Raw genomic sequence first — 115,343 nt, forward strand, 5'->3', positions numbered from 1 at the left:
CACATCTTTCTGGTCAGATTTCACGCCTTTATTTTAAAATCGACGCGTTCTGAAAAACAATCCACTTCGTTTTTCAGCCCTCTGTAAACACTCTCGCTCAGCACCCTCGCTCTGTTATGGCAATGGTTATGTATTGCCTAACAGACACTTATGCTCATAACCCCACATAGTTTTAAATAAAAGTTATTTTATTAAATTATCGCATAACAATAATACTTATACATTTTAATTTATTTTTTATATCAATAAAATTTTTTCTAACAGATTCTAGAATAAAAATCTGCGTATTCCCAAAAGAAACCTCACATCTGCAACGAGGACTTGGGATGGCATGAATGCGATCGTCTTAACCGCATTGAAACGACCCTATACCTTTGTGGTTCTTTCAATTCTTATTTTTGTGTTCGGTGTTCTGGCTGTGTTTAGGGCCCCGACAGACGTGTTCCCTAACATCAAGATCCCAGTGGTCTCGGTCGTATGGACATATGGCGGCATGTTGCCCGAGGAGTTTGCTGGACGCATTACCTACAACTACGAGTTGGCCGTCACCTCCACTGTGGAGGGGATCGAGCATATGGAAAGCAGTTCGTATTACGGTAGAAGTATTGTGAACATATACTTCCAGCCGGGAACTGATATTGGTGAGGCGGAAGCCGAGGTAACGGCCATTTCCCAAACCGTTATCAAGCAGCTGCCAGACAATATTCCAGCCCCCATGATCATGCGGCTGGACGCATCCTCTGTGCCTGTTCTGTCCCTTCAGGTCACATCAAACAAACAGACGCCGTCTGACCTGTTCAAAATCGCCATGACGCGGATCCGGCCTATTCTGGTAACCGTCCCCGGTTCTGTTCTGCCGCAGGCTTATGGCGGCATGGACAGCTTTATTATGGTGGCGCTCAACCAAAAGCAGCTTCAGGCCCATCATCTCTCCGCCATGGATGTGCAGAATGCCCTCCGCAAACAGAACATTGTGCTCCCTGCTGGTGACCAGAAAATAGACCGCACGGACTGGATGGTACAGACCAACGCCACCCCTCGCTCCATGAAGGAGCTAGGGGACATTCCAGTCAAGCGCGCTGGAAATGCCGTCATTTACGTGCATGACGTCGCCAACGTTTATCGCGGAGGCCACCCACAGACCAACCTTGTGGTCGTTGAAGGACGGCAGGGGGTGGAAATTGTCGTCATGAAAAGTGGCGATGCCTCTACGCTGGATGTCGTAGCGCAAACCAAAGCGCTATTGCCCAGAGTTGCCAAACTCGTTCCACCAGATGTGCATATCTCTGTCCTCAGCGATGCCTCCATTGCCGTCAAGGACGCCATAAATGACGTTGTGCGGGAAATGGCGACAGCCGCTGTGCTCACAGGTCTGGTCGTCCTACTTTTTCTTGGCTCATGGCGGTCCACTGTCATTATCGCCACATCCATACCCTTGTGCATTCTCAGCGCAATTATCTGCCTTTTGTGGTCTGGACAGACCATAAACGTCATGACCCTTGGCGGGCTGGCGCTAGCCGTTGGTATTTTGGTGGATGACGCCACGGTCATGATCGAAAATATCGACACCCATCTGGAGATGGGGAAGGATCTGGAAAACGCCATTATTGATGCCGCCAACCAGATTGTTGTGCCCACGCTGGTGTCCACCCTGTGCATCTGCATTGTATGGACCCCGCTCTTCCGCCTGAGTGGTGTTGCTGGCTGGCTGTTCATGCCCATGGCTGAAGCCATTGTGTACGCCATGCTAGCGTCGTTCATTCTCTCCCGCACGCTCGTCCCGACCATGGCCAAATACCTGCTGGCGGGGCAGGTGCACAGCGGGCTGCATGGTGAGCAGCACGAGGCCTTGCCTAAAGGCGTCCTTGGCCGGTTTCAGAATCATTTTGAAGCCGCTTTTCAGAGCTTTCGCCAACGCTATGGTCGCGTGCTTGAAAAGATCGTGATTCACCGACGCCCCTTTGTGCTGATTTTTCTAGGTGGCTCCGTTGCATCACTTGGCCTATTTGCATGTGTAGGTCAGGATTTTTTCCCCGAGGTCAAATCCGGTATGCTCCAAATGCACATGCGTGCGCCACTGGGCACTCGGATAGAAACAACCGGCCGTATTGTCAGCCTAGTGGATGACCGGATCAAACAGTTATTTCCCGGCAAGGTTGAGAGCATCATCAACAATTGTGGTCTTCCCGAAGGGCCGCATAATCAGGCTTTCATCCCGACCCCCACCATTGGAACGCAGGACTGCGATCTGACGATTAGCCTCAAGGATGATACGTCTGCCGTGTGGGACTACCGGCACACGTTGCGGCGAGATTTGTCCGCCCAGTTTCCCGGTACCAGCTTTACCTTTCAACCAGCCGACCTGACTGCCAGAATTCTGAATTTTGGCTCGCCCGCCCCCATTGATATTCAGGTTTCCGGCCCGGATATTCGCGCCAATTACGCTTATGCCAAAACGTTGGTTAACAAGCTAAGGGCCATTCCCGGTTCGGCAGATGTGACCATCCAACAGACCATGAAGACCCCTACCCTGTTTGTTCAGGGCAACCGCTCCTTTGGGCAGGCAACGGGCATGACTGAAGGAGACATTGCCAACAATGAACTGATGACCCTCTCCGGCAGTCAGACGGTTGACCCACAATACTGGCTGGACCCCAAAACAGGCATTACGTTCCCACTGAATGTCTATGTCTCTCAGGACCAACTAACGCATTACAACAACCTGCTGACCATCCCCGTGGACAAAGGCGACAGCGACCCCGGAGCAAAGGACATGCAGCTTCTGGGAAGCATCAGCACGGTCACACCGACCGGCACCCCTGGGCAGGTTTCCCATTACAACTCCATGCCGGACATTGATATTTATGTCTCGACCGAGTTCAGCGATCTGGGAAGTGTGCTTACGCGGGTTAACCAGATTGTGGAGCAGACCAAGGCCGACGTGCCGCGCGGTGCGGCCGTGGATATTCGCGGGCAGGCCACAACCATGCATGGCGCTTACACGGAGCTAGTGGCCGGTCTGATTATTTCCGTATTGCTGATTTACATGCTGATTGTGATCAACTTCCAATCCTGGGTTGATCCTTTCATCATTATCTCGGCTCTTCCAGGCGCTCTGGCTGGCATTGCTTGGAGCCTGTTCCTTACCCAGACCCGTCTATCCGTTCCGGCCTTGACCGGTGCGATTATGTGCATGGGCACAGCTACGGCCAATTCCATTCTTATTGTCTCGTTCGCCAAGGAACGCCTTGCCCTGCACCACAATGCCATGACGGCAGCCATAGAAGCCGGGTTTGGCCGTATCCGCCCGGTTATCATGACCGCATCAGCCATGATGATTGGCATGATACCTATGGCAACCAGCAATTCTCAAAATGCTCCCTTGGGGAAAGCCGTTATTGGCGGGCTGCTTGTCGCCACGGTTTCCACCCTTCTGTTTGTTCCCTGTGTGTATGCAATTTTCCACCACAAACCCGCTGCGTCATCTGCAGAAGATGAACACGTCGGGAAGGAGGCGGTCTGATGTCCCCTGCCCTCAAACGCAAACTGCTTCTTGGCCTTGTGCTGGGTCTTATTACGGCAGACGTTGGCTATCTACTGGTCCAACGGGCGCGCAACACCGTACATATTGCGGCGGATGCGGCTTATGCCAGCATTCCTGATGTTGCGGTCACGCACCCACAGCCTGCTCCGCCAACCCTGTCCATGACCCTGCCGGGCACCATTAATGCGTGGTACGAAGCACCAATTTATGCTCAGGCCTCCGGCTATGTGAAAATGTGGTACAAAGACTATGGTGCCGCCGTTAAAGCGGGCGATGTTCTGGCCGAAATCAACACCCCAAAGTTGGATGCCGAATACGCGCAGGCTCAGGCCGACCTCAAGGTCGCACAGGCCAAATATGGACTTGCCGCTGTAACGGCAAACCGCTGGCGGTCCATGGGGCAGTCTCAGGCTGTCTCAGGTCAGTCCGTTTCTGTGCAGAATGCTAACGAGCAGAGCGCCCGCGCCGAACTGGAAGCCGCCCAGCACAAGCTGGATCAGGTTGACGCCATGGAGCGGTTCAAAACCATTGTCGCTCCTTTTGATGGCGTCGTTATCTCACGCAATATCAATGTCGGAGATTATGTTGGCGCAGGTAGCGGTAACATGAACGCCAATGGCACCAGTAGCGAGTTGTTTACGGTTGCAGATACCCACGCCATGCGTCTGTTTGTATCTGTGCCGGAAACGTTTTCGTCCATTCTTAAACCCGGCCTTGTTGCGCGTGTGACTGTTCCGCAGTTCCCCAACGCACCTTTTAGCGCAAAATTTCTCACCATCGCCAAAGGGTTTGACCCGAACACCCGTACAGTCGTGACCGAATTCACCATAGACAACCAGGACCAGAAGCTCTGGCCCGGCAGTTTTGCCTCGGTCTCGCTCACAGCACCTGCAGAAAAAGGGGTTTATACCATCCCAACCGGCGCGCTCGTTTTTCAGGAGCACGGTATGCAGGTCGCTACCGTGGATGAAAACCATGTTGTTCATATGCACAACATTACCGTTGGCCGCATGTCTGACGCCTATACCGAGGTCGATGGCGGTGTTCTGCCCACGGATCAGATTATCAACAACCCGCCAGCAGACCTTATGGAAGGGCAGTTAGTCAGACTGGCCACACCCGCCCAAGGATACCTGAGCACACCGAGTGCCCAAAATAGCGGTGCCAACACCAATGAGGAGGATGACGAATGACGAACCGCCAGCCTTCATGGCCTCGTGTGCTTAAGGTGGGTGGTGTTCTGGCTTCACTTTTTGGCTTGAGCGCCTGCGACCTCGCCCCTGCCTACCATCCGCCCCACTATATTGTGCCGGCATCATGGCACGGCCAAGGACTGTTCCGTGAAGCAACGCCACAGTCTGTTGCGCTAAATGCTGACTGGTGGACACTTTTTGCAGACACCACACTCAACACGCTAGAAGCACAGGCCACAGCCAATAATGCGGACCTTCAGGCCGCTTCCGAACGTTTTTTGCAGGCCCGCGCCATGGTCAAGGAGGCGCACTCAGCCCTTCTCCCTCATTTTGGTGTGGCCTTTGGTGCGAGTGACAACAAAAGTTCGGCAGACAGGCTTTTCCGTTACAAAGGGCCGATTACAGCAACCGATGAATTGTATTCTGGTCTTGCCAGTTGGGAACCAGACATCTGGTCGGCCCTACGCAACCGCGTGCGTGTGCAAAAATTTTATCAGCAGGAGCAGGAAAACCAGTATGCCGCAGCCCGCCTGAGTTTACAGGCGGAGCTGGCAACAGATTACTTTGCCCTGCGCGGACTGGATGCACAGAATGCCATCTACCAACAGTCCATAACCTATTACCAGCAGGCTTTACGTGTCACCCAAACCCGGCTGGCAAATCAGGATGCAACCGGCATTGATGTCGCGCGTGCGCAGACCCAGTTATATATGACACAGGCGCATCAGTTGGAAACTCAGGCCCAGCGCGAGGTCATGGAGCACGCCATTGCTGTTCTGGTGAATGAAGACCCAACAACTTTTCAAATCGCCCCTCAAAACCTGTTGAGCGATGCTGAACCCATTATACCCACCGGTATCCCCTCCGACCTGCTGGAGCGTAGGCCAGACATTGCCGTTTCAGAACGGGAAATGGCGCAAGCCAACCGAGGCATTGGCATAGCCAGAGCGGCTTTTTACCCTCATCTGTTTTTTAGTGCTGACGGCGGGTTTGATTCCAACGGTTTCAATCTGGCCAATCTGGCCAACAGTATGTGGTCTTATGGCGCTTCCGTTTCCATGCCCCTCTTTCAGGGAGGGCTCCGGCAGGCCCAGCTTCAACAATCATGGGCATTGTACCGCGAAACCTTGGACCACTACCGTACAACCGTTCTTTCCGCCTTCAAGGATGTAGAAAACGGATTATCCATGACAGCCCGCTTACGAAATGAAAATGAACGGCTCAAGCTCGCAGTCAAAGCAGCCTTACAGGCGCAAACTCTGACCATGACTCTTTATAAAGGAGGAGCAGACAGCTATCTGGATGCACTGATCGCTCAGGTTAACACGCTCACCGCTCGTATTGACCAAGCTCAGGTTCAAACACAGGCGTTGCAATCTACAATCAGCCTGATCCGCTCTTTGGGCGGTGGGTGGAAAATACCCTATAATCCGGCTTAATTAAAAAGGGCCTGCGATAATCCGCAGGCCCTTTTTTACTTAAAATACCGTGATTGGCTCAAACTAACCCGCAAAGTCAGAATGCCCATGTTGCATCACAGCTGAACCAAAGCATGTTGTTCGTACCATTGTTGACGACTGGATTTTGAACAGTGCCAGCCTGGTTAAACGGATGCGTGCCATTGAGAGATTTATCCAGACGGATTTCCGGCCGAATAACAAAGCCACCCAAAGCCAGCTTCTTGTTAATAAACTCAGGCTTGTAGGAAACCCCAACCGTCAGTTCCCCATATGTTGTCGGGGGGGCATTGTAATAGTCGTAAGGTTTATTGCTAATTGCCTGCGTGAAGGAGTTGAAGCTGGAGTATTCAGCAATAACACCCCCCGTATTATCACGGAAAATTTCGCCACGGGCATTCAGCGTCAGCCACGGATGGAACTCATAGGAAAAATACGACGTAACGCCATATACATCATCCCGCAAACCATCGTCATGCAAATATGTGCCGTTTACGGAGACCGTCATTTTATCATTGACATGATAGGTCGCCATAAAGTCCGCATTATACTGCATAAGGTGGTTAGCAGCCTTGCCCATGCCGGAACTAACCCAGCCTTCAGCCGATGTCAGGCTAGGACCATTGTTTCCCTGAGGGCCAAAATGACCAATGGCGTGTACATCCAGCTTGCCATCCATCAGTTTGTTCCATGCAAACCCAAAATAACCTTTGGGTTTGTTGTTGTTCCCATACTGACCAAATGTTGTGGAGTTACCCGCATCTACCCCCAGTATCCAGTCCATGTGTTTGGTCAGATGCATGGTTGCCAGAATACCAACCGTTTCAAATGGTACGATATAGTCTGAGGAGTAGTTGAACGTATAGAATGGACGGGCCTGCGCAGGCGTACCTTCCGCCCCCATAATGCCGTACATCTGCCCTATCTGGACATCAATCCCACGTTTGAAAATCCAAGGAACATGCACATCAATATGCGCCTGCGTAGGTGCCCACTGGTACAAACCGTGCAATGTTCCCGACCCCATACCAATGGTCGGGTCAAACCGTGCATCCGAACCATACATGGCCTCAAACACAAAGCCGATGCCATATCCTTTACCAACAGATGTAACCGGGTGAGAAATTGAGCCCATGATCTGGTTAAGAGTAACCGTATTAGCCCGGTCCGAGTAATACTGTGCAAAGTTACGACCCGAACGTGTCCATGGGTTACCAGAAATGCCCCCTTCTACCGACACATGCGCTTCCAATCCCTGCCAGTAATTGGGCGTCTGCCCGGCTTTGGGATGAAAAAGATTGCCGACTGTGGGCTTCATGGCATCGTTTTCATCATTCACAGCGGAGGGGACTTCCTCCCCATCCGATGGCGTACCCGCATTGCGTTCAGCTTCTGGTGGTGCGCTTACAGGTGTATTGGCGACCTGCGCCAACGTAACGGTGGCAGTGGAGGCGCCTGTTTCAGCTGCATGAGCATATGATGCAAGTAATGAACCACCGGACACACATGCCGCGATGAAAAAATTGACTTCCTGAGCAAAATTTTTACGCATCATACTAATCCCAATTCAAGAAAGAAAACTCGAGGTTTGTGGTTTCCACTTATTCTTTTTTGAACCGACTCATAAAAAATACTGAACATACCAGCATGATTGATGAGTATATAAGAAACACCTCCATGTTGTAGTAAATGACAACCCCAAGGGCGATCAGTGCAGCAACAAGAGCAAAACCCGGCAGAACAGGGTAAAAAGGTGCTTTATAGGTCCGCAGCAACTGAGGTTCTGTCCGACGCAGGCGGAACAGGCTGATCATGCTCAGCATATACATGGTCAGCGCACCAAAAACGGACATAGTTACCAACGTGGCCGTAAGTGACTGCCCCTGAATACTTACCAGATCATCAGAAAAAATGGCTGCAATACCAATGGCGCCACCGGCGAGCGTTGCAACATACGGGGTTTTGAAGCGTGGATGCAGACGCCCAAGAACTTCAGGCAGAAAACCTGCACGGGCCAGTGCAAACATCTGACGGGCATACCCCATGATAATACCGTGCAGGGATGCAACCAGACCAAACAGACCAAGCCAGACCAACATGTGCAGCCAGCCACTATGTGCGCCCACAACCTGCTTCATGGCCTGCGGCAAAGGGTCATTCAGGTTCGAAAGGGCATGCCAGTCCCCAACGCCACCAGCAAAAATCATCACACCAAAAGCAAGAGAGACGAGGGTAAGAATACCGGCAATATAGGCAATAGGGATAGAGCGTTTGGCATCACGCGCTTCTTCCGCTGCCATGGCCACACCTTCCACAGCCAGAAAGAACCAGATGGCAAAAGGCATTGCTGCAAAAATACCACCGAGTGCTTGCCAACCAAAATGAGGCGCACCACCCCAACCATCAGCCAGAAAATTATCCCATGAGAACGCAGGCGCAACCACACCCATGAAAACAAGAAGTTCAATAATGGCGGCTATGGTAATAAAAAGTTCAAATGTTGCAGCAATATGCACACCAACAATATTGAGTGTCATGAACACCAGATACGCCCCCAGAGCAGCCACTTTGGGTGACAGACCGGGAAACTGGACGTTCAGATAAGCACCAATTGCCAAGGCAATAGCCGGGGGGGCAAAAATAAACTCAATTAGCGTTGCCAGACCGGCAATAAGCCCCCCCAACGCCCCAGAGCACGAAAGCTATAGGCAAAAGGGCCACCTGCATGTGGGATGGAGCACGTCAGTTCCGTAAAACTGAAGATAAAAGCTGTGTACATCAAAGCCACAAAAACAGTGGCTACCAAAAAACCAAGCGTCCCGGCAGTTCCCCACCCATAGCTCCAGCCAAAATACTCGCCAGAAATGACAAGCCCGACGGCAATCCCCCACAAATGGAAGGCACCGAGAGACTGGCTGAGCTTAGTCCCGCTGCTCTCACTCATGCGTCTGTGTCCTTATCATGTAATGATGGTGTGTTTTTGCCCAACACCTTGTCTGGTGCGGCATCTTTTAACCCGACACCTGTAAGCCCAAGCCGTTTTGCTTCATGCATCAGCCACGCCAACTTGCTTGCACCCGCCGGTATCGTCATGCCGTGCGCATGAATATTGGACAGGCAATTCCGTAAGGAATCAGGGCATCCAACATACGGTGCGTATGTCAGATAAACGCCCAGACTGTCCGCCACACTCAGGCCGGGCCGCTCGCCAATCATCATGACGACCATTTTTGCCCCCATGGCCTGAGCAATTTCATCCCCCAGGGCAACGCGGCCTTGCGTTGCAATAACCAGTGGTGCAATCCGCCACCCCGGCAAAAGAGCCCTGGTTGCCTCAAAAAAAGGAATGGCATTTGTTTGTGTGGCAATGGCGGAAAGCCCATCAGCTGCCACAAACACGGCATCCCACTCTTCTTTCTGCAACCCCTGAAGAGAATGTTCCGAAAGCCTACGCCCCAAATCGGGACGACGCAGATATGTGGCTCTATCGGCTGCACGACTTTGCACCTGCAGGCAGGGCGCACCGTGCAACTGCTCCAGCATATCGGGCACATTGAGCGGCGTATGGACTGCGTCCCGCGCCTGCGCATGAGCAGCCTGAAATGCCAGAACATCGGTTGTACGCTGTGCGTTACCACTCCGGCCCAGACCAATGCGTGCGCGGGTCAGGCTGCGCAATGGCTGCCACTCATCCACATCTGTTCTGGTCTGGACTGTAAGTTTTCCGTGTTCCGTCATGGCGCAGCCACCAGTTTGGCCAGATGTGTCTGCCCCAGTTCCAGCGGTCGCATCTGGTTAGCCAATGGATCGTACAATCCCATGCGTTCTAGCCACGCGGCGAACTCAGGCGCGGGCCGTGCACCCACCATGTCACGCAGGGTCAGAATATCGTGGAATGACAGGCTCTGATAATTGAGCATAATGTCATCCGCACCGGGCACTCCAATCAGGAAGGTAATGCCAGCCACACCCAGCAGTGTCATCAGGTTGTCCATGTCATCCTGATCGACTTCCGCATGGTTTGTGTAACAGGCATCACACCCCATGGGGACACCCATAAGCTTGGCACAAAAGTGGTCTTCCAACCCGGCACGAATGACCTGCTTGCCGTCATACAGGTATTCCGGGCCAATAAATCCGACCACTGTGTTAACCAGAAGCGGGTTGTAGGCACGTGCTACGGCATAGGCCCGTGCCTCTACCGTTTGCTGGTCAATGCCATGATGCGCACCAGCCGATAGCGCTGCCCCCTGCCCTGTCTCAAAATACATGACATTCTGCCCGACCGTGCCGCGTCCTAGGGCAAGCGCGGCCTCATAGGCCTCCTGCAGAATGGACAGGTTGACGCCAAAGCCTTCATTCGCCTTTTGCGTGCCCGCAACAGACTGAAAAACAAGGTCCACCGCGCCGCCACGGTTCATAATTTCCAAAGTGTTGGTGACATGGGTCAGCACGCAGGTCTGGGTGGGAATGTCATAAAGCTGGCGGGCATGGTCCAGCATATCCAGCAATGCCAGACCGTTTGCGACGCTGTCTGTTGCGGGGTTAATGCCAATAACGGCATCCCCCATGCCATAGAGCAGGCCATCCAGCGTAGAGGCCGCTATGCCTTTAAGGTCGTCTGTTGGATGGTTGGGTTGCAGGCGGGAAGACAGGCACCCCGGAAGCCCGATCGTGTTACGAAATTTGGTAATAACCCGAATTTTACGCGCAACACTGATCAGATCCTGATTACGCATAAGTTTACTGACAGCGGCCGCCATTTCTGGCGTAATGCCGGGAGCAATACTGGCCAGACGGGTCGTATCCGCCTCATGGGACAACAGCCAGTCGCGGAATTGCCCCACTGTCATATGGGCCAGAGGCGCAAATGCCTCCCGGTCGTGGGTATCCACAATCAGACGTGTCACCTCATCTTCTTCATAAGGGACCAGTGCTGTATCGAGAAAAGTGCGCAGAGGTACATCGGCCAACGCATAACGTGCAGCCATTCTCTGCGCATCGGACTGCGCCGCCAGACCGGCTAGCTGATCACCTGACCGTGCGGACGATGCGACAGCCAAAAGTGTTTTGAGATCTTGAAAATGGTAGCTTTCTCCACCCAGTGTATGGCGATATCCCATCAGGCAAAGCCTCCTGCCCTTGCAAGGCCAACTCTTTTTGCAAGGGCCCGGACCGGGGCACCTCGCGATTTGGTTCGATACCGTTACAATAGCAGCATCCCATCGGTTCAGACTTGACTGGAGGAAACAATTTATTGATCATTCAGAACAAAATGCAGCGCCTGTTCCCTTGCACGGATGTATTTTGCCATGTCTGACCCTATGCAGGCTCCGACATCTGGTGTGCTGGCCGCAGCCGCAACTGGTGTTGAAGACTTTATTGTGTCCCGCGGTGGGGATATTGACCGGATTGCCGGACGGTCCGGCCTTTCCACCGGCCAGTTTGCCCTGCCAACCGACAGGCTTGACCTGACCGCTTATTGCCGCCTGTTTGAAGAAGCAGCGCGAGAGACGCAGGACGGTAATCTGGGCTTATGGTTTGGGCAGCAGTTCCAGCCGCAGATGCTTGGCCTTGTAGGGTATATTGCGCTCCTCTCCGCAACGGCGGAGGAGGCCGTCCGCAATCTGGCAAGCCACTTTGCTTACCATCAGGGCAACACACACACGCAACTGGTGGAGCTGGATAACGGCCTCCTGCAACTGGAATACGCCATTCAGGACCCTGCCATTACCCAACGCCGACATGATGCAGAGCTGACTATGGGCATGTTCTGCAATGTTCTACGCCACGCCATGGGAGCAGACTGGGTGCCCGAAGCGGTGCTGTTTGAGCACTCTCGCCCGGAACAGGCCCATGAACACCAGAACGCTTTTCAGGCCGACATTCACTTTGGGCACCGCACCAATGCTTTGATTTTTCGCAAGGTGGGGCTGGACCGACCAATGCCCACGGCCAATGCGGATATGCTGGAAATTATGCGCGCGTCCCTTATTTCCCTTGCACGCAACCATCATAACACTGGCCAAGCCCCCAACAGGCCATCCCTCAAGGAGCAGATCGCCAGCCTTATTCGCTCCGGTCTGGCCGAGCGGAGTTGCACACTTTCCGATATTGCCATGCACATGAACATGCCCGCATGGACCCTCCAGCGCAGGCTGGCGCAGTTCGATCTCTCGTTTGGCACATTGCTGGAAGAAGTGCGTTATGCCGAAGCCTGCCGACAGCTCACCATGCCCGGCAAGGATATGGGAGAAATCGCACTGGCCCTTGGCTATACCGAGACAAGCGCGTTCAGCAGGGCCTTTCGTAAATGGAGTGGCGTCTCCCCCCGCTCATGGCGAGAGCAACACCTGCAAAAAACTGCTTTTCTGGGTGCTCCCCAAGTCACGCGGGCCCTCTCATCCTACGCCTGACTTTTCATATTTGCATCGCCTCCGCATAATATGAGACACGGACAGGGCATGACACAGAGCAAGCCCCCCCTTCGTCGTGGTTGGACCACAGGCAGTTGCGCAACCGCCGCGGCCAAAGCAGCATGGTTGGTGCTCCAAGGGCACGAACCTCCTGCCAGTGTATGGATTACCCTCCCTTCTGGCCGGGAGGTTGCCTTCAGTCTGTGTCAGTTTACCGGCACGCCGGATGCACCATGTGCCGCAGTCATAAAAGACGCAGGCGACGACCCAGACATTACACATGGCGCCATAATCCGCTGCACCGTGCGTGCTCTTCCCTCAGGGGCTGGCATTGTGTTCAAAGCGGGCCCCGGCGTTGGTACCATAACACGCCCCGGCTTACCTTTGCCGCCCGGTGAGCCCGCTATTAACCCCACCCCACGCAGCATGATTTGCACAGCACTGGCACAAGCCAACAACAACATTCTTCCCGATGCGGAAGTCACGATCAGCGTTGATAACGGGGAGGAGCTGGCCCAGCGCACACTTAACGGCAGACTGGGCATTGTGGGGGGGCTGTCCATTTTGGGCACAACCGGCATTGTCATGCCGTTTTCCTGCTCCGCATGGATAGAGAGCATTCACAGGGGTGTGGACGTCGCTCGGGCCGAAGGCTTACCCCATATTCTGGGGGCAACCGGCAATGTATCCGAAAAAGCAGGACAGGCGCTTTACGCTCTACCCGATATTGCCCTGATTGAAATGGGAGACTTTGCGGGTGGGTTGCTCAAATACATCCGTCATCACCCAGTCCCACGCCTGAGCATTGCTGGCGGCATTGCCAAAATGACCAAGCTTGGCCAAGGCTGCCTAGACCTGCACTCCAGTCGCAGCCGTGCAGACATGGCAGCATTGGCGCAACTGGCCGCGCAACATGGCGCACCAGATGGCTTACCAGCCCAAATAAAAGTGTGCCCCACAGTTGCCGAGGCTTTTCTGCTCAGCAGCACGCACAACTTTCCCCTAGGGAACCTGATCGCACAAAAAGCGTGGGATGTGGCACACCACACGCTTGCTCCTGCCCCTGTCCGGCTGGATGTACTGGTGTTTGATCGTATGGGAACATTGGTAGGAAAAGCGACCGAAGCCGCCCTCCTTTAGCTCCTGAAGCGGCGACGATAATCCGGGTCATACAGAGCACTTTCCCGCCCGGCGATTCCAGCAAGCGCTGGGCCGACCAGAACCAGCGCCGTCCGTTCAATCGGATTATGCTCCAGTTCTTTTTCAATACTCTCCAGCGTGCCGTGCAGTACCAACTGATCTGGCCATGATGCGCGTGCAACAATCGCTACGGGGCATTGAGGGCCATAAAACGGTGTCAGTTCCGCCACTATGCGGTCCAAAGCATGTACGGCAAGGTGAATGGCAAGCGTTGCTCCCGTAGCGGCAAAAGCTTCCAACTTTTCACGCTCGGGCATAGCAGAAGCACGGCCGTTCATACGTGTCAGCACAACACTTTGGGCCACTCCGGGGACGGTCAACTCCCGCCCCAGCACAGATGCGGCGGCCGCAAATGCAGGCACCCCCGGCGTCATGGTCCATGGAATGTTGTTCCGATCCAGCCTACGCACCTGCTCGGCCACAGCACTGTAAATAGACAGATCGCCTGAATGCAGGCGGGCTACGTCCTGCCCTGCCTTGTGGGCGCGCACATATTCGGCCTCTATCTCATCCAATGACATGGGGGCTGTATCCACCAGCCTTGCATCATCAGGGCAATACTGGAGCATATCCGGCGGCACAATGGAGCCAGCATAAAGGCAGACCGGGCACGAGGCCAGAAGATCCCGCCCTCTAATGGTCAACAAATCCGCAGCGCCGGGGCCTGCACCAATAAAATGAACCGTCACTTCTTCTCTCCTTCGGCCACCGCGCAGGTTACACCACAGAATACCTGACGGGGTAAGCGCAAATGTGCGCCATCCCCCGCCCCGGCAAGAGCACATGCCTCAGCCACGGATGCAACCCCTACATGGGAGCCAACCGTAGCGGAAAACGTCTGGCAGAACGGCTGCATCTGCTGAAGGTCTACCTCCTCCACCCACAGCACGCCAACGCCCCACATACAGGCAACCTCCTGCGGAAGGGCATCCCCCCTCTTGAAGGCAGGAACAGCAATGTAGTCTGGCACCTTGATTCCAATACTGTGCAGGCTACGGCTCACCGCTTCACGCGCATGGCTGAGCAAAGCCGCCTTCTGCCACCCCAACCCCACCACTATCATGGCGTATAAGGCTTGCTCACCACCCATTGGGTGACGGTCATTGCCGGGCGGAAAGCATGAAAACTCCCCACACCATCCAACCGGGCAACAGAAAGACGAGTCAGGCGGCCGCCCCATTCCTGCATGGCCTGCACAAGACGGCTTTCGGTTTCCACCACCACAGCATTCACCACCATACGCCCACCCGGACGCAGGGCAGCCCATGCCTGCTCCAACACCCCCGGCCTACTGGCCCCACCGCCCACAAAAACGGCATCAGGCGCTTCCAACGCTGCCAGTCCATCGGGAGCACGGGCCTGTAGCACCTGTAAATCGGGCACACCCAACGCCTGTGCATTGCGCACGATACGGGCAGCGCGCTCGGGCATACTCTCAATCGCTATGGCCCTGCAGGCCTGTGCCGCCAACATCCATTCGATGGAAACAGACCCGGCACCTCCGCCAATATCCCACAACAATTCGCCAGCTCTTGGGGCAAGGGCAGACAGGGTGACGGCCCTTATTTCCTGCCGGGTCAACTGCCCGTCATGCTCAAAGCAGCTATCCGGCAGACCACCACATTGTGGCAGACATTGTGCGGCTGTGCTGGCAGGTATTTCCAAGCCCAGCAAATTCAGCGCCCCAACATCCGCTGGCGCTCCTTCATGCGCCATAAAGCTGCGACAACGCTCGTTTGGGCCGCCTAAAGCCTCCATAACATAGCAACGCACCTCCCCCAGCCCCATACTGACTAACCATTCCGCCAACAGGTGAGGCGTTTGCGCATCGGCCGACAACACAAACAACCGCGACCGGGGTTGCAAAAACGGGCGAATACGCGCCATGGGCCTGCCACACACGGAGACAACGTGGCACTGCTCCCTAGCCCATCCCAACCGCGCGCAAGCCAACGCAACAGATGAAGGCGCGGGTAGGCACATCATTTCGTCCCTCCCGAGGCTGCGCGCCAATACACTCCCGACCCCATAAAAAAACGGGTCTCCAGATGCCAGAACCACAACAGACTGCCCACGCAAGGCCAAAACCTGTTGCACCCCAGCACTAAATGGCGTCGGCCACGCCACACACTGCCCCTGCGGAAGCGGTGCAACCAAAGCAAGGTGCCGCTCCCCGCCAAACACATAGTCAGCATGTTCCAGCAAACTCTTGGCCGTGTGGCTCAACCCATGCAGACCATCTTCCCCAACGCCGATCAGGGTCAGCCACGGAGAAACACTCTGAATATGCGGCTCAGGCATGATGCGCATGACTTCCCTTTTTCAACGCAATATATGGCATAATCATCTCAACCCGTTCCGCACCACAGTCTGATGGCCTAAACTGTAGGACACCATCTGATATCAAGGTTGTCCTATGCCTCCAGAGCCTGCCCCTTGTGGCATCCAGACCCAAACACCCCATAGTCTGCGCGTTCTGGTACTGGGCGGCACGACCGAGGCCAACGCCCTGTGCAATCTGCTTGCCACATGGCCAGCCTGCCGAGCTGTTCTTTCTCTCGCAGGAGCTACCCGCCGCCCACATTTGCCCAACATGGAAACACGCATTGGCGGCTTTGGTGGGGTAGAGGGGCTGGTTAACTGGCTGCAACAGAACGCCATAAACGCGGTTGTTGATGCAACCCACCCTTTTGCCGCGCAGATGAGCGACCACGCTGTAAAAGCCTGCACAAAAATGAACCTGCCACTCTTGCGGCTTGAGCGGCCGGGCTGGACCGCCACACCGCAGGATCAGTGGTTGATGGTGCCGAGTATTGCCCAAGCTGCTGCTGAGCTTGCCCAAGCCAGCAGATGGAACACCCGCCGCCAGTCCGTATTTCTGACCACAGGACGTAAGGAAACAACCCCGTTTCTGGCCGCTCCGCAACACCATTATCTGTTCCGTTCCATAGAACGGCCAGACCCCGCTGATCTGCCACCGGATACGCAGGTCATCTGCACACGCGGCCCTTTTGACCTGAGTGCTGAACGCACCCTGATGCAAGACCAGAAGATTACCGTGCTAGTCACCAAAAACTCCGGTGGAATGGCGACCTACCCCAAGCTGGAAGCCGCCCGCATATTGGGCATTCCTGTTATAATGGTTGCCCGCCCCCAACCGCACGCCACGCCACGCACCCCCGAACCCAAGGCTGCTTTGGCATGGTTGCATCAAATCGCCTCTTCAACCTTGCGGGCAGTATAAAGCCACGGTTCCTGCCCCATCGGGCGCGGAACCAACCGGGTCACCGGGCAACCAATCAACACCAACGTGCTCATATCCGCCCATTCTGCATCCGCTTGCGCAATGGTGGACAGCCGCACAGCTTCATCCGGGCGTCCTATGGCGCGGGCAAAAGCAACGGGCTCATTCCCCTGCATGGTCTGCCGCAGATGTTCAAACGCAGCACCAAGCTGCCATGGGCGGGCATGGGAGCGCGGGTTATACAGGGCAATAACAAACCCGGCCTGTGCCGCCAGCCTCAAGCGGTCCAGAACCACGGACCACGGCTTGAGATTATCAGAAAGGGAAATCACACAGAAATCCCCCCCCAAAGGCGCACCAAGCCGGGCCGCGGCGGCGAGTACGGCACTCACGCCCGGAATGACCTGTATGTCCAACGTCCGCCAGACCTCCGGCCCATTTTCTACGGCCTCAAACACTGCACTGGCCATGCCAAAAACACCGGCATCCCCCCCCGAGACCACGGCTACATGCCGCCCGCTCATGGCCAGTTCCAGCGCATGGCGGGCACGGCTTATTTCTTCCCGATTGTCGGAAATATGGCGCACGACCTCCGGCCCTGCCTCCACACGTTTGACGTAGGGCACATAACCGACCAGATCGGTTGCATGGGCAAGTGCTTCCTTGGCCTGTGGCGTAAGCTGTTGAGGGTTACCGGGGCCAAGACCAACAATAACCAGAGAACCGATGCTCATCGTACGCCTTTCCTTCCCGGCAGCAGGACCAAGGAAAAGTATGGAGCAGTCCCTTCCCGCTCCGCCAGCGGAGCGATAACCTGCCCGCCTTGGGTGCCTCGCTCCACATATACGGCATCTTCCATCCGACCGCTCTGGCTGATGGCCTTGCGTACATGCGGCATGTTCCGTCCGATTTTCATGACGACCGCGGCATCGGCACGTTTGAGCCAATCTGCCAGTTCATCCTCCGGCAAGGTGGCGGGCAACACACACAACACATCATCCCCATGCGTCATGGGAGCCTGAGCCTGACTCCAGCAGCCATTCATGGCCATAATGCCGGGGACCACCTGCGTGTTCCAATGCTTGCGTAACCGGTCAAACACATACATGGCGGAGCCGTACAAAAACGGGTCTCCCTCACACAGCAGCGTCACATCGCGACCACTTGCCAGCACTTCAGCCAGACGGTCCGCGCTTTGGTTATAAAAAGCGGCCATGTTCTGGTGGTAAGCTGGATCGTTAACCGAAATCTCGGTTGTAAAAGGGTAAACCAGCCGTAATTCCTCGGTCGTAGGCGCAATATGTGCCTGCGCGATGGTCCGCGCCTGACTGGGGTGATTTTCCCGGCAGAAATACGCGACCACAGGGGCCGAGCCAATCAACCGTGCGGCGCGCAGGGTCATCAGTTCCGGGTCGCCCGGCCCTACGCCGACAATGCTCAGTGTGCCCGCCATTATTCGACCTCAGTCGCAAGGGCGTTAAGGGCAGCGGCAGCCATAGCGCTGCCTCCCAACCGACCATGCACTACCAGCCAAGGCACATCATGCCTCTTTGTCAGTGCTTCCTTGGATTCCGCTGCGCCAATAAAACCAACCGGCACACCCAGCACAGCCGCTGGACGTGGAGCCCCTGCATCCAGCAGCTCCAGCAAGTGGAACAAGGCCGTGGGCGCGTTGCCAATGGCCACAACTGCCCCCTCCAGCTTATCTCCCCACAAATCGAGTGCTGCGGCGGAACGGGTATTGCCAATAGCCAAAGCCTGCTGGGGCGTACGTGGGTCACGCAATGTGCAGATAACTTCGTTGTCGGCAGGCAGACGGGTGCGCGTTACACCGCGTGCCACCATTTCCGCATCACACAGAATAGCGCAACCACTCCGCAGAGCCTGCCGTGCCCGTGGCACCAGATCGTCCGTCATAGCCACGGACTGCGCCACATCCACCATGCCGCAAGCATGAATAATCCGCACGACTACGGTTGCCTGCTCCGGCGTAAAGGCGCTCAGATCGGCTTCTGCCCTAATGGTTGCGAATGAACGTTCATAGATGGCCGCCCCATCCCGAATATACTCATAGGCCGGCATCTACCGCTCCTTCGTGTTTGAATGTCTGAAATGCTTTATAAACAGCATGTTCGTCCGCGAACAGGTGTTGCACATAACCTGATGCGCCCCCATTGCGCACCAGCCCGTACCCCTGCGCCCCAGCGACCAGTGTATAGTCAGCCGCAGCAGGATGAGCACACCCCTTACGGCAGCCCGAAACATGCAGACACACTGCATCTGGCAAAAGCGGCGCGAGACTCCTTGCCAGTTCTTCAGTCCGTCCGGCAGCCTGCGCACAGGCGCTAACACCACTACAGGCCCATATGCGTAAAAGAGGAGAATGCGGGTCAGCAACCATACCCTCGACCTCAGGCAGCTGCCCCAGACCACCAAAGACAATGGTATGCCAAGGGGTCAGGCGCAAAATGCCATCCCCCTCCGTTACCGCAACACGGGCACAGTCTTGCAGCATGGTCGCTGTCATGCTGCCCATTGGCACCGCCAAGGCAAACAGTCCGTGCCCCAGCGAGCCAACACGGGCACCTTCTGCCTGCGCTGGCGTAGCAGAAACGGCGAGAGCCTGCCCTTCAAGCCCCGTCAGCCGAAACAGTTCAGTCCCTACTTTGGGGTCACGTTGTGGGCGTATGCTCTGATGAGATGCAACAAAAGCATGGGCCAACGCAACAGCCTGCCCAACGGCAACGGCATAAGTAACCTGAGGGCCACACATCTGCCCGCACACCACAGACCACAGGCCCGCTCCCATACTCCGCACAGCAATGTCCGCCCGCAACAGGCCCGGCGCATACAGCCCTCCGCCATCCACCGCAAAACCGAATTTACCCGGCAGGGCAGACAGCTCCTCTGCACAGACCAATGCATGGCGCAAGGACTCCGCACAGGCCACTGTATCTGGCGCGCAGGCTGGGTCATCTCCTGCCAGAGGGGAGACAAGCATGGTCTGGCGCCGCTCCATACCAGCATCCGACAGACCAAGACCGGCTGCCACCGCAATTTCGGGGAACCGGCGCGCAGAATCCGCGTCAAACCCACGGAGCTGGAGGCTAGCCCTATTGGTCAGCCCTATACGGCCGTTACCCTGCTGTTGTGCAACTTCCGCCAGCAAAAAAGCCTGGGCCGCTTCCAGCCGCCCCAACATGGGACGCACACGTACCAGCCAGCCATCTGCCGCCTCCATGGGGGCAAAAAGACCCGGGCACCACCCCTTAACTTCTGGTTGAGAAAAGCCGCCATACACCCCGGTTACTCCCGCTTGGTCGGCCACCTGTGGCTCCTGACACGGATCTGGTTCCCTGCCACCTGGCGCAAGGTGTCCTGCAAAAACGACAAGGGCTACAGCGCCACACCCGCCCCCATGATGGAACAGAACACCCCAGCCAGAAAGCCAGATACTCCGCCCTGTTCGGCCCCTGCCGCGCAACGCACAGGGGCTGGCTGCGTTCGTGTTAGGCCGCAAGAAGTGGACTTGTCAAAGTGCCCGGAGGCACAGCAGGCATCCACTTTTATTCTGTTTGACGCAGCTTCCTCTTGCATCCGAAGCAAAACCCTGCTTGCAGCATGAACCATGCAGGCTTCATTTGAGCGAACCAGTTGGTTTCCCATCATGCTCCGTCTGGAAGGGGCGCGTGTTCTTGTGGCTGGCGGCGGCAATGTCGCAGCCAACAAGGTGCAACTTCTTGTGCCCACGGGCGCACGGGTGGAAATTCTCTCCCCCACCCTCACTCCTGAACTGGAGCGCCTTGTGGCGCAGGGAAAGGCGCATGTCACCCGGCAGGACGCCACGGTGGAAAACCTGACCGCCCGCCTCCCCGGCTGCCGGCTGGTTTACCTTGCCACGAGCAACCGTGAGCTGAACGCTACGCTCAGTGCATTATGCCAGAGCATGAACATACCTGTGTGCGCCGTGGATGCCCCCGAAGTCTCCAGCTTCATCACCCCCGCCCTGACAACACGGGGCGCTGTGCAGATTGCCGTTTCCACCGGAGGGGCGGCCCCGGTTCTGGCCCGCAGGCTACGTGCGAAAATAGAAGAAATCATGCCCGCAGGTTTGCACAGACTGGCCGCTTTTATGCAGCACAGCCGGGAAGCATTACGCACGCAGGTGCCAGATTCCGCCATACGCCGCCGGATATGGGAGCGTTTTCTGGATGGAACAGGCGGCCCGCTGGCCATGTCGGGCGAGACACAGGCTGCCCAGCAGGAACTGGACCGTATTCTGAGCGAAGGCAGCGCCAAAACTGGAGAAGTCTGGCTTGTCGGCGCAGGCCCCGGCAACCCCGACCTGCTAACTCTGGCCGCCCTGCGCCTGATGCAGGATGCTGACAGTGTTCTGTACGACAATCTGGTTGGCCCGGACATTCTGAACTACGTGCGCAGAGATGCAGAACGGATTTTTGTTGGTAAACAGACCAACAACCATACGCTGCCGCAGGAAGGTATCAACGCCGAACTGATCCGCCGCGCCAAGGCGGGGGAACGGGTGCTCCGCCTTAAAGGGGGCGACCCCTTTATTTTCGGGCGTGGGGGAGAGGAGATCGAATCTCTTGTCGCTGCAGGTGTGCCCTTCCGCATTATTCCGGGCATTTCCGCCGCCAATGGGTGCGCTGCCTATGCGGGCATACCGCTTACACACCGGGACTGCGCACAGGCCTGCGTCTTTATTACCGGCCACGCCAGAGCCGATGGCACCCTCAATCTGGCATGGGAGACCATAGCCCTCCGTAGTCAGACCATTGTTGTTTACATGGGGCTGACACTCATTGATCAGCTATGTGCCCGTCTGATTGAACACGGCCTGCCAACGGACTGGCCCGCTGCCATTGTTGAGCGTGGCACACTCCCCCAACAGCGAGTGCTGACAGGCACACTCTCCACCCTGCCACAACAGGTTGCAGAGAATCACGTTACCAGCCCCGCTCTGGTCATTGTTGGAGAAGTCGTGCGTCACCGGGTTCTTTCCCCCACGACGTAACAATACGATTGGACTGTTTTTTCAGTCACAATGCGCCTGATGAACGTAGATCTGCCGAGCCGCGCTGCGTTCAGAAAGTTGGTCTGCCCTCACGCACAAAGCATCCTTTGCGGGAGGGCGCCCGAACATACGCCGATATTCTCGGCTGAACTGGGACGGGCTTTCGTACCCCACAGCAAAGGCTGCCTCGGCGGCATCTACATTCTCGCTCACCATGCGCCGACGCGCCTCCTGCAACCGTAATTGCGTGCGGTATTGCAAAGGACTCATATTGGTGGCCGCCCGAAAATGCCTGTGGAACGTGGATAACCCCATACCGGCCACCCGCGCAGCCCGCCCAATATCAAACGGCTCGGCATAATGCTGGGAAATCCAGCGGATGGCCCGGTTAATGTGGGAAAGATTACTCCCTGCCGTCGCAATTTGCCGCAGCGCGCACCCCTGGTCCCCCTGCAACAGGCGATAAAGCAGCTCCCGCACAATGAGCGGCTTAAGGATGGGAATATCCTCCGGGTTGTCGAGCAGTTTCATCAACCGCAAAAGGGGTTCTGTAATGCCGGAGTTAAGCGGGCTCAGCCCCATTCCCATTATGCAGGCCTGATTGGGGTCCACCTGTCGGTCATTCACAACCAGCAGAAGTTCTGCAATCTGCACAGGGTCCAGCGCAAGGCAAAGGGCGAGGTATGGCCGCTCCGCAGAAGCTTGCGTAATGCACCCGGCCACGGGCAGGTCCACCGCTGTGACAAGGTAATGGCTATCATCATAATCAAACACGCGGTCACGCAGCATGACCTGTTTGCTGCCCTGCACAATAACGTACACACGCGGCTCGAATACAAATGGTATGGGCTCACTTACCACTTCTGCCCGGTAAAGAGTCAGCTCAGGAATGGCCGTTGTCACCGTGGAGTGCGTGCAGTGCCGGAGAACCAGATTTTGCAATTCCGCCAGATTATCCGCCATACGCACCTGTTTTCAGCCTCCCCTCTCTCTCCCACTCAACCGGCAGGAGAATTGTGCAACAGACTGCACAGCATTCCAGATATGGCAGAATAAGGCAATCAGCCCGGCCAGGCCCTTGCACAAAACAACTCGAAGAAGAGCAACCTGAGAGAATTAGGCAAGAAGTGAGCAGAATTGCTCTATCGCCTCTTTACGCTTAGGGACCATCTTGGCTCGACTGAACACAGGGAAGGAAAAACAGGGACATGGCATACGCCACAACAAACCCCTACACAGGCGAAGTTGTCAAAACCTTTGCCGAAGCAACGGACCAGGAATTACAGGCCGCGCTGGATGCCGCCTATGCTGCGTTCCAGTCCTGGCGGGATGTCTCCTTTGCCGAACGTGCGAAGGTCATGACCGCAGCAGCAAAAATCCTGCGTGACGAAATTGATGACTACGCAGCCCTGCTGACGCTGGAAATGGGCAAGGTTTTTGCTGAAGCCAAGGCAGAGGTCATTCTCTCGGCCGAAATCTTTGAATACTATGCAGAACACGCAGAACGCCTGCTGGCTTCTGAACCTCTGCCGGTCAAAAACCCGGAAGAAGGTCAGGCCATGCTGGTGCACGAACCGCAGGGCATCGTGTTCGCTATCGAACCGTGGAACTTCCCCTACTACCAGATCGCCCGCATTATCGCACCGCAGCTTTCTGCTGGTAACACTGTTATTCTCAAACATGCATCCAACGTGCCACAATGTGCTGCCGCCTTTGATGCCCTTATGGTCAAGGCTGGCCTGCCCGATGGTGCGTTCCGCAACCTGTATCTGGCCCGCCACCATACCGAAACCGTACTGAACGACCCCCATGTGTGTGGTGTTGCGCTGACTGGTTCCGAAGGTGCAGGTGCCATTATTGCCGCTGTTGCAGGCAAGGCGCTCAAAAAAGCGACCATGGAACTTGGCGGGTCCGATGCCTTTGTCGTGCTGGATGACGCCGATCTGGAAAAAGCCGTTAAATGGGCCGTGTTCGGCCGCCACTGGAACGCTGGGCAGGTCTGTGTTTCTTCCAAGCGCCTGATCGTTGCTGATTCCATTTATGACCGGTTTGTAGAACTCTACAAAAAAGGCGTTGCAGAGCTTAAAGCTGGCGACCCGATGGACCCAGCCACAACGCTTGCTCCCCTTTCCTCCCAAAAAGCTGCGGACGACCTACGCGCACAGGTGGAAGAAGCCTGCAAACTGGGAGCCAAGGCCGAAACCATTGGTGCGCCGGTACCCGAAAAAGGGGCCTTCTTCCAGCCTGTTCTGCTGACAAATCTGGAAAACAACCCAGCACGTCTGTGGGAGTTCTTTGGCCCCGTAACCCAGCTTTACCGTGCAAAAGACACGGAAGATGCCATCCGCATCGCCAACGATTCGCCTTATGGGCTGGGTGGCTCCGTCTTTACGCAGGATACCAAACGCGGCGTGGAAGTGGCCCGCCGCATTTATACCGGCATGGTGTACATCAACCATCCGACAATGGTAAAAGCCGACCTGCCTTTTGGTGGTGTGGCGCGCTCCGGCTTTGGTCGCGAGCTCATTGGCCTTGGCATCAAGGAATTCGTCAACCACAAGCTTATTGACGTGGTCGATATTGACGCACCGTTCTAATTGACCGGTTTGCGCCAAACGTCCTACGCGCGGCGTCCCTTCGTCTCGCGTAGGACGTATAAAAAAGGTCCGGCAAAATTGCCGGACCTTTTTTTGTGCCGCACTCTTTGGCCGATTTAGCGTTCTTTTTGCCCAACGGCCAAACGCAGCAGAATATACTCTCGCAACTTTTGCGGCAGCAAACGCTCCACCACCCGCAACACGCGGAACGGCCATGGGAAGATATATTCTCGCTGGCCCCGCGCAATGGCACGGACAATAACACGTGCCGCCTTTTTGGCAGGCACCAAAAACGGCCGTGGGCCTTCCAGCCGCTGGCTCATGGGGGTGTCCACAAAACCCGGCACAATCAATGTCAGTTTGACCCCATATTGCTGCCACGCCAGCCCTGCGGCTTTGGCAAAAAAGGCCAGTCCTGACTTGGAGCTGCTATAGGCGGCAGAAAACGGCATTTCATAAAATCCCGCCACCGACCCTATAAGCGCAATATGCCCCCCATTACGCTCCGCCATGCTCTTGGCGGCCGCCGTAGCCAGTGTGACGGGGGTTGCATAATTGACCAGACCAAGCTGGAGCACCTTCTGCGGGTCTTCCGTCCTGTCTTCCAAAGACTGAATATCGGACAGACCGGCCCCCAGCACCACGCAGTCGGGTTTATGGGTGGCGTCATCTTCCTCAAAGGCGGCCAATGCAGCTGCACCATCACACAGATCGACCTGCCGTGTGTGCACAACGGCTCCCTTGGCGCAGCATTCCGTAGCCAGTTGGGTCAGACGCTGGGCATTCCTGCCCCACAAAATCAATGTCCGGCCGGGCGTGGCGTAATAAGAGGCAAGCTCCGCACCAATGCCGCCCGTTGCCCCTGTAATGAGCACAGAACGTAAAATGTCCCTTCCAGATGCTTCAGAGCTCACATTTTTTCCTTTCCCATCGAGGCAGAATAAGGCATCACCCGGAAAGTTTTTCATGTTCCGTTCCTTGGAGGGGCAATGTCTTTCCCGACTCAGATTACCGTTTCCCCTGTTTCGGGCTCACGTCAGCTTTCTCTCTTTATAAAGCTACCGCGTATACTTTACGATGGCCTGCCCGGATATTGTCCTCCGCTGGACCTAGAAGAACGCGACCTGCTCTCCCCCAAAAAGTCACCGTTCTTCGAACATGGTTTTGCCTGTTACTTTTTGGCATGGCACAATGGCAAACCCATTGGCCGCATATCTGCCCAGATTGATGCCTTTGTGCTCCAGCAGACCGGCCCCAGAACAGGCTTTTTTGGTGCGCTGGATACGGCAGAACCTGCCTGTATTGCGCCACTGCTGGATGCCGCCACGGCATGGCTGAAAACACGCGGAGTTGAACGCATCCGAGGACCTTGGACGCTCAACAGCAATGGCCAGTCCGGCGTTATGATTGAGGGGCAGCACGAAATCCCCATGATCGGCACGCCGTGGCACCCAACATCCATTGGCCCGGCAATCGAGCAGGCAGGCTTTCAAAAAGCGGTGGACCTGCTCTCCTACCGGATGGAAACGGGACCTCAGGCCGAGCGCGCCAACCAGATTCCGGCCAATCTGCGCCAGCGTCTTGGAAGCATTACCATGCGTGGCCTCCGCCCCAAGCATATTGCTGAAGACGCTGAAATTCTGCGTGAAATCTATAACGATGCCTGGGCCGACACATGGGGCAATGTGCCGCTCACATCGAACGAAGTCCGGTCCCTGCTCAAGGCGCTCAAGCCCATCCTGCGGCCGGAGCAATACGTTCTGGCCGAAGTTGAGGGCGAACCCGCAGCCATAGCACTGGTCGTGCCCAATATGTTTGACGTGAGCAAAGACCTTAATGGCGCTCCCTCACCCTTGGGCTGGCTCAAGCTGGGGGCGCGTATCCTCAGGCATGACTTCCACTCTGCCCGCGTTGTGCTGCTTGGTGTGCGCAAAAAATATCTGGGAACGGCTTTGCGGGCGATGCTGCCAGTGCTCATTATTGACGAGTTAATGCAGCGCGGACACGTTCTACCCTACCGCACCATTGAACTGGGCTGGGTGTTGGAAACGCATGAAGGGCTGCGCAAGCTTATTGAGCGTATTGCCCCCACCCCCTACAAACGCCACCGTATGTACGAGAAAACTCTAGCGTAAGACTGCCGGAAGCCTCTCAAACCCGGCATACCGAACACCTTTTGGCTGGTTCTCTATAGATGGCTCCAGCCATTTGCCTTGAAGTTCAGGCTGGCACCGTTCCTATCCACAACGGACACACCGACTGGACCAGCCTCAAAGCGCCCGATCCGCGTGACTGGTACATCTCCGTAGGGGGTTTCCAGCAGAGGGCGTGTCATCAGCTTTTGCTCATGCTCAGGCGGCACGGCCAACAGGATTTCATAATCATCCCCGCCAGTCAGGCAGGTTTCCAACCACCCACGGCCCTGTGCGCGTGCGGCATCTGAGAGTGGGACTAAATCAGCCTCGAGGCGCACATGCAATCCACTTCCCCGCGCCAGATGCCCTGCATCCTGCACCAGACCATCTGACACATCCAGCGCTGCTGATGCCAGACCATAAAGAGGCAGTCCCACGCGCGGCTGCGGCAGGCGATAGCGTTGCGCTAGATGCCCTGTAGGGTCCGTCAGTTTGCCTTGCAGCACCCGCAGGCCCAGTGCACCATCGCCTATGGTGCCACTGACCCAAAGCCCATCGCCTGCGCTGGCCCCCGTCCGTCTGATAGCCTGCCCCGGAGACACAGACCCCACTATTGTCAACGACAGTACAAGTGGCCCGGCCGTGGAAGTCGTATCCCCCCCATCAGACTCAATCCAAATCGGGCCTGGTCCTGCGCAAGCCCTTGGCAGAATTGTTCCACCCAGTCTTCCGTAATGTGGGAAGGACGCGCAAAAGCTAAAAGCCAGCCTTCCGGCTTGCTCCCCATTGCGGCAAGATCGGACAGGTTACAGCGTAAGAGCTTACGCCCGATTGTATCTGGCGGGTCGGACGGTAGAAAATGAACATTCTCCACCATCGCATCAACCGCCATAACCATCTCCTGCCCCTGTGCGGGCAGAAAAACAGCAGCATCATCTTGCAAATTCAGAGCGGCAGGACCTGCAAGAGCAGAAAAATGCCGCCTTATAAAGGCAAACTCCTGCGGCAGATCAGTTTTCGGTTGGGGAGGCTGTGGTGCTGTCATGATCCTCGACCGGCGTCGGGTTTTTGAAAAGCGTATCAAGCACACCATTCACAAGACGCGGCTCATCCCCAAAGAAGAAACCGTGCGCCACATCCATATATTCATTGATCAGCACAGCCGCTGGAACTTCCGCATGACGGAATTCGGCTATAGCTGCCAGAAAGAGTGCACGCAAAACCGGGTCCAACCGCTCAATCGGCCATGTGGAAGGCAGGGTGCTGACAATATCCTGCTCAATGGCAGTCCGGTTGGACACCGCACCTTTGACAATAGAGGTAAACAGCCCCACATCCGCCTCGGGAACCCGGCCATCCTCGTAGGATTCACCGCTCAGGGTTGTTCCAAAACGATGCACCAGAAACTGCTCGATGACGGAATCCGGACGGTCACCATTCTGTTCAATCTGAAATAGCGCCTGCACGGCGGCAACACGCGCTGCTGTGCGTGGGCGCTGCGCGGCTTTCAGCTTGGGTTGGTCCTGTAATCCTGTCATCCGTCTCTCCTGCTCCACGCTAATGCGGAGCCGCGTTTTGTGGCGTTTTTACACATAAAGGTCTAGTCTTTTTGTTCGTCCGGCTTGGTTTTGCTTTCCATCAGGGTCAGGATTTCAGAAAAATCCCGCGCTTCCGTGAAGTCACGGTACACGCTGGCAAAACGGACGTAGCCCACGCCATCCACTTCCTTCAGCGCATCCATTGCTAACTCCCCAATCCGGGAGGAAGCGACCTCCGTATCCCCAGAAGCCTCAAGCTGACGCACGACACCGGTTACGATCTGCTCCATCTGCTCATCCGACACGGGGCGTTTGCGTAGTGCGATACGAATGGAACGGGAAATTTTGTCCCGGTCGAACGGCGCGCGCCGCCCATCCTGCTTAACAACCACCAGTTCGCGTAGTTGCACGCGCTCCACAGTGGTAAAGCGCTGCCCGCAAGACAGGCACGCCCTACGCCGCCGGATGGCCGACCCTTCCTCATTAGGTCGACTATCCTTGACCTGACTATCCGGGTTCCCGCAAAAAGGGCAACGCATGATGGTACAACCTTCCCTCAGGCGCGTTTCCGACGGCGTTGTGCTGTTCAAAGAACGCTAGGTAACAATCAGATATTTCTTTTAACCGGGTTCGTCCATACTGCATCATGCCCAAAGGCCTACGGAGTAACCATGAAAACCTGCTACCAAGCCATGCTGGCCAGTATGGTCATGATCAGCCTGACTGCCGCACCCCACGCACATGCCGCGGACCAGCAGCCCATTCCCGGTCAGGCCGATGCCCAGAAAGATATCGCCATTTCCGATATCTCCCTTCACCTCCCTGCCAAGGCGGGAGCAGAACAGCCAGAACTTTATTTTACATTGACCAATAACGGCCATACAACCCACCTCCTGACGGGGGTTGTCTCATCCGCCTGCGGCAGACTGATTGGTTACCATACTGATCAGGAGAACACCCCTGGCACACGACACCTTTTCCAGCATATGGCTCTGCCAGAAACCACAACTTTGGTGTTTGCCAGCGCTGGGTACCATATGCTGTGCGTGGCCCCTGTTGCGCAGGCCATGACCCAACCCAACGTGCAGGTTACATTCCAGTTTCTGGGTGGGTCCAGCAAAACTGTTTCTGCCCCAGTAACATCCGCCCCCCAATAACGGAAGCGCGTCAAAAGAACCAGAGAGACCCCCGGTTTCTTTTGACGCGGCAGCTTTTAGCCCCCTGTATACGTGCTGAGAGTCCGCTTAACAGCCTGATGCCAACCCGCAATCATGGTGCGCCGCTGTGTGCTGTCCATTTTGGGTTCAAACAAAGAGCCGCGCGCCCATTCTGCCGCCACGGTTGTTTCGTTCTCCCACACACCGGTTGCAATGCCAGCAAGGAACCCGGCACCCAGAGCCGTTGTTTCCACGTTGCGAGGCCGTTCGACCTTGGCCTGCAACATGTCGGCGAGGAACTGGCAATACCAGTCATTGGCCGACATGCCTCCATCCACACGGATGCTCTCGGTCGTGCCACCACCGTCCTGCACCATGGCGCTCACCAGATCCAGCGTCTGATAGGCCACGGATTCAAGTGCGGCACGGGCGATATGAGCCGCTGTTGCATCTAGTGTCAGGCCACAGATCAAACCGCGCGCATCCGGGTCCCAATGCGGTGCGCCAAGGCCGACAAACCCCGGCACCATATAGACACCGTGGCTATGGGGCACGCGGGTCGCCATGTCATCCGTCTGGGAGGCATGGGTAATCAGGTGCAGGCCGTCACGCAGCCATTTAATAGCGGCACCTGCCACAAAAATAGACCCTTCGAGCGCATAGGTCGGCTTACCATTCAGGCGGTAGGCAACGGTGGTCAACATGCGATTACGGGATTCCACGGGTTTATCGCCAGTGTTCAGCAGCAAAAAGCAGCCCGTGCCGTATGTAGCCTTAGCCATACCGGGAGAAAAACAGGCCTGCCCCACCACAGCAGCCTGCTGATCGCCCGCAATGCCTGCAATCGGAATAGGCCGCCCAAACAGAGCTGGGTCTGTCTCGCCATACAGAGCGCTGCTATCCCGAACTTCGGGCAGAAGTGCCGCAGGAACACGGAACAGGGCCAGCAGGTCCTGATCCCACTGTTGGCGATGAATATCAAACAGCATGGTGCGTGAGGCATTGGTGGCATCGGTTGCATGAACCTTGCCCCCTGTCAGACGCCACAGAAGAAACGAATCAATGGTCCCGAAGGCCAGTTCGCCTTTTTCGGCACGGGCACGGGCGCCTTCCACATTGTCCAGAAGCCACGCCAGCTTTGTAGCAGAAAAATAAGGGTCCAGCAGCAGCCCCGTGCGCGCACGCACCAAAGCTTCCGCCCCCTCATCCCGCAGTTGCTGGCACACACTGGCCGTCCGGCGGTCCTGCCAGACAATAGCCCGATGAATAGGCTTGCCGGTGCTACGCTCCCACACAACTATGGTCTCGCGCTGGTTGGTAATCCCAATCCCTGCAACGCGGTCCTTGGCACCACTCTGCTCCAGCGCTGCCTTGGCTGTGTTCAGCACATCATTCCAGATATCTTCCGGGCAATGTTCCACCCATCCGGCATTGGGATAATGCTGAGGGAACTCCTGCCGCGCCGCAGCCAGTTCGTTGGCGTCCCGGTCAAAAACAATGCTGCGGGTTGAGGTTGTTCCCTGATCAATCGCCAGAACACAATCTTTTTTGGTCATGTGGGAGTCCCTTCTATTCTGAGCAGTCAGTCTGCCGCAGGAGTGGATTGACGGCCCAGAGCGGGCATGAACGGACGCAGCAGCGTCTGATAAATTGTGGCACCAATTACCCCACCTGCCAGCGGACCGACAACAGGCACCCACCAATAATTCTGAGGAGAAGGAAGAGCTGCCTGCCCCCACCCTGCAACATAGCAGAACAGGCGCGGTCCAAAATCACGCGCGGGGTTAATGGCCCACCCTTCCAGATAGCCCGAAGATGCGCCAATAATGGCAACAAGCAGCCCAATAATCAGCGCACCGGAATTTGCTTGCGGTGCTGCCGTATTGTACTGGCAGGTCACCGCAAAAATACCGAGGACCAGAAAAGCTGTCAGGATTGTTTCATTCAGCAGCGCATGCAGGGGCGTTACAAACTCACCCGGATGGGTGAAGAACACACCCGCGGCGGCACCATCATGCACAAAATCCAGATGATGAGCCTGCGCATAATGGGCGATAACCGAACCATACAGGGCATAAACCAGACAAGCCCCCAAAAAGCCGCCACAAACCTGCGCCCCCCAGTAAGGCAACACCTTGCGCCATGAAAAACCGCGATAACATGCTAATGCCAACGTAACTGCCGGATTGGCATGTGTGCCTGAAACAGCCCCGGTCACATAAATGGCCAGCGTAACGCCCAGTCCCCACGTAATAGCCACCCCCCAGTACGACAACTGGTAGGGGCTGGGGTCATACAGGGTGTACATGGCTGCCACTGAATCACCCACCAGAATGATAATCAGAACAGCCAGACACTCTGCTATTAACTCGCCCCACAGTGGGTTCTTAACCTTATCCATATCATCTTTCCTCTTTTTATTTTTTTGTTCGGAAAGCGGTATTTTACAGATCAGACAGCTTTCTTCTGGATATAACTTTCAACGCGGCCCTTGTCCGCATCATTCAGATGCAGCCCAAGCTTGCTACGCCGCCAGAGCACATCTTCCGCCGTACGTGCCCACTCCCGGTCCATCAGATAATCTACTTCACGGACGGTCAGATCTCCGCCCAGCAGTTCTCCCATATCCTCCATGGCACTGGCTTCGCCAATGATTTCGTAAGTCCGGCTGCCATAATTGCGCATCAGGCGCCATGCCAGCCCAGCGGGCAACCAAGGCGCAACGCGGCGCAGGCGGGCAAGAGCACCGTCAAAGCCACCTTCCCCAATATCGCCACCGGGCAGAACCTCCGTGGCCGTCCAGCTCTGGCCACCCACCGCAGGCAATACCGGCGCCAGTTTTTCCAGCGCATGTTCCGCCAGCTTGCGGTAGGTCGTAATTTTACCACCAAAAATGGACAGCAGCGGCGCACCATCCTGCGTATCCAGATCCAGCACATAGTCCCGCGTGACGGCGGACGCATTGGCCGATGCATCGTCATACAACGGACGCAACCCGGCGTAGCTCCATACCACGTCGCTTTCCTTCACCTGAACGTTCAGGTAGCGATTGACGCTTTCACACAGGTAAGTGATCTCGTCGTCAGCAATACCAACCTTGCCCGGCTCTTCTTTCCACGGGATATCCGTGGTGCCGATCAGGGTGAACTTCTGCTCATACGGAATGGCAAAAACAATCCGTTTATCAGGGTTCTGGAAGATGTACGCCTGCGGGCCTTCATACACCCGCGGCACAACAATATGGCTGCCTTTGACCAGACGCACCGACTTGGAATTGGGGATTTTAAGCGTATCAGCCAGCAAGCGCGCCACCCACGGTCCTGCGGCATTGACCATAGCCTTGGCCCGCACCGTTTCAGTCGCGCCGGTAGTCCGATTTTCCAGAGTAGCTTCCCAAAGCCCGTTCACACGCTTTGCCGCGATCAGACGTGTATGAACACGCACATCCGCACCACGTTCGGCTGCGTCCATGGCGTTCAGCACAACAAGGCGGCTGTCCTGCACCCAGCCATCGGAATAAATGAAGCCTTTGGTGTATTCTGGCTTAAGGGCACGCCCTGATGAGTGCTTACGAAAATCCACACCAATGGATTTAGGCAGCGTCATGTTCGATGCCAGATGGTCGTAAAGGAACAACCCGGCCTTAAGCATCCATGCCGGGCGCACCAGCTTGGAGTGTGGCAGCACAAAACGCAGAGGCCACATGATGTGGGGCGCCATGGTCAACAGCCGCTCACGCTCCATCAGAGCTTCACGCACCAGACGGAACTCATAATATTCCAGATAACGCAGACCGCCATGAATCAGCTTTGTGCTGGAGGACGACGTATAGCTTGCCAGATCATCCTGCTCCACCAGCAGAACTGAGGCGCCGCGGCCACTGGCATCACGCGCAATGCCGGTGCCATTAACGCCCCCCCTACAATAAGAAGGTCATGAATACGCTCGGATGTTGCTGGTGCTGACATGGTTTTTATCGGTTCCATCTATACGAAGGCTACGCCCATTTTATTCGAATTCGAAAACGGAACGCAAGAACTATGCTGAACGTCCCCCATATGAGAGATTTTTTGGACAGATTTCTTTCTTTTACGAAAAAGCCTAACTGCTGGTGACATGAAGTTGCACGCCGTGTTCACGCAGAATATTCCGAATACCCGGCGGAGGCATCTGGTCCGTAAAAAACGCATTAACCTGCGAAATATGGCCAACCCGTGCCATGGGTCTGCGTAAGAATTTGGTGTGGTCCGCCAGCAGGAAGACCGTTCTGGCGTTACGCATAATAGCCTGCGCCGCGTTAATCTCATCCGCGTCAAAGTCCAGCAGCGTGCCATCCGCATCTATGCCGGAAATTCCGATAACGCCAAAATCGGCCCGATACTGTTCAATCATAGCTGCGGCGGCTGGACCAACAATTCCCCCGTCACGCAAGCGCACGCTTCCGCCCGTAATGATGAGACTGCATTCCGGTGCTGGAGCCAGCAGAGTTGCGACGTGAATATTGTTCGTAATCACCCGTAAGGTTCGGTGTGTGCGCAAGGACCGGGCAAAAGCTTCGGTTGTGGTGCCTATGTTAACAAACAGGGATGCGCCATCTGGGATGGCCTTTGCCGCCTCCCGCCCTATGGCTTCCTTTGCATGTAAATTGAGGATCTGACGGTCTGAATAGGCAATGTTTTCAGCGGGGGAGAGGGTACTCGCGCCTCCGTGGTGGCGCGCAAGCAGCCCCTGCCCCGCCATAATATTGACGTCCCGCCGAACAGTCTGGACGGTTACGCCCAGTTCTCTGGCCAGCTCCTCGCTGGCGACATACCCTTGTTGGTTAACCAACCGAAGAATATGCCTGCGTCGTTTTTCCAGAGCATTACTCATGTGGCTTCGGCTTCAATAACGGCCAGTACGGCCTCTCCATACCGCTCCAGTTTGGACCGCCCAACCCCTTTGATGTCTCCCAAAGTATCCAGATCATCCGGTTTTTCGAGTGCAATATCCTTCAGAACCGAATCATGGAAAATCACATAAGGCGGTATTTCCTGCTCTTTTGCTTCCTCCCGCCGCCATTTGCGCAAAGCTTCAAACAGCGGCACCCGGTCTTCTGGCAGATCAAGCGCAACAGACTGCCGCTCGCCCCGTGTGGACCCTATATTGCCGCCATTCTCTACCACCGGATCAGCCCGCAAAGGCACAGTCTGCTCACCCCGCAGAATGGGGCGTGCAATATCTGGGTTCAGCCGCAGCCCACCATATTGACCTTCTATGCGCAATGCACCGCGCGCGATAAGCTGGCGCACCACACCGCGCCAGAACTGCTCGCTCCTGTCCTGCCCAATTCCCCAGACCGAAAGCTGATCGTGCCCATTGCGGCTTACGCCATCCGTCCTTTTGGCACGCAAAACGGCAATGACATGCAAAGCACCAAAACTCTCCCCCGTACGATATACGGCCGACAGGAGTTTGCGGGCGGCCTCCGTGCCATCAAACGTCAGCACCGGGTGGCGGCAATTATCGCAATGCCCACAGGGCTGGTCCAGTTCTTCTCCAAAACAATGGAGCAGGGCCTGCGTGCGGCAACCCGTTGTTTCCGTAAACGCAATCATCGCCTCCAGGCGGTTGCGCATGATGCGTTTTTCGTGGTCTGGAGCCGAGGATTGGTCCAGCCAGTAACGCGCTCGCGCTATATCTTCCCCGCCATAGAGCAGCACCGTGTCGGACGGCAGACCATCACGCCCGGCTCGACCAATTTGCTGGTAATAAGCCTCGGGTGATGATGGCATATCCAGATGCACAACAGCCCGCACATCTGGCCGGTCTATACCCATGCCAAAGGCAACCGTGGCCACAATAACCAGCGGCTCCCCTGAACGGAAACGAAGCAAAGCGGCACGCTTTTCAACAGGAGACAACCCGGCATGATACGCCAAGGCGGACCATCCCCGCTCTCTAAGCGAGGCCGCGATCCGCTCCGTTCTGGCTCGGCTACCGCAATACACGATTGCCGCATCCTCACGGTACCGCTCCAACGCAGCCAGCAACTGCTTCAATTCCGACCCTTTGGGCTGGACGGCAATATTCAGATTGGGCCGATGAAAGCTAGAAACCAGAACATGCGCGTGAGGCATATCCAGCGCAGTCAGAATATCATCACGCGTACGCTCATCCGCCGTGGCGGTCAGCGCTAGACGCGGCACATTGGGAAAGTGCCGCGGAAGAGCCGTCAGTGCACGGTATTCTGGCCGGAATTCATGCCCCCAAGCAGAAATGCAATGCGCTTCGTCAATGGCAATAATAGATAGGGGGATACGTGTTAGCCGATCCAGCGTCCCGGAAGATAAAAGCCGCTCGGGCGAAATGTACAGCAAATCCACGCGACCATTTGCCAGATCGGACCTGATCTGCGCTGATTCGTTTTCATCCAGTTCGGAATGTAGGGCTGCGGCATTGACCCCAAGTTGCCGAAGCCCCGCCACCTGATCGTCCATTAAGGCAATAAGGGGCGAAATTACCAACCCCATACCGGGGCGGCATAAGGCAGGGATCTGGTAGCAGACACTTTTGCCCCCGCCCGTAGGCATAAGGACTAGAGCGTCCTGCCCCTGCATGGCGCAGTCAACCGCCTGCGCCTGAAGGCTTCTAAACCCCGGAAACCCGAAAACAGCCTGCAAAACCTCCTGCACCGACCGGTTGCAGAACCGATCCCGCGGCGGACCTCCCTCCGTATAAGCCGCAGGCGGTTCATACGGAGGAATTTCAGCGAATGCAGGCTCTCTTTCGTCCATGGCGATCAGGGGCTTGTCAGTTCGATCTCTACACGACGGGCCCCGACAACCATGCCTTCCATGTTGGAAGGAGCACGGGGTGTTTGCACAATGCGGTTACTCGGAACGCCATCTTCCTGCAACTTGGCGGTAACGGCTTTGGCACGCTGAATGGCGACCCACGCATCGGCAGAAAGGTCTTTGCCAGCCCCTGCATAACCTTCAACCCGCACCACGCGGGAAGGATGCTTGTCCGCTTCCTGCGCAACCTGCGCGACTACGTCCTGCCCGGCCTGATCAAGTTCAGCCGACTGATTTGAAAAGAAGACAATATATTTACGAGGAGCTTGCGTTGCACAGGCGGCCAGAAGACTCAGGCAGGCAACAGAAAAAAGGCGGCGCATAATGATCATTCCTGAATTACCAAAACAATACCACCTTATCTGGTGCCCCGCCCACGTGTTGGCGTCAACCGCGTTTGCAGCAGCCCTAAGCCGCAGCGGCTTTTGCCAACCCGTCAGACAGACGCCAGATACGGTCAAGCTTTTCCACACCCGTAAGGCGATGGGCAATCAGAATAACCGTGCGCCCTTCGGTGACGGTGTTCAACGTCCGAAGGAAATCCTGCTCTGTCTGGGCATCAAGCCCCGTCGCTGGTTCATCCAGAATAAGGATGGGGGCCGGAGCAAGTAGTGTACGGGCTAGAGCAACACGCCGCCCCTGCCCACCAGACAGGCGAATGCCGCCTTCACCCACCCACGTATCCAACCCTTCTGGCAAGTTACGCACCACATCGGAAATAGCGGCCTGATCAAGCGCTTTCCACAAGTCATCTTCGGATGCGTCTGGCCGACCGAGCAGCAGGTTTGCACGAATAGTATCATCAAACAGATGCGTTGCCTGCGAAAGCCACGCCATCTTGCTCCGCACGGAGTCTGGACGGATGGTCGTTATATCTTCCCCACCCAGAAAAATTTGGCCGTCCTGAGGTGTAGCTGCACGGAGCAGGAGGGCAGCAAGGCTGGACTTACCTGCACCCGATGGCCCCAGAATGGCCACCCGGCTACCCGCTGGGATTTCAAGCGACAGCCCTTTGAGAACCCAAGGACGATCCTCCGCCCAGCGAAAACGCACATTATCCAGCCGAATGTCCGTACTGGCCGGCGCATCCTTCTGCGCAGCCTGTTGCCCTACGGCGGCTGGCTGCACGGCCATTTCCACCACCCGGCGGGCAGATGCGCCCATAATACCGGCCTGCAACCCGGCGCGCGTCAAAGACACCGCGCTTTCAAATGCCGCGACTGTCAGGAACAGAACGCTCACACCTTCCAGCCCATGCAGCTTGGGCAACATAATGCCGCCAATGGCCAACAGCACCAAAAAGACAGCGATCTGCCCGAACAGGAAGGCCAGCGCGTTCGCAAAGGCCGCACGGCGGGCCAGCGCCATCTGTCCTTGCAGCAGCGCCGCATCCGCCGCCTGAACGCGCGCAAGCATACGCCCTTCCGCACCAAAAGCCCGGATTTCACGCAAGCCACCAACCAGATCCAGCACGGAAATCCGTAAATGCGCCAGCAGATGGGCGGCCTGATCCGCGGCTTTCTGACCAGAGCGTGCGATCAACCACGGAACGAGGAAAGATGCACAGGCAAACAATGCACCCACGCACAAACCAAGAATAAGGCTCTGACGCCCGACAATAACCAACAGGGCCGGAAAGGTCAGGCACGCACAAACCAATGGCACAACAATGCGCAGGTAAAGCCCGTCCAGCGTGCCAATATCCGATACCAGACGGGACAACATGTCCCCCGCACGGCGAAAGCCAAGACCCGCTGCGGCACCACGCGCCAGAGAATGGAAGAACCATACCCGCAGATCCGCCAATGCGCGGAACATGGCATCATGCGCAAAAAGGCGTTCAGCGTAGCGGAGTAAAACGCGCCCTGCACCGACCCAACGCAACAAGGCAGTTGTCACGACCAGTTCGCCCAGCACGCACCCAGCCAGACGCAGACCCGACACCTGCATAAGCGCAAGCCCGCAAGCGAGTGCAGCCAATGCCAACAACATACCGACAACAAGCCTGACACCCTGCCTGCGCCAGAGGCGGAATATGACGCCAATAGCCTGCCAGTCCGTGTATCGGGATGACGTGGACGCGACCGGCGCAGCAGTCTGCACATGCGCCTGGTCAGCGACGGTCTGATTTTGCGTTGTCATGTTATGCAGCCCCCTGCCGACTTACGACACGCCCATTTTGAAGGTCGACCCGCCGCCCCTTGAACATATGCGCAGCAGCGGAATGCGTGGCGAGAATAACCGTCCGCCCCACAGCAAGGCGTTGCAGGCTCTCAAACACGCTTTTTTCAGTCGCAGGGTCCAGATGTGCCGTGGGTTCGTCCAACAGCAAGACTGGCGCATTTTTCAGATAAGCCCGTGCAATAGCAATACGTTGCGCCTGCCCTCCAGAAAGACCGAACCCGCCTTCCCCAATTTGCGTATCCAGCCCATCGGGCAAAGAAGGCAGAAACTCGTCCACTGCGGCAGAACGCAGAGCATTGGCCAGTTCCCGCTCATCGGCATCCGGTTTGGCAAAGAGGATATTATCCCGCAATGACCCAGCGAACAGAACAGGTTTTTGTCCAATCCATGAAACCACACGGGACAGGGCATCTGGCACTATGGTCTGCAAAGGGGCCCCATTAAAGAGTACACGGCCGCTCTGCGGGGTAATAAAGCCCAACAACAGTTCCATAATGGTGGACTTACCAGCACCAGACGCACCGGCGAGGACCAGAGTTTCTCCCGCGGGGACGGTAAAGCTCACATGCTCCAGCGCGGGACCGCGAGCCGGGTCCCACGTAAAACTGACATCATCAAACGCCACTCTTACGCCATTGGCGTTGACTGTTCTGGCCCCTTCCAGCACCGGGCGCTCCGCCACTTCGGGGAGGTCCAGAATAGCCGTAGCAGCCCCTTGAGCATGTGCCCTGTCCTGATATGCCAGCGCCAGACCACGCAATGGCGCAAAAAATTCAGGCACCGCCAAAAGGGCAAATAGACTGGCGATCACAACATGCAACAATGCCGGAGAAGGACCACTGGCCTGCATTGCCAAAGCCTGTCGGCCATCCAGCACTGCAAGCAGAATAAACGCGACAACCATGGCGCAGTCGATTGACGCGGAAGACAGAAATGCCACCCGCAGCACCTTCATGGTACGAACACGCAGTTCTTCTGCGGCGTCCCCCAGACGACGGGTCTCATCGTCCGTGCGACCAGCCAGAACGATCGTGGCAATCCCTTTGATGCGGTCAAGAAAGCGAGCCTGAAGCCGCGTCATGGCGAGGAACTGATTGCGCGAGGCCACTGCGGCCCCAATACCGAAAAGGGCCTGCCCAAAGGGCACAGCCGCACCGCACGCACCCAGAATAAGAGCGGCACGGGGCTGAACAATCCCTACAGGCACCAGAATGAGCAGAGGACCAGCAATCCACAATACGGAAGCAGGCACCCAGCGCCCAAAAAACCCATCCAGTGCCTCTATCCGGTCCACCACAATAGAGGCAAGCACGCCGCTATGTGTACGCCGAAGCAACGCAGGGCCGCCAGTCAGGATAGAAGCCAGAACTTCTCCGCGCAGACGCCGTCGGGCCATAATGCCAGCCTGCGCAGCGGCCATATCGGCCTTGATCATGCACAGGGCGCGTAGAATGGCCAAAGCCGGGAAGAGCAGAAAAGGCCATGCGGGAAAAGCCGCCCCCTGCACATCTCCCTGCCAAGCCACAAGGGCATGGCCCAGAACAACAGCTACACACCAGGCCTGCCCGATACCAGCAAGACTGGAGAGCAGCCCGGACCCAACCACTGATCGCGCTGCCTGACGACCAAGACGCGACTGGAGGCGCGTCCAGTTACGAATTGCTGCTTTCTCGTTCCTCATGACAGACAGCGTTTATACTGCTCTGCCAAGGACGCAACAGTTTAGATCGCCATTCCCCGCTGCATGGAAGACATGCCAGCATCCAGCAACCGCCCTAGTTTTGGTGGTTTTCAGCTTTATCCAGATGGATGAGCAGCGTAAACAGCACGCCATCTTTGCCGCTATAACTCAAAGATGCCTTTAGCTGTCTGGCAAAACCGTGAATAAGCTTGAGCCCGATCCCCTGCGTTCCAGATGGTGGGTCAAACGAACAGCCAACTCCATTGTCACCCACGTTCAATGTGACCAGATTGCCTTTTTTTGTCAGACAAACCCGAATGACCCCTTCCCGCCCATCGGGAAAGGCATATTTAATGGAGTTTGTAACCACCTCGGTCACGATCAGCGCGAGTGGCACGGCCTGATCCGGGTCCATCCAAAAACTGTCTGACTCCACATCTAGGCGAATACGACCTGCGTCCGCCTCCCCCGCGACATGGAAAGTCTGCTCACACAGGTCCTTAAGAAACACAGCCATATTCAGGCTGGTCAGTGAATCTTCCGCATAGAGTGTACGATGCAGAGTAGCCAACGCGCGGACTCGGTCACGCGCCAGAGCAAACTCAGCCCTGACTTCCGGGTGTGCAATCTGGTTGGCCTGAAGGTTAAGCAAAGACGCCACAATCTGCAGGTTGTTTTTTACCCTGTGATGGATTTCCTTCATCAGGAGCTCCTGATGCGCCATGGCCTTCTTCAACCGCGCTTCATGGCGTGAGAGGCGTTGCGTCGCCCGCGTGAATGCCTGTCCGAGCCGCTGAAGCTCAAGCGGCATGGAGCGCGTAACGCGACCGTCAAACACGCCTTCCGTTTGCCATTTCCGCACCGAATACGTCAGCCGCCGCAAGGGCCATACCAGCACGATGTTGGCAGCAAGAGTAACCCCCACCAATCCGGCCGCAAGCAGGAACAAAAGGGCGGCAATCTGGAAAACCATGGCCCGCAGGGCGTCTGCCTCTATGGGGGTCCGCTGTGTGGAAACAAAAATATCTGCCCCACCGGCAATACCACCCAGCGCGTATCCTCCCTGCATGGAAGGAAAGGACACAACTGAACGATCACTTTTTTCCAGCTTTTCCTTCAGGCTGAGCACCAGATCCGATGGTGGTGGCTCCCAGTCGCAATTTGTACAGACGGGGAAAAGCTCCCCATCATGCATCAACAGCCACGCCTGAACGGGGTTTGAATCGTCTGAGAAGACCTCCCAGCCAGATGCGCCACCCAAATAGGCCCGCGTCCGCGATATTTGTAGAATACCGACCAAAAACCCATGCGCCTCCGGCTCTGCCAGAAACGCCGCAGGGACCGTAATGCGCAAAAAAGCCCCGTTATCCTCGGCGCCGCCGCTTTTCTGCACGGCCTCCATAACCGTCGCGTTAATGCGTGCCGGTGGCGTCAGGGTGCCTACTTCCGCGCAGGAACGCCCTGATGGAGAAACAGAATCGAGTTTTTCCCCTTTTTCATTCAGAACAGCCAAAAAGCAGTACCGCTGCCCACTAATGGTTTCGGCCAGCCTGAGCGCATGGACGATCTGATCATTGGTCAGATCCATGTTGCCTATTGTTTCCAGCGCACTCCGCAAGCGGTCCGTATCATGCCGGAACTGCTGGTCCAGCCGCAGAATGGCGGCCACCGCACGCTGGGCGCTGCCGACCTTGACTTCCTGATAATTACGCAGCGCCAAAACCGCGCCAATAGCGAGTACCGGAATGCCGGAAAGGCAGATGAGCACCCGCATGCGCGCACTGGTGGTGATAAACACGCGACCAAGCCCGAACATGAGCGAGGCCCCCATGCGCCGAGCCGTCCGCCCCAGCCATGAAAAAACAGACAAACGGCTCAGTCCTGCTTGCTCCGATCTTCCTCAATCAGCTTCAACAGCTCCTCAGGCACCGGTTCATTCACTACATCATCAAAAAGCTGATGCAGGCCACGCTTCAGCCAGACATCAAAAGCCTGGTCCCGAGACTGCCTGCCTTTGCGGGGGGGAGCGCCGTCCATACTCTTTCCCATTCCGAACTGATGGTCCTGCCGTTGGTTGCCTGACGCCGCCACATGCGGGACAGGCAATTCATCCCCGTCATACCTGCATCTTGCAAGCTCAGCATGCGCCATGTTCAGACTGCTGCGATACTCATATGAGAGGAACCCGACCGTGCCCCAGTTGCCGCTCTGGTTGCCTTTGCGTGCATGCGTTCGCTCTTTTTCCGCCCACCCGCATCGGACACGGTTTCTTCCCCTGTTAACCAGACTTCCAGCTGACGCCGGGCGCGGAAAACGCGACTCTTGGCCGTGCCGACCGCGCAGCCTGACATTTCTGCCAGTTCCTGATAGCTCATTCCTTCAATAACCCCCAGCACCAAAGCCTCCCGCTGGTCGTCTGGCAGACGTGCAAGCGCTGCATCCAACTCCATAAGGGAGAGCCTGTCATCATGCCGGGCAGCAACGGCCAGCGTGGACTGGGGCGCGTCATCAATATCCGTCGTTTCGCGCTTTTTGCGCAGGTCGGAAATAAAGCGGTTGCGCAGGATACGGTGCATCCACGCCCCAAAATTTGTTCCCTGAATAAAACTGTCCTGAGCGGCAAGGGCATTGCAAACGGCATCCTGCACCAGATCTTCCGCTGCAGTACGATTGCGGGTTAGGGCCAGCGCCTGCACACGCAGCTTAGGCAGAATGGCAATAACCTGATCGTGGAATAAGGAGGCTGTCATTTTTTTTACTCCGCTCTTCTTCCGTTTAACAGAGCAATGAACAACACCCCGAGAAGGTTACATGCTGGCTCTCTTTTTATAATCACGAAAACGAGAGCACCACCTCATCCTTCTTCCGCTAGTCCCCTTTCCTACCCTGTTTTTGCGTAAGCTTGTGCAGCATGGTTCTGGCGCGGGAGACGCGGGCTTTGATTGTGCCAACATCCACCTCGCAGATTTCCGCCGCCTCCACATAAGTCATACCGTGCGCGCCAATCAGCACTAGCGCCTCACGCAGAAGAGGCGTGAGTTGCCAAAGCAGAGCCTCCAGTTCCTGCACCTCCTGCCGTCCGTCCGCAGAAGAAGAGACACGCTGGGAAGGCTGCTGCCCATAATGCTCCAGCACTTCCTTTTCCTTTTTGCCACGCCGCCTCTGCTCCAAAAAAATATTGCGCAGAATGGTAAAGCACCACGCCTTCAGGCTCGTTCCCGGCTCAAACTGGGTCATACGGTCCAACGCCCGCAGGACAGTCTCCTGCACCAGATCATCCGCCATGGATGGGTCACGCGCCAAAAAGCGGGCAAAGCCACGCAAGGACGGCAAAAGCGCCAGCAATTCCGTCCTGAAAGTCAGACGCACGTCACCATGATCGGGATTTGGTGTGTTAATCAGGATTCATCCCCTTTCGGCAAACGCCGCTCCGTGGCATCATTGCCTTTACCGTATGTTTTTATCATGACCTAATCATAAGGAGATTTGTCATGTCAGAGTCACTGCGTGACGGACTGATCCGGGCTCTCCCTTATGGCAGACGTTATGCACGGGCCCTGACAGGCAACCAGCCCGAAGGCGACCTGCTGGTTGCGGAAAGCCTGAGGGGGCTGACTTCTCAGCGCCCGGCGGAAGGCTTTACCCCTCTACTCCAGCTTTATCAGGCCATATCACGCCTTTATGCCGTGCACGAGACTGAACGGGCGACACAGGGCCCCGGCCTCTCCCCCACCCAGCGGCAACTGCTACTGCTGACAACGCTGGAAGAAATCAACATAGACACAGCGGCCCGGATTATCGGCCTCCCCCACGCGCAGGCCGTGCAGGAACTGGAAACAGCCCAGAAGCAACTGCATAAGGGGGTGCAAACATCGGTCCTGATTATTGAAGACGAACCGATTATTGCCATGGATATTGAACTGCTTGTGATGCAGTGCGGCCATAAAGTGGCGGGCATAGCCCATACGCAGGCAGATGCCGTGCAGCTTGCTGCCCAAACACGCCCCGGCCTTATTCTGGCGGACATCAATCTGGGTCCCGGAGGTGATGGCATGGCTGCGGTAGCTGAGATAACAGAAACTTTTAAAGTCCCGGTCATTTACGTAACCGCCTACCCAGAGCGGCTGCTAACGGGCGAAAAACTGGAACCCTGTTTTGTGATTACCAAGCCTTTTGACCCCTTAACGCTTGCCGTTGCCACCTATCAGGCCGTAAGCAGTATGGGTGTAGCTCAGACCTGATTTGTTAGGTAAAAAGCTGCCGGAACCCTGATCGACTTCTCTGGAACGGCTGGCAAACTATTATGGCGCTACCCCCTTTACTCCACCTGCAGGACATTACCCTGACTCTGGGCGGGAAACCCCTGCTTGAAGGGGCCGGGTTTGCTGTTGGCAAAGGTGAGCGCGTGTGCCTTGTCGGGCGCAATGGCTCTGGCAAATCCACCCTGCTGAAAATTGCCGCAGGCATTATCCAACCTGATGCGGGCAGTGTGTTCCTCCAGCCCGGCGCCTCCTTACGCTACCTACCGCAGGAACCAGATCTGAGCGCTTACGCCACAACGGCAGATTATGTTGCGGCACAAATTGATGACCCCAGCATGGAATGGCGTACCGCCCCTATGCTGGATGCGCTGGGATTAACCGGGCAGGAAAGCACAGCCCACCTCTCCGGCGGTGAGACGCGCCGTTGCGCCATTGCGGGTGTACTGGCCGCCGCCCCCGACATACTGTTGCTGGACGAACCCACCAACCATCTGGACATGCCGACTATTGAATGGCTTGAGCGTGAATTGCTCAGCCTTGGCTCTGCCATGGTTATGATCAGCCATGATAGGCGACTGCTCTCCACGCTCTCCCGCTCAGTCGTCTGGTTGGATCGCGGCATAACACGCAGGCTTGATGAAGGGTTTGACCGCTTTGAATCCTGGCGCGAAGAGGTGCTGGAGCAGGAAGAACGCGACGCCCATAAGCTGGACCGCCAGATTGCGCGGGAAGAAGACTGGATGCGCTACGGCGTTACAGCGCGCCGCAAACGCAACGTGCGCCGTGTGCGTGAACTAGCAGCGCTACGCACTGCACGCCGTGAGGCCGTAAGGGCCACAGGGACCGTTACCCTGAATGCGCAGTCCGCCGCCACATCCAGCCGTCTTGTGGCGGTAGCGGAAAACGTGAACAAAACATGGGGCGAAAAACACGTTATCCATGACCTGAACCTCCGCGTCCTACGCGGGGACAGGCTTGGTATTGTGGGGGCTAATGGTGCGGGCAAAACAACGCTCCTGCGCCTGCTAACGGGCGGTGACCAGCCAGACAGCGGCACCGTAACCCTTGGCCCTTCCCTGAGCATGGTGACGCTGGACCAGCAACGCCGCTCCCTTAACCCGGAACGCACATTGGCCGAAACATTGACCGATGGCGGCGGTGACATGGTGCAGATCGGGGACGAAAAGCGGCATGTCATCGGGTATATGAAGGACTTTCTCTTCCGGCCTGAACAGGCGCGTACCCCCGTTAGCGCCCTGTCTGGCGGAGAGCGTGGCCGCCTGATGCTGGCCTGCGCACTGGCCAAACCTTCCAACCTGCTTATTCTTGACGAACCCACCAACGATCTGGATTTGGAAACACTGGATATCTTGCAGGACATGCTGTGCAATTATAATGGCACGGTTCTGCTGGTTAGCCACGACCGTGATTTTCTTGATCGCATCGCCACATCGGTCTTGGCCGCCGATGGAACAGGGGCATGGATTGAATATGCTGGAGGCTACAGCGATATGCTGATCCAGCGCGGCCTACAGCCTTTGGAAACGTCACAAACCGTCCCCACTTCGGAACCTTCCAAACCACGCGAGCAACCTGCCAAACAGGTCGCACGCAAACTGAGCTATAAAGACCAGTTTGCTCTGGATAACCTACCCAAGGAAATGGAAAAACTGGAAGCCAAAGCTGCTGCACATCGCGCAAGCATGGCGGACCCGGACCTTTACAGCAAAGACCCCAAGGCCTTTACCAAACACTCTACCGAGTTGCAGAAAATTGAGGAAAAGCTGGCAGAGTGCGAAGAAAAGTGGCTGGAACTGGAAATGAAGCGCGAAGCGTTGTTGTCAGAATAAACCTGCCTCCCCGTCACGCGGGATTGATCAACCGGGCGAGCGTGCCCGGTTTTTTAGTGCCCGGTCCATCGGCAATCTTGGATTGCGATACATAGGCGCCTCAATAAAACAAACAATATTTTTAAAAATCATTATATTATATACGTATTTCATATTCACACAGCGCTCCGACTACAAAAATTCCCGACCTCCCGGTAATTGAATTTACGACAATAAAACTTGTGCCATCCACAGTTTTCTCGATACGATGGTAAAATAAGCAACCCCTTCCAGTTATAACAAAAGTAAACTTTTCTTTTCGTCTCTTTTCCAAAACATCTGCCACACCTTACTCTGACAACAGAAATCCCCTGCTTTGAGGCCGGGTTTTATCTGGAGGTGTCGCCCTTTTTGCACCTCTCCCTTTTCCATCAGGAGACATACTATGGTCGCCCCTCTGCCAACACACACACAGCAGGAACTTCAGGAACGAGGATTTTCGCGTCGGCAGATCGGTCGCATTGCCCTTATTCTGGGTGCCGGTACGGTTATGGCGGGAATGCCGTGGCACAGGGGACGTGCCGATACTCTGCCTGTCGGTGGCACCTACCCAGCCAACTCCATTTTACTCAATGGCAATGAATTCTGGACTGGACCATTTCCCTCCGCACTCCCAGAAGGGCAGAAAGCACTGCTTAACGGTAACCGTTACCTAACGGGGCAGGAACGACAGGCACTTATTGAGTCTGCTGCTGCGTATGACCATATAGCCCCGGAATTGATAACCCCCTGGCCCGGCTCCAGTGACCCTCTATGTAGAACAGTTATTTCCTTCTGCTCCCCCACACGTGGCCTAGTAACCTGCGATCCAACTTACGAAACCGTGTGGGGCGTTGCGGAATGGTTGCAAATCCCCCTCGCCAAGGTGCCTCTACGCCCAGAAAATGGCTATCAGGCAGATGTTCGGGCCATGCTCAAAGCAAACCCGCAGGCGGGCATGTATTATATATGCAGCCCCAACAACCCGACGGGCACCGTAACGCCGATTAAGGACATTGCTTGGCTTGCCCGCCATATTCCACAAAACGCCGTATTGGTTGTGGACGAGGCCTACCTGCACTTCAGCGGTAGGCCGTCTGCAGTTTCGCTACTCGGGTCGTGCCGTAATCTTATTGTGCTTCGCACATTTTCCAAATTATTTGGCATGGCGGGGCTTCGTCTAGGGCTGAGTATGGCTCATCCAGACCTGCAAGACAGAATGATGCGTTATGACGGCATTTACCAAACCACCATGCTATCTGTTCCGGCTACTGCCATTGGGACAGCCAGCTTGAAAGACCCGGCAGAAATTCAAAAACGCCGCACGGAAACACGCAACAATCGCAAAATTATGCAGAACTGCCTGTCTCATTACGGCATCAGGACCATTCCCAGCGAGGCCAATATGCTGATGGTGGACTGGCGCAAAGCTCCGGGCCCCATAACAACCGCTTTTGCACAAAATGGCATTATTATTGGCCGCAGTTGGAGCATCTGGCCAACCTGCTCGCGCATTACTGTTGGCTCGGCAAGCGACGTGCAGGCATTCTGCAAAGCAATGGAAAACATGTCTACACTGCTTAAATAACGAAGATTTCTTACACGTCATATAACAATGGAAGAGAAGATTTCCTTCTCTCCCATTTTTCATTCCCTTTTATTCAGGAATAAGTTTTCTTAAAATACCTCATCTGCCTTCATAACAGCATGAAGCAACACATTGCTACCCGCCGTCACATCCTCAGGCGTTGCACTTTCCGCCTCATTGTGGCTGATACCATGAAGACAGGGAACAAAGATCATCGCTGTAGGGACCACGCGGGAGACATACACCGCATCATGCCCTGCGCCTGAAACAATATCCCGCATGGTGTAACCAAGTTCCTGCGTGCTGTCCTTAACACAAGCAACACAGCGTGTATCAAAATGCACGGCGGGCGAATTCCACGTGGGCGTTACTTCCACCTGCACACCGCTGGTCTGCGCACAAGCCTGCATACGCTGCAAAAAGTCCTGCTCCATAGCCTGCAAGACCGGTTCGGACGGATTACGCAGGTCAACTGTAAAACGCACCTCACGCGGAACAACATTGCTGCTAGCCGGCAACGCCGTAATAATGCCAATTGTGCTCAGCCCATCTGGCGCATAATCCTGCGCCACGGCATTGACCTGCTCAATCATACGGGCGGCTGCCAGAAGGGCATCCTTGCGCATGGGCATGGGCGTGGTTCCCGCATGAGCGGACCGCCCACGCACCACCACCTCATACCAACGCATACCCTGAACACCGGTCACAACACCTATGGTGCGTTCCTCGGCTTCCAGCACGGGACCTTGCTCAATATGCAGTTCAAAATAGGCCGCTGCAGGGTGCTGCCCGCATTGTTCCGCACCAACAAAACCACCACGTTCCAGTTCCTGCCGCAAGGTCACACCTGCGGCGTCAGCCCGGCTGCCAGCAAATTCCTCTGTAAATGCACCGCCAAAAACCCCCGAAGCCAGCATGGGTGGGGTAAAGCGTGCACCTTCCTCGTTGGTCCAGTTGACCACCTCCAGCGGGTGCTGTGTGCTTACACCTGCATCATGCAGCGCACGCAACACGGCAACACCGCCCAGCACACCCAGAATGCCATCAAAGCGCCCCCCAGTGACCTGTGTATCAAGGTGGCTACCCATCATAATGGGAGGCAAGTCACTTTGGGTGCCTGCGCGGCGAGCAAATTGGTTGCCCATGGAATCATAGGTCACTGTGCAGCCGAGCGCTTTACAGGTCTGTTCGAACCAAGCCCTTACCTGTGCGTCCTCGTCCGTCAGCGCAAGGCGGCATACCCCGCCTTTTTCCGTTCCACCAAAAGCTGCGGTTGTTACAAGGTCATGCCACAGGGCCTGTCCGTTAATTGTCAGGTTGGCGTGCTGGCTCATATCCTGTCCATTCCCCGTTTCAAGCTATTTGTTAGTAACCACGCTTAACATCACATAACAGCGCCGGTTTTTCGCCCTGCGCCAGGCAGGCTACAACATCCGCCACGTAACGGGCCTGCATCCCGCGCGAGGCTTCAGACGCCACATGGGGGGTTATTGTAATCCGAGGGTGGCGCCATAGGGCATTGCTCTCCGGCAGAGGTTCTGGCGTGACAACATCCAGAACAGCACCAGACAACGTACCATCATCCAATGCTCTCAGCAGATCTTCCTGCACAACGTGGCGCCCACGCCCAACATTCACAAAACCTGCGCCTTTGGGCAAATGACTAAGGAATGTGTAGTCAATCAACCCATCGGTTGCGGGCGTTGCGGGCAGAAGATTAACCAGAACATCCACATCGGCCAGAAAAGCCGGTAAATTCTCCATACCGTGCTTAACGGTCACACCATCCAGCTCAGCAGGCGAGCGCTTCCAGCCGGATACGCAAAACCCCACATTTGCCAAAACCTGTGCCACATAAGCACCCAGATGCCCCAGCCCCATAACGCCAACTCGGGTCATATTGGAAGGCTGACTGCGTACGTTATTACGCCATAGGCCCTGCTGCTGCTGAACAGCCCATGTGCGGGCATCCCGCAGCAGGCCAATAACAGCCCATAAGACATAGTCCGCCATAAGTCGGGCGGTCTGTTCCCCGCCCATGCGCACGAGTGGCACATGGCGGGGAAAACCCGTATGCGCCAGAAGATGGTCAACGCCAGCGCCAGTACAGACAATGCCCTTCATCTGGGCCAGTCGTTCCATGTGTTCTGGCTTTGGTTTCCAGACCAGAGCATAGTCGTCTGGACGCGGCTCCCATGTGGGGTCATACCACGAACAGACTTCCACCTCTGGTGCAACCGAGGCGAATGCCTGCCGCCAGCTTTCAAACGCTTTTTCACCATCCGCGCTGATCACTATTCGTGCAGACATGTCCCCAAGCTCCTTACACTAATAAACTTACGCGCTTTGCAAAGACTGCCGACGCAGAGGCATGGTCATGCAATGGATGCTTCCCCCACCGCGGGAGAACTGGTTGAGTTCAGGGTCAAGCACTGTCAGCCCCTCTGCGCGCAGCATCTCATTGATACGCACAGAATGGCGTGGGCTTACAACCCTGTCCCGGCCAAGCGCCAGCACATTGCAGCCCATATCCCGCATGGCCTCACGGTAGGTAACTGGCAAAATACGAATACCCTGCTCGCGGAACCAGTCCAGATCCGCCTCATCCAGCACATCCACCGCCGCAATGGCCAGATTTTCCGCAACCATGCAGAAAATAACGTCCAGATGCAGGAAATGTTCGGGGAAATGGATCATCCGGCAGGTCCATCCTGCCTCTTCAAACCAACTGATAAATTCAGCAGCACCCTTTGTATCCGTGCGTCCACCGCTGACCCCAACGGCCAGAAGGCCGGGGCGGATAATGTGAATATCTCCGCCCTCAATGCGCCCTGCGGTGCAGGTGCGCCAGATTTCATCCGGCGCATAGAACGTGCGGATTTCCTTTTCTTCCCCCACCCGCTCCGGGCGGGAAAGGCTGGTCACTACCGTGCCAAAAGGCGTGGTCTGTGAACTGTCGCGGGTATAAACCTCGTACGGCATACCTTCATGCGGCGTCAGAAAATGGCAGGAAACATCCGCCCCCTTAAGGGTTGAGACCAGTTCATCAAACTGACTGCGCAGGATGTTCCGGTCGATGCTGCCACCGCCTGCCATCGTCTGAATGGCGATGTCGTTACTCGGAATCCATTCATAATAATCCGGCGGGCATAGAAGAACATCTGTCAGCACACCGGTTTCGCTATCAATAAACCACCTGTTTGCAGCCATGTCTTAAAAATCCCCAAGGTATCTGTTTTCCCTTGCAGGCTATCCGAGCCTTGTTTCGGACCCAATATGAACCGACATGAGTTTACTTTAGTTTTTTCGCAAACATACCCAAACAACGCAGAAAACCGTCATTTCCTCATTCTCATCAGCGGGCATGTTTATGCTTTGCGCCGGTTCTCTCTTCCCATCGTATATTTTCCACGCCATAATTATTCTGGATAAAGAACAATAACGGTTTGCCAGCATAAAACAGGAGCATTTGGCAGCACCTTCCGCCCTCTTCTTGACGCCCCATCCGACAGGAGCATTCAAACCATGACGGGAAGCAGCCATAAAACACCCCGCCTCAGAAAAAGACCGCGCGGCTTTCAGGGGCATGTTTCAGAAATTGATCTGCGGTTGCTGCGTGTCTTTCACACAGTAGCGGAACAGGGTGGCTTCAGTGCGGCCGAAATTACGCTGGGCAAAAGCAAATCTTCCATCAGTCTCGATATTTCTGCGCTGGAAACCCGCCTTGGTCTGACAATCTGCCTACGTGGCCGCAGTGGTTTTGCCCTAACGGACGAAGGGCGCGAAGTGCTGGAGGCAACCCGTAAGCTCTTTGTGAACCTTGAACACTTCCGCCAGCAGATCAACCAGACCAGTGGGATGCTGAGCGGCACGTTCAACCTGTATGTGCCCGACAACATCCAGACCCATGGCGAGACCCCCCTTGTCAAAGCCATTCACACCTTTACGCAAAGCCACCCCGGTGTGTTCATGAACCTGCACTCTGCCTCCACCAAGGAGGTGGAAGTTGCCGTCATGACCGGGCAGGCAACCGCTGGCATAGCCCTTTACGCACAGGGGCAGGCCCCGCTGGGGTGTCGCCCGCTTGTGGCTGAGGCCTCTTACCTTTTCTGTGGTTCCCGCCACCCTCTCTTCCACATGCCAGAAGAAGACATCACGCTTGATGTTCTGACCAGCCATAGCATGGTCAGTGTCGCTGATGCCGCTACCTCTGATCGATGGGAGGAAATTCGCCCGCTCTTCACCTACCGCGCCAAGGCCGACAGGGTAGATGCACGCGCGCTACTTATTCTTTCTGGCAGTTACATTGGCTTTCTGCCCGAAGTGTTTGCAGCCCCTCTTGTTGCGCAGGGGCTGCTGCGCCGGATTGTTTTTAACGATCTGCGCCTGATCACCTGCTGTCATTTTCTGGCGCGCACGTCTCCCGAAACCAGCCTGATGGTCGAGACGTTCCGTACCCTTCTGGAAGCTTCATATTAATGACCAGCTTTTTTTCTCGCCTGCCATTCATGCGCAGGCTCCGCCCCGTTGCCGCCCTTGCTGGCGCACTTGTTGCAACCGCCGGACTGCATGGCGCAGCACGGGCTGAACAGGTGCCCTCATTTGTGCAGGACGGCACGCTGACCATTTGCACCAACCCCACACTGCCCCCCATGACGTTTGTAAAAGGGCAGGATGTCTCTCACCCGGAAGGGTTTGACATAGACGTAGCACAGGCGCTGGCCACACGCTGGCATGCCCGCCTGTCTGTTGTCACAATGGACTTTACGGGCCTGTTCCCCAGCCTGTCCGCCCAACGATGCGGTCTGGTCATGAGCGGCATTATCCGCACACCTGCACGGGAAAAAAGTTTTGACGCTGTTTCGTATCAGGATACGGCGTTGGTTGTAGTCGGCCGTAAAGGTACTCCGTCCCTGACCAGCATGGATGAACTCGCGGGTAAAAATGTCGCGGTGGAATCCGGCACCAGCTACGTAACCCGGCTAGGCGTGGTTAACGATGCTCTGGTTGCTGCGGGTAAGCCCCCCATGATTATCCAGCAATACCCGACCGAAGAGCAGGTCGTGCAGCAGGTGCTCATCGGGCGTGTTTTTGCCTTTGTCAGTCAGGATGTTGAACTTTTTTACCGTATGCGCCAGTTGCGGGACAAACTGCACGTCCTGATTACCCCAGACATTCCAGATTACCGCCATTTTGCCATTTATATCCGCCAGAATCCGCAGGATAAGACGCTACTTCAGAACGCCATATCGGCGCTGGATAGCGATGGCACGCTGCAAACACTCCGCACCAAGTGGTCTGTTACCGACCAGTCCACAAAGAACGGAGCGGATGAGAGCGCAGCAGGCGGAATGTTTGACTGGGGGGCATTTTTTTCCGCTCTTACGTCCACGGCCTTCCTGCATGGCGCCCTTATTACACTTAGCGTGGCCCTGATCTCACACATTATTGCCATCACACTCTCTGTGCCGATCGCCATTGTGCTGAACAGTCCGCAAAAATCTGTGCTTAAAGTTGTGCTGGAAGGGTACGTTTCCCTGTTCCGGGCGGCACCGACGTTGCTCCAACTTCTCTTTATCTGGAATGCTGTGCCGCAGTTTTTCCCTATTTTTCGGGAGCAGTGGTTCACACCTTTTCTGGCGACCATTCTGGCCCTGTCCATTAATGAATCCGCTTATCAGGTCGAAATCAACCGGGCCGCGTTGAGTGCGGTTGATCCGGGGCAGGAACTGGGTGCAAGCGCACTAGGCCTCAGCCGACGCGATATTTACTGGCGCGTTATTTTTCCGCAGGCTTTTCGCATTGCCCTGCCTCCGACCATTAACGAGTTTATCAACCTGTTAAAAATTACGTCGCTGGCGTCGGTCATCTCGCTACAAGAATTGCTGGCCGTAACACAGATACAGGTCGCCCGGACATTCGCCTTTACCGAGTATTATGCCGCAGCGCTGGTTTACTACCTCGTCATGGTCTTCTTTTTCCTTTTCCTTCAGAAACGGGTGGAACGGCGTTTTTCCTGGTCTGATCGCAAAAAGGTTGTTTCCAATGCAGCATGAATCCACAACACCTCCCATGATCTCCGTTCGGGGCATGAGCAAACTGTTTGGGGAGTTTGTTGCTCTAGACCGACTGGACTTTGATGTCAGCCGTGGCGAAAAAATTGTGGTTCTGGGTCCTTCCGGCTCGGGAAAATCGACCCTGATCCGCACACTCAACCGGATTGAACCGCATGACAGCGGTACGCTCACCATTGATGGCAAGCTGATTAACGACAAGACTGACCCTATTCAGCTCCGCTGCATGGTGGGGATGGTGTTCCAGAACTACAATCTGTTCCCTCACCTGAGTGTTCTGGAGAACTGCATTCTCGCCCCCATGCGTGTCAGGCGCATGACCAGAATAGAGGCCACAGCCCATGCCCGCCGCTACCTTGAGCAGGTGGGTATTCCCGATCAGGCAGATAAATACCCCATCCAGCTCTCCGGTGGTCAGCAGCAGCGCGTGGCCATTGCCCGCGCCCTGTGTATGCAGCCGGAAGTGATGCTGTTTGACGAGCCAACAGCCGCACTGGACCCCGAGGCCATTGTGGGGGTGGTAAGCATTATGGATGAACTGGCAGAACAGGGCATTACAACTGTCTGCGTTACGCATGAAATGGCTTTTAGTCGCCGTATTGCTGACCGTATTATTTTTATGGATCAGGGAAAAATTGTAGAAATTACACCGCCTGAGACATTTTTTACCTCTCCCAAAACGGACAGGGCGCAGAATTTTCTTAACCAGATGCTGCGTTATTGAGGCTCTGCACGGCTGCATGCCAATGAACAAAAGTATGATTTAGTCATTTTCAAACGAATGAAGAGGATATTTCGTTATCAAATAGAAATGAAAAGACCGGTTGCCTTATAAGCCCAGGGCCGGTTCCAACTGGAATAAACAGGAATACGGGCATGAAATCATATTTTTTACGTCGGTCCTTCCGTCTTCTGGCTTCGGTTCCAGCGTATGTAACCCTGCCAGCTCTGCCCTGCCTGCTTCTGGCATCCACCTCCCCGCTGGCAACGGCTGCAACACCCGTGGCCAGCCCACAGTCCGCAGATACAAGCCATATTGCCGCAGGCCACAAACGTGTGGGGGCCACACCACGCCGCAAAAATACGGCTCCTCGCCAAGGTGGGTCCGAGGAAGTAGAGGTCACGCAGTCCCACACCCACCGCTACCTGTCCGAGCCCACCACGGTTAACGTGATCAGTGGTCAGGAACTGCGATCGCTCCACCTCGAGAACCCTAAGGACATCGCATCCTTTACCCCGGGTGTGACAGCAACCAACGCTGTCTCCGGTTCTGCCCCCATTTTCTCCATCCGTGGCGTTGGCCTGGATGACTATGTTGGCACCAACATGGGCGGGATTGGTATTTATCTGGATGGCGTGTTCGCCCCCTTCCCCGTATTTTACACCGGCCAGATGCTTGATGTGGAAAGCGTTGCAACAGAAAAAGGTCCGCAGGGCTTTGACATGGGGCGCAGCACTACGGGCGGCAGCATTAACATTCAGTCTGTAAAACCATCTGACAAATTTGGTGGGTATGCAGAATGGGGATACAGCAGCTACAATACAAACCGTGGCCGCTTTGCCATCAACACCCCCATTACAAGCAAAATCTCCAACCGTTTGGCCTTCAACTATGTTAAAGGCGATGGCTGGCAAAAGGATGTTACCACAGGTGCACGTTATGGCTCGCAGGATTTGCTGGCAATCCGTAACCTGACCAAATTTACGGTCGATGATACATCCTCTTTCCTGCTGAACATCCACTACACGCGCGACAAAGGCACTTCCACGTCCCCTCAGGATCTGGATACGGTTGCCAATGGTGGCGCAGGGACCAACCCCAACCCTCACGCTGTCAACGTTGGGAATACCCCTCCGCAGCGTAACGAAAACGGTGGCGGTGTTTCGCTCAACTTCACCAAAATCTTTGACTTCGGCACGTTCTCATCCACAACGGGGGTTGATTTCTACCGCCGTAACGATCTGGACAACTACGATGGTCTGGGCACCGTTGCTGGTGGTGTGCGCTCCGATGGCACAACGGTCGCAGGCGGCGTTGGCACCAAATACGCTGACTATCGCTGGGATGATACGGCCATTGCGCAGTCTCATGACATGCACCTGCGCATGAATCTGGCTAAAATCTTGCATCTGACCGTTGGTGTGTATGAATCTTACGACAAGATTGACGGGAACTACACCAGCTACCGCATGGATGACCCCGGCAGCATGGTCAACCTTACCAACCACTTTTCGCAGCAGAATCTCTCCACCGGCGTTTATGTAAACACGGTGACCAATGTTACGAAAAAGCTCGACTTTATTGCCTCCGGTCGTTTTTCTTACGACGAGCGCGGCTTTAATGGTGGCTCCATGTATTCGGCCATTGGCGCTGGTAGCCCACGCCTTGCAGCCCCTTACAATGCAACGCTTGACGGTCCGATCAACCATCTTAACGAACGCCACGACTATGAGCGCTTTACCGGGCGCGTTGGCCTGCGTTACCAGATTGTGCCGGGCACTTACGCCTACGGCACCATCTCCAACGGTTATAAGGCAGGCAGCTACTTTGCAGCACCTGTGCTGGCTCCCGCTGCACTGGACTATGTCCGTCCGGAAAATCTGATTGCTTATGAAGTCGGCATCAAATCCTCACTGCTGCACAACAAGCTTATCCTTGAAGGCTCGCTGTTTGACTACGAATACCACAATCGTCAGACGCTGTTCTTTGGGACCTTCCACCCCTATGCGAACTCGAACATAACCAGTAACTCGCTGACCCTCGGCACCATTCCACGCGCACGCACCCGTGGTGGCGAAATTTCCTCCACGCTGCACAACGTTATTCCCAACCTCGATCTGCATGGTTCCTTTGCTTACCTGGATGCGCAGATCAAAAGCCCGGTTGACTCCCTACCCGGCCTAACACTTGACCCAAAGATTGCGCACAACTCTCAGCTTCCGTTTGCGCCCCGTTTCTCTTGGAGTGCCGTAGCACGCTACAACATCAACTTTAACCGCTACCGCACCACGCTGCAGGCCAGCTACACATGGAAGGACAACATGTGGGCCGCACTGGGTGACAGCAACGCCAAAACCAGCAAGATCAGTTCGCTCGGCCTGCGTATGGAATTTGGCCCCAAAACCGGCAAATGGACTGCTGCCGTTTACGTTGACAACCTGCAGGACAACCACGGCTCCACCTATTCCTTTACCGGGAGCGATGGCAACCGTGCCCAGTACATTCAGACACCCCGCTGGGTCGGCTGTGACCTGCACTACAACTTCTGATCCCTGACCAGAAACCGGGAAAGCGCTGATGGATTTTGAACTTTTCCGCACCTTATGGGGGGACAGCCGCCGGTGGGATATTCCACTGGCGGAAGCGCGGGCCGCCGGATTTGACGGTCTGGAGGCCCGCATTCCCCCAACACTGACCGCCGCGCAGGAATGCGCCGCCATTCTACGCGATGAAGACGCACCCTACATTGCCATTGCCATGACAGGTGGCGGTGTTATCCCCAACCAGAGCGCTTCCATTCAGAACCATCTGGATGACCTCCGGGGGGCTGTTGACCGCGCCTTGCACATGAACCCCCGTTTTGTCACCGTGCTAGGAGGTAACGACCGCTGGCCAGCTAGCAAGCAAGTGGACTTTATAGCCCATGCGCAGGAGGTATGCCGGTCGGCTGATGTGCTCTGCTGTTTTGAGACCCACCGCTCCCGTATTCTGGCAACGCCGTGGGTCACGCTGGATGTCATTGCGCAATTACCAGACGTGCTGTTTACGGCCGATATAAGCCACTGGGTTGTCTGCTGCGAACGCCTGCTAGATGACCCGGCAGATGACCTGTCGGCCTTTATAGAGCGTGTTCACCACATTCAGGCCCGCGTAGGGTATGATCAGGGGCCACAGGCTCCCCACCCCGGCGCACCAGAATATGCAGCTGCTTTGCGCTTTCACCAGAGCATCTGGCAGCAAATCTGGCAAAGTCAGCTTGCACGTGGATACGCCACCACCACCATGACCCCGGAATGTGGGCCGGATGGCTATTTGCATACCCTGCCGTTTACCAACGTGCCTGTAGCAGATCTGTGGTCTCTCAACATCTGGACTGGCCAGACCGAGCGCCAGCATTTTCAACACGCCATGGCAGACTGTGGCAGCAAGAAGGAACTGGGTTAATGTCCGCTTCCACAAAGACCGAAACTTTCACCCGTATTCCCGTTATCGACATCAGTGGCCTGTACAGCTCCGATATTGCCCAACGCCAGGCGGTGGCGGAAAAGCTGGGCGATGCGGCTAGGAATGTGGGCTTCCTTTTTATTTCCGGTCATAACGTTCCAGATGACCTGATCGAAGGGGTGCGCAAAGCCGCGCGTGACTTTTTTGCCCAGCCTTTTGACAAAAAAATGGAATATTACATTGGCACTTCCGCCACCCACAAAGGCTTTGTGCCTGAGGGAGAGGAGGTGTATTCCGCAGGTCGCCCGGACCACAAGGAAGCGTTTGATATTGGCTACGAAGTCCCAGCCAACCACCCGCTGGTGCAGGCCGGAACCCCACTGCTAGGCCCCAACAACTGGCCAGACCTCCCCGGCTTTCGGGCGGCTGCGGAAGCCTACTACCGTGCAGTTTTTGATCTGGGCCGCACACTCTTCCGTGGTTTTGCTCTGGCACTGGGGCTGGAAGAAAACTACTTTGATTCCGTTGCCAACTTTCCGCCGTCCAAACTCCGTATGATCCATTATCCGTACGATGCCGAGGCACAGGACGCCCCCGGCATTGGCGCCCATACAGACTATGAATGCTTTACAATCCTACTGGCGGACAAGCCGGGACTGGAAGTTATGAATGGTCATGGAGACTGGATTGACGCCCCCCCGGTCCCCGGAGCATTTGTGGTCAATATTGGCGACATGCTTGAAGTCATGACCGCGGGCGAGTTTGTGGCAACCGCACACCGGGTACGTAAAGTTGCTGAAGAACGCTATTCCTTTCCGCTCTTTTACGCCTGCGATTATCACACTCAGATCCGTCCCCTACCGGCTTTTGCCAAAGGAGATGATGCGTCCTACGAAACCATAACTATTGGCGAGCATATGTGGGCGCAGGCCTTGCAGACCTACCAGTATCTGGTTCGCAAGGTGGAAAAAGGCGACATCAAACTCCCCGAAGGAGCGCGTAAAACCGCGACCTTTGGACATTTCAAACGCGTTGCCTCAACCTGACACCAAACTTTTTGCATTTAAGGACACCGCAACAATGACCACACAGCAGACAGAACAGGAACTGCGCGAGGATCTGGCGGCCGCATATCGGCTTATGGCGCATTTTAATATGACGGATATGGTTTATACGCACCTTTCCGTCCGCCTGCCCGGTGGAGGGCACCGTTATCTGGTCAACCCATACGGGCTTCTGTTTGAAGAGATAACGGCAAGCAGCCTGGTTATTGTGGATGCGGATGGTGTTCCGCAGCAAAAAACAAGCTGGAACATCAACCCGGCCGGGTTTGTTATCCATTCCGCCATCCACGCCAACCGGCCGGATGCAGCATGCGTCATGCATACCCATACCGTTGCAGGTATGGTTATTGCCGCGCAGGACAAAGGCATTCTCCCACTTAACCAAATCAATATTGAATTTTATGGTGCGGTGGCTTTCCATGCCTATGAGGGTATTGCCGCAGACGACAACCTGAGCGAGCGCGAACGTCTGGTACGAGACCTTGGCACACGCAACGCCATTATTTTGCAAAACCACGGCCTGCTGACTGTTGGCAACACCGTGGCGCAGGCCTTTTACCGCATGTATTACATGGAACAGGCCTGCAAGATTCAGATTGCTGCCCAGTCCACCGGGGTGCCGCTACACATTCCTTCGGAAGAAAAACTGCTCCGCACCAAAAATCAGTTTGATACCGACCCCGATCAGGGACAGATGATCTGGAAAGCCCTGCGCCGTAAGCTTGACCGCGAACAGCCGGACTACAAAAACTGATCACATCATCTTGCAACCTGTTGCAGACGGGGGGAGGCATTAATGCCTCCCCTTTTTTGTGTCTACATGCCGCATTCCCACTCCGAGGCATGGCACAAAAGAGGCAGACTTGCCCTTGCCGCCAAGGACGTCCAAAATACCAGCCGAATTGCCACCCGCTCCGGCTCACAAGGTTACTCACCTCCACCGCGCAGACTTGATAAATGCAGGCATAATGACAAAGCCGTCCGACACGCCCTCAACCTCCGCCGGACCATGGAAAAGCGCACTTCGCTCTCTGCTGCGTAACCGTTCCGCCCTTGGCGCGCTTGCCATTCTGGCCCTTATTGTCATCGCCTGCCTGTGCGCCCCGTTTTATGCGCGCCACATTGCCCATACAGACCCGTTCCTTTCCAACGTTGCGGGCACCATTACGCTGAACGGGCAGGAAACTGACATTATGCAGCCCAATGACAATCCGCTGCATCTGGGCCTCAGCCCTATTGGGCCAACTTGGCACACAACCTACTTTTTAGGCGCGGACAGTCAGGGGCGCGACATTATGGCCCGCCTGCTTTATGGGGGACGGAACTCACTGCTTATCTCCTTCAGCGCTGCGGTTCTCTGTCTGGTCATGGCTGGTGTGGTTGGTATTTCGGCTGGCTTTTTTGGCGGCATAACGGACATGATTCTGTGCCGGATTATGGATATTATGTGGGCGGTGCCCGTTTACCTGTTTGCCATCTCACTTTCCATTGTCACAATCACCTCAGGTTTGCGGATCGGCCCTTTTGTTATTGAAGCCGATAACCTGCTTATTCCTATTGTCATTATTGCACTCGTTTATGTGCCCTACGCGGCACGCCCAGTACGTGGGCGCGTTATTGCCCTGCGGCAGGCGGAGTTTGTAACAGCGGCCAAATGCCTTGGAGTGCCACGCTGGCGTATTGTGCTGCATGATATTCTGCCCAACGTCAGCACCACGCTGGTTGTTATGGGGCCTTTGCTCATGGCCATGGCGCTTTTGGCAGAAAGTGCTCTCTCCTTCCTGTCCATCGGTGTACAAGCTCCTGCCGCCTCATGGGGCACGATTATTCTGGATGGTGAAGGGCTGATTTACACCCGCCCAATGGTGGCCATTGCTCCGGGCATGGCCATCGTGGCTGTGGTGCTGGCGCTGAACATTCTGGGTGATGGCCTGCGGGATGCACTGGACGTGCGCGACACATCCCGGCGTGAATAAGAGGACAAACACCCCATGATCATGCCTCTCCTCCGCCGCATGGGCCAGACGGTTTTTGTTCTGTTTGGTATTTCCGCGCTGGTCTTTGCCGTTTTTTTTGCCACTCCGGGTGCCGACCCTACCGCACGGATTGCCGGGCGCAATGCCGCCCCCCAAACCATGGAAAAAGTCCGCAAGGAATATGGGTTTGACCGCCCCCTCCCCGTGCAATACGCCATTATGATGAAAAAACTGTTCATCACGCGTGATCTGGCCTCTTACGCCAACCGTGGTGAACTGGTGGTCCCCGAAATCATGCGTGCGGCTCCGGTAACCATCTCTCTTGTTTCGGGCGCAGCGATTATCTGGGTTGTTCTGTCCATTGGGATGGGGGTGCTGGCCGCTGCGTTTAAAGGATCATGGCTGGACCGGCTGCTCATGATGCTGGGGCTGGTCGGTATTTCCATACCCGTTTTCTGGCTTGGTCAGGTTGTGAACCTGATCACCCAGAACCGTTATCATGATACATGGCTCTTCTCATGGGTGCCGGGGCTTGGTTATGTGCCTTTTACCCAAAGCCCGCTCGATTGGTTTCGTGCGCTGGTTATTCCGTGGTGTGTTCTGGCCGTTATGTTTATTGGCATTTACAGCCGCATTTTACGGGCGGACCTTGTTGCCATCATGGGGGAGGACTTCATGCGCACGGCGCGGGCTAAAGGTTTATCTCCCACCCGTATTCTCCTCCGCCATGGCCTGCGCACTGCCCTGATTACGTTTGTCTCCCTTTTTGGCATGGACTTCGCCCAGCTTGTTGGGGGTGGTGCATTGCTAACAGAAGTAGTTTTTGGCCTGCCCGGTGTTGGCCGCCTGACCTATCAGGCTCTGAACAGCCTTGACCTGCCTCTTATCATGGCGACCGTCATGTATTCCGCCGTATTTGTCGTGCTGGCCAATGCCCTTGTGGATGCGGCCTACCTCTTCCTTGACCCCCGAGTGCGCGATGCCCGCTAAAACACCCAGCCCACCGCTCTTAGAGGTCCGCAACCTGTGTGTAAGCTTTGCCTCACGCGGGCAGATGATCCCTATTGTCGAGAACGTTTCGTTCAGCATCGGTGGGGAGGAAATTCTGGGACTGGTCGGTGAATCTGGCTCTGGCAAATCTGTAACCGCCATGGCGCTGATGGGGCTGATTGATGCACCCGGTGTGCGTATTACTGGCTCGGCCCGCTTCAAGGGGTATGACCTGCTCGCCATGCCGCCCAAGCAACTGCGCAAACTGAGGGGACAGGAGATCGCCATGATCTTTCAGGACCCGATGACCGCCTTTACGCCGGTTTATACCATTGGCTGGCAGATTGATGAGCAGTTGCGGGTTCACCAAAGGCTCTCCCGCAAGCAGGCCCGCGCACGCACTATGGACCTGCTGGGGGAGATGGGTGTGCCCGACCCGGCCAACACAGCCAACCGCTACCCCCACCAGCTTTCTGGCGGGTTGCGCCAGCGCGCCATGATCGCAATGGCCCTCTCCTGCAACCCGTCCCTGCTGATTGCAGATGAACCGACCACCGCGTTGGATGTAACCGTGCAGGCCCAGATTCTGGACCTGATGCGGAACCTGCGCAAAACCTATGGCTCATCCGTCCTGCTAATAACCCACGACATGGGCGTTGTGGCAGAAACATGCGACAACACTCTGGTCCTGTATTCTGGAAGAGTTGCAGAAACAGGAACAACGCAGGCCTTGTTTGCGCATCCGCAGCACCCCTATACGGCGGCCCTTTTAGCCTCCATCCCGCCCATGAGTGGCCCTCGTCCGGACAGGCTACCTGCTATTCCCGGTGGGCCTCCCCTGCCCGTGGAGCGCCCGGCTGGTTGCGCCTTTGCCCCACGTTGCGTGTATACCCACGCAAGCTGCCTGCCCGCACCGCCTCCGGCATTTTACACCGTTGCTCCCCATCACGAGGTCGCCTGTGTGCTGCCAAAAGAAGGCACGCCTCTCCCTGCGCGCTTTACCACCCCAACAACACCGGTTCTGTGAGGCGTTACATGCATTCTCCCCCCATGCCCCCACAGTCCGGCACAGCCACACCAGTTTCTGATACTCCACTCCTCAGGGTGCGGGAGGTCTATAAAACTTACACGCTAAAACGGGGCCAGACCCTAAAGGCGGTTGATGGGGTGTCCTTCTCTGTCATGCCGGGGGAAGTTCTGGGGCTGGTTGGGGAGTCCGGTTGTGGCAAATCCACGCTGGGCCGTTGCCTACTCCGTTTGACGGATGTTTCGGCCGGTCAAATCGTCTTCGAGGAGCAGGATATAACACGCCTGCCAGAGCGCACACTCCGCCCCATGCGCCAGCGAATGCAAATGGTCTTTCAGGATTCCTATGCCTCGCTCAACCCACGCAGGCAGGTGGGGGACCTTCTGGCGGAGCCTTTGCGGGTACACCACACAGCGGCCGGAGGCCGCTGGTCCAGCACCGCCATAACACACAGACTGAACACGTTAATGGATCTGGTCAGTCTACCCCGTACAGCTTTGGCCCGCTACCCACATGAATTTTCGGGCGGACAACGCCAGCGCATTAACATTGCCCGCGCCCTTGCTCTTTCCCCCGCCTGATCGTGGCGGATGAGCCTGTTTCGGCGCTGGATGTTTCGGTTCAGGCCCAAATTGTTAATCTGTTCGCAGACTTACAAAAGCAGCTCGGCCTGACCTATGTGTTTGTAGCGCATGACCTTGCTGTGGTGCGCCAGATATCGACCCGTGTTGCCGTCATGTATCTGGGCGCCATTGTGGAGTTGGGAGAAACAGACACCGTTCTGCATAATCCTGCACACCCCTATACTCTTGCCCTCACACAAGCAGTACCCCGCCCCATTGTGGGTGTTCCGCATCATGCTCCCTTACGCGGAGAAATTCCTAGCCCGGTCAATAAGCCCTCTGGCTGCCGTTTTCATACCCGGTGCCCCGCCGTGCAACCCCGCTGCCAGACCGACGCCCCCACATTGCGGCAGATTGCACCCAACCACGAAGTGGCCTGCCATTACCCGATAGCCAAATAAGCCTGAACAACGCCAGTCCAGAAAAAATATCAGGCGAGCTGAAACAAAATGCTCACGCCATGCGTATTACGTTTTGGTCTATTGTTGCCAACCATCCTCCTTGGGAGAATTTCAGCCATGACCCGCGCTTTCTTTTTGGCTTCAGCGACTTCCACCATGCTGGCATTCAGTGCCATGAACCCCGCACTCGCCGGGACCAACAACAACACAGCCGAAGCGCAATCTGGCATCTACAGTGTGGAGCCAGCCCATACTCAGGTTATTTTTTCCGTCCTGCATTTTGGATTTACAAATTACTTTGGGGCTTTCTCCAATGCTTCGGGCACACTGAAGCTTAACGCGCTGACACCGGAAGATTCCAGCCTGTCCGTAACCATTCCGGTCACTTCCGTGCAAACCACCAACACACGGCTGACAGATGAACTAAAAGGGCCGCAATGGTTTGATGCCACCAAGTTCCCAAATGCCACTTTTGTTTCAACGGCAGTTAAAATGACGGGGCCCAACGATGCAACCGTTACCGGCAACCTCACACTCCACGGCGTTACCAAACTCGAGGCATTGAATGTGCACTTCCTTGGCGCTGGCACAAATCCGATGGACAAAAAGTACACGACTGGCTTTGAAGCCACAGGCACCATCAAACGGAGTGATTTTGGTATAAAAACGTATGTGCCTTACGTCAGTGACGATGTCAGCCTTCGTATTGCCGGAGCTTTTGAAAAGCAGGATTAATCAGTTTACGCCCCATATGCTCATAGCAACAGCCCAACAACCAGAAAACCATATGGGGCAACTTTGTTAGTATTACACTAACATTAAATTTTATGCCAAAAATACAATGGGACTGACCTGCTGCCATTCCGCCCGCGCATACTTCGGATAATGCTGAATGATTGATATATGTCATTGCTTGTGCTGTATTTAGGGTTGAATCATAGCTAACATAATGCGCGGGCATCATGCGCTCCTGCCCTGCGGCTCTCCAAGCCCGTCTGTTCGTTTTGGCAATTTCAGGCCGCTGAACGATTGATTATGGGACCACCAGACCGGCCTGAATAGCTGAACAGGATAACACCCATCGATGGCAACCCCTCCCCTACCCGGTGAGATCGACTTTACTAACCTTCCTGATCTGGCGGTTCTAGGGCAAACGCTTTTCAAGCGGGTTCCAATTGGTGCGATTGTCGTTCGGTTATCTGACAGTCAGATTATCCTACGCAACCCTGCGTTCCGGCACATTGCGAACGATGACATTACAACCGTCAGCAGCCTGCTGGACACCTGTTGCGTTGACCCCACTCAACGGGAGCAGATCCACCAGCAGATCACACAGGCCAAAAGCCGGGCGGATAAGGAAGAAACCAGCGAAATGCCCGAGCTTGTACTGGACCTGAAAGGGACAGATGGCCGGGTACGCATTGTGCAGCACTACGCTCTACTGTTCCACAAAATGGACATTGCGATTGGGATTTTCCGCGATATATCAGACATCAAGCGAAAATACCGTGCACTTCAGAAAGAAGCTTTTACAGATGAGCTAACAGGCGTTGGCAATAGGCGCGGCCTGATGGAACGCTGGAATGAAGAAATGGAGGATGATCCCAATCAGGTAATCGGCTTCCTGATGATCGACCTTGACCAGTTCAAACCGATTAATGACACCTATGGCCATGCCATTGGGGACCACGTCCTTCAAAGTCTGGCGCGCAGACTGCGCAAAGGTGTCCGCAAAAGTGATTATGTCGCCCGGCTGGGCGGGGATGAATTTGGTATTCTTTTGCCTAATATCCAATCCCGCACCATGCTGGACACAATCAGAAACAAGCTTCTGGTATCACTCAAGCGCCCCGTTATAACCAACACGCTCAAGCTCAATCTGTCTGGCAGCATTGGTGGCGGCCTCTACCCGGAGGATGGTCAGGACCTCCCCGCCATTATGGTCCACGCTGACCACTCCATGTACAGCACCAAAAAGAGCATTCCTGCGAGAAAACGCTCCAAAAAGCACCGCGTGACCGCCAGATTACCTGTAGCCTGAAGGTTTGGGAGGCTGCCTATGCAGCCTCCCTCCCGTTGTTTGTGCCTGATGAATTACTCATCGTGTTCGGATGAATTCAGGACATGGGGAAACGCGGACGGGCTGAAGAAGGCGATAAGAATACCGCAAAGTGCAACCACAATGGCAAGTGGTGTCAGCACCCCAAAGCCCGCATGTGTCAACACGGCTCCGCCTGCGGCAGACCCCAACAGAATACCCACATTACTTGCCGCATTAATGGCGGCTCCCGCCACATCGGCCCGTGTAGCCCGCGCCCGAATGGCGCCAGACATCACAAAGGGAATAATGGCGGAATAGCCAATACACCATAGCCCGACCGCGCCGACAGACACCCAGCCAGAAATGATATGGCCATACATCAGCCCCATACCTACCAGCATGGCCAGACCACTTGCCAACATACCCGCAGCAGGCCGCCGATCCACAACCTGCCCGGCCCCCCATAGCCCCAGAATACTCAAGGCGCCCGTCAGCAACAGCGCGATGCTCAATGCGCCATCTGGCAGACCGTGTTCAAGCAAAAGCGGGGTCACATACGTGTAAAGCAGGTTGTGCGCAAAGAAGAACACAGCATCCACGGCAACAACAATCAGAAAAGCCCGCATCACCTTGCGAGACGCAATGCTGGGCAGGCTCTCCTTAACGGGCACGGTGGACGATACGGGGGGAAGAAAAAAGGCAATGCAGATGGTCAGCATAACCGCAATACCGGTCATGACGTACATAGCCACGCGCCAGCTAGCCAGATGCCCGACAGCAGCCGTGCCCGGAACCCCCAGAATGGCCCCAAGGGATGTGCCACCGTAAACGAAGGAAATTGCCCGCCCCGTCATTTTGGGCGGCACCAAACGTGCGGCGTAGGCCGAGACAATAGACATAAGCAGCGCATGGGCCAGCCCACCGACAAGCCGCCCTGCGCACACCAGCACAAAGGTCGGTGCCATAGCCACCATCAGATTGGACACCACATACCCCGAAAGGGAGACAAGCATCAGCCGTTTGCGGTCAATATGTGCGGTCATAATGGTAAGCGGCACGGCCCCCAGCGCCACCATGAGTGCAAAAGCACTAACGGCCAGCCCTGCTTCCCCTTCCTGTATATGGAAGGTCCGCGCCATTTCTATCAGTATGCCTACGGGGGCGACCTCGCTGGTCAGCGCCGTAAAGGTACAGGCAAACAAGGCCCAGAGCCCGATAGTAGCCCCAGCCGGAAGATCTTTAAAAAGCATGACAACCTGTTTGAATACAGAAATACGGACCAACGCCGATTCTTCGGTGCCCTTCTGGCACTCCTTGCACCAAAACGGAATAGGCGGTTTTGTATAAACAGAGTGATGCGGAACTTTTTCTTATATTCCAGTATTTTACAAATTTTCTAACAGCCCTGCATCCCTTTCCTAACCTGTATATCGGGCCAGAAACGGTGCCGTAACACTGCCTTGTGCATGGGCCACATCCTGCGGCACACCCTGCGCCACAATACGCCCCCCTTTACCTCCCGCGCCGGGGCCCAGGTCGATAACCCAGTCGGTTCGGGCAACCAGCCGCATATCATGCTCTGCAACAATGACCGTATTCCCGCCTTGCACCAGTTCGTGCAGGTGTTCCATCAGCCTGTCGGCATCATATGGGTGCAGCCCGGTTGTGGGCTCGTCCAGCACATAAAGCGTATGGCCACGCCGCTGCTTTTGCAGTTCCGTCGCCAGTTTGATGCGCTGGGCCTCGCCCCCGGAGAGTTCCGTTGCTGGTTGCCCCAGCGTCAGATGGCCAAGCCCACTCCGCTGTAGGATGCTCAGGAGTTGTGCGGGGCCTGCTTCCTCCGCAAAAAAGAGGCAGGCATCATCCACCGTCATGGCCAGAAGTTCGGCTATGGACCGACCCCGATACGTTACGTCCAGAATTTCTGGCTTGTAACGCGCACCGTGGCATGTCGGGCACGGCGCATAGACACTGGGCAGAAACAGCAGTTCCACCATAGTGGCCCCGGCTCCCTCGCAGGTGGGACAACGCCCCTTGGCGAGGTTGAATGAGAAATATCCGGCATCATACCCACGCTCCTGCGCCAACTCCGTTCGGGCATATAGTTTGCGGATCGTGTCAAACAAACCAGTATAGGTTGCAAGGTTGGAGCGTGGCGTACGGCCGATGGGTTTCTGATCAATCACCACCAGACGGTTAATGTGCTCCACGCCCGCTGTAATATCTCCTTCTGGCTCTCCCTCTCCTAAGCTCGGCAGAAGGTCGTTGCCTTCATCCTCCGCAACAGCGGGGGCTTGCCCCAACGCTTTTGCCAGCACAGTTGTCAGCACCTGACTGACGAGGGAAGATTTTCCAGACCCCGACACCCCGGTCACAGAGGTCAGAACCCCAAGCGGAAAAGAAACCGCAAGATTGTGCAGATTGTTCCAGTTTATGTTTTCAAGATTCAGCCATGCGGATGGCTTTCGAGGGGCATGATGAACAATGTTCGAAGCGGCAAACAGGTATTCCCGCGTGTGGGAGGCCGCGATGCCCTTCAGCCCTTCAAGAGGGCCAGAATACAGCACTTCGCCCCCTCGCGTCCCGGCTTGCGGACCAACATCCACCGCCCACTGGGCCTGCCGCACGATATCCAGATTATGCTCGACAAGAAAAAGCGAGTTCCCTGCGTTACGCAGGCGCTGTAATGCGGTTAGCAGAGCCTGAGTATCTGCCGGGTGCAGGCCTGCGGACGGCTCATCCAGCACATAGACCACACCAAACAGGTTGGAATGGATTTGTGTTCCAAGGCGCAAACGCTGGTATTCCCCCGGAGATAACGTCTGCACACCGCGGTCCATCTGGAGATAGCCAAGCCCAAGGTCTTCCAGCACACCAATCCGGGCGGCCATATCCTCCACAATGCGGGAGGCTGCAATGGACGTTGCGTTCACGTTGCGTCCAGCATCTACTGAGCGGCGTAATGTTGCGGCAATTATTTCCAGCGGCAATGCCGTCATGGCGGCAATGGAATAGCCGCCAAATGTCACACGCAGGGCATCTGCATTCAGCCGTTGCCCGTGGCAGGACGGGCATTCCGCTGTTGTCATAAACGCCTCGACCCGACGGCGCATCATGGCACTTTGTGAATGAGCGTATGTTTGCAGAATATAACGCCGGGCCCCTGTAAATGTGCCCTGATAAGCGGGTTCTACCCCCTCCGCCACGGCCTGCTTTATCTGCTCATGCGTTAAGCCGGGATAAACCGGATATGTCGGGGTTTCCTCTGTAAACAATATCCAGTTGCGTGTTTTTTCTGGCAGGTCACGCCACGGGATATCAACATTCACCCCTTTGGTCACAAGAATATCGCGCAGGTTTTGCCCCTGCCATGCCGTGGGCCAAGATGCCACGGCACGCTCGCGGATACTGCGCGTGGGGTCCGGCACCATGCTGGCTTCCGTTACATCATGAATCCGCCCCAACCCGTGGCACTGTTGACACGCCCCCATGGGAGTATTGGGTGAAAAAGATTCCGCCTCCAGCCGTGCCAGCCCCTGCGGGTATGTGCCTGCCCGCGCGTAAAGCATACGCAGCAGGTTGGACAATGTGGTGATGCTACCAACAGATGAGCGTCCCGAGCTGCCACCCCGCTGTTGTTGAAGGGCGATAGCAGGCGGCAAACCGTCCACCACGTCCACATCCGGCACCGGCATCTGCTGGAACAGACGGCGGGCATAGGGCGAAACGGACTCTAGATAACGGCGCTGAGCTTCCGCATAAAGCGTGCCAAATGCCAACGAAGACTTACCGGAGCCGGAAAGCCCCGTAAAAACAACCAGACTGTCACGCGGAATGTCTACGTTAACATTTTTCAGGTTATGTTCCCGCGCGCCACGCACATGGACAAACCCATCATCCCGGCTCCAGTCCGAGTTTTCTGCCTTAGTCACACCGTCCTTGTGGTTCTGTTCCTTCCCCATCAGCTATTCAGTTCCGGATCCTTGAACCTGCGATTAGCAAGCACAGGCAGGGCGGCACGCGTTGTGCGAATACGCTCCTTGTCCACATTAGCAAAAAGCAGATCGGGGTGGCAGCCTGCACGCACGACGGCAACCCCTAGGGGGTCAACCAACATGCTAGCCCCTATGTTGCGTGGACCGCACTCCCCCACAGCAGCCACATAGCAGGTATTTTCCAACGCACGGGCCGTTACCATAACCTCCCAATGCCATTCCTTACCCGGCCCACGGACCCACGCGGCTGGCACGGTCAGCATATCGGCCCCTCTTACAGCAAGAGAGCGTGCAACTTCGGGGAACCGCACATCGTAGCAGGTCATCAAACCCACCTTTATGTCCCCGACCTGCACAATGGGAGGCAGTTCGGCACCGGGAACATAGTCATTCGATTCCTTCATGCTGAAGGCGTCATAAAGGTGGAGTTTGCGGTAGCAGGCGACCAACCCGGTAGCATCCAGCACAATCTGGCAGTTATGGGTCAACGCCGGGTGGGCCGGGGTGGCGATGCAGCAGATCAGGGTTAGATCAGTTCCCGCCAGCGCGTTCACCAGTCCGCTTACAAATGGTCCATCCAGCGGCTGTGCCGTACGCACGGTAATTCCGGCGTCATGCATGTCCGCGGCAATAATGCTTTCTGGCAAAATCAGAAGTTTGGCGCCCTCGGCCACGGCCCGGTGAATAAATGAAAGACATTGGTCAAGATTGACCTGCCATTCCGAAGCAACGGCAAACTGTCCTAGAGCGACTTTCATCCGGGCAATCCTTATTGACAGCGGCATGGGGAACGGTTTTTCCACCCACCGTATTTACGACACTTAACAACCCGTGCGCAAAATCCAACCCCACGGTTTTGGCCCCAGCCCTGCACGCCACTCGTGCTAACAGACGCGCAACGCCTCCATTCATCATCAAATCGTCACACTTGACTATAAGGTATCTGGCGTATTGGACTCTACCCTGTGTTCATACCCAAGGAAGGACCACACCATGCAGCATCGTGCTTCCGTTCTGTGTGCTGCGGTCTGCCTGAGCCTGATCGGGTGGCCGCAAGCAGGGCTGACGGCCCCTGTTCTGCTGCCGGATGGTCGGGACATCCTTCCCCTTCCCCCAGCCGCTGGCTCATATGCTCAACAGGCAGACGTGCAGGCGTATGAAAGCACCCGCGCTCTGAAGGGTAACAGCAGGTGGCAACTTGCACAGAATGATGCCGACCTGAAACCGCAACACGTTATTGATGACTTCTCATGCGCTGCTGGATTTACGCTTAACCCAGAAAAACTGCCGTCCCTTCTCAGCTTACTCAACACACTGGCGGCCCCACTGGAGCAACGTGTCACCGAGGAAAAGGACTTCTGGCGGCGGCCACGCCCATTTATTGGTAATGATGCCGCCATTTGCACCCCAGAAGCCCGCACCAGATTGACAACCAGCTTTGCCTATCCATCCGGCCACACAACATGGGGCTGGCTGGTTGCGTCCATTCTGGCCAGTGCTCTGCCCGATCGTTCTACCCAGATTATGCAGCGAGGCCGCATTTTTGGCGAAAGCCGGATTGTTTGCGGCGTACATTGGAAAAGCGACGTGCAGGCTGGCTACGTGAATGGTGGTGCCATGTTTGCTGCATTACAGGACCAGCCGTGGTTTGTTGCAAAAATGGCAACAGTTCGGGCAGAACTTGGCAGTTTACGCACCCGCTCCACACCCCCCAATACCAAAACATGCACCATGGAGCATGAGGCCGCGACAAACATCTTCTAATCCCTCCTGCCTGCTTTTTATGCGCCACAATCCTCCTTTAAAACATCGCTCGGATGGTGCAGAAACAGAGTGTTGAACAGATAAGACCAAACGGTTTTCCTGTTGAACAGAGCAGAAGGGAAAGACCCCATGGCCGCAGTATCGAGACGAAACTTTGTTACGGCGGGCGCAGTCCTAGCCGGTTCTCTATCTTCCGTAGCAACCGGTGCGCGGCACATGGCCCACGCTGCAGGTGCTGGCGGCTTTATGGCTGCGTCCAACGATAGCGACCCTGCTCATGCGGGCCCTCCATCCAAAAAAGCACCCGGCATTCAAAACATCTGTGCGCTCTGCGAAGTAACGGGCGGGGGAGAAAAAGTTTACGGCATTGCTGTAGAATATGATGTGAATATCGACCCCGGCAGCCTACGGCCGGATACTTACATCGCCTCTGTTTTTCCCGCGGCTAAAGGCTTTATTGCGGGTATGCCGCAAGAGCCGGACAAAAACCGGACAACAGCAACACCGCAACGCCGCGCAATTACAGCGCTCTACACCGCCGACGCCCCCTCTCTACGGCCTGACCGGAAGAATGTGCCGGGACGATACGTTATTGCCGAATTTAACCATGACGCGGACCTAAGCCTCCCCACCACAGATAGTGATAAAGTCACACTGGTTCAGAACCGGAGCCTCCGCACCGTTGCTGGTGCGACCTATGCCGCAAGCCCCACGGTATGGGACAACACAGGCCGCCACGGGAACAACGTTGTTATTCGCGGTGTTGATGATTGGGAGCAAAGCCACTGGTGGTGGGATGACAGCCGCTCGGCATGGCTTGAATACAGCATTTACCTGCCAAAATCCTTTTTGGAAAAAGGGGGAGAGAACAAATCCTACCCTCTGGTTCTGGCCGTAACCCATTCAGGCACCAGCCCTGATGGCACATGCGCGCAGACCCTGACCGAACAATGCATTGCCAGCATATGGAGCCTGCCGGAAGAACAGGCGCGCCATGAATGTGTGGTCATCACACCCCGTTATGAACGCACAACCATGAACGATTACTGGGAACATACGTTTGATGTGGAGAACACCTACAAGCTGGTGCAATCCCTGCTCACCAACACATGGAACTATGGCAACCCCAACCGTGATGACCGGCGTGACAAAATTCTGAAAATCGACCCTAAAAGGGTGTATTGCACCGGCTGGTCCATGGGAGCGATGACCTCGCTGTGGCTGATGGCCAGACACCCCGAAACATTTGCCGCCGGACTGATTATTGCAGGCCAACAAAGACCTGCTGATATGCTGCCCCTAGCCCACCAGAAAATTCTTATCATAACCGGTTCGGAAGACGACAAGGCTACCCCGTGGAATGAAAAATGCGTCCCTCTATGGGAGCAGGTCGGGGGCAAAGTTGTTCGCCCCAAAGAGTATCTGGACCCGGCGCTAATTTTTCCAATTGACCGACAGGAAAAGTTGACCAACCAGATAAAACATTATCTGGCTCAGAACGGGAACATCACCTTCCTAACGTTCCAAGGTGTGGATCATATGGGATCAGCCCGCAAGTTTTTCCATATTCAGGCAGCAAGGGACTGGCTGCTTGAGCAGGCCAAAACATAATCCTTTTCCAAGCCACATTTTACAACACACAGCATATAGCATCCAATATTACGAGATCAGTGCAAATGCGTAAGACATCTCTGCTACTGAGCAGCATCCTGCTCACCACCATGCCAGCCTTTGCCGAACAGGCCACCCCAAGCGCACCACCCGAACCAGAGCTGCAAAGTGCGACTGCAAAAACCACATCGCAGGCGGCGGCAGCGGGTCGGGCATTTCTGGCCACATTCGATGCTAAAACCCGCGCGCAGGTACAGTTCCCGTTTACCACGCAAAAATCCGCAACATTGGCCCGCTTCCGCCGGAGCGCACCAGACCAGCCCTCTCTCCCTGCTACGGATACACAAAATGCCACTCCAGCCCGGCAGGGTCCGGGTATGGGGCCGCCGGGCGGTTTTATTGGCGAGCAATATGGCACAGCCATCTGGTCCAATTATCCCGTAAGCGATGTCCCCCGTCCGGGTATGCAAATTGGAAAACTGACTGCCAACCAGAAAACTGCTGCATTCCACCTGCTGCAAACACTGCTCAGCGCCAAAGGCTACCAGAAAGTGCAGGACATTATGGGGGCAGATCAGACGCTGGCGGATGAAGGAACGCCTTTTGCATCCGGCAAGGCGGTTTATACCATTGCTATATTTGGCGAACCGTCTGAGAGCGCACCGTGGATGTTACAGTTCGGCGGCCACCATCTGGGCCTAAACATTGTAATTGACGGCCCTCATGGTTCCATGACCCCAACCCTGACCGGGGCTCAGCCTGCCCTCTATAAACGGGATGGCAAAACCGTACGTGTGCTAGCCGGGGAAAACGACAAAGCTTTTGCTCTACTGAACGCCCTTACCCCCACCCAGCGAAAACAGGCCATCCTGCCTTATCAGGTCTCAGACCTTGTGCAGGGACCGGGGCATGATGGGGAAACCATAATACCAGAAGGTATTAAAGGATCTGCCCTGACAACAGACCAAAAGACATTACTCATAAGCATAATAGAAGAATGGGCGGGCATCATCAATCCGGCATATGCCGCGCCACATTTGCAGAACATCCATCAAACACTGGATGAAACATGGTTTGCATGGAGCGGTCCGACAACGCACCTCCCCGACCATAACGGTTCGTCCTACTACCGTATTCAGGGGCCTCATGTATTTATCGAGTTTTCACCACAGGGCGTAGGGGGCGACCCCACACTCCATGTGCATACAATATATAGGGACCCAGCCAACAGCTACGGCAGCCAGTTTACAAAACCATGACCGGAAACCGATCAGCCCTGCTCATCTCCTGCGCCGCCCTATTTTTTTCCACAGCGGCTTCTGCTCATAGGTTGGATGAATACCTGCAGGCCACGACCATTAACGTCACGCGGCACCATATTTCACTACAACTGCGCCTGACGCCGGGCGTGGACGTGGCACCGTCTGTGATGCGCCAGATAGACCAGAATAATGATGGTCAGTTTTCCATGGCCGAGCAGCAGGCTTATCGTGCACGCCTCCTGCAATCCTTGACTTTGACCATGAATGGCAAAGCTGTTGCTTTGTCAGCAAGCAGCATGACCTTCCCGCCCCCCCAGTCCATACAAAAAGGGACTGGGGTTATAGACCTTCAACTTAACGCAACAGCCGAACTCAAGGCTGGGACCTACACGTTAGTGTACCATAATCGCGGCATGGGGGCAGAAACAGCGTGGCTCGTAAACTGCCTTGTGCCACAGGACCCGGATATACACGTGGTTCAACAAACACGCTCTGCCGATCAATCCCGCTACACGCTCCAGCTGGCCATTGCCTCCTAACGTGGTCACGGGGGAGAGAGGCAACCATAAGCTTGCCTCTCTCCCTACATCGTTTACCAGCTATATCCTATGCTGGCCTGCGCGTTCCGGCGCTCGCCGTAATAGCAGTAACCTCCGACCGCACCATCGGCAAAACAGTTGGCAATATAGTTCTTGTCAAACAGGTTACGCACATTGGCCGAAACCTTCCATCCGTGTAGCGAATGAGACACATTTGACAGGTCATAAGAGATAGACGCATCAAATAGTGCGTATTGTGGGAGCCATACGCTGCCATCCTGCAACTCGCCACCATACGTCTTGGCGGCGTACCGCATACCGCCCCCAAAACCAAAACCTTTCAGCTTTCCAGAGGGCATTGTGTAAAATGCAAACAGAGAAGCATTCCCTTTGCCCGACTGAATCAACGGTTTTCCGGTAGAGTCATCCTTGACCTTTTGCACACTGATGGCAGCAGTCAGCATAAGATTATGGAACGGCTCCGCATGTGCCTCAAATTCAAACCCATCGGAATGCACCAACCCGCTTTGTACGTAGTCCCCAATAGCACCAACAGACACAAGCACATTACTCTGCTCAATATGGAAACCTGCTGCGGTGAACAATAAGGACGTGCCGGGCAGTTGATACTTCACTCCGCCTTCAAGCTGTTTACCAATAGATGGGCTTGCCTGATGCGTGGTGACACCATCGGGATTATACACATTCCCCACCTGTGGCTGGAAAGAGGTGGAGTAGCTGATATACGGCGCCAACCCAAAATCGAAATGGTAAAGCCCCGATGCACGCCATGTGATCTGGCTGGAGTTCTGCCGCTCATTGGTCGGATCAATATATTGGATCCGATGAGCATGGTACCAATCGTTACGGAGACTGCCCGTCAGAATAAAACGACGCCAGCGGATTTCATCCTGCGCATAAACACCAATCTGCTGCGTGCTGGTCACATAGTTTTCTGCCGGTGTCATAGCCGGTATGGCCATGTGATAATCAGGGTGCAGAACATCCAGATCTGGTGCATCCCCTATAAATTCATTATCCACGGATTTCTGCTGCATATAGTCAAATCCGACCATAAGCGTGTGGTGCAGCTGCCCAGTGCGGACACGCCCCTTGAACTGACTATCAAAAGCCAGATTATGGTTATGTTCCTTGGCACCGTATGCGCCCCGGCTTAGCATATTGCCGCTGGTCAGGTCGCTACTGTCATAATCACCGTAATTGTACACACTACGATAATCAGTCATAATATCATCATAGCGACCGCGCGTGCTAAAGCTCCAGTCGTTGTTAAAACGATGGTTGAAAATGTAGGTTATGGCCCCTTGCTTGCGGTTAAATTTTTCAGACGGGACATCCCCATCGTAAAAATTGCGTGGCAGATAGCCGAATGATCCGGGACGGAGAGACCCAACCAGCGGAACACCGCCGTAGGAGCCGCTCTCCGGGTCATACTGATAATTGCCCAACAGGGTCAGAGTTGTTGGCCCATCCCCACCAAACGTAAAGGACGGACTGATGCTAAAGCGCCGGCTACCCGTTCTGCTAAGCTGCGTATGCTGCCCGTTAACGGTGCCATAGAGCCTGTAACGGACAAGACCATTATCCGTTGCAAAACCACCAACATCGGCATCAACACGGTAAAGATCGAACATCCCGCCGGTTGTTCCCACATCGCCATAAAACTTCTGGTCAGTTGGTAACTTGCTGGACAGCGCCGTCAGACCACCGGGACTGGACTGCCCATAAAGGGCCGAAGCCGGCCCTTTGAGTAGTTCAACGCGATCCAGACGGAACGTATCTGTCTGGGCAACGGCAAATCCTGTTGGGCTATCCTGGACTTTCAGCCCATCCAAAAAGGTTGGCACCGTAAACCCACGCAGATCGAACAGGTCATAACGCGTGCCCTCCCCGCCGCGGGTATCTGCCGTTACACCGGCAGCATAACGCACGGCCTGATTGAGAGTCAGAACCCCACGGGCATCCATCTCATCGCGGCTGATGACCGTGACGGACTGCGCTGTCTCAACGAGTGGCGTATTTGTTTTGGTCGCGGAGGACGCCATGATAGACGCGCGGCGACCACGCACTTCAACCAGTTCATCCTGTATGGCGCTCGCCTTGGATGCTTTGGCGGCAGCGTTTCTCGCTGCTACGGTTTCCGACTGGCCGGAATTATCTGCTTTTTTCTCCTGATCTGCGGCCAATGCTGCATCGCTCAGAATAAACGAGAAAAAAACCGTATAAATAATTTTGCTGCGCTTCATACCCAACTCGTTTTGTGACCGGCTTCTCCTTCCGGAGTGGCAGCTATCGGCATTTTTGTTAATAATGATACTTAATTGCGCTCCTATCCATGTTCGGAATGAGTATCAAGTAGAGCGTCAAGCATTGGCCCAAACACGATAGAATTCTGCCTGAACGCCAAAGTCCGGTTGCCGAACATCTGCAACCGGTTTTCATTAACCCCGTCTGGGGCCTGCTTTGGTTTGAAGCAAAAAAGAAGCCGCTACTGGCTTACCTTCTGCACCACGCCCAATTACGGAAGTGGTGCCGGTATTGAACTGAAGCGGAGTGAACTGGGGGCCACGCCGAATGTGCGATGGAACATTGTGCTAAAACTGCCTGCGTTGTCATACCCGAGGTCAAACGCCACTTTGGCAATTGATTGCCCGGCCGCAATCCGTGAGGCGGCCTCAACCACCCGCACCCGACGACGCCATGCCGCAAAACCCATGCCCATTTCCTGCTGGAAAAGGCGGGTAAAAGTGCGGCGTGCCATGCCAGCCTCGCGGGCCCAATAATCAATATCGTGCCCATCTCCCGGTTGCGCAATAATTGCTTCGCAAACCCGCCGCAACCGATGGTCAGATGGAAAAAGCAGCCTTTCAGCTATGCGCCGCCCTCGCCTTACTTCGTCTACCAAAAGCCGAGCAATAGCGGACATGCGTTCATCCATGGTAAACTGGAAGGTCATCGCGATAATCTCATCCACCAACCCACGGATGAGGGAAGATGCTTCAAACATCTTGCTCGGCAGCAGGTCCGGTCCGATCAGACTGGAGTCAACGTAAACAACCTGAAAAGCCAGATCAGTCCGACAGGTTGCCTGATGGAGTGTATTAGCCGGAAGCCACATACCCTGACCCGGCCCGAGCACAAAGCTCTCATCCTGAGTGTTGATCGTCACGCTGCCTGCCAAAAACAACGATAACTGTGCCCGATCATGCACATGGAACGCATCAACAAAGCCACCAGTATAACAATCTGCAAACCCCACGACGGGCGGGGGATGATGTGGCAGGTCGGCTGTACGCTTCATAATATTATGATCCAGTCCATTTCTGACAACATCCCCTAATGAACAGCTCCGGGTTAAGCGCAAAAATTACTCTTGCTCCTCCAAGAAGGCATCAGGCCTGCGAGAACGATACACGGAACTCTCGGCTCATCTCGCTCTCTATTTCTTACAAAAAGTATAATCCGTCAGAAACATGGACAGGTGCCATACACTCCAACAAAAATGAGCACAACATCAATATGATAACGGCGGACAGAATACCAATGGGCATAATAAATGGACACATACATGCATAGACTTTTTGACCATGGAAACTTTTTAATCGTCCCTAGCGTTTCCTAATATAGAATTAAGTTAATTAGCCGACATTACCACAACCATTACAGTACATATAAAAATAAAAATCGTTATAATTCAATATTTTAAAACGATATTATTACTTATTAAATTCCATAAGAAATATCTACTAAAAAACAAGATCCATGAAGGACGTCACACATGACTGCTTTTTTCAAAAAAAAGTCTGCTCCTATTTTATTGTGGCAGGATGATGCAATCATTCGGTCTGATTTTCTTGGTGTGGACCAAATTTTGCTCCACGCACAGGAACTCTCCCATGCTCACGCAAATTCACTTTTCAGCCACAAAAATAATTTTTTGATCGAAAGATTAAATAATAACGCAAAAACACTTCTGCAATCCAATATCCTTCTCTCTCAGGCATCATTAAATGGGGACCAAATTACGCCTGCGGCAGAGTGGTTTATTGATAACTACTACTTTATGAATGCACAGATACAGAACATAAAATTCGACTTACCTCCTTCTTATTATAATGATCTTCCAAAAATTTCAGATGGACCATTTGCTCATCTGCCGCGCGTTTTCGAAATTTCCTGGGCTTTGGTCGCACAGGCAGACAGTAATATTGACCCAAAAACAATATGTTTGTTTTTAAATGCTTATCAGGAAAGAAGCCCTCTTTTAATCAGAGAAATATGGGCGCTTCCTACGCAGCTTCAGATTATTCTCATTGAAAACCTGCGACGCATTTCGGTAAAAATTTGTCAAAACCTCAAGGACCGTGAACAGGCAAACCATCTTGCCAATACTTTGCTGCCCGATGCCCACTTTAACAATACCAGAATACTGAAAACCCTCTCCAAAATTGATACAGAAACATTAAGTTCGACATTTCTCGTTCAATTTGCCCACCAGTTGCGAGGGCGGGACCCGCAAAGGGACCCTGCATTTTTATGGCTGGACGGTTTACTGCAAGAAAAAGGAACAGATATCGAGCATCTTGTGCACAACGAGCTGCAAGAACAAAGTGCTCTCAACGCAACCATTCGCAACATTATTACCAGTATGCGTTTAACCCGAAATCTGGATTGGAATACCATTGTTGAGAAGACAAGCGCTGTAAGCAAAATACTTTTTAAATATAATAATTTTTCAGAAATGGATTTATCCACACGAAATTTGTATAGCAAATCCATAGAAACCATTGCCAGAGGATGCCCCTACTCCGAATGCGAGGTTGCAGACAAAGCTGTCTCCCTCGCGGCCTCAGCAAGCCTTGCTGAACATGTAGCCCCGCGCCAGAGTGACCCCGGTTATTACCTTTTGGCAGAAGGTCGCCCCTACTTTGAGGCCGAACTCCAGTATCACGCCCCCATAGGGCTAAAGGTCGAGAGCGCGTGCCGCCGTTGCGGCATAACTGGCTACAGTCTCTCCGTTGCAACCCTATCCCTCCTGCTTATTCTGATCCCTCTTTACCTCATGAGCTGGAGCTTTATCTCCCTTTATGCTGTTACTTTTATAATATTAGGATTTATTCCAACAACTGATGTCATTGTAACATGCCTCAACCATTTTTTATTGTGGGCTATTAAAGTCTCTGAACTTCCAGCACTAGAATTAAAGCGAGGAGTGCCAACGGATTTACGGACCCTTGTTGTTGTCCCCACGCTACTAACTCGGCGCTCTTCCATCCATGCAATGGTAAACCGCCTGGAAAAACACTATCTGGCCAGCCGGGATGGAGATATTTATTTTGCCCTTCTTACCGACTGGACAGACTCTCCGACAGAAACACGCGCCGGTGACTGGGACATTCTTAATGTCGCCATACAGGAAATTACACGCCTGAATCAGACTTACCCTTTGGAAGAAGCCGGGCAACGCTTTCTTCTTCTCCACCGCAAACGCCAGTGGAGCGAAAGTGAAGAAAAATGGATTGGGTGGGAACGTAAACGGGGAAAATTACATGAACTCAACCGACTATTAAGAAACGCTTCAGACACAAGTTTTATAAATCTGTCTGAGCAAACAATACCGCACAATGTACGCTATGTTGTAACTGTTGATTCTGATACCCGTTTGCCTCATGAAACCGTGAGACGGCTGGTCGCAAAAAATTGCTCACCCCCTTAATAATGCATATTTTGATCCCACCCTCGGTCGGGTTACCGAAGGCTACGCCGTTCTTCAGCCTCGCGTTACACCGTCCTTACCAGAAGCTTGGAAAAGCACTCTTCTGCAAAGAGTCTTCTCCAGCCCCAATGGCATAGAACCCTATACTGCCGCAGTATCCGATTTATATCAGGATATGTTTTCAGAAGGTTCATTCGCAGGAAAAGGCATTTATGAAATCGATACTTTTGAATCTGCACTAGCCAATAAAATACCGGAAGGGACATTACTCAGTCACGATCTGTTTGAAGGCGTTTTTGCACGTTCCGGATTGGTCACTGACATTGAAGTTATAGAAGAGTTCCCAACTGATTATCTGGTCTTTGCAGCACGCCTGCATCGCTGGGTGCGTGGAGACTGGCAACTGCTGCCATGGATCTTTTCGTGGATGGGGCTCTGCCCAACCATTCGATGGAAACCACAGCCCCTTGCGGGCATTGCGCGCTGGAAAATGCTGGACAATCTGCGCCGCAGTTTATCTGCTCCAACAGCGATTACGGCCCTGTTCGCAGGATGGATGCTTGATTTTCACAGTGCTTGTATCTGGAGCTTTTATATTTTTTCTACCTTAGCTATTCCGCCAACCCTACCTCTTTTGGTTGATATAGTCAGACGCAGGAAAGGCGAAACGGCTTTAAGTTATTTTTCTCTTCTTGCCATCAATATCAAACGTGCTGCTCTCACAATCGGGCTAAGTTTTACATTTCTGGCTGATCAGGCCTGTATGATGGGAGATGCCATAGTAAGAACGTTAGGACGTGTTTTTATAACCCGTAAACACCTTCTTCAATGGGTTACCGCCGCACAAACTGCCGATGCCCCCAAGGAAGCAGTAACCGGATACATCCGCCACATGAGTGGAGCCATTTTGCTTACCTGTGCCGCTGTGGGCATGATGTTCCTTGCCTCCCCACTGATCTGGCTTATCATTCTTCCATTTGCTCTAAGTTGGTGGCTGTCACCAATTATTGCGTGGAAAACAAGCCAGTACAGCGCCTCTGCCCGTAGGTTGGAAGCGACTGATGCCGAAAGTGTTTTTATGCGTATGCAGGCACGCAGAACATGGCGTTATTTTGAAACATTCGTTTCGGAAGCAGATCACTGGTTGCCACCGGATAACTTTCAGGAAACACCTGAACCTCTTATAGCGCACCGAACATCTCCCACAAATATGGGACTGTACCTTCTATCCGTGGCCGCAGCTTGCGATTTTGGGTGGATTGGCCTTGCCGATGCCGCATCGCGGCTGAACATGACCCTTAACACTATGCAACAACTTCCACGTTTTAGAGGACATTTTTATAACTGGTATAATACAAAAACGCTTTCACCATTACCTCCCATTTATGTCTCAACTGTGGATAGCGGCAACCTTGCTGGCCACCTGATCACACTCGCCCGCGCCTGCGAAGAGTGGACACAGGCAGGACGACGAACCGATACATGGAAACTCGGTATGCGAGACGCCCTGACTCTGGCGCTCGAAAATATCCGCTCTGATGAGAATACTTTTGAACTCTCCGAACTATCTTACCTCATCGCAACACTTTTGCATGACCTGAAAAGTGACCATGCCAGTCAGGTCATGCTGATCCATCGAGTACAGATGCTCATTAGCCGGGCGGAAGAATGGGCGCATCTATTTAACAAAAAAACAGCGACGAGTAGTGCGGAGAATCTTCCCCCTCCGGGAACCAAAACGGATACCCTCCTCTTCTGGCTCCGTGCTGCACGGGACTGCATTCAAAGTGAACGTAAGGATATGGAAGCAGAACCTCTCCTTTACGAACAACTTCACGCAATTGCTGAATGCGCACGCACCATGGCGTTGGCTATGGATTTTGGTTTTTTACGGAATAGCGAACGCAAGCTGCTCTCCATTGGTTTTTCCGTCAACGAAGGCACTCTGGACAACAACTGTTATGACCTTTTGGCATCAGAAGCGCGTCTTGCGGTGTTCTTTGCCATTGCAAAGGAAGACATCCCCGCCTGGAAGTGGTTCCGCCTCGGCAGACCTCTTGCCGCTGTTGCTCATGGAGCTGCACTGGTCTCGTGGTCCGGTTCCATGTTTGAATATCTGATGCCATCTCTTATTATGGCCGCACCTTTTGACAGCCTTCTTGAAGAAACCAGCCGTCAGGTCGTCCAGCGGCAGATCGAATATGGACGATTTTGTGGAGTGCCTTGGGGCATTTCAGAATCAGCTTATAACGCCCGAGACCTCGACTACAATTACCAATACTCCAATTTTGGCGTACCGGGTCTTGGTATCAAACGTGGCTTGGCGCTGGATCTGGTCGTAGCGCCCTATGCAACCGCTCTGGCCGCAATGGTTGACGCCCAACAGGCTGCGGACAACTTTCTGGCGCTACAACAAGCTGGCGCCCAAGGCACTTACGGATTTTACGAAGCGCTCGATTATACAAAAACGCGCCTGTCGCCCGGAAAGTCTGTCTCCATCATCCGGTCGTATATGGCGCATCACCAAGGCATGACCATTCTTGCAATAGCCGACACAGTGCTAAAAGGTGTGATGCGGGCACGCTTTCATGCTGAACCCATGATTGGAGCAGCGGATTTACTTCTGCAGGAACGTCCCCCTACCCGCGGCGCCATTATAACTCCTCTTAAAGAAGAAAAATTTGTCCCTGCACTTCAAACCGCGCAGTTGCAGCCCGGCGGTCGGCATGTGCAAACAGCCAAAACAAACACGCCGGTCACTCATCTTCTGTCAAACGGTCGCTACAGCGTTATGCTGACCGCTGCGGGCTCAGGATACAGCAAATGGGGCAATCAGGCTGTAACCCGCTGGAGGCAGGACCCCACGTGTGACAATTGGGGAAGTTATATTTATATACAGCACACTGGTAGCCAGCACTTCTGGACCGCCGGGCAGCAACCTGCTGGTACGGATGTCCAGCATTATGACGTCATATTCAAAGAAGACCGTGCGACCTTCTCACGCCAGGACCGCAATCTGACCACAACGCTGGATGTTCTGGTCTCAGCCGAGGACGACGCGGAACTCCGGCGTGTTTCCATCAGGAATTCTGGCTCATCAGCGCTCAGCATTGACGTAACATCGTATGCCGAGCTTGCGTTATGCTCACCTGATATGGACATAGCCCACCCGGCCTTTGCCAAAATGTTCATCCAGACGGAATATCTTCCCTCATGCAACGCCATTATTGCAACACGCCGGCGGAGATCTCCTTCGGATGCTGAAATATGGGCCGCCCACCTGATTATTGGCGGTCATAATATTTCCATCGAAACAGACCGGGAAAAATTTATTGGTCGTGGACGGGATACGCGGACACCAATTGCCATTACTGGGCCACAAGACCTCTCCGGTTCAACCGGCACAGTGCTGGACCCAATTTTTGCCGCCCGTGCAACGCTTGCCATCCCTCCCGGCACTACGCAGCACATTTCATTCTGGACCATTGTTGCGCCTAGTCGCGCAGCGCTCATACACAGCCTTGAACGACATCAGGACGCAGCAGACCTTGACCGCGCTCTGACACTGGCATGGACCCGTGCCCAAATCCATTTAAGGCATCTCGATATCCGTCCAGCACAGGCAGACCTGTTCCAGCAACTGGCTGCCCATCTTATATTCCCCGGCCCGGCATTACGCTCTTCGGTCAGTAACATACAGCGTGGCGCGGGCAAGCAGGCAGACCTATGGGGGCAAGGAATCTCCGGCGATTTGCCAATCCTGCTTCTGGTTATTGCGGAAAGTGAGGATTTTGAACTCGCTCGGACGTTGCTGACCGCACATGACTACCTGCGGAGCAAAGGACTGGCATTTGATCTGGTTATTCTGAACGACCATCCCACCTCCTACGCGGAAGATTTGCAACATGCGCTTGAGGCTTTGGTCCGCTCCTCCGGCGGAACAGAAAACATTCACCTGCTACGCGGTGCGCTTATGTCCACCACAACCAGAAACCTGATTTTCTCGGTCGCTTACATTGTTCTGACAGGGAAAAAAGGGAGTTTGCAATACCAGATAACGCAGGCTGAAATACCACTGCACACAAAGGCCTTACGGAGCACATTACTCCGCTGCCATGCATTCCAAGGACCGAAAGAAAACCCAAATCTACCCACACTTGAAATGGAAAACGGCTATGGGGGCTTTACATCTGATGGACGAGAATACGCCATTATCCTGCACGGCAAGACCCGCACGCCGGCACCGTGGGTAAACGTTATTTCCAACCCCCATTTTGGCTTTCAGGTTGCGGCAGAAGGTAGTGGCTACACGTGGGCAGACAACAGCAAGGAAAACCAGCTAACACCTTGGTCTAATGACCCGGTAACCAACCCGACTGGAGAAGCCTTTTATATTTGCGATGAAAATACACGGGAATTCTGGTCCCCTCTCGCCGCCATCTGCCCGGATGACAATGCCGTTTACGTCTGCCGACATGGCTTCGGCTACAGTAGCTTCGACCGCCACGCCAACGGCATTGCAACGACCTTAATCCAGTATGTGCCTCCTGAAGACCCCATCAAAATTTCCAGACTAACATTGACCAACACCACAACCCGCTCGCGCATTCTAAGGGTCACAGCCTATACGGAGTGGGTTCTGGGGCAGAACCGTAGCGCCACGGCACCATTTATTACACAGAACAGGATACAGACACGGGCGCGTTGTTTGCGCGAAACAAATGGAATGAGACCTTTGGCGAACGGGTCGCCTTTGCCGATATGGCAAACCAGCAGACATCCATTACGGATGACAGGAGTGCCTTTATTGGCCGCAACGGCAACCTTTCCGCCCCTAGAGCCATCGTTCTTGGCGGGGCGCTAGAGGGCATAATTGGCGCGGGCATTGACCCCTGTGCGGCATTGCAAACAATCATCAAACTCGAACCCGGAGAAAGTGCCGAGGTCGTCTGCCTGCTTGGGCAAGGTGCCAATGTTCAACACGCCCGCCAGATGGTGAAGCGTTATCGAACAGCCGATCTGGACCACATTCTGGCAGAAGTGCACAACCTTTGGGCCCGTATGACCCGCACCGTGCAAGTTCGGACACCTGACCGCAGCATAAATATCCTGCTGAATGGCTGGCTCCTGTACCAGTCCCTATCCAGCCGCATATGGGCGCGTGCAGGATTTTATCAGGCCAGTGGAGCCTACGGGTTCCGGGACCAGCTACAGGACGGCATGGCTCTGGCTCTAGCGGCGCCGCAACTTGTTCGCGAGCATCTGATCCGGGCCGCCTCTCATCAGTTCATGGAAGGGGATGTCCTGCACTGGTGGCTCCCACAGAAAGGAAACGGTGTTCGTACAAAAATTTCTGACGATTGCGTATGGCTTGCCTATACCGTGGCCCACTATGTGCGTGTAAGTGGCGACATAACTGTTCTGGACGAAGACATTCCATTCCTCGAAGCCCCGGCTCTGGGGAACGACGAACATGAACGTTTCCTTCAGCCAGAAATCTCCAGCGCATCAGCCTCTCTTTACACGCACTGCACTCTGGCCCTCGACCACAGCCTGAAAAGAGGTGCTCACGGCCTTCCCCTTATGGGCACCGGAGACTGGAATGACGGCATGAACCGGGTGGGAGAAAAAGGACTAGGTGAAAGCGTATGGCTGGGCTGGTTCCTCCACACTACCCTCTCCGCCTGGCTACCACTGGCGCAGGCAAGGCAGGATACAGAGCATGTGAACAAATGGCAGGATGTTCTGAAAGACCTTGAAGTAGCACTAAAGCAGGCATGGGATGGCGCATGGTATAAACGGGCCTACTTTGATGACGGCTCTCCTCTGGGCAGCAAGACCAACTCTGAAGGACGGATTGATGCCATCGCACAATCATGGGCTGTGATCTCGGGCGCTGGTTCACCCACTTATGCACAGCAGGCCATGCGATCGGTTCAGGAACAGCTTGTCAATCTGGAGGACGAACTCATCATGGTTTTAACGCCTCCGTTCGATCAATCAGAGCCAGATCCCGGCTACATCCGTGGATATCCCCCGGGCATTAGGGAAAACGGGGGGCAATATACGCATGCCGCCCTCTGGACGGTCATGGCCACAGCCCTTCTGGGAGACGGTGATGCCGCTTACGCCATGTTTGCAACACTGAACCCAATCCATCATGCTCGCGATGAGGAGAGTGCAAAACGGTATAAAACAGAACCCTATGTTGTTGTTGCCGATGTGTATTCATCCCCGCTCCACATCGGTCGAGGGGGTTGGTCCTGGTACACTGGATCTGCCGCGTGGATGCAGCGCGTTGGGCTTGAAACCATATTGGGGTTGCAGGTCGAGGGGAACCAACTTTCCATTGCACCTCATATCCCATCTATGTGGTCAGAATACGAAATCGATTTTCTATGGAAAGAAACAAAGTATCAGATCAGGATCATTAACCCAGATCATATCTCCTATGGTGCTGTTTCAATGACACTTGACGGGATCGCCATAGATTTAGGCCAGCCCATTTTAATGGAAGATGACAAAAACACACATGCTGTTATATGCCGAATAGTAAAAATATAACTTGTATATGATTTTTTGAACGAAATCATAAAACTTCACTTATATATTACTATGTTTTGTTTATAAATTGAATTCTATCCAAATGGAAATGTTTTACACATTCCCGTGTTGTTGTGCTTATAAAATTCACATAGGGCAAAAAAAACGCTACACAACAACCGGTAAGCCGATATGTCAGCATCTATTTTCCAAAATGCAGTCCCTCCAGCATTCCCGTGTGGTTATTCTGAAATATTATAGAAAGTGTAGAAACATGCCCAATGCATGACGAAATATGGATACCTTAATTATTAATAATCACCTCTCGATCAATAAAACCGTCTCGCAGAAATTAAAAAAACTAAACCACAGCAAGGAGAAACCCATAAACCTCTCTTTCATCTCCATATGCCCGAAATAAGTAAATTCCTTATTCTGCGGAAACACTCATAAAACCCTGTCAGAACGAACCTGTCGCGGCCTGCTCACTTGGTCATAGTAGCTATCTAGGTGAGCCGACAAACCATTTAGGGAACTCCTCATGGATCTGCATAAAGCACTACCTTCATGGAACATGGATGACCAAGCTACTGGGCAGAAAACATGGTCTCTTATCCAAAAAGATCTGGAAAACATTCTTCTTCGTGCATATCAGGCAGCAGATGCAACATTAACCAGAATGCCCGCTGATGCGTTAGCCCAAGAAGAGCAAAAATTCGCGTATATTGCAAAAGGCGATTTTTGTGATTCCTATTTTACTGTTCAAGAAAAAATAGCCAACCGTCTGGCAGATAGTGTTGATTACATCCGCTACCTGAGCCAAGTCTATTCAGAATATGTAGCGGGTCTGGTCAACAGTTATCTGGACCACAAACCTCGTTTTGGTGCCAATAGAGAACGTTCGGTCAACCTTCTGGTCAAGTCCGTCTTATCTGACATTTCTGTTGTCATTTACCATTACTTTACACACCTTAACAAACAAGCAGAGGATGCGCGTGCGGCTGCACAGGCAGAACGAGAGCAACGGGCGCAGGAAGACCGCAATATTATTGACGTCATTAATGAAGCGCTGGCAGCTCTAGCCAAAGGCGACCTGACATACCGTATCCAACAGCCCCTACCAGAACGTGCCGAGGTTCTGAAACAGAACTTTAACAGCATGGCAAGCCAACTTGCCAATACTATGGGGCGGATATCCGCCAATACAACAGATGTTATGGCCAATGCGGAAGGGATAAGGCAAAGCGCCGATGACCTCTCCCGCCGCACTGAGCAGCAAGCCGCAACGCTGGAAGAAACCTCAGCCGCGTTACAACTGATCACGCAGCGTGTCAAACAGACAACGGATGAAACTCAAAAAGCCCATAGTCTGGTCAATACAACGCAAACTGATGCAGCACACTCCTCCACTGTTGTTAAAGACACGATTGACGCCATAAACAAGGTTGAGGCCTCCTCAGCAGCAATTACAAATATTGTTGATATTATTAATAACCTATCCTTCCAGACGAATATTCTGGCACTCAATGCCAGCGTAGAGGCCGCCCGAGCGGGTGATGTGGGGCGTGGCTTTGCTGTCGTTGCCAGCGAAGTACGTGTTCTTGCCCAGCGTTCGGCTGATGCTGGTAAGGAAATTTCTGATCTGATCAGCCGTTCCAGTAGTCAGGTTAAAACGGGCGTAGCACTTGTGCGTGAAACCGGGAATGCTTTGCAGCGCATTGCTGACCAGGTCGGCGCCATTAATGAACTTGTCTCCAATATTGCCGCGGCTGCGTCAGAACAATCTGCCAACATCTCCCAATTGAACATGGCCATGGATGACATGCAGGTTACGACACAAAAAAATGCGGCCATCGCAGAACAAAGCGCGGCAGCAAGTCATAACCTTTCCACCATGGCGGATGATCTTGCTCAACTTGTCAGCCAGTTCCGGCTGAAGTCTCAGGAGCACTTGGCACTGACCAGTCATCGCCACGACATCTCCCCTATAGAGAAAAAGGTGGCTGCCAGACTTGGCTCATAAAGCACCTCCCTCTTTCAGCCTTTGGAACAGCCCCACTGGCTTGCGTTAGGGAGACACTTCCATGGCAGGAAACTTTAGCACTCTTTGTGTGTTGTACAAACGCAAGCAAAGCACTTGAGCAGTTTTTTACGTCGATTGCAGGCCCTCCCTTGCCTCCAGTGCTTTCCACACGGAGGCAAACATGCACCATGTCATTTACCGCAATGGTCTTGTATTTGACGGGTACGGAGGGCCGCCTTTTGTTGCCGATGTCATTGTTGAAAATGGCATTATCGTAAAAATTGGCCAAGCGCTTGAAGCCGAAACAGACGCCAAGGAAATTGACTGCCACGGCTTATGGGTTATGCCCGGCCTGCTGGATATTCATACCCACTGTGATCTGGAGCTGGAATTAGCCCCAGAATTACCAGAAGTTGTGCGCCACGGCACAACAACAGTTATTATTGGCAACTGCTCTATTGGTATTACCTATGGTCATCAACGCTCAGGCGGAGAGGACCCGATTGTAGATTGTTTTGCACGCGTCGAGAACATGCCTAAATCGGTTTTAAGCCGGGTAGCAGACACTTGCACATGGACAAACTCGCAAGATTATCTCACTCATCTGGATAGCCTGCCGATGGGGCCTAACGTTGCCCCTCTTATTCCCCACTCCATGCTTAGAATTGCTGTTATGGGCCTTGAGGGCGCTATAACCCGACCACCCTCCCAGCAGGAACAACAGCACATGGAACGGTTGCTTGAGGCTGGTATGGCTCAAGGTTACATCGGCCTGTCCACCGATGCTCTGCCTTTCCATTTTCTAGCCAACAGCCCCAACAAAAAGAAAAAGATTCCTACGCAGTATGCCAATTTCCGGGAACTGGCGCGCCTGACGCAAGTTGTACGACGCCATGGCCGCGTCTGGCAGGCGACACCTCCTAAAGATAACGTATTTTCCGCAGTGCGTAGTTTCTTGCTAACAAGTGGCCGCCTTTATGGTTCCCCACTCAAGACAACGGTTCTGGCGGCTTTGGATCTAAAAACCAATCAGTCTGCCAAATATCTCTGCCTGCTTCTGTCCTACCTTCTTAATTCCAGAATATTGAACGGGCATTTTAATTTTCAGGCTTTATCAGCTTCTTTTCGAATATGGAGTGACGGTGTTATTAACCCGATTGCGGATGAAATTCCTGAACTGCGAGTTCTTAATGAACTGGAAGCAGACGATGTTCAGGGACGCCTGCAAATCTTGAGTAATCCAGCATGGATTAAAGCATTTAAAAAAATGTGGCTTACGGGGCGGAACAAATGGTCTTTCCCCGGTTTGCTGCAACGTTTGCGTCTGGAAAATACCGTTCTCACGCGCAACCTGAATGATATGATTGTAGCAGATTGCCCACTAAACCACTGGATAGGGCAATCTTTGCAAAAACCTTACCAGCGGCTGCGCGCATGGCAGTCTGGAATAAATTTTTCGACTGTCCGCCATCAAGATGAAGAAGATTTTTTTGCGACTTTCTTAAATCCGATAAAAGATGAAGCGGAATTTCTCCTACACCTCTTACGAGTATGGGACACCCGACTACGATGGGAAACAACCATTGCCAATGCAGACAGCACAGTCCTAAAAAATATTCTGTTTAGTAAACAAACGCTTCCGGGTTTTAATGACTCTGGAGCACACCTTGCCAACATTGGGTTTTATGATGGGAACCTGCGTTTTTTTAAAATTGCGCAGCAAACAAGTCTATCTTGCGTTGCGCAGGCCGTTAAAAAGTTAACGAGCCTTCCCGCCGAATTCTTCAACCTCAACGCCGGGAACATTCGCGTTGGTGTGCAAGCCGATATTTGTATTATTGACCCGCAAGCTCTACAAAAATGGAACCCCGAGAAAACATACCGCTTTGTTTATCGTCAGGCATTGGACTGCAAACAGGTCATTAACCGCCCTGAAAATGTGGTCAAACTTGTCATGATCAACGGTAAATTTGCATGGAAAAACGGACAATATGCTGAAGATTTCGGCCATCATGCTTATGGGCGTGTTCTTAGAACAAGAGACCACCCAAGCGAGCGTAGTTTTACCTAAAATAACCTAGCATTACTCTTCCATCCTCCACTCTGCTTCCACACTATCGGCTATACGTCGTGCCATGGCAGATAATGGGCGGGTCCGATCATGCACCAGCCCTAGCTTTAAAGGGGCTATGCCTGTTCCCACAAGCGGCGTAAACGCGACCTGCCCCAGCTTCACATCGTCCATAACATCCAGATAGCTTAAAATACTGATGCCAATACCAGTTTTCACAAGAGATGTTATCATTTGTACATTATTGGCCGTCACAACTTCACAAACATTGATCAGGCTTTTTGTTTCCAGCTTTTTAAATACAGTTGCAAGAGCCAGTGGTTCCGCAGGCACAATAACAGGATATTCAGCACACGCGGAAAAGCGTGCCGTTTTTTGTGTCGCAACAGGATGGTTTATTTGACTTACAACACCTAATGGGAACGCACGCACCGCACGCAGTTGCAAGTCTCGTGCCTCCTCCGGGTCCAAAATAAACGCGAGTTCTCCTTCACCATTAAACAGGCGCTGCCCAAGCTCGGCGTTGTCATGAATATGAATGTTCAGAACTATTCCCGGGTAATGCTCTTTGAGTTGGGTTGCCAGTTTAGGCAGGAATGCTCTGGCCAGAGCCTCTGGCGCCAGAATGTCCACATGCCCGCGGTTTAAGCCTTTCAGGTCATCAATCTGGCGGCTTAGGTTATCAAAATCTCGGGTCCATCGGTTGGCATGGGCATAAAGCAGTTCTCCCACCGTAGTAAGGCGCATACCGGTGGAAAGACGTTCGAATAATGGCGTCTGGAGAGACTGCTCCCCCAAAATAATATGCCTATCAATTGCAGAGGCCGCAATTCTAAGCTCCTCCGATGCCTTGCGAATGGAACCATGACGCGCAACGGCCATAAAATACGTTAAAAAGCGTGAAAAAGGGTTCATATTGACCGTTCTCAGTTTGAGAATGCTACCTGCCCAAAACAGATATATCCGATAACATATCGGTTATGAAATAGTCTGCAAGACGGACGAAGAGATATTCCCCCCTTTTCCTCCTTATCAGGAGTTCAAGTCATGACAGTGCAGGTGCGCCCCCCTTCCCCTGAATCCCGCCTCCCCCGTGACCTTACGTTCAATGTGGATGACTGGCTTATTCTGGCCTCTTACTGGCACCCCATTGCTTTGGCGCGCGAGGTAGGGGATCAGCCGTTAGGGGTTACTTTGCTGGATGCTCCTCTGGTCATTTATCGCACGGCCGAGAGTATTATTGTGGCCGATGACCTCTGCCCCCATCGTGGGGTTCCCTTGAGTATGGGTAAAGGAGACGGCAAAACAGTAGCGTGTGCGTACCATGGCTTCCGCTTTGGAGAAAAAGGGCGCTGTGTTCGCATTCCGGCACACCCAGACAAGGGTATTCCCTCCCGCCTTAACCTGCATACCTACCCAGTGGTTGAGCGTTATGGACTCATCTGGACATGCCTGAGGCCTGAAGAAGGCAAAACCGCCATTCCCCCCATACCTCACTGGGATGATCCCACTTACCAGCAGATCAACTGCCCGTGGATTGATATTGCCGGATTTGCCGGGCGGCAGGTCGAAGGCTTTATAGACGTGGCCCATTTTGCGTTTGTGCATACAGAAACATTTGCTGACCCCGACAACCCTGTGGTGCCCGCTTACATGCCCCAGATCACGCCTTATGGTTTTGAAGCCGAATATCGCAGCAGCGTTGCAAATTACCCAATTGGCCGACCGGAGCGGAACAGGACCGGCTTTGAGTGGTTACGGCACTTTCGGGTTCATGTCCCGTTCACAGCAACACTGGAGATACACTTCCCTGACGATGGAAGGCTAGTCATCATGAACGCAGCCTCCCCCGTCTCTGCCCGAAAAACACGCATGTTTGCCCCTATGTGCAGAAACTTTGACAAAGACATTCCCTTACAGGATGTTTATGACTTCAACCGCCGTGTGTTTGAAGAGGATCGCGCTCTGGTTGAAGCGCAAAAACCTGAAAATCTGCCTCTTGATGCCAGTCTGGAAGTGCATGTGATGGCAGACCGCAGCTCCATTGCCTATCGCCGCGCTTTACGGGCCATTGGCCTTAGCCAATTTTTTACAGCCTAAACACCTGACCGTTTGGGCAGCAAAAACAATTTAAAAATTTATCTCTGCTTTGTGGAAAACTTTAGCGACCTCAGCGTTCTCTTAAGACGACCAACAGAACCGCTGGTGGATGCAGGCCTGCTCCACCTTCCCTATGTTCCCACGTAGAATATGCATGAGGTCGCGCCATGATCGACAAAAACAAGAAAAAACAGGCTGAGGAAGAAAAGCTGGACGATACGCTTGATGACAGCTTCCCTGCCAGTGACCCACCCTCCCATAGTGGGGTAACAGGAGACAGAAAACCACAAGATAAAAACAAGGACAAACCAGAAAAATAAGGCTGGGTCTGGCTATCAGGCGGCCACAGAGATACCTGCACGAATATTGGCATCATCTCTTATGGCCGCCTGACCTGTCAGCCAGCTATCCGGATAGGGGGCGCAGATGCAACACTCTCCACGACCTTAACCGGTATGGATTTGGCGGCCGGTGTGCCACTGATCTCGTCAAAATACCCCATCGGCAACAACGGATTAAGTTCAGGATAGTATCCCGCTATGGCGCCTCGCGGCATCGGATAATCCAGTACATTCAGGCCATCAACATAACGCCTTACCCCGTCTTCACTACAGGTTTCCAAACCAATCGTATCACCATTTTTCAGTCCGCGTTCGGTCATATCATCCTTGTTCATGAAGATGACGAGACGAGTATTGTACACCCCCCGGTAACGGTCACTATTACTATAAATGGTTGTATTATACTGGTCATGCGAGCGAATGGTCGCCAGCCGTAACATACCCTTATCGCTGACTGGTTCATTAACCTCCAGCCCCGGCAAGACAAGGAAGTTCGCTTTACCATTGGGTGTTTTCCATACGCGGCGACGCGGAGGAATATCCAGATGGAAACCATGCGGATTTTTAATTTTCTCTGAAAAATCAGCATAAATTTCGGGGTAAACCTCGGCAATCTTGTCGCGGATCAGCGTGTAATCGACCATATACTGCGCCCACGGCGTGCGGGAGGCTGGAAGCGTTGCCATGGCCATCCGGCATACAATTTCCGTCTCCGGTCGCACATGCTCTGTTACAGGCTCAAACACCCCGCGCGATGCCGTAACATTTGCCATAGCATCTTCAATCGTGACAAACTGCTCTCCCGCTTCCGTACGAATAATTTCGGAACGGGCAACAACAGGGAGAATAAGCGCATCCTTGCCATGCACCAGATGCCCCCTATTGAGTTTGGTTGCCACGCCAACTGTCAAATTCAATTTTCTCATAGCGGCATAGGAACGCTCGGTATCTGGCACGGCCTGAATAAAATTACCGCCCATACCAAAAAAGACCTTAGCTGTTCCGGCTTCCATCGCTTCCAGCGCCTCCAGCACATGGTGGCCATGCCCTCGCGGTGGTTCAAACCCAAAAGCGTCCCTTACACGGTCCAGATAAGCATCGGTCGGTTTTTCATCAATCCCAACCGTCCGGTCGCCCTGCACGTTTGAATGGCCGCGGATCGGAGCAATACCGGCCCCCGGCTTACCAAAATTCCCTCGCAAGAGAAGAAGGTTTGCAACCTGCTGGAGCAGACGGGACCCTTCCTGATGCTGTGTGAGGCCCATACCGTAACAGATGATGGTCGCATTGGACTTGATATAAATATCCGCAACCCGACGGATCTGCTCCTCAGCAATACCCGAAATACGGGTAATATCCTCCCAGCTACACTGCATGACCTCCTCACGCACGGCTTCCATTCCCGCCGTGTGCTCATGAATGAAGTCAAGGTCCAGCGCCTTCTCTCCACGATCCTGCGCCTCAAATAGGACCTTCATGATGCCTTTGAAAATAGCAAGGTCGCCGCCTATGCGCACATGCACAAATTCGCTGGAAATGGGGGTTGAGCCGAACGTGCCCATCTGAAGAACGTCCTGTGGCTCCGTAAAGCGGATCAACGCACGTTCTGGCATGGGGTTAATCAGAACAATAGGCACCCCACGTTTACGGGCCTCAACCAAATTTGTCATCATACGGGGCGAATTGGTGCCGGTATTCTGCCCTATAACAAATATCGCTTCGGCATGTTCAAAATCGCCCATAACAATCGTGCCCTTGCCGATCCCTATGGCGGGTGGCAGGCCACGGCTGGTTGGCTCATGGCACATATTTGAACAGTCGGGAAAATTGTTGGTCCCGAATTCCCTGACAAATATGGCGTAAAGGAACGCTGTTTCGTTTGCTGTTCGTCCAGACGTATAAAACTCGGCCTGATGTGGGCTGTCGAGGCTACGCAGGTGCTGGCCGATCAGAGCAAATGCGTCATCCCACTCCACCGGCACATAGCGGTCACTCTGTGCATCGTAACGCATTGGCTCGGTCAGGCGTCCCTGCATTTCCAGCCAGTAATCGCTTTTTTGCATGAGTTCTGTAACGGTGTATTGCTCAAAGAACTCACGCGTCACACGCGCCTTGGTTGCTTCATGCGCAAGAGCCTTGGCCCCGTTTTCACAAAACTCCAGCGTCTTGCGATGATCAGGGTCTGGGAATGCGCAACTTGGGCATTTAAAACCACCCGGCTGATTCATCGCCAAAAGCCCACGGGAGCCTTTAACCAGAACGCTCTGTTCCATCAGCACTTTTGCCGTTGCCCCGGCAGCTCCCCACCCTCCGGCTGGATGATGGTAGGGTTTGTATTCAGGCTTTTTATCGTTGCTCATATTTTAAACCCTTTTGACTTTTTGTTCAGTTTGGAAGGTGTCCATGAGCAGACGGGGCCTGTGATGGATTGATGGATGGATCAGCATTGTGCAAAAGTCCGGCATGAGGCGGCAAAAGTCCGAACTCCCTCATTGCGGGCACAAAGTTTTCATTTTCATGTTTCGAACGAGCAAGCTTGACTAGCGCAAAACGTTGGAGCGGCTGAAGGGCTGCCCATTGTGCGGTTGTCGGCGGTGCTATGCCATCTGCCTGAGCCTGCATTCTAACCGCATCGGGCATCTGTGCGCCTTTTTGCCAAGCTTCGAGCCCACGTGTTGCGAGAGGCCGCAATGGCTCATCGCTACGGAGAGCAATCAGCCGGGCAACCCGTTCACTATAAGCCGCCTGTTCTTGCTCGGTTTCACAAGGAAGATCGGCAAGGCTCCCTCGCTCTTCGCGGGAGAAGCGGCTCCATTGCCTCAGGCTCAGTTTTATACCAACAATATCAAGCTTCTGCCGTGCGATCATGGGAATGCAGCGCAGTGAGGCGGCAAAATCACGTTCAAAATCAAAAAGCATCAGACCAGATTCCAGAACTGGAGGATCGGAAGGCGGGGCGGTAGAGCCGCCCCTCCCATTTTCATTTCGGCACGATCAGATGAAGCAGGGCCGCCCCTCCAAAAAATGCGGCTGTGCTTAAAGACCAGATCACAACAAACCATGCGATGCGCGCACTGGTATGGCGCGGTGCATTCTCTCCGTTACCCTGTACAATCTCAGTGATAGCCATCGGTTTCCGTCACCTTTCCGCGAAAGACATGGTAGGAATAAATCGTGTAGGTCAGGATGATTGGCAGCAGAACGGCCGTCCCAATCAGCTGGAAAAACTGGCTGGATGGTGGGGAGGAGACATCCCACAGCGTTAGCCCCGGCGGCACAACATAGGGCCACATCGTAATGCCCAGACCTGACAGGCATAGAAAAAACCAGCCCAAAGCACATAGGAACGGGCCTTTTGAGTGCCCCTTGCGCAACCCCATTACAAACTGGAAGGCAAGCACAACCACCAGAACAGGCACAGGTGCGACAAACACAATGTTTGGCCAGTCAATCCAGCGGCGTAAGTACGGTGCGTGGAGCATAGGCGTCCAGAGGCTGACCGCCACAATGCCGATGAACAGCCCCACAGCCAGCCGGGCAGCCCACCGGCGGCAGGAAGCCTCCAGCACACCAGTCGTGCGCCAAATCAGCCACGTAGCGCCCAGCAACGCATAGCCGCACATAACAGCCAGCCCACACAGAACACTAAACGGCGTCAACCAGTCCAGCGCGCCTCCAGCAAAGGCGCCGTCAACCACTGTAACGCCCTGCACCACCCCGCCCAGAATTGCCCCCTGACAGAAGGCGGCAATAGCGGAGCCAGCCATAAAGCCGATATTCCACAGCCTCTCACGCCCGGTTCCACGGGTCATAACGCGGAACTCAAACGCCACACCGCGAAAAATGAGTGCCAGCAACATCAGCACAATTGGCAGATAAAAGGCGGGCAAAAGCGTAGCGTATGCACCGGGAAAAACGCCGTACAATACGGCACCACCCAGCACCATCCACGTTTCGTTACCATCCCACACAGGTGCAATGGTGTTCACCATCACATCCCGTCGCTCCGGGTGGCGTTCGAGTGCGAACAGCATCCCGATCCCAAGATCAAAACCATCCAGAACAACGTAAATTGAAATTGCAGCCACCAGAATGACGGCCCACACAATAGGGAGCCAGTATGCAAAGTCCATCATGCCTCAGGCTCCTTTGCCAGAAGAGGAATCAATCACACCCGGATGCATACGGGCGGCCAGTATTTCAGGAGCATGGTCGGCGCTGGCATCGTGCTCACCTTCCTGCGGTGCATGGCCCAACATACGGACCAGAATGCCCATTCCCGACCCGAACACGAGCACATAAACCACGACAAACGCTGTCATCGAAACGGCCATACTGGAGAGGGCAACAGGGGACACGCTGTCTGACGTGCGCAGCAACCCGTAAACCGTCCATGGCTGGCGGCCGACTTCCGTCGTAATCCACCCACAGAGCAGCGCAATAAACCCAGCTGGCGCCATGCACAGCGCGACACGATGGAACGTCGCGTTCGTGAACAACGTGCTGTTGCGCCGCAACCACAGGGACCACAACCCGACCAGCATCATCAGCACACCCAATGCAACCATGATGCGAAACGAAAAGAAGATCACGGGTGATGGCGGCCGCTGGTCACGGGGGAAGTCCTTCATACCCGGCACCTTGCCCTCCAGACTATGCGTCAGGATAAGAGAGCCAAGCAGCGGCACCTTAACGGCATAATCCGTATGTTCGGTCTTCATGTTGGGAATACCAAAGAGCAGCTCCGGGGCACGACCTTCTGAATCCCAGTCCCCCTCCATGGCCGCAATTTTTGCTGGCTGATACTTCAAGGTATTCAGCCCATGCGCATCGCCCGCCATAATCTGGATCGGAGCAACAATCGCAGCCATCCACATGGCCATGGAGAACATAACCCGCACTGGCTCGCTGGAAATTTTTCCTTCCTTACGGGCTTTGAGCATATGCCATGCCGCCGTGGCCCCCACGATGAATGCGACAGATAGAAAAGCTGCCAGCCCCATATGCACAAGACGGAAGGGAAAAGACGGATTGAAAATAATGGCCAACCAATCTGCTGGCATAAACCGGCCCGTAGCCGGGTCTATGGTGTAACCACGCGGGGTCTGCATCCATGAATTGGAAGACAGTATCCACGTCATGGAAATCAGGGTGCCGACCGATACGCAACACGTTGCGGCAAAGTGCAGCTTACGCCCCACTTTGTTCATACCGAACAGCATGACACCGAGAAATCCTGCTTCCAGAAAAAAGGCTGTCATAACTTCGTAAGACAGAAGCACGCCTGTAATTGGCCCGGCCTTTTTGGAAAAAATGGACCAGTTCGTGCCAAATTCGTACGACATGACCAGCCCGGAAACGACACCCATGCCAAAAACAATTGAAAATACCTTGATCCAGTATCTGTACAGATCAAGGAATACGGGACGTCCTGTTTTGAGCCACAGCCCTTCCAGAACAGCCAAATAAGCCGCCAACCCGATTGAAAAGGCGGGGAAAATAATGTGGACGCCTACAGTAAAGGCGAATTGAAAGCGCGCCAGAAGGAGCGCTGGGTCATGTACATGCTGCATCGATACTTTCCAAAACTGATGACCAAAAAATATATGGAAGTAAAAGCAACTTCTCAGGTCATAGCGGGACCGCAGCAATGCAGGATTAAACAACCACCGCCTGCCACGACGTCTCTTTAATTGTCCTAGATCAATTAAAGATTAGGCGTCCAAGATACATTACGCATGTAATCATAAATAGCATTTATGATGATAATATTCTTACACGCTATATAGTTATGACAGGATATAGACAGACCATAATCACCACTGAACTGATGAAGAGTATTCCGCAGTTATCCGATGTTTTTTGTCGTTACGAGGCACGTCCTACACGCCTGCCCACCGGTTTTTAGCCATGATGCAAAGGCATCATATTTCCCACAGCACTGTCATATACGCGGCACTGATCATAGAAAATTGAATGGCGGGCAAGGTCTTGCCAAACCTCATGGGCTCTTCCGTTGGTCGATACGGTTAAAAAAGTAGCCCAAACGTTACGGGAACACCCCCTGAAAAATTTTGTTGATAATGATTATCACAATCACTAATGGAGGCTGTCAACATTTTTGGTGGAGCACCCTTCGCCCATGCAGCATCCCATTCGCTCCGTTTTACTTGCCCCCTCCTCGCTGCTGCTTCTGGCAGCACATGCCATTGCTGCAACACCGCAGGACTTGCAAACAAAGCAGGACCATCCCCCTTCCGCCAAACACCAGCCATCCCCGAGCAAACCGGGGAAAAACGAGACAATCGAAGTCTCGGCATCCCGCCACAGTCTGCTCGCCCGCAACGGGTCTTCTGCCACCAAAACAGATACCCCTATTGAGCAGACACCCCAGAACATTACCGTTATCACACAAGAACGTATGGCGATCCTGAACAGCCGAAGCGTCTCCGAAGCCGTGCGCTATGCTGCTGGTGTTTCGGATTACGGCTCCAAGGATGATCCCCGAGGATACTTTGGAACAATCCGTGGGTTCTCCCCCGATATTTATCTGGATGGCACACGCACCCCGGATGCAACATCCTCCCAGTCGTTCAGCATAGAACCCTGGGGGCTGGAGGAAATGGATGTGCTGCGTGGCGCAACATCCGCGCTCTATGGTTCTGGCCAGCTCGGCGGCATTATCAACGCCGTTAGCAAACGCCCGAACACAGGACAGAAAAACGAGATTAATTTCCAGACGGGCTCTTACAGCCGCGTTCAGGGGGCGGCCGATATCGGTGGCGCAATCAATGCGTCCAAGACCCTTTTATGGCGCTTCAACGGTCTTATTCGCAAGTCGGACACCTACGCAAAAAATATCAAAAATAACGAAATCTATGTTGCCCCCTCCCTCCGATGGAAGCCGGATGACAAGACGGATTTTACCATACTCGCCAGCTTTGAGCAGTTGGATGCCGGCTCCACAGCACAGTTCCTGCCTGCCGTAGGCACAATAACCGCCTCCAAATATGGCCGTATTGCACGTGATTTTCTGTCCAGCGATGCTGATTATGACGTTTATTCCAAGCGGCAGGTCGCTATTGGCTACAACTTTACGCACAAGATCCTACCCAACTGGAGTATTATCCAGAACATGCGTTACGCTCATCTGGATCTGGATTATCGCTTTGTGACAACGAAAGCTCTTTCCAGCGATGAGCGCACCATTACACGGCAAGCGCTCCTTCAGTCCGCCAACTATAACAATGTAACATTAGACACCCGGTCCGACCTCAAACTCAAAACCGGCCCCGTCAAACATGAATTACTGGTTGGTGTTGATTTCCGGAGTGATTTTCTGGCGAACCGCCGTGGGCAGGGTACGGCTCCCTCGCTGGATCTGTATAACCCCGTTTACCGCGCCATTACCTGGCCATCTTACGGCACAACAACCAACACAAACGAAACAGAAAGCCAGACCGGCATTTATGCGCAGGAACAGGCAGACTGGCACAATTTTCATTTAACCTTGTCAGGACGTGGGGATTTCACCCAAAGCCTGACGGTCGATAACCTGACCGGCTTGCGAACACCGCAAAAAAACAACGCATTTACCGGTCGCGTGGGCCTGCTTTATTCATCGCCTTACGGGCTTGCTCCTTATGTAGCCTATTCAACATCTTTCCAGCCGCAGGTTGGTACAACCCGTCTGAATACCCCGTTCCTGCCAACACGGGGACGGCAGATTGAAGCTGGTCTTAAATACAAACCCGCACTGAATGCGCCTTGGGGCGACCATTTTATGCTGACGGCGGACTTTTTTGATCTGGTAGAAACCAATATTCTGACACCAGACCCTGTAGACTCAACCTATGATATTCAGGCTGGGGAACAGCGCACCAAAGGCTTTGAATTCGAGGGCATTGGCCGCCTGCCGTGGAAAATAGATTTCCTCGCGTCTTTCACCTATCAGGACCCAAGAATAACCAAGTCCACAACCACCTCGCAAATTGGCCAACGTCCTGTTGCCGTGCCCTCTCATATGGCTTCTCTATTCCTTAAACGAGATTTCCATATTCTGCCTGACCTTGTCTCAGGCATAGGTGGGGGGCTGCGTTATACGGGCAATACGGCTGGTTCCCTGCCAGAAACATTTGCCGTACCCAGCCAACTGGTGTGGGACATTGTTGCGCATATTGACTACCGACGGACATCCATCCAGCTCAATGGCACCAACATAACCGACCGTCGCTATGTTGCTGTCTGCACCAGAAGTGTTGCCTGTTCGTGGGCACCGGGGCGGGCTATTTTTGTAACTTTAGCTTACCGTTGGTAGAAGTCTGGGGCGTTGTAGCTGTTAATCCTCGGCTCGTCAGGCCTATCTTTAACCAGCCACATCAGCCAGCAGCACAACAGCCGCGTCGTCTGCAATAACTGTCAGGTCCGCGCTCTCGCTAATGGCCGCGGCATCACCGGCAGAGAGGACATCCTTCCCTATGCGGATGGTCCCCGATACCACAACAAGATAGAGGGCGCGGCCGGGCATTGTGCCGTAAGCCGCCCCCTCCCCTGCGGGAATTGCGGCATGGAGCAACCGGGCACTTGCACTCAGGGCCACAGGCGCACCATCCGCAAACGCCTCTTCATCCTCGGGATCATCCTCAGGATCATCCTCAGGAAAACCTGATGCAATAATTCTGAAGCCGCCATCCTCAAGATTGGAAAAGGATGGACGGCTATCCTGCAAGGGGGCTGTTCCCTCTGTATCAGAGAGAAACCAGAACTGAATAAACGAGGCTCCCTTCGCACCAGCCGTCCAATCAAGGGTTGCACAGCCGGTCCCTGTGCTCATCAGGTGCAATGCCCCCGCGCCAATTTCCTCTTGGGAAAAACCAGCCATGGACGCTGCCACTGTTCCACTTTGTAGCCACGTTACAATGTCCACGGCTGCTTCCGGCCCAATACGGTAAGAAGCGCCTGCGGCAAGCGTGCCAAGGTTAACCGCCCGCAGCCGTCCCTCATGCGCACGGTGCGGGTCCTGATAATCTGCAAAGGCAAAGTGGCTGCGCAGCAGTTGCCCGCCGGAGTGCGCCATACCCAGACTGGCGGATCTGACAATGGTAATCACGCTTTTTCCTTACGCCCGTTTTCCAACAATTTTCTTTTCTGGATAAAACGTCTGCCATCCACCACCCAGAGAACGGTAGAGATTGGTAACGGACCCGGCAACATGGGCCGTTGCATCCGCCAGTGCACTCTGTGATGACAGAAGTGCATTCTGGAGCGTCAACACGTTCAGAAAATCAGCAGAGCCCTGCACATACTGGGCTTTAGCAATGTCCACGGCAATCTCATTCTCATGCACGGCCTCAGCCAGTTCGTCGCGCCGCTTCTGCGCGGCTGTAAAATCAGCCATCGCATCGTCAATTTCCTGCCACGCCTTCAGCACCGTGCGCTGGAATAGCGTGGCGGCTTCCTTCTGCTGCGCTTTTCTCAGATGCAGTTGCCCGGTCAGGCGGCCGCCTTCAAAAATGGGCAATGTCGCCGTTGGGCCAAAACCATACTGGCGCGAGGCCCATGAGCCCAGCCCGCTAAACTGGAGAGCCTGAACGTCCAGACTGCCCGAAAGCGTTACCCGTGGAAAGAAATCCGCAATCGCCACGCCAATACTGGCTGTTGCGGCGTGTAGCCGGTCGGCAGCCATCCTGATATCGGGCCGACGCTCCGCCAATTCCGATGGTAGCCCTACCGGAACCGCATCCGGCACGGTGGGAATACCCGCAGGTTTGCCCAGCTCCGCATCAAGGGCACCGGGTTCACGCGCGACCAGAAAGCTCAAGGCATTGAGCATATGCGTAGCCTGCGCCTTAAGAGGAGCCAGACGAGCCATAAAAGTATGAAGCTGCCCCGTAGCCTCGGCCACATCCAGCTTTGTCGCCGCCCCTTGCTGGAAGCGTAGGGTTGTCAGCTTTACGCTGTTGGTTGCCACCTCAATATTATGCTCAAGAATGCCAACCTGAGTCTGGATCGTGCGCAGGTCAATATAATCCTGCGCTGTTTCCGCCATAAGCGAGACCAGCGTATCCCGGCGCATTTCCTCCGTGGCGTGCACAGCGGCGGTTGCGGCTTCCACCTGCCTGCGCACATGCCCCCAGAAGTCCACCTCCCACGAGGCATTCATGCCATATTGTGGTAGATTAAAGGATGGATTGCCAACACTCCCCAGCATCCCCGTAGGCCCAAAACCGCCCGCGCCCGATGCCGTAGTGCCCGCGCCCTCGCGTTCCATGGTTCCCAGTAAGCCCAGCACACCGTTGGTACTGGCCCGCTCCCGCGCATAAGATGCGTTGGCTTCCATATGCGGCATCTGGGCCGCACTGGCGATGCGGCGTTCGGCCTGACTTTGCATCAGACGCAGGTCCGCTGCTTTCAGGTCTAGGTTGGACGCGGCAACCTCATTTTCCAACCGGGTTAGAATAGGATCGTTAAAAAGTTTCCACCATTGCGGGTCGGCTGACGCCATCGTCACCTGACTTTCCGCCGGTGGTTGCGTGGCGCGCCAGCCATCCGGCGCCTTGACCTGCGGTTTGTGGTAGTTTGGCCCCACTGTGCAACCAGCAAGAGCCAAAGCAGAAAACCCCACGAAAAGAAAGCGCTTCATTGCGTTACTGCCAGATATATCGGGTGTCATTGGCATGGGGGCCTTCCGGTTTTGAAGACGTATTAATATTGACCTCGACCGACATGCCGACCCGCACCTTGTCCGCCAGTGGCTGACCGGGGTCAAACGTCAGCTTGACCGGAATACGCTGGACAACCTTGGTAAAGTTACCCGTTGCGTTGTCAGGCTGGATTGGCGCAAAGGCAACGCCCGTGGCGGGCGCAAGTGAATCCACATGCGCCTTCAAGGGATGACCGGGGAACGTATCCACCCAGATTGTTGCACTCTGCCCGGTCTGAACCTTTGTCAGCTGTGTTTCCTGAAAATTGGCCAGCACATAGGCTTCATGCGTGGGCACCACAGCCAGAATACCCGTGCCCGGGTGCACATAATTCCCCACACGCACACCACGTTCGCCCACCACACCATCCATGGGAGCCGGAATGGTGCAGTACGAGAGGTTCAGTTCAGCCTGTTTTGCATCCCCCTGAGCACGCAGCAGCACACCCTGTGCTCGTTCCAACTGTGCTTTAAGCACCGCAACCTGCCGGATGGCGGCATCCACCCCAGCCTGATCACGCGCTATGCTTGCCAGTGCTTCCTTTTCCTGCGCCTCGGAATGCTGCTTCTGCTCAATCGTGCCAGCACCACCTGATGACAGGTTACGATAACGAGCGGCATTCTGCCGGGCAAAAACCAGATCAGCCTCATCCGACTGCACTGCGGCCCGCGCACCTGCAATAACCGCATCCTGCCGGGCAATTTCAGCTTCCAGATTAGCCACGTCTCCCTGCGCGGCAAGGACGTTGCCGTTTGCGACCGCAAGGGCTGCGCGGTAATCATCATCCTCAATATGCGCCAGTTCCTCACCCGCGTGGACCTGCTCGTTATCCTGCGCAATCACGCGGTCAATGCGGCCAGACACCTTGGGGGCAACGGTTGGAAAATCTGCCGTGACGTAAGCATCGTTGGTGTATTGGTCAACACCGTTCCCATTAACCAAGCGTGCTCCGCCCCAGGCAATAACAGCCAGCACACCAGCAGCACAGCCTGCGTAAAGAAGTGGTTTCTTGTAAATCATGGTCAGTTATTCCGGATTAACGGGCGGGAGTATTGGGTGAAGGGGCGCGTGGTGGATAAACACGCCGGGGCAGAACAAGATTCATGGCCGCGTAGCCGAGGCATACCCAGATGAGGATGTAGTAAATATCGTTCATTGCCAGCACGAAGGACTGTTCGTGCACATAGGTATGGAAAACTTCGAGCGTGTTGTGCGCCACATGCACCGCATCGGGCGAAGTCACGGACAACTGCTGGTTAATGGGGTCTCCCATCCCCTGCAGGGCCAGACCATGCGTGCCGTGGTGGTCCAGCAGCATGGTGGAGTGGTATTGCTCCCGCCGCCGGCTCAATGCGCCAAAAAGGGCAAATGCCACAGCATTGGCTAACCCCTTGAGCATATTGACCATGCCGGAAATAAACGGACCATCCGCAGGCCCCATGGCCATGGTTGCCAGCATAAGCGTGGGGATAACCGTCATGGGTTGGCCAAAAACCTGAAGGACCTGCATCAGGTAAAAATTGTCGCGCACCCAGTCCACGGTCAGCCATGTGCCAAGCCATGCTGATGCGGCAAGGCACAGCATTCCTCCTGCAAGCACATAACGGCAATCAACACGCGGCGAGTTGCAGATAGCTGCAATCAACGGCAGCATAATCAGCTGTGGCAGCGCCACAACAAGGGACACGGGAGCAGCCTGAATGGGCCGATACCCACGCACGACCTCCAGATAGGTGGAGGGAATTTCCCCCATAATGGAGCAGATGGCCAGAATACCGATAAGCGAAAGCAGCGCGGCCTGAATATTGCGCGAACGCCAGTACTGAATTCTAAAATACGGGCTGGGGTGAAAAGCCTCGTTTATAACGAAAACAATAAAGGCCGCACCGCCCCAGAATGTCAGGTTCGTAATAACAGGCGAGCGGAACCAGTCCAGCCGGTCGCCCTGATACAGCACAATGACCAACGAACAAATTGCGGGCAGGCCGACCAGAATGCCAAACCAGTTGAATTTTTCGAACCGCTCAAAATGCATAGGGTCTTTGGGCAGGCCATAAGCCATCATCCCTATGGCGAGCGCGGCGGTGGGAATAATCTCCCAATACAGCCAGTGCCAGCCAACGTGTTCGAACCAGAACGCTTCTAGCGGCAAACCAAGGTTAGGGCCAAAGGTTGCGCTCATAGCATACCCTCCAATGCCGAACACGCGGATTGGAGGCGGCAGGTATTTGAGCATCACCGTCATCAGCACAGGCGGCAGGCACCCACCAGCCAGCCCCTGAAAAGCACGCAGGATACAGAGTGACGTGACATCCGGCATGAACGGAGCCGGGATGGAAAGCAGTGCAAGAACCGCCGTCATGAAAATGGAAAAACGGTAGATCGAAAACGTCATGTAGAACCACGGCGTAAAGGCCATGGCGGCGATATTGAACGCCTCATAAATCGCAATGACCCACGTGCCTTCATCGTGGCCAATGTGCATGGCGCCTCGGATGTCGGACAGGCCGATCTCGGTAACATGCTCATTAAAGCCAGCCACATGCACGGCAAGCAGCATTCCCAGACAGCCAATGACTGTCCGCAGGCCAAATGAGGGTATGTAAGACGGCCGCGGTGGAGAAGCGTGAATAGCCGGCCCGCTGGCCGCCTGTGAAGGTGCGGCGTTGTTCATGACGCCACATGTCCCCGAGACAGGCGTTATGGACAACCCTCATTTCCCGAAAACAACGACTTCGATTTTAGGAATGAAAATTTCTGGCGCCTGCACCTAGTACCGTTTAGTTCTGGAAGGATAAACCATTGTGTTCACCCCTCCGTTCCAACACACCGTCAGGAGACCAGAAGACGTTTCCTTGTAATTTTTCCAGATACGGTGATCGGCAGATGCCGGACAAAGCGGACTTCCTTTAAACCAACCCAGCGCCCGAGGACTGCGTTAACCCCTGCGATAAGTTCCTCGGCAGATGGTTTGTGGTCCTCATCGGAATTCATGACCACATAGGCAACCGGCCGCTGCCCCCGCAACGCATCAGGAATAGCCACCACGGCACAGGCATAAACAGCGGGATGCGCGGCAATGATCTTTTCAATCTGCACGCCCGAAATCCGCCGCCCTGCAACCTTGATGACATCATCAGAACGCCCAAGCATATGAACTGCACGTGTTGCATCAATCATGCCCTCGTCGAATGTGCGGTAAAACTTGCCCGTATCATCAAGGTAGGCAGTCGGGGCGTGGATTGCCCTATCCTTCCACACGCCAGCCAGACAGCCGGGTGGCAGCGGCAGGGACAGGACAATCTCGCCGCACGGTTCATCTGGGTGAGATGACACGATAGCAGGGCGAAACCCCGGCGCGGGCCGCCCGATGTCGTTCATGAGCGAGGTCGGCTCACACTCGGGCAGACCAAAAAAATGAGCGGTGATGCTCCATCCGGTTTCAGTCTGCCACCAGTGATTAACCACAGGCTTACGAAAGTATGCGCGCGCCCAGTCCAGCAATGTCGGGTCTGCATACTCTCCGGCCACAAAAATGCGTGCGAGTGCAGGCAGTATTGCCGCAGACAGATGGCGACTTTCCTGCCGCATAAGCCGCATTTGGGTGGGAGTGGTGAACAGGCATTTTACCGCATGATCGTGACAGAGCATCCGAATGGCCGAAGCAGACGCACCCCCTTCCACGATTACGCTGGTGCAACCACTGATGAGCGGTGCGTAAACACCGTAGGAATGGCCTACAACCCAGCCGAGATCCGATGTTGTAAAAAAGGTGTCACCCGGCTTACAGCCATAAATCAACTCCATGGACAAAGCGAGCGCCACGGCATGGCCGCCATTATCGCGCACAATGCCTTTGGCGTTGCCCGTGGTTCCCGATGTATGAAGAATATACAGAGGGTCGTCTGACCGAAGCATAACCGGTTCAACCGGAGCTGCGTGCTCCATGACATGAAAATCGTAGTCACGCACGGGCATAAGTGCTGCCGGACAGGCATCCCGCTGGGCAATAATGCAAGCTCGCGGCCTATGCGCGGCCTTGGCCAACGCCTCGTTCAGGGCTGGCAGTAAAGGAATGGCGGTCTGCCCCTGAAAACTGCAACTGGCGATGATAATGACTTTTGGCCCGACATCATCAATCCTACGCGCCAGTTCCGGCCCCGCGTAACCTGCAAAAACCACCACATGCACAGCCCCAATTCTGGCACATGCCAGCATGGCTATAGCTGTCTCAACCATTGTTGGCATGGCAATGAGCACACGGTCGCCCTTGCCTACCCCCAGCGCCTGCAAACCACCGGCAAACCCGGCGACCCTCCGCCTTAAATCACCATAGGTTACGGTCTGCCATTCCTTGGTGGCGCAGGAATGCCAGATTAGAGCGGCCTGCCCGCCACGCCCATCCTCCACATGCCGGTCCACGGCATTATAACAGGTATTGAGCGTGGCATCTGGGAACCAGTCATACCAACCATCATCCCGCGTCTGGCACGCGGCCACAGGTGCCTGCTTCCATGTGATACGCTGCGCTGCTTCCAGCCAGAATTGTTCTGGCTGGTTCAGAGCCGCGTCATACATTCCGTCATAGGTCATCCATGGAAGCATGGCGTTTTCCTCTGCTCAGGCTACGGGCACGTTTTTGCCGGTAATCTGGCTGGCCAGCCACGCTGCATCGCGCGATACACCGGAGAACCGGCCAGAACCCCACGTGTGCAGCCACGGCAAGCCAAGGAAGTAAAAGCCCGGTGCATCAGTCACGCCCCGATGCCAGACCGGTTTGTTAGCACCGTTAAAAACCGGAACGTTGATCCAGCGATAATCTGGCCGAAAACCAATACACCAGATGATGGAGGTAATCCCGGCGGCTTTCAAGTCGAGCGGGATGTTACTTCCATCGGGCTCCCACACAGGTACATAAGGGACTTCGGTCGGGGCCGAGATCCCTTCACGAGCGATGTAGGCGTCGATGGATTTCTTGATGTCGGCATTGGTCTTGTCCGCATCATCAAGGTTTTCCTTCAGATCCGGCGCGAAGTGCGCCACTTCATCACGGATGGTCTCCAGCGTGCCATGCAGGCCAACGCCCTTCTTTGCAAAGAGGCGCAGATCAAGGTCATGCCCGCCATTTCGGCCCGTGACGTAATGATTGGTCTTGTCGCGTGCACCATCACGCAGAGGGTGATTATCCACCGTAAGATCGTAGAAGTGCATATCCGCCAGCCAATCCACCACGTCGCGGCCACGGTAAAAACGCGAGACACGTGGAGCGGAACCAACGCAAAGATGGACCTTGCGTTTTTCAAGAAACAGATCTTCCACAATCTGTGCGCCGGACTGACCACTGCCCACAACCAGCACAGCCCCTTTTGGCAACTGGGCCGCGTTACGGTAGTCCTGCGAGTGAACCTGATGAATGGTGGGGTCGATCGCGCTGGCATAGCCGGGGATGACCGCGTCCTGATACGCACCCGATGCGATGACCACATGCTTTGCGTGCCACATCTCGCCACCTGCTACCACGCGATAGCCACCACCTTCATGGCGCGTGATGGAGGTAACGGCTGTGTGTTCACGCAGGGGTGGGGTGAAGGAGTTCATGAAGCCCTTCACGTAGTCAATAATTTCCTGCTTCACCATGAAGCCGTGCGGGTCTTTCCCCTTGTAGGGATGACCGGGCAGGTCGCACTGCCAGTTTGGTGTGACCAGACAAAAATTGTCCCAACGCTCATCATCCCAAGCGTGGCAGGCGGTCTTGGCCTCAAAGACGATATGCTCCACTTTTTCACGGCAAAGATACCAGCTCATGGACAGGCCAGCCTGCCCCCCACCGACGATAATGACGGGGATGCTCTTCTCGTTCTGTGTCATGGTCGCTCTCTTTGCCTCAGGATTTAAAAGACAGGACGCGCACCTGCGCGTCAGATTGGGTCAGGAAAGGCGCGCATACCTGTTGGATAGTCTGAAGCTGACCAAGGGCGCGGCTGCATGCAAAACCGTAGCGCGCACGAACCCGCTCACTAGCCTGCGTCAGGGCCGTGTCCGCTTTCTCCAAAAACATCGGGACCGGGTAATCCTGACCGAGCGTAAAATGGTCCTGTATAACCAGCGATGGGGAGTAACAGTCGCTCTCCTTCCCATCTGGCCAGCGCACACGAAAAGTCATTTCGGGCATGATAATGAAGCTCCATAAGCCGGGGCATGGGCGTGCGATAAGGCCGCCAAGCGCCGGTATGCTGGGAGGTGCCGACTGGCGACACTACGCCAGTCAAAACGGCGGGCCGTTGCGGGGCCACTTACCTGAAAACGGTCCGAACTCCGGGCATTCAGGGCATCACGCAACGCGCAAATAAGTGTTTCGGGTTGTTTCGGCTGGCACCAAAACACTTCGAAAGCATGAAGATGCTCCGTAAAGGGCGGCACAGCTGGCACCACCACCGGAACGCCGCAGGCCAGCGCCTCAAGCGGACACAAACCAAAGCCTTCCGTCTGAGAGGGATAAGCCAGCACGGATGACTGCCGGTACAATGCAGGCATATCATCATCCGCAACTGTTCCTGTTACTGTCACAGCATTTTCTAGATTTCTATCGTTAACCCTTGCATCAAAAAGGCGGCGGTAAGCGGAGTGGTCTAGTAGAGACGCACCTCCGGCAATAACAAGGTGTAAATCAGGATAATCCTGATGCAGCGTTTCAAACGCATCAAGCAGTGCAAGCGTGTTTTTACGACGCTCTACCCCACCAACCGACGAAACAAGGCGCGCGGCCTGTGGAATACCATAACGGACACGGAGGCCTTGGTCATGAATGCCCTCCTCCGGTAAAAACCTTGTCAGGTCAACACCATTCCCCACCACGGGCGCTCGTCGTCCATATTCGGCAAGAAGTGTAGCCTCCCAGAGTTGACTGACCGTAAAAAGCTCAGTAGCAGCCGTGAGGCCTCGTGCCTGCCGGGCCGCTATGCCGGGATGAGCAAAACAGTCCAGATGATGGACCGTTCGGGCAAAGCCCCCTATACGCCCCTCCGCCACAAGATCGGCCAGTGCATTGGCGCTTATTGGATCCTGCGCGTGCAGCACATCAAACGGTGCATCATGCCGTAGTGCGTCCGCAATCTCGTCAATACGACGTTCCACCAGTGTCGGCAGGTCGCGCTCAGCCACGGCAGGAATGCAACGGATGGCGCAACGGGGTGTACGAAAAAAGCCCGCTCCAGTCTCATCCGGGGCAATCAGGGTAGCGTCATACCCCGCGTCACACAGGGCTTCCGCCAATGCCATGCCATGCACCACACCTCCACGCGGATTGGTAGAATGGGTCAGAATGCCGATGGAGAAGGTCATGGCGTAACCCCCATGAGCGGCGCGCTAGCAAGGTCCCAGAAGGTTTCCCTCTCATCTGCCGATGCAACATCCACCCGCCGTGTGCTGTTACACTGGCCGATAACAGCGGCAGCAATACCGCGTCCGTGAAAACGGGCCATCACCGCCTCGGCATCTTCGGGTCGGGTTGTTAACAGGTAGCCATAGCTGGGAAACGCCGACAGCCAGCGCTCCATCGGGGCTTCTGCAGGCCGGGGAATGTCATCAAGCGTGATGGTCATGCCCACGCCTGAACATTCGGCCAGCATAAGGGCGGTGCCCAACAACCCGGCCATGCTGATGTCCTTGGCGGCGCGGCTCAACCCGTCCTCGGCTATGCACGGCAGAAGTTCCAGATCACCCCGAAGGCGCACCGCCGCCTCGGTGCCGCACAGTGCGGAACTGGCATCCCAGAACGGGTGCGGGTCATGCCAACGGCCGCGCAGGTCAATGGCTGCAATCAGGACTTCGCCCGGTTGCGCATCGAAGCTGGTCAGCAGATGACGGGCGCGGCCAAGGATCGCGACCGACAGTGAGTTATGGGTGCTGCGCATGTTGGTATGGCCGCCGACAACCGGCACGCCATAGGTGCGCGCACCTTCATGCAGACCAGTTAGAATGGATGCGGCCGCCTCGTACGTATCGCTCCACAACGCATCCACCACAGCTACGGGACGACCACCCATGGCTGCGATATCACTAACATTGACCATCACGCCGCAATACCCGGCAAACCAAGGCATGGCGCGGACAAAACTGTCTTGAAACCCCTCGCTGGCCAGCAGGAGATAACCGTCTCCATCCGGTATGGCCGCACAATCATCGCCAAGGCGCATGACTTTCGTCGCATTCTGGCCAAAAATGGCGGCCACCTGCGCAATGTCCTGCTTGGCGGCCAAGGCGCGACCAGTGCGCAGGCTGTGCAGCATATGGTTTAATGCGCGGGCCATTATGCCACCTGCCGGTTACGCGGTTGGGGCCGCAGCAGCCATGTCTGCTCCTGACCATGCGCCGGATAGCGTGACAGGTCTGCCTGCATGTCGTGATGTGGCAGACCGTGCAGAGTGATGGCCCCGAGACTTTTCCAATACAGGCGACGGAAGAACAGCACATTCTGCTCCTGCACCTGGGCCAGAAACCGCATGGCCCCAAGTCCATGCGCGGTGCTAACCGCCATGCGGATGAGTTCCGCCCCGATCCGCCCCAACTTGCGATGACCCGCATGAACCGCCAGACGGGAACCTCGCCACACGCCGGGTTCGGCTTCATGAATACGCACCGCCCCCACAATCCGGTCCGGCATTCCCGCCACGCAGTACGCCGCGATAATGGGAATGGCCACCTCATCAATCGCATCGCGGTCATCATCAGCAAAAACACGTTGCTCTGTGCAAAAAACTTCGCGGCGCAGAGCGTAATAGCCTGCCTGCTCCCACGGTGTGCGGGCAAGACGGACGACATACTCCGTAGGGATAAACGGCCGGTCTTCCACGCCTTCGAGCACCGTGCTCATTGTTCGTAAGCCGAAAGAGAGGAACAGGCGCCGCACCGGCCACATCCGGCCCGGATGTCGGTGGATTTCATGTTCGCCTCGCGCAGCATCCGCCCGAGTGGTGCGAGCACGGACTTCATAAACTCGGCCGAAGGTGGCGCATGATTTTCCAGCGGTGTGCCGGAAATAGGCACAAACGGTACCACGAAGGGATAAACTCCAAGCGCAATCAGACGCTCGGCGAGGGCCAGAATATCCTCGGCGCTGTCCCCAAGACCAGCCAGAATGTAGGTATTAACCTGCCCGCGACCGAAGACCGGCACGGCGCTGGCGAAAGCATCCATGTAGCGATCGACGCTGACCGTGGCCTTGCCGGGCATGATCTTCTCGCGCACCGCCTGCGTGGCGGCTTCGAGATGCATACCAAGACTGTCGGCCCCTGCGTCGCGCAGGCGGTGGAACCAGCCGTGATCGCGCGGCGGCTCGCACTGGACCTGAAGCGGCAGATCAACCGCCGCACGGATGGCACGGGCTGACTCCGCCAGAACAGCAGCCCCCCGGTCCACCACGTTGGGCGTGCCGGTCGTCAGCACCATGTCGCGCACACCGTCGAGTTCCACGGCGGCTTTGGCGACCTCGGCCAGTTGTGCTGGTGTCTTGTAGGCGATGGTCCGGTCGGCCTCCAGCGACTGGCCAATAGCGCAGAACTGGCAGGAGGTGCGCCGGTCGGCATAGCGGATGCAGGTCTGGTGCACCGTGGTCGCCAGTGTGTCACGACCATGCAACAGGGCAATCTTCCAATACGGAATACCGTCCTCCGTGGTCAGACCGTAAAAACGCGGAGCGGCAGGAAAATGGATTGTGCCGAGCTTCTGGCCATCGCGCACCAATGTGCTGGCGCCACTCTGGTCTGGCGGGCTGGCCTGAAACGGAGACCGCCGCGCACCAGATGTATAAACCGGGACCATAACAGTCTGGCCCGCGATGGTAATTGTCTTGTGGTCAGAAGGACCAGCTCCACCCTTGCGGGTGATCCCCCCGGTCTGTTCTCCTATTTGAAGCCCGAAGGACTGCAGATCCGTAACGAGTTTGCGGCCAGACAGCGTGCCGAGTATTGGGACGGTCATGATGCCACCTCATTATTGGAGGAGGCAACGGGTCCGTCCGTTCCGTGCTCACCAACATAATGAACGGTGCGCGCGGGGCGTTGATCGTGCAGCAGACTGAGCAGTTCGGGCCGCGCATAATGTCCGACGGAATCCATCATTCGTTTGCGCTTGGCAATCAGTGCGAAGTCGAGGTCAGCAATGACCATGCCCTCGCCTTCTGTTAGCGGTGTGCCCAGCAACTTACCTTCGGGTGAAACGATGGCGGTAAAGCAGCCACCCCGTAATGGTCCTTCAAGCGCTGGGTCACCCGCTATTGCTTTAATCTGCTCTTCCGTCAGCCAGCCCGTAGCATTTACGACAAAACAGCCGGATTCCAACGCATGGTGGCGGATGGTCAC

The 115,343-nt window shown here is 54.8% G+C and carries 88 protein-coding genes and 5 pseudogenes (2 of these 93 cut by a window edge); 39 read left to right on the forward strand and 54 right to left on the reverse strand.

The features are described from left to right. The 4 genes from AGA_RS08885 to AGA_RS08900 all read left to right on the forward strand — a co-directional run. Positions 1 to 53: the 3' portion of a hypothetical protein gene (locus AGA_RS08885; protein WP_157065337.1), read on the forward strand. 397 nt of this gene lie to the left of the window's left edge; the window shows 53 of its 450 coding nt (coding positions 398–450); its start codon lies off the left edge, out of view; its stop codon occupies positions 51 to 53. A 278-nt stretch (positions 54 to 331) separates the two neighbouring features. Further along, positions 332 to 3,523: an efflux RND transporter permease subunit gene (locus AGA_RS08890; RefSeq protein ID WP_059023911.1), complete on the forward strand. Its 3,192-nt coding sequence runs from the start codon at positions 332 to 334 to the stop codon at positions 3,521 to 3,523. Then, positions 3,523 to 4,737 (forward strand): efflux RND transporter periplasmic adaptor subunit, encoded by a 1,215-nt coding sequence (locus tag AGA_RS08895; protein WP_059023912.1) that lies wholly within the window; start codon positions 3,523 to 3,525, stop codon positions 4,735 to 4,737. Before AGA_RS08890 ends, AGA_RS08895 begins: the two co-directional genes overlap by 1 nt. Then, positions 4,734 to 6,176, forward strand: a complete 1,443-nt coding sequence (locus AGA_RS08900) for an efflux transporter outer membrane subunit (RefSeq protein WP_083503603.1) — start codon at positions 4,734 to 4,736, stop codon at positions 6,174 to 6,176. The genes AGA_RS08895 and AGA_RS08900 overlap by 4 nt, the downstream gene beginning before the upstream one ends. Before the next feature lie 76 nt (positions 6,177 to 6,252). Here AGA_RS08900 and AGA_RS08905 read toward each other — a convergent pair whose 3' ends face one another. The 4 genes and pseudogenes from AGA_RS08905 to AGA_RS08920 form a co-directional block, all read right to left on the reverse strand. After that, positions 6,253 to 7,749 carry an outer membrane beta-barrel protein gene (locus AGA_RS08905; RefSeq protein ID WP_059023913.1) on the reverse strand — a complete coding sequence of 499 codons (1,497 nt, stop codon included), beginning with the start codon at positions 7,747 to 7,749 and terminating at the stop codon, positions 6,253 to 6,255. A 46-nt stretch (positions 7,750 to 7,795) separates the two neighbouring features. Then, a pseudogene (eat, locus tag AGA_RS08910) lies at positions 7,796 to 9,138 on the reverse strand (ethanolamine permease). Continuing rightward, positions 9,135 to 9,932: an ethanolamine ammonia-lyase subunit EutC gene (gene eutC / locus AGA_RS08915; RefSeq protein WP_059023914.1), complete on the reverse strand. Its 798-nt coding sequence runs from the start codon at positions 9,930 to 9,932 to the stop codon at positions 9,135 to 9,137. The pseudogene eat and the gene eutC overlap by 4 nt, the downstream one beginning before the upstream one ends. Continuing rightward, entirely contained in the window at positions 9,929 to 11,317 is a 1,389-nt protein-coding gene (locus AGA_RS08920; RefSeq protein ID WP_059023915.1) for an ethanolamine ammonia-lyase subunit EutB, read from the reverse strand. The genes eutC and AGA_RS08920 overlap by 4 nt, the downstream gene beginning before the upstream one ends. 189 nt (positions 11,318 to 11,506) lie before the next feature. Between AGA_RS08920 and qhpR the strand changes: the two genes are divergently transcribed. Both qhpR and AGA_RS08930 read left to right on the forward strand, forming a co-directional pair. Beyond that, the gene (gene qhpR / locus AGA_RS08925; protein WP_059024787.1) at positions 11,507 to 12,610 is read left to right on the forward strand and encodes an AraC-like transcriptional regulator QhpR; all 1,104 of its coding nucleotides are present in this window, start codon (positions 11,507 to 11,509) and stop codon (positions 12,608 to 12,610) included. A gap of 48 nt (positions 12,611 to 12,658) precedes the next feature. Beyond that, positions 12,659 to 13,750, forward strand: coding sequence for a cobalt-precorrin-5B (C(1))-methyltransferase (locus tag AGA_RS08930; protein ID WP_059023916.1), 1,092 nt, complete (start codon positions 12,659 to 12,661; stop codon positions 13,748 to 13,750). Here the strand turns inward: AGA_RS08930 and cobM are convergent. Genes cobM through AGA_RS08945 form a run of 3 tightly spaced genes read right to left on the reverse strand, consistent with a single transcriptional unit; the run spans position 13,747 to position 16,111 of the window. After that, entirely contained in the window at positions 13,747 to 14,499 is a 753-nt protein-coding gene (gene cobM, locus AGA_RS08935) for a precorrin-4 C(11)-methyltransferase (RefSeq protein ID WP_059023917.1), read from the reverse strand. The genes AGA_RS08930 and cobM overlap by 4 nt on opposite strands. Next, positions 14,496 to 14,900, reverse strand: coding sequence for a cobalamin biosynthesis protein (locus AGA_RS08940; RefSeq protein WP_083503604.1), 405 nt, complete (start codon positions 14,898 to 14,900; stop codon positions 14,496 to 14,498). The genes cobM and AGA_RS08940 overlap by 4 nt, the downstream gene beginning before the upstream one ends. Next, a complete protein-coding gene (locus AGA_RS08945; RefSeq protein ID WP_059024788.1) occupies positions 14,870 to 16,111 on the reverse strand; it encodes a bifunctional cobalt-precorrin-7 (C(5))-methyltransferase/cobalt-precorrin-6B (C(15))-methyltransferase in 1,242 nt (413 codons plus the stop codon). The genes AGA_RS08940 and AGA_RS08945 overlap by 31 nt, the downstream gene beginning before the upstream one ends. Positions 16,112 to 16,226: 115 nt before the next feature. Between AGA_RS08945 and AGA_RS08950 the strand changes: the two genes are divergently transcribed. After that, a complete protein-coding gene (locus tag AGA_RS08950; RefSeq protein WP_083503605.1) occupies positions 16,227 to 17,054 on the forward strand; it encodes a cobalt-precorrin-6A reductase in 828 nt (275 codons plus the stop codon). Here AGA_RS08950 and cobJ read toward each other — a convergent pair. Genes cobJ through cobG form a run of 4 tightly spaced genes read right to left on the reverse strand, consistent with a single transcriptional unit; the run spans position 17,021 to position 20,382 of the window. Continuing rightward, positions 17,021 to 17,788 (reverse strand): precorrin-3B C(17)-methyltransferase, encoded by a 768-nt coding sequence (gene cobJ, locus AGA_RS08955; protein WP_059023919.1) that lies wholly within the window; start codon positions 17,786 to 17,788, stop codon positions 17,021 to 17,023. The two genes, AGA_RS08950 and cobJ, sit on opposite strands and share 34 nt — an antisense overlap. Next, positions 17,785 to 18,510, reverse strand: a complete 726-nt coding sequence (locus AGA_RS08960; RefSeq protein WP_157065339.1) for a precorrin-2 C(20)-methyltransferase — start codon at positions 18,508 to 18,510, stop codon at positions 17,785 to 17,787. Before AGA_RS08960 ends, cobJ begins: the two co-directional genes overlap by 4 nt. After that, a complete protein-coding gene (locus AGA_RS08965) occupies positions 18,507 to 19,136 on the reverse strand; it encodes a precorrin-8X methylmutase (protein ID WP_059023921.1) in 630 nt (209 codons plus the stop codon). Before AGA_RS08965 ends, AGA_RS08960 begins: the two co-directional genes overlap by 4 nt. Continuing rightward, positions 19,123 to 20,382 carry a precorrin-3B synthase gene (gene cobG / locus AGA_RS08970; protein ID WP_231945765.1) on the reverse strand — a complete coding sequence of 420 codons (1,260 nt, stop codon included), beginning with the start codon at positions 20,380 to 20,382 and terminating at the stop codon, positions 19,123 to 19,125. Before cobG ends, AGA_RS08965 begins: the two co-directional genes overlap by 14 nt. A 300-nt stretch (positions 20,383 to 20,682) precedes the next feature. On the opposite strand from cobG, the gene cysG reads away from it, so the two are divergent. Beyond that, positions 20,683 to 22,089, forward strand: coding sequence for a siroheme synthase CysG (cysG, locus tag AGA_RS08980; RefSeq protein ID WP_059023923.1), 1,407 nt, complete (start codon positions 20,683 to 20,685; stop codon positions 22,087 to 22,089). A gap of 21 nt (positions 22,090 to 22,110) precedes the next feature. On the opposite strand, the gene AGA_RS08985 is transcribed toward cysG, so the two are convergent. Beyond that, positions 22,111 to 23,052 carry an AraC family transcriptional regulator gene (locus AGA_RS08985; RefSeq protein ID WP_059023924.1) on the reverse strand — a complete coding sequence of 314 codons (942 nt, stop codon included), beginning with the start codon at positions 23,050 to 23,052 and terminating at the stop codon, positions 22,111 to 22,113. A 245-nt stretch (positions 23,053 to 23,297) separates the two neighbouring features. Here AGA_RS08985 and AGA_RS08990 point away from each other — a divergent pair, with 245 nt between their 5' ends. Then, positions 23,298 to 24,686: an NAD-dependent succinate-semialdehyde dehydrogenase gene (locus AGA_RS08990; protein ID WP_059023925.1), complete on the forward strand. Its 1,389-nt coding sequence runs from the start codon at positions 23,298 to 23,300 to the stop codon at positions 24,684 to 24,686. Positions 24,687 to 24,802: 116 nt separating this feature from the next. On the opposite strand, the gene AGA_RS08995 is transcribed toward AGA_RS08990, so the two are convergent. After that, positions 24,803 to 25,654: an SDR family NAD(P)-dependent oxidoreductase gene (locus AGA_RS08995; protein ID WP_083503606.1), complete on the reverse strand. Its 852-nt coding sequence runs from the start codon at positions 25,652 to 25,654 to the stop codon at positions 24,803 to 24,805. Between the two features lie 21 nt (positions 25,655 to 25,675). Here AGA_RS08995 and AGA_RS09000 point away from each other — a divergent pair, with 21 nt between their 5' ends. After that, a complete protein-coding gene (locus AGA_RS09000; RefSeq protein ID WP_059023926.1) occupies positions 25,676 to 26,821 on the forward strand; it encodes a GNAT family N-acetyltransferase in 1,146 nt (381 codons plus the stop codon). 53 nt (positions 26,822 to 26,874) lie between these two features. Here AGA_RS09000 and thiL read toward each other — a convergent pair. From thiL to nrdR, 3 genes and pseudogenes are all read right to left on the reverse strand, one after another. Beyond that, positions 26,875 to 27,866, reverse strand: a pseudogene (gene thiL / locus AGA_RS09005) (thiamine-phosphate kinase). After that, a complete protein-coding gene (gene nusB, locus AGA_RS09010; RefSeq protein ID WP_059023927.1) occupies positions 27,832 to 28,359 on the reverse strand; it encodes a transcription antitermination factor NusB in 528 nt (175 codons plus the stop codon). The pseudogene thiL and the gene nusB overlap by 35 nt, the downstream one beginning before the upstream one ends. A 62-nt stretch (positions 28,360 to 28,421) precedes the next feature. Beyond that, positions 28,422 to 28,898: a transcriptional regulator NrdR gene (gene nrdR, locus AGA_RS09015; RefSeq protein WP_059024792.1), complete on the reverse strand. Its 477-nt coding sequence runs from the start codon at positions 28,896 to 28,898 to the stop codon at positions 28,422 to 28,424. 132 nt (positions 28,899 to 29,030) lie between these two features. Between nrdR and AGA_RS09020 the strand changes: the two genes are divergently transcribed. Then, on the forward strand, positions 29,031 to 29,516 hold the full coding sequence (locus tag AGA_RS09020; protein ID WP_059023928.1) for a copper chaperone PCu(A)C: 486 nt from the start codon (positions 29,031 to 29,033) through the stop codon (positions 29,514 to 29,516). 56 nt (positions 29,517 to 29,572) lie between these two features. Here AGA_RS09020 and glpK read toward each other — a convergent pair whose 3' ends face one another. From glpK to AGA_RS09080, 12 genes and pseudogenes are all read right to left on the reverse strand, one after another. Then, positions 29,573 to 31,072 (reverse strand): glycerol kinase GlpK, encoded by a 1,500-nt coding sequence (gene glpK, locus AGA_RS09025; protein WP_059023929.1) that lies wholly within the window; start codon positions 31,070 to 31,072, stop codon positions 29,573 to 29,575. A 26-nt stretch (positions 31,073 to 31,098) separates the two neighbouring features. Then, positions 31,099 to 31,917 (reverse strand): MIP/aquaporin family protein, encoded by an 819-nt coding sequence (locus AGA_RS09030; RefSeq protein ID WP_059023930.1) that lies wholly within the window; start codon positions 31,915 to 31,917, stop codon positions 31,099 to 31,101. 50 nt (positions 31,918 to 31,967) lie between these two features. Beyond that, positions 31,968 to 33,502, reverse strand: a pseudogene (gene glpD, locus AGA_RS09035) (glycerol-3-phosphate dehydrogenase). Positions 33,503 to 33,617: 115 nt separating this feature from the next. Then, on the reverse strand, positions 33,618 to 34,388 hold the full coding sequence (locus tag AGA_RS09040) for a DeoR/GlpR family DNA-binding transcription regulator (protein WP_059023931.1): 771 nt from the start codon (positions 34,386 to 34,388) through the stop codon (positions 33,618 to 33,620). Then, entirely contained in the window at positions 34,385 to 36,292 is a 1,908-nt protein-coding gene (recQ, locus tag AGA_RS09045; protein WP_083503607.1) for a DNA helicase RecQ, read from the reverse strand. Before recQ ends, AGA_RS09040 begins: the two co-directional genes overlap by 4 nt. 5 nt (positions 36,293 to 36,297) lie before the next feature. Next, complete coding sequence (locus AGA_RS09050; protein ID WP_059024794.1) at positions 36,298 to 36,675, reverse strand: OmpA family protein; 378 nt, start codon at positions 36,673 to 36,675, stop codon at positions 36,298 to 36,300. Between the two features lie 85 nt (positions 36,676 to 36,760). Then, entirely contained in the window at positions 36,761 to 38,494 is a 1,734-nt protein-coding gene (gene cydC, locus AGA_RS09055; RefSeq protein WP_083503608.1) for a thiol reductant ABC exporter subunit CydC, read from the reverse strand. 1 nt (position 38,495) lies between these two features. Continuing rightward, the gene (cydD, locus tag AGA_RS09060) at positions 38,496 to 40,217 is read right to left on the reverse strand and encodes a thiol reductant ABC exporter subunit CydD (RefSeq protein ID WP_059023932.1); all 1,722 of its coding nucleotides are present in this window, start codon (positions 40,215 to 40,217) and stop codon (positions 38,496 to 38,498) included. Between the two features lie 94 nt (positions 40,218 to 40,311). After that, positions 40,312 to 41,991, reverse strand: coding sequence for a sensor histidine kinase (locus AGA_RS09065; RefSeq protein ID WP_059024796.1), 1,680 nt, complete (start codon positions 41,989 to 41,991; stop codon positions 40,312 to 40,314). A gap of 101 nt (positions 41,992 to 42,092) precedes the next feature. Next, on the reverse strand, positions 42,093 to 42,254 hold the full coding sequence (locus AGA_RS14140; RefSeq protein WP_231945768.1) for a NepR family anti-sigma factor: 162 nt from the start codon (positions 42,252 to 42,254) through the stop codon (positions 42,093 to 42,095). A 116-nt stretch (positions 42,255 to 42,370) separates the two neighbouring features. Further along, complete coding sequence (locus AGA_RS09075) at positions 42,371 to 42,967, reverse strand: sigma-70 family RNA polymerase sigma factor (RefSeq protein WP_059023934.1); 597 nt, start codon at positions 42,965 to 42,967, stop codon at positions 42,371 to 42,373. 118 nt (positions 42,968 to 43,085) lie between these two features. After that, the gene (locus AGA_RS09080) at positions 43,086 to 43,502 is read right to left on the reverse strand and encodes a sigma-70 family RNA polymerase sigma factor (RefSeq protein WP_231946124.1); all 417 of its coding nucleotides are present in this window, start codon (positions 43,500 to 43,502) and stop codon (positions 43,086 to 43,088) included. Positions 43,503 to 43,708: 206 nt separating this feature from the next. On the opposite strand from AGA_RS09080, the gene AGA_RS09085 reads away from it, so the two are divergent. The 3 genes from AGA_RS09085 to AGA_RS09095 all read left to right on the forward strand — a co-directional run bounded on the left by AGA_RS09085 (position 43,709) and on the right by AGA_RS09095 (position 47,935). Then, positions 43,709 to 44,458 (forward strand): response regulator, encoded by a 750-nt coding sequence (locus AGA_RS09085; protein WP_059023935.1) that lies wholly within the window; start codon positions 43,709 to 43,711, stop codon positions 44,456 to 44,458. Between the two features lie 62 nt (positions 44,459 to 44,520). Beyond that, positions 44,521 to 46,329 (forward strand): ABC-F family ATP-binding cassette domain-containing protein, encoded by a 1,809-nt coding sequence (locus AGA_RS09090; protein WP_059023936.1) that lies wholly within the window; start codon positions 44,521 to 44,523, stop codon positions 46,327 to 46,329. Between the two features lie 424 nt (positions 46,330 to 46,753). Next, positions 46,754 to 47,935: an aminotransferase class I/II-fold pyridoxal phosphate-dependent enzyme gene (locus tag AGA_RS09095; protein ID WP_059023937.1), complete on the forward strand. Its 1,182-nt coding sequence runs from the start codon at positions 46,754 to 46,756 to the stop codon at positions 47,933 to 47,935. A gap of 89 nt (positions 47,936 to 48,024) precedes the next feature. Here AGA_RS09095 and AGA_RS09100 read toward each other — a convergent pair whose 3' ends face one another. Genes AGA_RS09100 through AGA_RS09110 form a run of 3 tightly spaced genes read right to left on the reverse strand, consistent with a single transcriptional unit; the run spans position 48,025 to position 51,145 of the window. Continuing rightward, positions 48,025 to 49,269 carry a Zn-dependent hydrolase gene (locus AGA_RS09100; RefSeq protein ID WP_059023938.1) on the reverse strand — a complete coding sequence of 415 codons (1,245 nt, stop codon included), beginning with the start codon at positions 49,267 to 49,269 and terminating at the stop codon, positions 48,025 to 48,027. 31 nt (positions 49,270 to 49,300) lie between these two features. Further along, positions 49,301 to 50,245: a 2-hydroxyacid dehydrogenase gene (locus AGA_RS09105; RefSeq protein WP_059023939.1), complete on the reverse strand. Its 945-nt coding sequence runs from the start codon at positions 50,243 to 50,245 to the stop codon at positions 49,301 to 49,303. A gap of 27 nt (positions 50,246 to 50,272) precedes the next feature. After that, on the reverse strand, positions 50,273 to 51,145 hold the full coding sequence (locus AGA_RS09110) for a dimethylarginine dimethylaminohydrolase family protein (RefSeq protein WP_059023940.1): 873 nt from the start codon (positions 51,143 to 51,145) through the stop codon (positions 50,273 to 50,275). Between the two features lie 315 nt (positions 51,146 to 51,460). Here AGA_RS09110 and AGA_RS09115 point away from each other — a divergent pair, with 315 nt between their 5' ends. The 13 genes and pseudogenes from AGA_RS09115 to AGA_RS09175 all read left to right on the forward strand — a co-directional run bounded on the left by AGA_RS09115 (position 51,461) and on the right by AGA_RS09175 (position 66,296). Further along, positions 51,461 to 52,414, forward strand: coding sequence for a LysR family transcriptional regulator (locus AGA_RS09115; RefSeq protein WP_059023941.1), 954 nt, complete (start codon positions 51,461 to 51,463; stop codon positions 52,412 to 52,414). Then, entirely contained in the window at positions 52,414 to 53,991 is a 1,578-nt protein-coding gene (locus AGA_RS09120) for an ABC transporter substrate-binding protein/permease (RefSeq protein ID WP_083503609.1), read from the forward strand. Before AGA_RS09115 ends, AGA_RS09120 begins: the two co-directional genes overlap by 1 nt. Next, positions 53,981 to 54,733, forward strand: a complete 753-nt coding sequence (locus AGA_RS09125; protein ID WP_059023942.1) for an amino acid ABC transporter ATP-binding protein — start codon at positions 53,981 to 53,983, stop codon at positions 54,731 to 54,733. The genes AGA_RS09120 and AGA_RS09125 overlap by 11 nt, the downstream gene beginning before the upstream one ends. A 152-nt stretch (positions 54,734 to 54,885) precedes the next feature. Beyond that, positions 54,886 to 57,279: a TonB-dependent receptor gene (locus AGA_RS09130; RefSeq protein WP_059023943.1), complete on the forward strand. Its 2,394-nt coding sequence runs from the start codon at positions 54,886 to 54,888 to the stop codon at positions 57,277 to 57,279. A gap of 28 nt (positions 57,280 to 57,307) precedes the next feature. After that, complete coding sequence (locus tag AGA_RS09135; protein WP_059023945.1) at positions 57,308 to 58,174, forward strand: sugar phosphate isomerase/epimerase family protein; 867 nt, start codon at positions 57,308 to 57,310, stop codon at positions 58,172 to 58,174. Continuing rightward, positions 58,174 to 59,220: an isopenicillin N synthase family dioxygenase gene (locus AGA_RS09140; RefSeq protein ID WP_059023947.1), complete on the forward strand. Its 1,047-nt coding sequence runs from the start codon at positions 58,174 to 58,176 to the stop codon at positions 59,218 to 59,220. The genes AGA_RS09135 and AGA_RS09140 overlap by 1 nt, the downstream gene beginning before the upstream one ends. 34 nt (positions 59,221 to 59,254) lie before the next feature. Beyond that, complete coding sequence (locus AGA_RS09145; RefSeq protein ID WP_059023949.1) at positions 59,255 to 59,992, forward strand: class II aldolase/adducin family protein; 738 nt, start codon at positions 59,255 to 59,257, stop codon at positions 59,990 to 59,992. 214 nt (positions 59,993 to 60,206) lie between these two features. Next, the gene (locus AGA_RS09150; protein WP_059023951.1) at positions 60,207 to 61,214 is read left to right on the forward strand and encodes an ABC transporter permease; all 1,008 of its coding nucleotides are present in this window, start codon (positions 60,207 to 60,209) and stop codon (positions 61,212 to 61,214) included. Between the two features lie 15 nt (positions 61,215 to 61,229). Next, positions 61,230 to 62,204, forward strand: coding sequence for an ABC transporter permease (locus tag AGA_RS09155; RefSeq protein WP_059023953.1), 975 nt, complete (start codon positions 61,230 to 61,232; stop codon positions 62,202 to 62,204). Continuing rightward, positions 62,194 to 63,231, forward strand: a complete 1,038-nt coding sequence (locus AGA_RS09160; RefSeq protein WP_059023955.1) for an ABC transporter ATP-binding protein — start codon at positions 62,194 to 62,196, stop codon at positions 63,229 to 63,231. Before AGA_RS09155 ends, AGA_RS09160 begins: the two co-directional genes overlap by 11 nt. A 23-nt stretch (positions 63,232 to 63,254) precedes the next feature. After that, positions 63,255 to 64,255, forward strand: a pseudogene (locus tag AGA_RS09165) (ABC transporter ATP-binding protein). Between the two features lie 117 nt (positions 64,256 to 64,372). Further along, positions 64,373 to 64,990 (forward strand): YceI family protein, encoded by a 618-nt coding sequence (locus tag AGA_RS09170; protein WP_059023956.1) that lies wholly within the window; start codon positions 64,373 to 64,375, stop codon positions 64,988 to 64,990. A 349-nt stretch (positions 64,991 to 65,339) separates the two neighbouring features. Next, positions 65,340 to 66,296 (forward strand): sensor domain-containing diguanylate cyclase, encoded by a 957-nt coding sequence (locus AGA_RS09175; protein WP_059023958.1) that lies wholly within the window; start codon positions 65,340 to 65,342, stop codon positions 66,294 to 66,296. A gap of 53 nt (positions 66,297 to 66,349) precedes the next feature. Here the strand turns inward: AGA_RS09175 and AGA_RS09180 are convergent, their stop codons facing one another. The 3 genes from AGA_RS09180 to AGA_RS09190 all read right to left on the reverse strand — a co-directional run bounded on the left by AGA_RS09180 (position 66,350) and on the right by AGA_RS09190 (position 71,076). Further along, positions 66,350 to 67,546 (reverse strand): MFS transporter, encoded by a 1,197-nt coding sequence (locus AGA_RS09180; RefSeq protein WP_059024799.1) that lies wholly within the window; start codon positions 67,544 to 67,546, stop codon positions 66,350 to 66,352. A gap of 168 nt (positions 67,547 to 67,714) precedes the next feature. After that, entirely contained in the window at positions 67,715 to 70,258 is a 2,544-nt protein-coding gene (locus AGA_RS09185) for an excinuclease ABC subunit UvrA (RefSeq protein WP_059023960.1), read from the reverse strand. Next, positions 70,258 to 71,076, reverse strand: a complete 819-nt coding sequence (locus AGA_RS09190; protein WP_231945772.1) for a deaminated glutathione amidase — start codon at positions 71,074 to 71,076, stop codon at positions 70,258 to 70,260. The genes AGA_RS09185 and AGA_RS09190 overlap by 1 nt, the downstream gene beginning before the upstream one ends. 208 nt (positions 71,077 to 71,284) lie before the next feature. Here AGA_RS09190 and AGA_RS09195 point away from each other — a divergent pair, with 208 nt between their 5' ends. The 4 genes from AGA_RS09195 (at position 71,285) to AGA_RS09210 (ending at position 75,467) form a co-directional block, all read left to right on the forward strand. Next, positions 71,285 to 72,055, forward strand: coding sequence for an acid phosphatase (locus AGA_RS09195; RefSeq protein ID WP_059023964.1), 771 nt, complete (start codon positions 71,285 to 71,287; stop codon positions 72,053 to 72,055). A 129-nt stretch (positions 72,056 to 72,184) separates the two neighbouring features. Beyond that, positions 72,185 to 73,666, forward strand: a complete 1,482-nt coding sequence (locus AGA_RS09200) for a prolyl oligopeptidase family serine peptidase (RefSeq protein ID WP_059023966.1) — start codon at positions 72,185 to 72,187, stop codon at positions 73,664 to 73,666. 65 nt (positions 73,667 to 73,731) lie between these two features. Beyond that, positions 73,732 to 74,925, forward strand: a complete 1,194-nt coding sequence (locus tag AGA_RS09205) for a DUF3500 domain-containing protein (RefSeq protein ID WP_059023968.1) — start codon at positions 73,732 to 73,734, stop codon at positions 74,923 to 74,925. Next, a complete protein-coding gene (locus AGA_RS09210) occupies positions 74,922 to 75,467 on the forward strand; it encodes a hypothetical protein (RefSeq protein ID WP_059023970.1) in 546 nt (181 codons plus the stop codon). The genes AGA_RS09205 and AGA_RS09210 overlap by 4 nt, the downstream gene beginning before the upstream one ends. Positions 75,468 to 75,520: 53 nt before the next feature. Here the strand turns inward: AGA_RS09210 and AGA_RS09215 are convergent, their stop codons facing one another. Together AGA_RS09215 and AGA_RS09220 are read right to left on the reverse strand one after the other, a co-directional pair. Next, a complete protein-coding gene (locus tag AGA_RS09215; RefSeq protein ID WP_059023971.1) occupies positions 75,521 to 77,734 on the reverse strand; it encodes a TonB-dependent siderophore receptor in 2,214 nt (737 codons plus the stop codon). A 272-nt stretch (positions 77,735 to 78,006) separates the two neighbouring features. After that, entirely contained in the window at positions 78,007 to 78,789 is a 783-nt protein-coding gene (locus AGA_RS09220; protein WP_059023973.1) for an AraC family transcriptional regulator, read from the reverse strand. 477 nt (positions 78,790 to 79,266) lie between these two features. Between AGA_RS09220 and AGA_RS14145 the strand changes: the two genes are divergently transcribed. The 5 genes and pseudogenes from AGA_RS14145 (at position 79,267) to AGA_RS09235 (ending at position 91,841) form a co-directional block, all read left to right on the forward strand. Further along, positions 79,267 to 81,204 carry a hypothetical protein gene (locus AGA_RS14145; RefSeq protein ID WP_231945773.1) on the forward strand — a complete coding sequence of 646 codons (1,938 nt, stop codon included), beginning with the start codon at positions 79,267 to 79,269 and terminating at the stop codon, positions 81,202 to 81,204. A gap of 1,974 nt (positions 81,205 to 83,178) precedes the next feature. Beyond that, positions 83,179 to 87,513, forward strand: a pseudogene (locus AGA_RS14150) (GH36-type glycosyl hydrolase domain-containing protein); the annotation flags it as partial. Beyond that, on the forward strand, positions 87,493 to 87,768 hold the full coding sequence (locus tag AGA_RS14485) for a glycosyl hydrolase family 65 protein (protein WP_408735973.1): 276 nt from the start codon (positions 87,493 to 87,495) through the stop codon (positions 87,766 to 87,768). The pseudogene AGA_RS14150 and the gene AGA_RS14485, both read left to right, overlap by 21 nt. Before the next feature lie 520 nt (positions 87,769 to 88,288). After that, entirely contained in the window at positions 88,289 to 89,770 is a 1,482-nt protein-coding gene (locus AGA_RS09230; protein WP_059023975.1) for a methyl-accepting chemotaxis protein, read from the forward strand. A gap of 181 nt (positions 89,771 to 89,951) precedes the next feature. Next, complete coding sequence (locus tag AGA_RS09235; RefSeq protein ID WP_059023976.1) at positions 89,952 to 91,841, forward strand: N-acyl-D-amino-acid deacylase family protein; 1,890 nt, start codon at positions 89,952 to 89,954, stop codon at positions 91,839 to 91,841. A 12-nt stretch (positions 91,842 to 91,853) separates the two neighbouring features. Here AGA_RS09235 and AGA_RS09240 read toward each other — a convergent pair whose 3' ends face one another. Then, the gene (locus AGA_RS09240; RefSeq protein WP_059023977.1) at positions 91,854 to 92,756 is read right to left on the reverse strand and encodes a LysR family transcriptional regulator; all 903 of its coding nucleotides are present in this window, start codon (positions 92,754 to 92,756) and stop codon (positions 91,854 to 91,856) included. 132 nt (positions 92,757 to 92,888) lie between these two features. On the opposite strand from AGA_RS09240, the gene AGA_RS09245 reads away from it, so the two are divergent. Together AGA_RS09245 and AGA_RS13845 are read left to right on the forward strand one after the other, a co-directional pair. After that, a complete protein-coding gene (locus AGA_RS09245) occupies positions 92,889 to 93,941 on the forward strand; it encodes an aromatic ring-hydroxylating dioxygenase subunit alpha (RefSeq protein ID WP_059023979.1) in 1,053 nt (350 codons plus the stop codon). A gap of 167 nt (positions 93,942 to 94,108) precedes the next feature. After that, complete coding sequence (locus tag AGA_RS13845; RefSeq protein WP_172793734.1) at positions 94,109 to 94,261, forward strand: hypothetical protein; 153 nt, start codon at positions 94,109 to 94,111, stop codon at positions 94,259 to 94,261. A gap of 77 nt (positions 94,262 to 94,338) precedes the next feature. On the opposite strand, the gene AGA_RS09250 is transcribed toward AGA_RS13845, so the two are convergent. The 5 genes from AGA_RS09250 to AGA_RS09265 all read right to left on the reverse strand — a co-directional run bounded on the left by AGA_RS09250 (position 94,339) and on the right by AGA_RS09265 (position 99,855). After that, a complete protein-coding gene (locus AGA_RS09250; RefSeq protein WP_059023982.1) occupies positions 94,339 to 96,642 on the reverse strand; it encodes an FdhF/YdeP family oxidoreductase in 2,304 nt (767 codons plus the stop codon). Positions 96,643 to 96,667: 25 nt separating this feature from the next. After that, positions 96,668 to 97,201, reverse strand: coding sequence for a nitrate reductase associated protein (locus tag AGA_RS09255; protein ID WP_059023984.1), 534 nt, complete (start codon positions 97,199 to 97,201; stop codon positions 96,668 to 96,670). A gap of 61 nt (positions 97,202 to 97,262) precedes the next feature. Next, positions 97,263 to 97,412, reverse strand: coding sequence for a DUF2474 domain-containing protein (locus AGA_RS13750; protein WP_157065340.1), 150 nt, complete (start codon positions 97,410 to 97,412; stop codon positions 97,263 to 97,265). Next, positions 97,399 to 98,418, reverse strand: a complete 1,020-nt coding sequence (gene cydB, locus AGA_RS09260) for a cytochrome d ubiquinol oxidase subunit II (protein WP_059023986.1) — start codon at positions 98,416 to 98,418, stop codon at positions 97,399 to 97,401. Before cydB ends, AGA_RS13750 begins: the two co-directional genes overlap by 14 nt. Before the next feature lie 3 nt (positions 98,419 to 98,421). Further along, positions 98,422 to 99,855, reverse strand: coding sequence for a cytochrome ubiquinol oxidase subunit I (locus tag AGA_RS09265; protein ID WP_059023988.1), 1,434 nt, complete (start codon positions 99,853 to 99,855; stop codon positions 98,422 to 98,424). Positions 99,856 to 100,424: 569 nt separating this feature from the next. Here AGA_RS09265 and AGA_RS09270 point away from each other — a divergent pair. Continuing rightward, on the forward strand, positions 100,425 to 102,599 hold the full coding sequence (locus tag AGA_RS09270) for a TonB-dependent siderophore receptor (protein WP_059023990.1): 2,175 nt from the start codon (positions 100,425 to 100,427) through the stop codon (positions 102,597 to 102,599). A 48-nt stretch (positions 102,600 to 102,647) separates the two neighbouring features. On the opposite strand, the gene AGA_RS09275 is transcribed toward AGA_RS09270, so the two are convergent. The 12 genes from AGA_RS09275 to AGA_RS09330 all read right to left on the reverse strand — a co-directional run. After that, positions 102,648 to 103,391: a pirin family protein gene (locus AGA_RS09275; RefSeq protein WP_059023992.1), complete on the reverse strand. Its 744-nt coding sequence runs from the start codon at positions 103,389 to 103,391 to the stop codon at positions 102,648 to 102,650. A 9-nt stretch (positions 103,392 to 103,400) separates the two neighbouring features. Continuing rightward, complete coding sequence (locus AGA_RS09280) at positions 103,401 to 104,924, reverse strand: efflux transporter outer membrane subunit (protein ID WP_059023994.1); 1,524 nt, start codon at positions 104,922 to 104,924, stop codon at positions 103,401 to 103,403. A 4-nt stretch (positions 104,925 to 104,928) separates the two neighbouring features. Next, entirely contained in the window at positions 104,929 to 106,005 is a 1,077-nt protein-coding gene (locus tag AGA_RS09285) for an HlyD family secretion protein (RefSeq protein WP_059023995.1), read from the reverse strand. Between the two features lie 16 nt (positions 106,006 to 106,021). Continuing rightward, the gene (locus AGA_RS09290; RefSeq protein WP_059023997.1) at positions 106,022 to 107,659 is read right to left on the reverse strand and encodes an MFS transporter; all 1,638 of its coding nucleotides are present in this window, start codon (positions 107,657 to 107,659) and stop codon (positions 106,022 to 106,024) included. Positions 107,660 to 107,817: 158 nt separating this feature from the next. Then, positions 107,818 to 109,590 (reverse strand): AMP-binding protein, encoded by a 1,773-nt coding sequence (locus AGA_RS09295; protein ID WP_059023999.1) that lies wholly within the window; start codon positions 109,588 to 109,590, stop codon positions 107,818 to 107,820. A 15-nt stretch (positions 109,591 to 109,605) separates the two neighbouring features. Further along, on the reverse strand, positions 109,606 to 110,853 hold the full coding sequence (locus AGA_RS09300; protein WP_059024001.1) for an MSMEG_0569 family flavin-dependent oxidoreductase: 1,248 nt from the start codon (positions 110,851 to 110,853) through the stop codon (positions 109,606 to 109,608). Positions 110,854 to 110,869: 16 nt separating this feature from the next. Beyond that, positions 110,870 to 111,157 (reverse strand): MSMEG_0570 family nitrogen starvation response protein, encoded by a 288-nt coding sequence (locus tag AGA_RS09305; protein ID WP_059024003.1) that lies wholly within the window; start codon positions 111,155 to 111,157, stop codon positions 110,870 to 110,872. Beyond that, a complete protein-coding gene (locus tag AGA_RS09310; protein WP_059024004.1) occupies positions 111,145 to 112,326 on the reverse strand; it encodes an MSMEG_0565 family glycosyltransferase in 1,182 nt (393 codons plus the stop codon). The genes AGA_RS09305 and AGA_RS09310 overlap by 13 nt, the downstream gene beginning before the upstream one ends. Beyond that, complete coding sequence (locus AGA_RS09315) at positions 112,323 to 113,294, reverse strand: sll0787 family AIR synthase-like protein (protein WP_059024006.1); 972 nt, start codon at positions 113,292 to 113,294, stop codon at positions 112,323 to 112,325. Before AGA_RS09315 ends, AGA_RS09310 begins: the two co-directional genes overlap by 4 nt. Further along, on the reverse strand, positions 113,294 to 113,857 hold the full coding sequence (locus AGA_RS09320) for an MSMEG_0567/Sll0786 family nitrogen starvation N-acetyltransferase (protein WP_059024008.1): 564 nt from the start codon (positions 113,855 to 113,857) through the stop codon (positions 113,294 to 113,296). Before AGA_RS09320 ends, AGA_RS09315 begins: the two co-directional genes overlap by 1 nt. Continuing rightward, complete coding sequence (locus AGA_RS09325; protein WP_059024010.1) at positions 113,854 to 114,963, reverse strand: MSMEG_0568 family radical SAM protein; 1,110 nt, start codon at positions 114,961 to 114,963, stop codon at positions 113,854 to 113,856. Before AGA_RS09325 ends, AGA_RS09320 begins: the two co-directional genes overlap by 4 nt. Beyond that, positions 114,960 to 115,343, reverse strand: the end of a protein-coding gene (locus AGA_RS09330) for a Nit6803 family nitrilase (protein WP_059024012.1). It continues 600 nt past the right edge of the window; the window shows 384 of its 984 coding nt (coding positions 601–984); its start codon lies off the right edge, out of view; its stop codon occupies positions 114,960 to 114,962. The genes AGA_RS09325 and AGA_RS09330 overlap by 4 nt, the downstream gene beginning before the upstream one ends.

This window comes from Acetobacter ghanensis, assembly GCF_001499675.1.
GTDB lineage: Bacteria > Pseudomonadota > Alphaproteobacteria > Acetobacterales > Acetobacteraceae > Acetobacter > Acetobacter ghanensis.

Excerpts from the sequence above, each read along its gene's own strand:
- AGA_RS08890 (WP_059023911.1), top strand. The coding sequence starts at position 332 with ATGAATGCGATCGTCTTAACCGCATTGAAACGACCCTATACCTTTGTG.
- AGA_RS08895 (WP_059023912.1), top strand. The coding sequence starts at position 3,523 with ATGTCCCCTGCCCTCAAACGCAAACTGCTTCTTGGCCTTGTGCTGGGT.
- AGA_RS08900 (WP_083503603.1), top strand. The coding sequence starts at position 4,734 with ATGACGAACCGCCAGCCTTCATGGCCTCGTGTGCTTAAGGTGGGTGGT.
- AGA_RS08905 (WP_059023913.1), bottom strand. The coding sequence starts at position 7,749 with ATGATGCGTAAAAATTTTGCTCAGGAAGTCAATTTTTTCATCGCGGCA.
- eutC (WP_059023914.1), bottom strand. The coding sequence starts at position 9,932 with ATGACGGAACACGGAAAACTTACAGTCCAGACCAGAACAGATGTGGAT.
- AGA_RS08920 (WP_059023915.1), bottom strand. The coding sequence starts at position 11,317 with ATGGGATATCGCCATACACTGGGTGGAGAAAGCTACCATTTTCAAGAT.
- qhpR (WP_059024787.1), top strand. The coding sequence starts at position 11,507 with ATGTCTGACCCTATGCAGGCTCCGACATCTGGTGTGCTGGCCGCAGCC.
- AGA_RS08930 (WP_059023916.1), top strand. The coding sequence starts at position 12,659 with ATGACACAGAGCAAGCCCCCCCTTCGTCGTGGTTGGACCACAGGCAGT.
- AGA_RS08940 (WP_083503604.1), bottom strand. The coding sequence starts at position 14,900 with ATGGGTGGTGAGCAAGCCTTATACGCCATGATAGTGGTGGGGTTGGGG.
- AGA_RS08945 (WP_059024788.1), bottom strand. The coding sequence starts at position 16,111 with ATGCCTGAGCCGCATATTCAGAGTGTTTCTCCGTGGCTGACCCTGATC.
- AGA_RS08950 (WP_083503605.1), top strand. The coding sequence starts at position 16,227 with ATGCCTCCAGAGCCTGCCCCTTGTGGCATCCAGACCCAAACACCCCAT.
- cobJ (WP_059023919.1), bottom strand. The coding sequence starts at position 17,788 with ATGAGCATCGGTTCTCTGGTTATTGTTGGTCTTGGCCCCGGTAACCCT.
- AGA_RS08965 (WP_059023921.1), bottom strand. The coding sequence starts at position 19,136 with ATGCCGGCCTATGAGTATATTCGGGATGGGGCGGCCATCTATGAACGT.
- cysG (WP_059023923.1), top strand. The coding sequence starts at position 20,683 with ATGCAGGCTTCATTTGAGCGAACCAGTTGGTTTCCCATCATGCTCCGT.
- AGA_RS08985 (WP_059023924.1), bottom strand. The coding sequence starts at position 23,052 with ATGGCGGATAATCTGGCGGAATTGCAAAATCTGGTTCTCCGGCACTGC.
- AGA_RS08990 (WP_059023925.1), top strand. The coding sequence starts at position 23,298 with ATGGCATACGCCACAACAAACCCCTACACAGGCGAAGTTGTCAAAACC.
- AGA_RS08995 (WP_083503606.1), bottom strand. The coding sequence starts at position 25,654 with ATGAAAAACTTTCCGGGTGATGCCTTATTCTGCCTCGATGGGAAAGGA.
- AGA_RS09000 (WP_059023926.1), top strand. The coding sequence starts at position 25,676 with ATGTCTTTCCCGACTCAGATTACCGTTTCCCCTGTTTCGGGCTCACGT.
- nusB (WP_059023927.1), bottom strand. The coding sequence starts at position 28,359 with ATGACAGGATTACAGGACCAACCCAAGCTGAAAGCCGCGCAGCGCCCA.
- nrdR (WP_059024792.1), bottom strand. The coding sequence starts at position 28,898 with ATGCGTTGCCCTTTTTGCGGGAACCCGGATAGTCAGGTCAAGGATAGT.
- AGA_RS09020 (WP_059023928.1), top strand. The coding sequence starts at position 29,031 with ATGAAAACCTGCTACCAAGCCATGCTGGCCAGTATGGTCATGATCAGC.
- glpK (WP_059023929.1), bottom strand. The coding sequence starts at position 31,072 with ATGACCAAAAAAGATTGTGTTCTGGCGATTGATCAGGGAACAACCTCA.
- AGA_RS09030 (WP_059023930.1), bottom strand. The coding sequence starts at position 31,917 with ATGGATAAGGTTAAGAACCCACTGTGGGGCGAGTTAATAGCAGAGTGT.
- AGA_RS09040 (WP_059023931.1), bottom strand. The coding sequence starts at position 34,388 with ATGAGTAATGCTCTGGAAAAACGACGCAGGCATATTCTTCGGTTGGTT.
- recQ (WP_083503607.1), bottom strand. The coding sequence starts at position 36,292 with ATGGACGAAAGAGAGCCTGCATTCGCTGAAATTCCTCCGTATGAACCG.
- AGA_RS09050 (WP_059024794.1), bottom strand. The coding sequence starts at position 36,675 with ATGCGCCGCCTTTTTTCTGTTGCCTGCCTGAGTCTTCTGGCCGCCTGT.
- cydC (WP_083503608.1), bottom strand. The coding sequence starts at position 38,494 with ATGACAACGCAAAATCAGACCGTCGCTGACCAGGCGCATGTGCAGACT.
- cydD (WP_059023932.1), bottom strand. The coding sequence starts at position 40,217 with ATGAGGAACGAGAAAGCAGCAATTCGTAACTGGACGCGCCTCCAGTCG.
- AGA_RS09065 (WP_059024796.1), bottom strand. The coding sequence starts at position 41,991 with ATGCGGGTGCTCATCTGCCTTTCCGGCATTCCGGTACTCGCTATTGGC.
- AGA_RS14140 (WP_231945768.1), bottom strand. The coding sequence starts at position 42,254 with ATGGACGGCGCTCCCCCCCGCAAAGGCAGGCAGTCTCGGGACCAGGCT.
- AGA_RS09075 (WP_059023934.1), bottom strand. The coding sequence starts at position 42,967 with ATGACAGCCTCCTTATTCCACGATCAGGTTATTGCCATTCTGCCTAAG.
- AGA_RS09080 (WP_231946124.1), bottom strand. The coding sequence starts at position 43,502 with ATGGCGGATGATCTGGTGCAGGAGACTGTCCTGCGGGCGTTGGACCGT.
- AGA_RS09085 (WP_059023935.1), top strand. The coding sequence starts at position 43,709 with ATGTCAGAGTCACTGCGTGACGGACTGATCCGGGCTCTCCCTTATGGC.
- AGA_RS09090 (WP_059023936.1), top strand. The coding sequence starts at position 44,521 with ATGGCGCTACCCCCTTTACTCCACCTGCAGGACATTACCCTGACTCTG.
- AGA_RS09095 (WP_059023937.1), top strand. The coding sequence starts at position 46,754 with ATGGTCGCCCCTCTGCCAACACACACACAGCAGGAACTTCAGGAACGA.
- AGA_RS09100 (WP_059023938.1), bottom strand. The coding sequence starts at position 49,269 with ATGAGCCAGCACGCCAACCTGACAATTAACGGACAGGCCCTGTGGCAT.
- AGA_RS09105 (WP_059023939.1), bottom strand. The coding sequence starts at position 50,245 with ATGTCTGCACGAATAGTGATCAGCGCGGATGGTGAAAAAGCGTTTGAA.
- AGA_RS09110 (WP_059023940.1), bottom strand. The coding sequence starts at position 51,145 with ATGGCTGCAAACAGGTGGTTTATTGATAGCGAAACCGGTGTGCTGACA.
- AGA_RS09115 (WP_059023941.1), top strand. The coding sequence starts at position 51,461 with ATGACGGGAAGCAGCCATAAAACACCCCGCCTCAGAAAAAGACCGCGC.
- AGA_RS09120 (WP_083503609.1), top strand. The coding sequence starts at position 52,414 with ATGACCAGCTTTTTTTCTCGCCTGCCATTCATGCGCAGGCTCCGCCCC.
- AGA_RS09125 (WP_059023942.1), top strand. The coding sequence starts at position 53,981 with ATGCAGCATGAATCCACAACACCTCCCATGATCTCCGTTCGGGGCATG.
- AGA_RS09130 (WP_059023943.1), top strand. The coding sequence starts at position 54,886 with ATGAAATCATATTTTTTACGTCGGTCCTTCCGTCTTCTGGCTTCGGTT.
- AGA_RS09135 (WP_059023945.1), top strand. The coding sequence starts at position 57,308 with ATGGATTTTGAACTTTTCCGCACCTTATGGGGGGACAGCCGCCGGTGG.
- AGA_RS09140 (WP_059023947.1), top strand. The coding sequence starts at position 58,174 with ATGTCCGCTTCCACAAAGACCGAAACTTTCACCCGTATTCCCGTTATC.
- AGA_RS09145 (WP_059023949.1), top strand. The coding sequence starts at position 59,255 with ATGACCACACAGCAGACAGAACAGGAACTGCGCGAGGATCTGGCGGCC.
- AGA_RS09150 (WP_059023951.1), top strand. The coding sequence starts at position 60,207 with ATGACAAAGCCGTCCGACACGCCCTCAACCTCCGCCGGACCATGGAAA.
- AGA_RS09155 (WP_059023953.1), top strand. The coding sequence starts at position 61,230 with ATGATCATGCCTCTCCTCCGCCGCATGGGCCAGACGGTTTTTGTTCTG.
- AGA_RS09160 (WP_059023955.1), top strand. The coding sequence starts at position 62,194 with ATGCCCGCTAAAACACCCAGCCCACCGCTCTTAGAGGTCCGCAACCTG.
- AGA_RS09170 (WP_059023956.1), top strand. The coding sequence starts at position 64,373 with ATGACCCGCGCTTTCTTTTTGGCTTCAGCGACTTCCACCATGCTGGCA.
- AGA_RS09175 (WP_059023958.1), top strand. The coding sequence starts at position 65,340 with ATGGCAACCCCTCCCCTACCCGGTGAGATCGACTTTACTAACCTTCCT.
- AGA_RS09180 (WP_059024799.1), bottom strand. The coding sequence starts at position 67,546 with ATGCTTTTTAAAGATCTTCCGGCTGGGGCTACTATCGGGCTCTGGGCC.
- AGA_RS09185 (WP_059023960.1), bottom strand. The coding sequence starts at position 70,258 with ATGGGGAAGGAACAGAACCACAAGGACGGTGTGACTAAGGCAGAAAAC.
- AGA_RS09190 (WP_231945772.1), bottom strand. The coding sequence starts at position 71,076 with ATGCCGCTGTCAATAAGGATTGCCCGGATGAAAGTCGCTCTAGGACAG.
- AGA_RS09195 (WP_059023964.1), top strand. The coding sequence starts at position 71,285 with ATGCAGCATCGTGCTTCCGTTCTGTGTGCTGCGGTCTGCCTGAGCCTG.
- AGA_RS09200 (WP_059023966.1), top strand. The coding sequence starts at position 72,185 with ATGGCCGCAGTATCGAGACGAAACTTTGTTACGGCGGGCGCAGTCCTA.
- AGA_RS09205 (WP_059023968.1), top strand. The coding sequence starts at position 73,732 with ATGCGTAAGACATCTCTGCTACTGAGCAGCATCCTGCTCACCACCATG.
- AGA_RS09210 (WP_059023970.1), top strand. The coding sequence starts at position 74,922 with ATGACCGGAAACCGATCAGCCCTGCTCATCTCCTGCGCCGCCCTATTT.
- AGA_RS09215 (WP_059023971.1), bottom strand. The coding sequence starts at position 77,734 with ATGAAGCGCAGCAAAATTATTTATACGGTTTTTTTCTCGTTTATTCTG.
- AGA_RS09220 (WP_059023973.1), bottom strand. The coding sequence starts at position 78,789 with ATGAAGCGTACAGCCGACCTGCCACATCATCCCCCGCCCGTCGTGGGG.
- AGA_RS14145 (WP_231945773.1), top strand. The coding sequence starts at position 79,267 with ATGACTGCTTTTTTCAAAAAAAAGTCTGCTCCTATTTTATTGTGGCAG.
- AGA_RS14485 (WP_408735973.1), top strand. The coding sequence starts at position 87,493 with ATGCAGCGCGTTGGGCTTGAAACCATATTGGGGTTGCAGGTCGAGGGG.
- AGA_RS09230 (WP_059023975.1), top strand. The coding sequence starts at position 88,289 with ATGGATCTGCATAAAGCACTACCTTCATGGAACATGGATGACCAAGCT.
- AGA_RS09235 (WP_059023976.1), top strand. The coding sequence starts at position 89,952 with ATGCACCATGTCATTTACCGCAATGGTCTTGTATTTGACGGGTACGGA.
- AGA_RS09240 (WP_059023977.1), bottom strand. The coding sequence starts at position 92,756 with ATGAACCCTTTTTCACGCTTTTTAACGTATTTTATGGCCGTTGCGCGT.
- AGA_RS09245 (WP_059023979.1), top strand. The coding sequence starts at position 92,889 with ATGACAGTGCAGGTGCGCCCCCCTTCCCCTGAATCCCGCCTCCCCCGT.
- AGA_RS13845 (WP_172793734.1), top strand. The coding sequence starts at position 94,109 with ATGATCGACAAAAACAAGAAAAAACAGGCTGAGGAAGAAAAGCTGGAC.
- AGA_RS09250 (WP_059023982.1), bottom strand. The coding sequence starts at position 96,642 with ATGAGCAACGATAAAAAGCCTGAATACAAACCCTACCATCATCCAGCC.
- AGA_RS09255 (WP_059023984.1), bottom strand. The coding sequence starts at position 97,201 with ATGCTTTTTGATTTTGAACGTGATTTTGCCGCCTCACTGCGCTGCATT.
- AGA_RS13750 (WP_157065340.1), bottom strand. The coding sequence starts at position 97,412 with ATGGCTATCACTGAGATTGTACAGGGTAACGGAGAGAATGCACCGCGC.
- cydB (WP_059023986.1), bottom strand. The coding sequence starts at position 98,418 with ATGATGGACTTTGCATACTGGCTCCCTATTGTGTGGGCCGTCATTCTG.
- AGA_RS09265 (WP_059023988.1), bottom strand. The coding sequence starts at position 99,855 with ATGCAGCATGTACATGACCCAGCGCTCCTTCTGGCGCGCTTTCAATTC.
- AGA_RS09270 (WP_059023990.1), top strand. The coding sequence starts at position 100,425 with ATGCAGCATCCCATTCGCTCCGTTTTACTTGCCCCCTCCTCGCTGCTG.
- AGA_RS09280 (WP_059023994.1), bottom strand. The coding sequence starts at position 104,924 with ATGAAGCGCTTTCTTTTCGTGGGGTTTTCTGCTTTGGCTCTTGCTGGT.
- AGA_RS09285 (WP_059023995.1), bottom strand. The coding sequence starts at position 106,005 with ATGATTTACAAGAAACCACTTCTTTACGCAGGCTGTGCTGCTGGTGTG.
- AGA_RS09290 (WP_059023997.1), bottom strand. The coding sequence starts at position 107,659 with ATGAACAACGCCGCACCTTCACAGGCGGCCAGCGGGCCGGCTATTCAC.
- AGA_RS09295 (WP_059023999.1), bottom strand. The coding sequence starts at position 109,590 with ATGCTTCCATGGATGACCTATGACGGAATGTATGACGCGGCTCTGAAC.
- AGA_RS09300 (WP_059024001.1), bottom strand. The coding sequence starts at position 110,853 with ATGACACAGAACGAGAAGAGCATCCCCGTCATTATCGTCGGTGGGGGG.
- AGA_RS09305 (WP_059024003.1), bottom strand. The coding sequence starts at position 111,157 with ATGCCCGAAATGACTTTTCGTGTGCGCTGGCCAGATGGGAAGGAGAGC.
- AGA_RS09310 (WP_059024004.1), bottom strand. The coding sequence starts at position 112,326 with ATGACCTTCTCCATCGGCATTCTGACCCATTCTACCAATCCGCGTGGA.
- AGA_RS09315 (WP_059024006.1), bottom strand. The coding sequence starts at position 113,294 with ATGGCCCGCGCATTAAACCATATGCTGCACAGCCTGCGCACTGGTCGC.
- AGA_RS09320 (WP_059024008.1), bottom strand. The coding sequence starts at position 113,857 with ATGAGCACGGTGCTCGAAGGCGTGGAAGACCGGCCGTTTATCCCTACG.
- AGA_RS09325 (WP_059024010.1), bottom strand. The coding sequence starts at position 114,963 with ATGACCGTCCCAATACTCGGCACGCTGTCTGGCCGCAAACTCGTTACG.